The following is a 115343-nucleotide window of genomic DNA, read 5'->3' on the forward strand; positions in this document are numbered from 1 at the left end:
TGCCGGACGAGCTGCGGGTAGAAAAGGGCTTCAGCCCCGATACGCTGAAGTTGCTGGAACAGAAAGGGCAGAAAGTGGCGCTGAAAGAAGCGATGGGCAGCACCCAAAGTATTATGGTTGGACCGGATGGCGAACTGTATGGCGCGTCTGACCCGCGTTCGGTGGATGATTTAACGGCGGGATACTGATTTTTAATTCCAGGCCCGGTGTCAGACACCGGGCTATTTGCAGATTATGCCGTGAGTAATCGGGCTGGATTATCAATACAAAGCTTGCGCAGAGTATCGTTGTCTACTCCGCGAGCAGCCAGATAGGCGAGGAAGACATTCGGGACAAACCCCCAGCCATTTCCGCCATTTTTCGCCCACATCTGTTTGAGAAAAACATCATGGCTTAAAACGATTTGGTCGGCGTAACCCAGTGCAATCAGATTCGCTACTGCATCTGCGGTCTCCTGAACGCCCGGCGCGACACCTTCTTTTGGAAAGGTGATGTCCAGACCAATCATGTCAAATTCAAGCCATACGCCACGGTCGAGCATTTTACGTTGATAGACGACATCTTTTCCTGAAGGGTCCGAATGCGCCAGCGAGACTTTTGCCGGAGAGACGTTCATTTCTTCCAGCACGATATCCAGCACCTCATCACCCAGTCGCAGCCACCCTGGCATATGGATATTCATCGCCGTGTGGGGGTTGTTACATTGTGCCAGAGACGCTGCCCGCAGGCTGTTACGCTCCGCTTGGGTAAACGCGGGAGATACGCCGATTTCACCGATCATGCCAGCGCGAATATCCGTCTCGCCAATACCCTGATTCAGTTCTTTATCAATGAGTGAGGCTAACAGCTCAACAGGTTTATGGATCCGGGTACTTTCAAATTTCTCCAGATAAGGTCCGGATGACGCAACGATATTCAAACCCGTTTTTAAGGCAACTTCTCGTAGCGCTGAGGCGTCCCGTCCAATGGATTCTGAACCGGTGGCGTCGACAATCGTCCTGCCGCCCAAAGACATAAAGTTATTGATTTCGAAGATAACATCATCAATCTCTTTGCGGTCCATGTTATCGGCGCAGCAGTATGGGTCGTGTTTCAGCCCCCACTGCAGGTCAGCACTGACTTTCTTTCCCACCAGTTGCTGTGAAAAAGCATAATGTGGCTCGTCTACGACCGAAGACAGATCGTTAAACAGATGTTCATGCGGTAGCGTCAGCCCCATATCCGTATGCGCCACCGGGCCTGTTACGGTTTGCAGGAAACCTTTCATTCTGACACCTCCATTCTTTGCGCCATTTTGGATGCTCTGTATTCAGGGATGGTGGTCACAATCGCACCGACTAACGCGAACAGCGTACCGATGATGGTGACCAGGTAGACCGTATTGCCTAATGAAGGGATCAATTCATCAATTAGCACTGAGCCAAGCAGTTGGCCTGCTGTTGACGCTACGCCCAGCATCAATAGTCCTAAGCCTCTCACCAGAATCGCCATTAGCCCGATGGACAGCAGACCCAGCGGACCACCGAGATACATCCACCATGTATCGGGTAACTGGATGGTGACATGGCCTAATGCGATACGTATCGCCAGCGCTGCGCCCAGGACACAAAAGCCGACGATGAAGTTCCATGTAATGGACACCAGCATGGAGCCCGTTGCCTCGGCGACTTTCGCATTCCCCGCAGGCTGCCAGCCAGCGAGTAACCCTGCCAAAAAGGGGAGGATAGCGAGCAGGATAAACGAGGTTGAGTGCCACTGTGGCGACACGACAAAAATGGTGGCGATAACGGCGAACAATGCGCCAGTAATGCGCCATGGCGTAAAATATTTCTTCTCCTCCACACCGATGCCAAAACGGTCGCACAGCAGGCCGGAAAGAAGCAGAGCGGAAATTAATGCCGTTTGAAAGGTGGCAACGCCCAGCGCGCTGGCGGATGCGCCTTCAGAAAATACGACCATCGCCCCGCATAATCCTGCAAACCAATTCCATAGCGGGATTTTTCTCTTTTTAATCAGAGTAGGGATTGAGGCGAATTGCTGGCGTGTTTCTTTGCGCGCAATAATAATAAAAAACATGACGACCAGACCGCTGGCAAACGAGATTACTGCGCAAGCATTACCGTCTTGTAACCAATGTCCTAACTGCCCATTAACGGCAGACTGCATCGGGGAAAGCATACCGGCTAAGATGGTGGCAAGCATCAGTAAGGGGGTTGAGTACTTATTCTTGTTCATACATCAATCCTTATATTTTATAAAAGGAGTAACTTTCGTTACTCCATTGTTTTTTATTTTCTGGCGATGAATTGAAGCGTGTTGACCCACAGGTCGGTATAAAATGGCCATGACATAAACTGCTGGGTTCCCCAGTGTGGGGAGCAGTCACTCATAAAGCAGGCGGTTTTACCCTGTTGGTATTCACCAAACACTAACAATGGGTCATTATTTATTGTTAATACGACATCGGCATCGTCTCTGGCGACGGCCTGGTTATATCCAAGAAATACCGGGTAATCTGAGAACCCGTTAACAACAGGATGTTCAGGTGAGACAGCCTCAGCACAGATACCCTCGGGCTTTTCTACCCGGTCATCGCCATCAAGCATAATAACTGGCAGAACCTCAGCAAGAACGGTGTTCTTATAATTGGCTTTTGCCTCAATACCCATAAATGACAGATAACCGCCAATCATGAGTAGTCCACCGCCATTTTTGACGTACTCTTTAATGGACTCCAGAGCGTTTGGTTTTATTTTTAGCTGATAAAATGTCTCGTTTTGCAACAGGAAGGTATTACTACCAATGTCGCTAATAACAATCACATCGTAACGGTTTAATTCGTCAATACTCTCTGGAAAGGCAATTTGTACCGTGTGGGCAGGCATGTAATCAATATCAACGCCGCCTTTCCTCAAGCATTCCAGTAACCATGTAGCGCCTTCTTCATATTTACTGGAGGTGAAACTGTCATAACCTTTTGAATGAATCATATGAATATGCCAGGATTCTCCAATAAAGAGCACCTTTAGTTTTTTCTGCGTATTGTTCATAGTCTGCCCCTTGATTTAGTGAGTAGAGATAGTTTGTTTGTAATGTGAACCCTGAATGCGATGAAGAACGGAGTCGTTTTCCGGCATATCAGAGGCATTAGGTGTTTCAACCGCAAGTGAGGCAAATGCGCTGGCGTAGCATAATGCGGATGCCAGTGACTTTCCTTTGGCAAGGCCAGACGCGAGGGCCCCATTGAAAGCGTCGCCAGCGCCAGCGGTATTTTTTACAACTGCCGGAAATGCCGGGGAATAGATGAATTGTGTTCCGTCATAAGCGAGAGAACCTTTGCTACCTAACGTAATAATGGTATTTTTGACACCTTTCTGATGAATAATTTTGGCCGCGCATTTAGCTGATTCGATATCATTAACCGCCATATTGGCCAGCAGGCCTGCTTCCGTTTCATTTGGCGTAATATAGTCAATGTTATCAATGATGGTGTTAACCATGTCATTGTACGGCGCTGGATTGATAATAACCGGTATGTCATTTTTTTGTGCGAGACGAATTGTTTGCTGCAGTGCTTCGTAATTCGTTTCCAGTTGCACAAGAACAATATCTGAATGAACAATAGCTTCTTTCTGAATGGTGATTTCATCAGGGGAGATTGTCATGTTGGCGCCAGGGTAGATAGCGATGACGTTATCTCCGGTATCCCCATTGACCATGATGGTTGCTGTACCTGTTTGTGTTTCTTTGGTCTGGTAGATAACACTTTTATGGATTTTTGATGAGTTTATAAAATTAATGGCGTAATCGCTAAAATGGTCTGAGCCGACTTTAGTAATAAAATGCACATCAGAATCGGCATAGCTTGCTGCTAATGCCTGATTACATCCCTTACCGCCGGGTGAAAAAATAAATTTATCGGCCAGCAATGATTCTCCCGTTGAGGGTAATCTCGGTAGATAACTGATAATATCAACATTGAACGAGCCAATAACACATACATTATTTTTCATGGCAGAGAGACCTTTTTTTATTTTCTGCGCTGATTCATATTTTTCCAGCACATAAGCAATTTCATTTTTTGCGACGTTATCAAGAGAATCAAGGGTAATAAATGCACCACCATGACAGCGAGTAAGATATCCCTGTCCGGCAAGTTCATTGAGATCTGAACGAATAGTTTCCTTTGTTACCTTGAGACTTTTCGCCAGATTTGAAACTTTTACAACTCCCGAAATACTGAGTTCCTTCAATATTCTATGATGGCGTTCAAATTTCATTTTTTACCTCACCGTGGTTAAATTAGTCCCGGGAGGAGTATATTGTTGTGATTGTCACCATAAAGTGATGGCAGAAACCAAAAAAAAACAAAAATGTAATATTAATATTGCTAAAATTACGGAAAAAACGGTGATAAAGCTTAAAGTGGTAATAACCATGAAATTCAGATGGTTATTGTTTTGATATAGGGGAAGTAGGTTGCAATAACTGGAATGTTGTGAAGGTTTGTGACGTTTCGCCCCACAGGGTGGGGCGGGGAAGCGCTATTTCACGCGCGCCATAAAGTACGCATCAACGTACTCACCGTTGCGCAGGCCGTATTTCTTACCAGTGCCTTCGATTTCAAAGCCGTACTTCTTATACACCGCCACGGCGGGCTCGTTATCAACAAACACCGTTAACTCGATACGGTCAACGCGCAGCCAGTTGTCACACATGTCGATCATCGTGCGGATCAGCGCGCTGGCAATGCCGCGATTGTGCCACCGGGCATCCACGCAGATACCAAAATCGGCCACGTGGCTGCGACGGGGACGTTGGGTGACCTGAATAGAAAGATGGCCAACGACAATATCGTCAATGCAGGCAACCAGTTGTTTAACCCCGGCTTGCTCGGTTAGCCGCGCCTGCCACATTTCGAGGGAAGGATGAGGAACCTGTAGCGTGTTGTGGTACACCTCCGGCTGGGCGTGGATCTGACGAATGGCATCGTAATCTTTCGGTTCAGCGTGGCGTATCACTATTTCACTCATTCCTTATCTCCTGCAGGGTTAATTGTGTATTTACACTCGCTGAGAAAGAAAATTCCGTCAACCGCATTTTTTTTGCAAAAAGAAGTAGACAACTGCGAATGAGAATGATTATTATTGCCTTGCATTCAGGGGAACCCCTACGGAGAACCTGAAAGCACGACATTGCTCACATTGCTTCCAGTATTATTTTGGCCAGCTTTTGCTGGCTTTTTTTTGGGTTTTGTTTCAGCCTGGCTTACTTGTCATTTTGTCCCCGGGAAGTGCTCGTGCTCCTCACGTACATATAGTACGCTCCGGGCCCTGCGCGCTTGCCGTGAACAAACTGACCGCGACGCCGACGGCCGATCTTGAGGCATCTGCTTTTGTAGGCCCAAAAAGGCAACGCCGCATCCGGCAAAGAATCCAACATTCAGTCTCCTCACGCTTTGCGCTATGGTGTAAACAATCATCTTCAAAAGGATCGTCTCATGACCTTACACTGCGCATTTATTGGATTCGGCAAAAGTACCACCCGTTACCATCTCCCCTACGTTCTGAATCGGAAAGATACCTGGCATGTCGCGCATATTTTCCGTCGTCACGCTAAACCGGAAGAGCAGGCGCCGCAGTATTCGCATATTCATTTCACCAGCGATCTGGATGAGGTGTTGGGCGATCCGCAGGTAAAACTGGTGATCGTCTGTACGCATGCTGACAGCCATTTCGAATACGCCAAACGCGCGCTGGAAGCGGGTAAAAATGTGCTGGTTGAGAAACCTTTCACGCCGACGCTGGCGGAGGCAAAAGTGTTGTTCGACCTGGCGCGAAGCAAAGGACTGACCGTCACGCCGTATCAGAATCGGCGTTTTGATTCCTGTTTTCTCACGGCTAAAAAAGCGATTGAGAGCGGCAAACTGGGCAAGATTGTCGAAATTGAAAGCCATTTCGATTATTACCGCCCGGTAGCAGAAACCAAACCGGGCCTGCCGCAGGATGGCGCTTTCTACGGACTTGGCGTCCACACCATGGATCAAATTATTTCGCTATTTGGCCGTCCGGATCATGTCGCGTATGACATTCGTAGCCTGCGTAATAAAGCGAATCCGGATGACACCTTTGAAGCGCAACTGTTTTATGGCGATTTGAAGGCTATCGTTAAAACCAGCCATCTGGTGAAAATCGACTATCCGAAGTTTATTGTTCACGGCACCAAAGGTTCGTTTGTGAAATACGGTATCGATCAACAAGAAACCAGCCTGAAAGCGAACATTATGCCTGGCGAACCCGGTTTCGCCGCTGACGAATCCGTCGGTGTGCTGGAGTATGTCAATGACGACGGCGTTACGGTGAAAGAAGAGGTGAAACCGGAAACGGGTGACTATGGTCGTGTTTATGATGCGCTGTACCAGACGTTGACCGTCGGTACGCCTAATTACGTCAAGGAATCTGAAGTTCTTACCAATCTGGAAATCCTCGAGCGTGCTTTCGAACAGGCATCGCCTGCGACGATAACCCTCGCTAAATAGCCCTTACAGACTCCTCTGCGCTTATTCATATTTTTTGAACAGAGGAGTCAATTTTCACCCTCTATGATCCCGGACGGAATGAGTCCACACTTATTCCATCGAAAACATCTGGGGGTGAACACAATGATCTACTTACGCAAAGCAAACGACCGCGGTCATGCGAATCATGGCTGGCTTGACTCCTGGCATACCTTTTCTTTTGCCGATTATTACAATCCGAACTTTATGGGGTTCTCGGCGCTGCGTGTGATTAACGACGATGTGATCGACGCAGGCCAGGGGTTCGGCACGCATCCGCATAAAGACATGGAAATTTTGACCTATGTGCTGGAAGGTGCCGTAGAACACCAGGACAGTATGGGCAATAAAGAACAGGTTCCGGCCGGTGAATTCCAGATTATGAGCGCCGGGACCGGCGTTCGCCACTCCGAGTACAACCCGAGCAAAACGGATCGTCTGCGGCTGTACCAGATCTGGATCATTCCGCAAGAAACCGGCATCACGCCGCGCTACGAACAGCGTCGCTTCGACGCCGCGCAGGGCAAGCAACTGGTGCTTTCGCCAGATGCTCGCGATGGTTCGCTGAAGGTCCACCAGGATATGGAGCTGTACCGCTGGGCGCTGCTCAAAGATGAGCAGTCGGTGCATCAGATTGCCGCTGAGCGCCGCGTCTGGATACAGGTGGTAAAAGGTAACGTGACTATTAACGGTACTAAAGCCACCACCAGCGATGGCCTGGCGATTTGGGATGAGCAGGCAATCTCGATTCATGCCGACAGCGACAGCGAAGTGTTACTGTTTGACCTGCCGCCAGTCTAACGTGCTGTAACCTTTTGTAGGCCGGATAAGACGCGAAAGCGTTGCCATCCGGCTTTTCATCGTTTGTCATTAATTCCGCACGTCCGTGGTAAACTGGGCAAATCTATCCCTTTTATACCTTTCAGGACGATGAAAAAGAAAAGACCCGTACTTCAGGATGTGGCCGACCGTGTGGGCGTGACCAAAATGACGGTCAGCCGTTTTTTGCGTAATCCGGAGCAGGTCTCCGTCGCGCTGCGGGGTAAAATTGCGGCTGCGCTTGATGAGCTCGGGTACATTCCTAATCGCGCGCCTGACATTCTTTCCAACGCCACCAGCCGCGCCATTGGCGTTCTGCTGCCGTCTTTAACCAACCAGGTCTTTGCGGAAGTGTTACGCGGCATTGAGGCCGTCACCGATGCCCACGGGTATCAGACCATGCTGGCGCACTACGGCTATAAACCGGAGATGGAGCAGGAGCGCCTGGAATCGATGCTCTCCTGGAATATCGACGGCCTGATCCTCACTGAGCGTACCCATACGCCGCGCACCTTAAAAATGATCGAAGTCGCCGGGATTCCGGTGGTGGAACTGATGGACAGCCAGTCGCCGTGTCTCGATATTGCCGTTGGTTTTGACAACTTCGAGGCCGCCCGTCAGATGACCGCCGCGATTATCGCGCGTGGTCATCGTCATATCGCCTATCTGGGGGCGCGCCTCGACGAACGTACTATCATCAAGCAGAAGGGCTATGAACAGGCGATGCGGGACGCCGGCCTGGTTCCTTACAGTGTGATGATGGAGCAATCTTCATCCTACTCTTCCGGTATCGAACTCATGCGCCAGGCGCGACGCGAATACCCACAGCTTGACGGTATTTTTTGCACCAACGATGACCTGGCGGTGGGGGCGGCCTTCGAATGCCAGCGCCTGGGGCTAAAAATCCCGGACGACATGGCGATCGCCGGGTTCCACGGTCATGACATCGGCCAGGTGATGGAACCGCGTCTGGCAAGCGTCCTGACGCCGCGCGAGCGAATGGGCAGCATTGGCGCGGAACGTCTGTTGGCCCGCATTCGCGGCGAAACGGTCACGCCGAAAATGTTAGATTTAGGTTTCACCTTGTCACCGGGCGGATCTATTTAGTCTGACAACTTTGAAGTAGCTCACACTTATTCACTTTTGGCACGAATGGTCATTGCGTCGTGAATGGTGCGGTTGGACAATGTTACCGATAACAGTTACCCGTAACAAATTTTGCAACTTGTAGAGTGGGGGCCCGCTTTGAGCACGACTAATCATGATCACCACGTTTACGTTCTGATGGGCGTATCAGGCAGCGGTAAATCCGCTGTCGCAAGCGCCGTGGCGCATCAGCTTCATGCCGCGTTTCTGGACGGCGATTTTCTGCATCCGCGCTGCAATATTGAAAAAATGGCTTCCGGCGAGCCGTTGAATGATGATGACCGCAAACCGTGGTTACAGGCGCTGAACGACGCCGCTTTCGCGATGCAGCGTACCAATAAAATCTCGCTGATCGTCTGCTCCGCACTGAAAAAACACTATCGCGACCTGCTGCGCGAGGGAAACCCGAACCTCTCCTTTATCTATCTGAAAGGAGATTTCGACGTCATTGAAAGCCGTCTGAAAGCGCGCAAAGGTCATTTCTTCAAAACCCAAATGCTGGTGACGCAGTTTGAAACGCTGCAAGAGCCGGGTGCCGACGAACGCGATGTTCTGGTGGTGGATATCGACCAGCCGCTGGAAGACGTCGTGGCGAGCACCATTGAGGTCATCAATAAAGGCAGTACGCTGTGAGTACATTAACACTGGTTTTAACCGCCGTCGGTTCCGTCTTACTGCTGCTGTTTTTGGTGATGAAGGCGCGTATGCACGCCTTCGTCGCGTTAATGGTCGTCTCAATGGGCGCGGGGCTTTTTTCAGGGATGCCGCTTGATAAAATCGCCGCGACCATGGAAAAAGGGATGGGCGGCACGCTGGGATTCCTGGCGATTGTGGTCGCGCTGGGGGCGATGTTCGGTAAAATTCTGCATGAAACCGGCGCGGTCGATCAGATAGCCGTCAAGATGCTTAAATCCTTTGGTCATAACCGCGCGCACTATGCGATTGGCCTGGCCGGGCTGATTTGCGCGCTTCCGCTGTTCTTTGAAGTGGCGATTGTGCTGCTGATAAGCGTGGCGTTCTCTATGGCGCGTCATACCGGCACAAACCTGGTGAAGCTGGTCATTCCGCTGTTTGCGGGCGTGGCGGCAGCCGCGGCGTTTTTGTTGCCTGGGCCTGCGCCGATGCTGCTGGCTTCCCAGATGCATGCTGATTTCGGCTGGATGATCCTGATTGGGCTGTGCGCCGCCATTCCTGGCATGATTATCGCCGGGCCGCTGTGGGGGAATTTTATCAGCCGCTACGTTGAGCTGCGTATTCCTGACGACATTACCGAGCCGCATCTGGGTGAAGGTAAAATGCCTTCTTTCGGCTTCAGCCTGTCGCTGATCCTGCTGCCGTTGGTGCTGGTAGGGCTGAAAACGATCGCCGCGCGTTTTGTGCCGGAAGGTTCCACCGCTTACGAATGGTTTGAGTTTATCGGCCACCCCTTCACTGCGATTCTGGTCGCTTGTCTGGTTGCGATTTACGGCCTGGCGATGCGTCAGGGGATGCCGAAAGACAAAGTGATGGAAATCTGCGGCCACGCGCTGCAACCGGCGGGCATTATCTTGCTGGTGATTGGCGCAGGCGGGGTGTTCAAACAGGTACTGGTTGACTCCGGCGTCGGCCCGGCGCTGGGCGAAGCGTTAACCGGTATGGGACTGCCGATTGCCATTACCTGCTTTGTGCTGGCGGCGGCGGTGCGCATCATTCAGGGTTCCGCGACCGTGGCGTGTTTAACCGCGGTCGGTCTGGTGATGCCGGTCATAGAGCAACTGAATTTCTCCGGCGCGCAGATGGCTGCGCTCTCTATCTGTATCGCCGGCGGTTCAATTGTGGTTTCTCATGTTAACGACGCCGGTTTCTGGCTGTTCGGTAAATTTACCGGCGCGACCGAAGCACAGACGCTGAAGACCTGGACGATGATGGAAACTATCCTCGGCACGGTCGGCGCGATTGTCGGGATGATTGCTTTCCAACTGCTGAGCTGAGTCTTGTTGCCCGGTGGCGCTGTGCTTACCGGGCCTGGAAACGGGCACATATCGACACCGTAAGCCGGGTAAGGCGTAATCGCTACCCGGTTTTTTTATTGAGGTGTGCATGGCAATCGCCCAACGACGTTTTGCCTCGCCATGTTTCAGTACGCGCATAAAAGCAGGCAAATTTCTACGCTGATCCATAATTAGGATCAATAAAACAGCGACGGAAATGATTCCCTTCCTAACGCAAATTCCCTGATAATCGCCACTGGACTTTCTGCTTGCGCGGTAAGGCAGGATAAGTCGCATTACTGATGGCTTCGCTATCATTGATTAATTTCACTTGCGACTTTGGCTGCTTTTTGTATGGTGAAGGATGCGCCACAGGATACTGGCGCGCATACACAGCACATCTCTTTGCAGGAAAAAAACGCTATGAAAAATGTTGGTTTTATCGGCTGGCGCGGAATGGTCGGCTCTGTTCTCATGCAACGCATGGTAGAGGAGCGCGATTTCGACGCTATTCGCCCTGTTTTCTTTTCTACCTCCCAGTTTGGACAGGCGGCGCCCACCTTCGGCGACACCTCCACCGGTACGCTACAGGACGCTTTTGATCTGGATGCGCTAAAAGCGCTCGATATCATCGTGACCTGCCAGGGCGGCGATTATACCAACGAAATTTATCCAAAGCTGCGCGAAAGCGGATGGCAGGGTTACTGGATTGACGCGGCTTCTACGCTGCGCATGAAAGATGATGCCATTATTATTCTCGACCCGGTTAACCAGGACGTGATTACCGACGGCCTGAACAATGGCGTGAAGACCTTTGTGGGCGGTAACTGTACCGTTAGCCTGATGTTGATGTCGCTGGGCGGTCTCTTTGCCCATAATCTCGTTGACTGGGTATCCGTCGCGACCTATCAGGCCGCCTCCGGCGGCGGCGCGCGCCATATGCGCGAGCTGTTAACCCAGATGGGTCAGTTGTATGGCCATGTCGCCGATGAACTGGCGACGCCGTCTTCCGCAATTCTTGATATTGAACGCAAAGTTACGGCATTGACCCGCAGCGGCGAGCTGCCGGTTGATAACTTTGGCGTACCGCTGGCGGGAAGCCTGATCCCCTGGATCGACAAACAGCTCGATAACGGCCAGAGCCGTGAAGAGTGGAAAGGCCAGGCGGAAACCAACAAGATTCTCAATACTGCCTCTGTGATTCCGGTTGATGGTTTGTGTGTGCGCGTCGGCGCGCTGCGCTGTCACAGCCAGGCGTTCACCATCAAGCTGAAAAAAGAGGTATCCATTCCAACGGTGGAAGAACTGCTGGCGGCACATAATCCGTGGGCGAAAGTGGTGCCGAACGATCGTGATATCACTATGCGCGAATTAACCCCGGCGGCGGTGACCGGCACGTTGACTACGCCGGTTGGTCGTCTGCGTAAGCTGAACATGGGGCCAGAGTTCTTGTCGGCGTTTACCGTAGGCGACCAGTTGTTATGGGGTGCCGCCGAGCCGCTGCGTCGAATGCTGCGCCAGTTGGCGTAGTGGCTATTGCAGCGCTTATCGGGCCTGCGTGTGGTTCTGTAGGCCGGATAAGGCGCGTCAGCGCCGCCATCCGGCGGGGGAATTTGTGTTAAACCAGGGGTGCATCGTCACCCTTTTTTTTGCGTAATACAGGAGTAAACGCAGATGTTTCATTTTTATCAGGAGTTAAGCAGAGCATTGGCTATTCTTTAAGGGTAGCTTAATCCCACGGGTATTAAGCCTAACCTGAAGGTAGGACGACGCAGATAGGATGCACAGTGTGCTGCGCCGTTCAGGTCAAAGAAGTGTCACTACCTGATGTTGAATTCAGTGAGATGGAGTGACGCCACAAAACAGGATGACAAACCATGTCCAGTCGTATCGATAGAGACGTGATTAATGCGCTAATTGCAGGACATTTTGCGGACCCTTTTTCCGTACTCGGAATGCACCAGACCCAAGCCGGACTAGAAGTCCGCGCCCTATTACCTGACGCCACCGACGTATGGGTGATTGAACCCAAAACCGGACGTAAAGTCGGCAAACTGGAATGTCTCGACGCTCGCGGTTTTTTCTGCGGCGTTTTACCCCGACGTAAAAATTTCTTTCGCTATCAGCTCGCCGTGACCTGGCACGGACAGCAGAACCTCATCGACGATCCTTACCGTTTTGGTCCATTAATACAGGAAATGGATGCCTGGCTATTGTCGGAAGGCACCCACCTGCGTCCTTATGAAACGCTGGGCGCGCACGCCGATACGATGGATGGCGTCACCGGCACCCGTTTCTCCGTCTGGGCGCCTAATGCTCGTCGCGTTTCGGTTGTCGGGCAATTCAACTATTGGGATGGGCGTCGCCACCCGATGCGTCTGCGCAAAGAGAGCGGTATTTGGGAGCTGTTTATCCCCGGCGCGCATAATGGACAACTGTATAAATTCGAGCTGCTTGATGCGAACGGTAATCTGCGCATTAAAGCCGATCCCTATGCTTTTGAGGCGCAGATGCGTCCGGAAACGGCGTCGATGATTTGCGGACTGCCGGAGAAAGTGACGCCAAGCGAAGAACGACAAAAAGCCAATCAGTTTGATGCGCCGATCTCGATTTATGAGGTGCATTTAGGTTCATGGCGCCGCCATACGGATAACAATTTCTGGCTGAGTTATCGTGAGCTGGCGGATCAGCTTGTGCCTTACGCCAAATGGATGGGCTTTACGCACCTTGAACTCTTGCCGGTCAACGAACATCCGTTTGACGGCAGTTGGGGCTACCAGCCGACCGGCCTCTACGCGCCGACCCGCCGCTTTGGTACGCGGGACGACTTCCGCTATTTCATCAATGCGGCCCATGCGGCGGGCCTTAACGTCATTCTCGACTGGGTGCCGGGCCATTTCCCGTCCGATGAATTTAGCCTCGCGGAGTTTGACGGCACCCACCTCTATGAGCACAGCGACCCGCGCGAGGGCTATCACCAGGACTGGAATACGCTGATCTACAACTATGGTCGTCGTGAAGTCAGTAATTATCTGGTGGGTAACGCTCTGTACTGGATGGAGCGTTTTGGGATTGATGCGCTGCGTGTTGATGCGGTGGCCTCTATGATCTACCGCGACTACAGCCGCAAAGAGGGCGAGTGGATACCGAACGAGTTCGGCGGTCGTGAAAACCTGGAAGCCATTGAGTTTCTGCGTAATACCAACCGCATTATTGGCGAGCAGGTGCCCGGCGCGGTCAGCATGGCGGAAGAGTCGACAGACTTCTCTGGCGTGACGCGTCCACCGGAAACGGGCGGCCTGGGGTTCTGGTACAAGTGGAATCTGGGCTGGATGCACGACACGCTGGACTACATGAAGCTGGACCCGGTGTACCGCCAGTATCATCACGACAAGCTGACCTTTGGTATGTTGTACAACCATACCGAAAACTTTGTTCTGCCGCTGTCGCACGATGAGGTGGTTCACGGCAAGAAATCCATTCTCGATCGTATGCCGGGCGATGCGTGGCAAAAATTCGCTAACCTGCGCGCCTATTATGGCTGGATGTGGGCCTTCCCCGGCAAGAAACTGCTGTTTATGGGGAATGAGTTTGCCCAGGGACGCGAGTGGAACCATGACGCCAGCCTCGACTGGCACCTGCTGGAGGGGGGCGATAACTGGCACCACGGGGTTCAGCGTCTGGTACGCGATCTCAACCACACCTATCGCCACCATAAAGCGTTGCATGAGCTGGATTTTGATGCTTACGGCTTTGAGTGGCTGGTGGTCGATGACAATGAACGCTCGGTACTGATTTTTGTACGCCGTGATAAAGCCGGTAACGAGATCATCGTCGCCAGCAACTTTACGCCCGTGCCTCGCCACGACTACCGCTTTGGCATCAACCAGCCGGGACGCTGGCGTGAAATTCTCAATACTGATTCGATGCATTATCACGGTAGCAACACCGGCAATGGCGGCGTGGTGCACAGCGATGAGATCGAAAGCCATGGCCGTCAGCACTCTCTTAGCCTGACGTTACCGCCGTTGGCGACGATCTGGCTGATGCGGGAGGGGGAATGACGCAGCTTGCGATCGGCGAAGCAACGCCGCATGGCGCAACGTATGACGGTCATGGCGTGAATTTCACGCTCTTTTCCGCCCATGCGGAGCGCGTAGAGCTGTGCGTTTTTGATTCCCGAGGGAATGAGCGTCGCTATGACCTGCCAGGACGTCGCGGCGATGTCTGGCATGGTTATCTGGCAGGCGCCAGGCCAGGTTTGCGCTATGGCTATCGCGTACATGGCCCGTGGCAGCCAGCGCAGGGGCATCGGTTTAATCCGGCGAAGTTACTGCTTGACCCTTATGCGCGCCGGGTCGAGGGCGAACTAAAAGATCATCCGCTGTTGCACGGCGGACACGATGAACCGGACTACCGCGATAACGCGGCGGTGGCGCCGAAAAGCGTGGTAATCAGCGACCATTATGACTGGGAAGATGACGCCGCGCCGCGCACGCCGTGGGGAAAAACGGTCATCTATGAAGCGCATGTCAAAGGGCTTACCTACCTGCATCCGGAACTCCCCCAGGAGATACGCGGCACCTATAAAGCGCTCGGTCATCCGGTCATGGTGGCGTATTTCAAACAGCTTGGCATTACGGCGCTGGAACTGTTGCCGGTGGCGCAGTTTGCCAGCGAGCCGCGCCTGCAACGTATGGGGCTGACCAATTATTGGGGTTACAACCCGATGGCGATGTTCGCGCTGCATCCCGCCTGGGCCAGTTCGCCCGAGACGGCGCTGGACGAGTTTCGCGATGCGGTGAAAGCGCTGCATCGCGCGGGGATTGAGGTCATTCTGGACATCGTATTAAACCATAGCGCCGAGCTGGATCTGGACGGTCCAACCTTCTCCCTGCGCGGAATTGATAACCGTAGCTATTATTGGATAAGGGACGATGGCGATTATCACAACTGGACGGGGTGCGGCAACACGCTCAATTTAAGCCATCCCGGCGTGGTGGAATACGCGTGCGAGTGTTTGCGCTATTGGGTGGAAACCTGTCATGTCGATGGTTTTCGTTTTGATTTGGCGTCCGTCATGGGGCGCACGCCGACGTTTCGCCAGGATGCGCCGCTGTTCGCCGCGATTAAAGCGTGTCCTGTGTTATCAACGGTCAAGCTGATTGCTGAACCGTGGGATATTGGCGAGGGCGGCTATCAGGTCGGGAATTTTCCGCCTCCGTTTGCCGAGTGGAACGACCATTTTCGCGATGCGGCCCGCCGATTCTGGTTGCCGCGTAACCTGACGACCGGGGAGTTTGCCTGTCGTTTCGCCGCTTCCAGCGATGTGTTTAAACGCAATGGCCGCGCGCCCGGCGCCTCTGTCAATCTGCTCACGGCGCATGACGGTTTTACGCTCCGGGACTGCGTCTGTTTCAATCAGAAACACAATGAGGCGAACGGTGAGGAAAATCGCGACGGCACCAACAGCAATTACAGCGACAATCATGGTAAAGAAGGATTAGGCGGTCCGCTTGATTTAATGGAGCGGCGGCGCGACAGCATTCATGCCCTGCTGGCGACGCTACTGCTCTCTCAGGGAACGCCGATGCTGCTGGCAGGCGATGAACACGGCCATAGCCAGCACGGCAACAATAACGCCTACTGTCAGGATAATGCCTTAACCTGGCTGGACTGGCAGCAGGCAAATCGTGGGTTAACCACGTTTACCGCCGCGCTGATTCGTTTGCGTCAGCAGATACCGGCTTTAACCGGCAATAGCTGGTGGGAAGAAGGCGATGGCAACGTGCGTTGGCTAAATAAAAACGCGCAACCCTTGAGTGCGGATGAGTGGCAAAACGGGCCTAAGCTGATGCAAATTCTGTTGTCGGACCGTTTTCTGATTGCGATAAATGCCACGCTTGAGGTGACAGATATAGTTTTACCCGAAGGGGAATGGCGCGCCGTTCCCCCATTCGCTGGAGAGGATAATCCGGTGATAACGGCGGTCTGGCAGGGACCTGCGCATGGACTGTGTGTGTTCCAGAGAGGATAAAAAAGGAGTTAATCATGGTGAGTTTAGAGAAGAACGATCGTGTAATGTTGGCGCGCCAGCTGCCACTGAAATCTGTTGCCCTAATCCTGGCCGGCGGCCGCGGCACGCGTCTAAAAGATTTAACGAACAAACGCGCCAAACCAGCCGTCCACTTTGGCGGGAAGTTCCGCATCATCGATTTCGCCTTATCTAATTGTCTGAACTCCGGGATTCGCCGTATCGGCGTGATCACTCAGTATCAGTCCCATACGCTGGTGCAGCATATTCAGCGCGGCTGGTCACTGTTTAGCGAAGAGATGAACGAATTTGTCGATCTGCTGCCAGCCCAACAGCGTATGAAGGGCGAAAACTGGTATCGCGGCACGGCAGACGCGGTGACCCAGAACCTGGATATTATTCGTCGCTATAAAGCGGAATATGTCGTCATCCTGGCAGGCGATCATATCTACAAGCAGGACTACTCGCGTATGTTGATCGATCACGTTGAAAAGGGCGCGCGTTGCACGGTGGCCTGTATGCCGGTGCCGATCAAAGAAGCGACGGCGTTCGGCGTGATGGCGGTCGATGAAAGCGACAAGATTATTGATTTTGTCGAAAAACCGGCGAATCCCCCCGCAATGCCTGGTGACGCCAGCAAAGCGCTGGCCAGTATGGGCATTTACGTTTTTGACGCCGATTACCTGTATGAATTGCTGGCGGCAGACGATAAAGATGACGCGTCCAGCCACGATTTCGGTAAAGACATTATCCCCAAAATCACCCGCGAAGGTATGGCTTACGCGCATCCTTTCCCGCTCTCCTGCGTGCAGTCCGATCCACAAGCCGAACCGTACTGGCGCGATGTAGGTACGCTGGAAGCTTACTGGAAGGCGAACCTGGATTTAGCCTCGGTGACGCCGGAGCTGGATATGTATGACCAGAACTGGCCTATCCGTACGCATATGGAATCGCTACCGCCTGCGAAATTCGTGCAGGACCGCTCCGGTAGCCACGGTATGACGCTGAACTCGCTGGTCTCCGGCGGCTGCATTATCTCCGGTTCGGTGGTGGTGCAATCTGTGCTCTTCCCACGGGTGAGAATAAATTCTTTTTGTAATATTGATTCGGCAGTGTTGTTACCTGAGGTTTGGGTAGGACGCTCCTGCCGTTTACGTCGCTGTGTTATTGACCGTGCCTGTATTATCCCGGAAGGCATGGTGATTGGTGAAAATGCGGAAGAGGACGCTCGTCGTTTCTACCGTTCAGAAGAAGGTATTGTACTGGTCACGCGTGAAATGCTGCGCAAACTGCAGGTCAAACAGGAGCGATAATGCAGGTTTTACATGTATGTTCAGAGATGTTCCCCCTGCTGAAGACTGGGGGGCTGGCGGATGTGATAGGCGCGTTGCCTGCGGCACAAATTGCGGATGGTGTTGATGTTCGCGTTCTGCTTCCAGGATTTCCCGATATCCGTCGGGGGATACCCGACGCGCATGTGGTGAGCCGCCGCGATACTTTCGCAGGTAAGATATCGCTGCTGTTCGGGCATTATAACGGCGTGGGCATTTATCTGATCGACGCGCCGCATCTGTACGAGCGTCCAGGCAGTCCCTATCACGATACGAATTTATATGCCTATACCGATAACGTGCTGCGCTTTGCCCTGTTAGGGTGGGTCGGCTGTGAAATGGCCTGCGGACTTGATCCATTCTGGCGCCCCGACGTGGTGCACGCCCATGACTGGCACGCCGGGCTGGCGCCCGCCTATCTGGCGGCGCGCGGGCGGCCGGCGAAATCGGTCTTTACCGTACACAACCTGGCCTATCAAGGCATGTTTTATGCAAAGCATATGGATGACATCGAACTGCCGTGGTCATTCTTTAATATGCATGGGCTGGAGTTCAACGGACAACTCTCCTTTTTGAAGGCCGGTTTGTACTATGCCGACCATATAACGGCGGTGAGCCCGACCTATGCGCGTGAAATTACTGAACCGCAGTTTGCTTATGGTATGGAAGGCCTGCTGCGCCAGCGTCATCTGGAAGGGCGCTTGTCCGGCATACTGAACGGCGTGGATGAGAAGATCTGGAACCCGGAATCCGATCTGCTGCTGGCGTCGCGCTACACGCGCGATACCCTGGAAGAGAAGGCGGAAAACAAACGTCAGCTACAAATTGCGATGGGGTTGAAGGTTAACGACAAAGTGCCGCTGTTCGCCGTGGTAAGCCGTCTGACCAACCAGAAAGGTCTGGATCTGGTGCTGGAGGCGTTACCGGGGCTGCTGGAGCAGGGCGGGCAGTTGGCGCTACTCGGCGCGGGCGATCCGGTGCTTCAGGAAGGGTTCCTCGCGGCGGCGGCGGAACACCCAGGGCAGGTTGGCGTACAGATCGGCTATCACGAAGCTTTCTCGCATCGCATTATGGGCGGCGCGGACGTTATTCTGGTGCCCAGTCGTTTCGAACCGTGCGGCTTAACGCAGTTATATGGCTTAAAGTATGGCACGCTGCCTCTGGTGCGGCGTACCGGAGGGTTGGCCGATACGGTCTCCGACAGTTCGCTGGAAAATCTGGCGGACGGTATCGCCAGCGGTTTTGTCTTCGAAGACAGTAACGCCTGGTCGTTGCTACGCGCGATTCGGCGTGCTTTTGTGTTGTGGTCACGGCCTTCGCTTTGGCGGTTTGTACAACGGCAGGCGATGGCGATGGATTTTAGCTGGCAAGTTGCCGCGAAATCATACCGCGAGCTGTACTATCGCTTGAAATAGTCATCCAGGAATCATTTATATGAATGCTCCGTTTACTTATGCATCGCCCACACTCAGCGTTGAGGCGCTTAAGCATTCTATTGCCTATAAGCTGATGTTTACGATTGGTAAAGACCCGGTCATTGCCAATAAACATGAATGGCTGAACGCCACATTGTTCGCGGTGCGCGATCGTCTGGTGGAGCGCTGGTTGCGTTCTAATCGAGCCCAATTATCGCAGGAAACCCGGCAGGTTTATTACCTGTCGATGGAGTTTTTGATTGGTCGTACTCTCTCTAACGCGCTGCTCTCGCTGGGCATTTATGACGACGTTAAAGGCGCGCTGGAGGCCATGGGCTTAGATCTCGAAGAGCTGATCGATGAAGAGAATGACCCAGGGCTTGGCAACGGCGGCTTAGGACGGCTGGCGGCTTGCTTCCTGGACTCGCTGGCGACGCTAGGATTACCGGGTCGCGGGTATGGCATTCGCTACGACTACGGCATGTTTAAGCAGAATATTGTCGACGGGCGGCAAAAAGAATCTCCGGATTACTGGCTGGAATATGGCAACCCGTGGGAGTTCAAGCGCCACAATACGCGCTATAAGGTGCTTTTTGGCGGGCGCATTCAGCAGGAAGGTAAAAAAGCACGCTGGATTGAGACGGAAGAGATTCTGGCCGTCGCGTATGATCAGATCATCCCTGGTTACGACACCGACGCCACTAACACACTGCGGCTGTGGAATGCGCAGGCCAGTAGTGAAATCAACCTCGGTAAATTCAACCAGGGCGACTACTTTGCGGCGGTGGAAGATAAAAACCACTCTGAGAACGTTTCACGGGTGCTCTACCCGGACGATTCCACCTATTCCGGACGAGAGCTACGCCTGCGCCAGGAGTATTTTCTGGTCTCGGCGACGGTGCAGGATATCCTGCACCGTCATTATCAACTGCATAAAACCTATGACAATCTGGCGGATAAAATCGCCATTCACCTCAATGATACGCATCCGGTGCTGTCAATTCCTGAGCTGATGCGCCTGCTGATTGATGAACATAAATTTAGCTGGGACGACGCGTTTGAGGTGTGCTGTCAGGTCTTCTCTTATACCAACCATACGTTGATGAGCGAGGCGCTGGAGACCTGGCCTGTCGATATGCTGGGGAAAATTCTGCCCCGTCACCTGCAGATTATCTTCGAGATTAACGACTATTTCCTGAAAACGTTGCAGGAGCAATATCCCAACGATACCAGCCTGCTTGGACGCGCGTCGATTATTGATGAGTCGAACGGCCGCCGGGTACGGATGGCCTGGCTGGCGGTGGTGGTCAGCCATAAAGTCAACGGCGTTTCTGAACTCCATTCCAACCTGATGGTGCAGTCGCTGTTCGCGGATTTTGCGAAGATTTTTCCGACCCGTTTTTGTAACGTCACTAACGGCGTTACGCCGCGCCGCTGGCTGGCGCTGGCAAACCCGCCGCTGTCTGACGTGCTGGATGAGAATATTGGTCGTACCTGGCGTACCGATCTTAGTCAGCTCAGCGAGCTGAAGCAGCATTGTGATTATCCGCTGGTCAATCATGCGGTGCGTCAGGCGAAGCTGGAAAATAAAAAACGGCTGGCGGTAGTGATAGCGCAACAACTGAATGTGGTGGTGAACCCTAAAGCGTTATTTGACGTGCAGATTAAGCGTATTCACGAATACAAGCGGCAGTTGATGAACGTACTGCATGTCATTACCCGCTATAACCGCATTAAAGAAAATCCGGAGGCTGACTGGGTGCCGCGGGTGAATATTTTTGCCGGTAAGGCGGCTTCCGCCTATTACATGGCAAAACACATTATTCATCTGATCAACGACGTGGCGAAAGTGATTAACAACGATCCGCAGATTGGCGACAAGCTGAAAGTAGTGTTTATCCCGAACTACAGCGTCAGCCTGGCGCAGGTGATCATTCCCGCTGCCGACCTGTCTGAGCAGATTTCGCTGGCAGGGACAGAAGCTTCCGGCACCAGTAATATGAAATTTGCTCTGAACGGCGCGCTCACCATTGGTACGCTGGATGGCGCGAACGTAGAGATGCAGGAGCATGTCGGCGAGGAGAATATCTTTATCTTCGGTAATACTGCCGAAGAGGTGGAGGCGTTGCGCAGGCAGGGTTATAAGCCTCGCGACTATTATGAAAAAGATGAAGAGCTACATCAGGTACTGACGCAGATTGGTAGCGGCGTCTTTAATCCGGAAGAGCCAGGTCGTTACCGCGATCTGGTAGATTCGCTGATTAACTTTGGCGATCACTATCAGGTGCTGGCGGACTACCGCAGCTACGTGGACTGCCAGGATAAGGTGGATGAGTTGTATCGTCGCCCGGAAGAGTGGACGACGAAAGCGATGCTCAACATTGCCAATATGGGCTACTTCTCATCGGACAGAACCATCAAAGAGTATGCCGAAAATATCTGGCATATTGATCCGGTGCGGTTGTAGCGGTTTAACGCTTGAGAACGGGGCCAAACGGCCCCGTTTTTTATCGTGGTATATTCGGGGGGTATGCCGATATTCGTCTGCTGAATCTGTTAGCGGCACTTGGTCTCTGTCATGGAAAAAGGGTTGAGTACTGGTGTATAGTATTAGCAGAAAAATCCATAATTAATTGATAATAATATGAAAAAGATTACGACATCTATTCCGGCTCTCGATAAAATTATGCGCGTATTTGCTTACCTTCTGGAGTGCGATGGCGCAACGTTTACCCAGATCCATCAAAATTCAGGGATTGCGAAAAGCAGTACCTCATCTTTGCTCAACGGCATGGTGGAGCATGGGTTATTACGCCAGGAAAAAGACAAGTATTATCTGGGGCTACGCCTGTATGAATTAGGTAATAAAGCGGCGGAACAGTACGATATTAAAAAAATCGCGTTACCGATTCTTGAAGAGATTCGCGATAACACCGGCCTGACCTGCCATCTTGGCGTTCTGGAGGGCGATGCCCCTATTTACCTTCTGAAAGTCGAAAGCCCACAGGCTATTGTGATTCGAAGCTGGGAGGGCAAGCGTCTCTCATTACATAGCTCAGGGCTGGGAAAGGTGCTGATTGCATGGCTTAGCGGGGAAGAGCTGGAGGAGTTGCTGCCTCCAGATCAGATATTAACGCGTTTTACGGATACGACGATCACGGATGTGAATATCCTTAAGCAGGAGTTAGCCGGAATTCGCCGTCGCGGCTGGGGTTATGATAACGAAGAAGACTCCCTTGGCGTGCGCTGCATTGCGGTGCCGGTATTCAATACGCAGGGGAAAGTGATCGCCGCCCTGAGCGTATCCGGCGTTACGTTCCAGATCCCCGATGATAAACGCGAGTCACTTGCTACGCTGATGATGGATGCCAGCCGTAGCCTGACGCGTCTGATGTGCTGAAATAAAAAGACATAGCGGGCAAGAAGCCCGCTTTCGTCATCGCTTAAAGTCCCGCACGCTGTAAGATCTGCTTCAAATTCGAAATATGTTCTTCATTTGCCGGCAAAACGGGGGGCATTACATGAGTTGAAATATCGACTCCGCTAAGCTGAATTGCCTTTTTGATTATCCCGAAGAAAGGTGAATCCAGGCTGTAAATAGTGGAAAGCGCGGACAGCCTGCGCTGTAATCCGAACATTGTCTCATACTCTTTTTCACACCACGCGCGGTAGATCCCGCAGGTTAGCTGCGGCGCAAAGTTCGCTGTCGCTGGGATCCCGCCGTTGCCGCCTAAGATAAGCGTATCCATCATATATTCATCATAGCCGGAGAAAATAACGAAGTCCGGACGCACTGGCCTGACATTATTGATGATTTCACGAATATGGCTGATATTATCAACGGTATCCTTAATGCCGATAATATTGGGGTGATCCTGCGCCAGCCGGGTAATTAAATCAACGCTAAGGTCCTGCCCCGTCAATGCTGGAAAGTTGTAGAGAATGACCGGGCTTTTTATGTTATTAGCCACGGTTTTGAAATGATGATAAATATACTCATCGGTCAATCTGGCATAGTAGGGATTGAGTACCAGCACGGCATCGACTTCGAGTCGGTCGGCATGCTGACCATACTCAATCACTTCCTGCGTGCTGGTGCTGCTAATACCTAATAGTACTGGAATACGGCGGTTAATATGACGGACGCAAAACTCTGCGGTTTCCAGACGCAGCGCATTGGTCATATGGCAAAATTCCCCCCCGCTGCCCAGCAGTAATACGCCATTGACCTTGCTTGCAATAAGATGATCCAGCAAGGTTGCCATGCCGACTTTATCTAACTCTCCCTGCGCATTAACAATGGTCGGAACTGGCGGAAATACGCCGTGAAATTTCGTAATCTGAGTCATGTATTGATCCTTAAAACAGGCGAGCCGTAGCCCGCCAGGGATATTATTTAAGCCAGGCTCCGGCCATTAATGATGTTGCATTAGCGGTGAACTGTTTAAAGACGCCGCGACGGTTTGAATAATCAGGTTTCTTCCAGCTTGCTCGACGCTCTTCAAGACAGCGGCGTATTTCCTCTTCTGTTTTAGGCATCCCGTCGATCCCTACAATATTGAGCTTGCGGCCTTTCACATCCATTTCGATTAAATCACCATCTTCCACCAGGGCAATCGGCCCGCCATCAGCGGCTTCTGGCGAGACGTGTCCGACACATGGCCCGCTGGTCGCTCCAGAGAAACGACCGTCGGTAATCAATGCGACTTTTCCGTCGAGGCGTTTGTCATACACGATGGCATCGGTGGTCATCAGCATTTCCGGTGCGCCAGAGCCTTTTGCGCCTTCGTAGCGAATGAAAATGACGTCTCCGGGTTCGATATGGTTATGGATGATGGCCTGCTGAGCGTCTTCTTCGGAGTTAAAGACCCGAGCCGGACCGGTATGGTGGTGCATATCCGGCGCACAGGCCGCGTATTTAATGACCGCTCCTTCAGGCGCGATGTTGCCTTTCAGTACCGCAATCGACCCTTTTTTGGTGGCATTTTCTGGTTTACGGATTACCGCCTCCGGACTGACTTTGTAATTGTTGAGGTAACCGTGGTTGCGGGTAAAGAAGCCGGATTGATGGAGCATTTCCAGGTTGTCGCCGAGCGTACGGCCAGTCACGGTAAGAACATCAAGATCCAGATAATCGCGCAGATACCATTGCACCATTGGCACGCCGCCAGCGAACCACATCATTTCGGTAACGTATTCACCGCTGGGCTGAATATTGGTCAGATAAGGGATTTCGTTATTGATCCGATCAAACAGTTCGGGCTTCAGCTCCCATCCAAGTTCATGAGCGATGGCCGGAAGGTGGATCATCGCATTGGTGCTGCCACCAATAGCAGCATGGACTTTGATAGCATTTTCAAACGCCGCAGGAGTCAGGATCTTATGGGTGGTGATATTTTTCTCCGCCAGATACAGCGCCTGGTGGCCTGCGGTTCTGGCAACGCGGCGAATTTCCGCCAGGGTCGATGGCAGCAAAGCGCTGCCTGGCAGGGCCAGCCCCAAGGCCTCCGACATGCACTGCATGGTACTGGCCGTTCCCATAAACTGGCAGGCTCCGGCGGTGGGGCAACCGCATTGCTGCATGGCTTCCACTTGCTGAATGCCGATTTCGCCTTTCTTCAACTTAGCAGTGATCCCGCCGAGGTCAGAAGTACTCATATTCGGTGCCGGACGCATAGAACCGCCGGGAATATGCAGCAGCGGCAGGTTCAGGCGTGCGGCGGCAATCAGATGCGCCGGGATAGATTTATCGCAGCTTGAGATCAGAATACCAGCATCATAAGGCACCACTGAGGCATGAATTTCGACCATGTTGGCAATGGCTTCTCGAGATGCCAGGATGTAGTTCATCCCATCGTGGCCCTGACCCCAGCCGTCGCAGATATCCGTCACATGGTGACGGACCGCGCGACCGCCGCTTTCATGAACACCCAGCACGGCTTCATCGCCCAGTTGGTTAAGATGGAAACTGCCCGGATGACTTTCGCCATAGCAATCATCCACCAGGACCTGCAGTTTATTGACATCTTCTTTGCTGTAATTCATTCCAAGACGCAGGGCGTCGAGCTGCGACCACAGATCGCGAGCATGTTGACATTTTTGGCTCATTTGGCGATTCCTTCCTGTTTAAGTGACGCACCCGGCGTCGAGGTGTTAGGTGTGTTGCTGCTACCTGCAGGACGAGCGGTAACAGAAGGCAAGCTGAAAAGCAGTCCAACGGCGATAAGCAGTGCGGCAACCAGTACGGTCATTCCTGCTGTTTGCGAGAACGTCACCGTTAACAGCCCGACGAGGTACGGACCGATAAAGCCGCCAATGTTGCCCAGGGCGTTGATCGTGCCGCGCACGCCGCCCAGAACGTTGGGGGCGAAGAGTAATGGCGGCAGCGTCCAGAATGGACCGGCATAGGCTTGCAGGAAGAACCCGCAAATAACCATCATGCCGTAGGCGAGCCAGACGTTATCTTTCAGTAATAAGGAGAGGGCGAGGCAGACCGCGAAACCCAGCAGAGGAATAGCCGTGTAAAGGCGGCGATTCATCGTCTTATCACACCATTTGGCGATGTAATACTGACCGATAATGCACAGAACGTAAGGCGCCGCAGTGAGTACCCCAACGATGGTCATGCCGCTGCCGGTCAGGTGTTTAATCAGATTTGGCATCCATAGCGCGAAGCCATAGAAGCCGACCTGTACGAAGAAATAGATACCGACAAGCTTCCACAGGTTGATGCTTTTTAATACGCCGCGAATGCTGCTTTGCTCTCCGCCAATACTCAACGCGCGATCGGCCAGCAATTTTTGTTCGATCCAGGCGCGCTCTTTCGGATCCAGCCACTTTGCCTGATGCGGGTGATCGGAAACCAAAGGTAGCCAGACAAAGAGCAGTCCCAGAGAGAGCAAGCCTTCGATGATAAACATCTCCCGCCAGCCGTAGGTTTCAATAAGCCAGCCGGAAAGCGGCCCGGTAATAATAGAAGCGACGGCCAGGTTCATCTGGAAATAGGCGATAGCCCTGGCGCGCTCCTCATTTGGGAACCAGTGGCCAATCAGCGCCAGAATGGCGGGATACACAGCACCTTCCGCCACGCCGAGCACAAAGCGAATAATCAACAACTGCGTCGGTGTCTGAACAAAACCGGTCAGCAGGGCAAAGCCACCCCAGGCGACGATTGTCCAGGCAATTAACTTTTTGGCGCTTAGCCGCTCGGCTATCTGACCGCCGGGAATTTGCAGGAAGATATAACCAATAAAGAAGATCCCGGCGACCAGACCGGCAAAAGAAGCCGTCATGCCTAAATCTTCATCCATGCCGCCTGCGATCCCAATGGCGATATTGGTCCTGTCCATATAGGCCACGATATAAACGAGGATCGTGGCTGGAATAATATGCAGCCAGCGCCCTCGTGTGGTCGGTTTCTCTATTTCAATGCTCATCATTGCATCCCTTTAGTATCAAAAATTTGTTCTGTATATGGAACTACTGTTCTGTATATTGACACTATGCCGACGTATTCATACAGCGTCAATTCCATACTCTAAGGAAGGTTATATTTTGTGATTTGCTTCAAAAATGAACGGAGATAAGGTGAGAAAGAGCGGGTAACCCAATGGAAACTGCTCATCGGTCTAATACATAGCCAAAATTGTGCACTGCCTCACAGGATAAGATTATGCTCTCACCTGGTCATTGTGCGTTCAGAGTAAACAGCATTAAATTCTTTATGTGGAATTTATGTTCTGTATATTGAACTTTAATGCTTTTTAAGGAGAAACAATGGTTACTACCGCGATCTTTCCGTCACGATATGTTCAGGGTAAAGGAGCGTTGACAACGCATCTCCCGCAGGAATTGGCCGCACTCGGTCATAAGGCGCTGATTTTGCAGGATCCTGTTGTTCACAACACCTACCGGGATACAGTTGCAACAGCACTGCACGGGGTGATTGAATTTGATATCGAAGTGTTCAGTAGCGAGTGCAGTGATGAGGAAATTGCTCGCATCTCCGCACGCGCGCAGGAAATTGGCGCCGATGTGATTGTCGGTATGGGGGGTGGGAAAACCCTGGATACGGCAAAAGCAACCGGCGCCAGCCTGCGGCTGCCTATTGCCGTGGTTCCTACTCTGGCCTCAACGGATGCGCCGTGCAGTTCACTGGTTGTTATCTATACGCCAGAAGGGCAATTCAAACGCTACCTGATGATTCCACGTAACCCGACGCTTGTGCTGGTGGACAGCAGTATTATTGCTGCCGCGCCGGTACGCTTTTTGGTTTCCGGGATAGGCGATGCGCTGGCAACCTGGTTTGAAGCGGAAGATTGCCGCATCAAAGGGGCAGGCAATATGACCACCAGGCCAGGACCGATGACCGCATTTGAGCTGGCGCGCTTTTGCTACACCACCTTAATGCGCTATGGGCGCCTGGCGAAGCTTGCCTGTGAACAACATCAGGTTACTCCGGCGCTCGAACATGTTATCGAAGCGAATACGCTATTATCCGGGCTTGGTTTTGAAAGCGGTGGGCTGGCGGCGGCGCACGCCATTCATAACGGTCTGACGGTACTGCCCGCCACGCACAAATACTGGCATGGGGAAAAGGTTGCGTTTGGCACGCTGGCAATGCTTGTGCTCACCGATAGAGCGCCTGAGCTTATCGAGGAGGTTTATCAATTTTGTGAAGATATAGGCTTGCCCACCACGCTGGCGGATATTGGTCTGGCTGGCGTTAGCGATGATGAACTGCTGGCCGTTGCCAGGGCGTCTTGTCAAACCGGGGAAACGATGCACAACGAGCCGTTTACCATTACGCCGGAGGCTGTGCAGGCGGCATTGCGGGCCGCCGATGCTGTTGGGCAGGCGCGGAAAAAGATCGATCTTGCAGGTTAATATGAGCCTGTAAATAAAAAACGGCAGCCGGAACTTTCAACTTCTGTCTGCCGCTATCGTGAATGTTTTAACGTCGCGATTTCAGAAAAATGCATGGGGGGTGCTCAGGACTACCGGGTTTATACTTCCGCTATCGCAGGGATTAGCGGATAGAAAAATGAAAAATACTAAGTGGCTTTTTTTGTCAATCATAATGGCGTTTATCGGCGTGCCGCTGCTGGTGAACATTATTACGATTATCGTGGGGGGAATGTGGGCGTACATTAGCGTTCTTGAAAATAGTATCCCCGTCGCGCGATCTATTGAGGAGGCGACCATTATCCCGGTAGCGCTTCTGGGCGCAGGGTTAATTTTTCTCTGTGGCCGGATATGGGGAAAGGGAAATGCATCAGAGGTAAATCCAGAATGGCGTGATTGCTGCCTGCTTATGCCCGCTCTGGTGGTGCTGATGGGGGGGGTCATCCTGATGTTTCTCACCGATCTTAATATTCGCGCGATAGGGCGTAAACCCATCGCCCAGGTGGTGCAAATGCTTTGGTTAGTACCCAGCGTAATATCCTTTTTCAACGGCTGGGTATGGGCAGTGTTGCTCATCCCGGTTGGCTCGCAGCTCTGTTTTGCATTAGGGTATGGCGGTGCGCGTTGGGGAGTGCTACGCGGCGGTGCGGGCTACACTTGTCGTAATCTGCTGGTGATTTGCTTGCTGTTTTTCGGGAGCTGTGCCGTATACCAGTCACATCTTTATGCCGTGAAGTATCCCGCTCCCGAGAGCAGTGAATATCTTTATTTCCGCGATTATCAGGCGCACACATGGGGCAACAAGCTAACCGGGCTGCGCGATGAACCGACACTTTTGCTCACCCAAAATTGGCCGCGGCTCGATGGCGCAACGGCTGGCTTGCCGTTATACGCCTCGGCTTTTTATGCGCTTACGCGCTTTCCGGATGATATCTGCCCTGAAGACTACCTTGAAAACCAGGGAACCATTGAAGCCTATCAAAATATCCTTAACGGTAATGCCGATCTTATTTTTGTCGCCCAGCCTTCCACTGCTCAAAAGCAATTGGCCGAGGCCAGTGGCGTAAAACTGGTTTACACCCCCTTTGCACGTGAAGCGTTTGTGTTTATCGTCAACCAAAACAATCCCGTGTCATCGTTGAGTGATGTACAAATTCGCGGCATTTTTAGCGGAAGAATCACCCACTGGAATGAGGTGGGCGGAGAGGCAATCGACATTAAGCCCTGGCAGCGACCGGAAAACTCTGGCAGCCAAACGGCGATGCTGGCGAAGGTAATGAAAGAAACGAAGCTGATGCCAGCGCAAACAACATCAGTGGCAACCGCAATGGGGGAAATGGTGGATATCGTGGCTGAGTATCGCAATACGCACAACGCCATTGGCTATACCTTTCGTTATTACGCTACGCAGATGCACAGCAATAAAGAGATTAAATTACTGGCGATAAACGATGTTGCGCCGACGGTTGAAAATATTCGTAACGGCAGTTACCCGTACACGGTTGATGTTTATATGGTTACCCGTGAACACCCCACAGCGGAAACACAAAATCTGGTGGACTGGTTTCTAAGCCCGCAGGGACAACAGTTGGTGCAGGATGTGGGATATGTACCGCTGTATCCGGCCGCGAAATAAAGGGACTAAATGGAAGATGTTAAATTATATGTGGAACTGGTTGGCGTAGACCCGGTCAGCGGCGCTGGTATTCGTATTGCACGGCGTGAATCCACTTCGTGGCATAAAGATATTGTTGCTGAGCTGATTAATCAGGTCCTCCGGTGTGGCGCGGCATTAATCATCGTCGCTGTGCTGACCGCCTGCGATGATCGCCAGGTAAGCTATTTTCCTGATTATGCCGCCATACCCGAGCAGTCCGGTATCTGGACCTGGCTGCCTGTGTTCTTTCCATCGTCCGCCAGTGAAATAGAGATGACGTTTAACCTGGACAGCAATCTTTTTTATGCTGACTTTAGCGTGGCCGACGGTGATAAACGCGCGCATTTTGAAAGCGTGCTGGGGGAGGAGAGCGTGGTTCATTATGCCAACTTTTCTCATAAAAGCTGGTGTAAAACGGGGAAAACTCTCTGGAATAGCGAAGCGCGGGCAAAACCCTTCTTTATTACCCAAATAAGTGTCGATCGCTACCGTATCACTAATCATATGCCCGGCTGTACAAAACCCGGCGAGTGAATGCGGTATGTGGCGAAAAGGGCGGTATAAACCGCCCCGGATTTTATTACGACGCCAGTGAAAGTTGGTGTTTCTCAACATACGCCGCCAGCCACTGGGTGATGCGGGACTGCTGTTCGGCGGTCAGCCACATGCCTTCTTTGGTGCGACGCCAGATAGCGTCTTCAGTACGGCGCACCCATTCGTGATCCACCAGGTACTTGAGTTCCGCTTCGTAAAACTCATGACCGAAATCTTCGCCTAAATCAAGCAGCGATGTGGCTTCGCCGAGAATCCACTCCGTGTTGCTGCCGTAAGTGCGCGAATAGTGGCGCGCCAGCGATTCCGTCAGGAATGGGTAACGACGACGCAGCTTCGCCGCGTAATCTTCGCGGCTGCCGTCGATGTCGCCGCCGGGCAGTACGCACGTTTTGGTCCATGCCGGCCCGATGCCTGGATAATAAGACGCCAGTTTTTCCATCGCGTGTTCGGCCAGCTTACGGTAGGTCGTGAGCTTACCGCCAAACACGGAAAGCAGCGGCGCTTTGCCGTTTTCATCATGGATATCCAGGGTGTAATCGCGAGTGATCGCCTGCGGTGAGTCGGACTCATCATCGCACAGCGGACGGACGCCGGAGTACGTCCAGACGATGTCATCGCGCCCCAGTTGTTTCTGGAAGTGCGCGTTATAAACCTTCAACAGGTAATTAATTTCGCTCTCTTCAATTTTTACCGCTTTCGGATCGCCTTTATATTCGACATCGGTTGTGCCAATGATCGAAAACTCTTCCATCCACGGAATGACAAAGACGATACGCTTATCTTCGTTTTGCAGAATATACGCCTGCTTCTGATTATGGACGCGCGGCACGACGATATGGCTGCCTTTGATCAGGCGGATGCCATACGGCGACGGCAGGTGCATCCCTTCGTCGAAGAACTGTTTGACCCACGGTCCGGTGGCGTTAACCAGCCCGCGCGCCTGCCAGACATATTTTTTACCGGTGTCGATATCTTCCGCTTCGACAATCCACAGGCCATTTTCCCGACGAGCGGCGGTTGCGCGAGTACGGGTAAGGACTTCGCCGCCTTTACGCACCACCATCTGTGCGTTAGCCAGCACCAGACGCGCATCGTCTACCCAGCAGTCGGAGTATTCGAATCCGCGCACGATTTCCGGTTTGAGCACCGAATCTGCGCCAAACCGCACACCGGTGGAACCGGGTAAACTGGTACGTTTGCCGAGGTGATCGTACATAAACAGACCGATACGGATCATCCAGGCCGGACGTAAATGCGGGCGGTGCGGCAGACGAAAACGCATCGGGAAGGCGATGTGCGGCGCCATTTTCAACAGTACCTCACGTTCTGCCAGCGCTTCGCTGACCAGACGGAACTCGTAGTGTTCAAGGTAGCGTAAGCCACCGTGGATAAGCTTCGAACTGGCGGATGAGGTCGCGCAGGCCAAATCCTGCGCTTCCAGCATGAGTACGGACAAACCGCGTCCGGCGGCATCAGCCGCGATGCCTGCACCGTTAATGCCCCCGCCTATCACGATCAGATCTTTGGTTTCCATGCTGCCCTCTTGCACTTTCGTTAAAGTTCAAAAATGTTCGTTATCGAACATAATAGCAAAGAAACGCGCTATTGGTAACATCGAAAAAACATTTTAGAGTGATATGTATAACATTATGGCGTTAAGCTACTCCGTCAACGTACACTGGGCGATAAAATGCCTTAATTGGCTTCACCGGCAATAATGAAAGAGCGATTCATGGAACAATTTGAATGTATCACTGTAGAAGAGGCGTATCAGAAACTGCGCCAGGGCGCGGCGGTGCTGGTCGATATTCGCGATCCGCAAAGTTATGCCATGGGTCATGCGCCGCAGGCGTTTCACTTGACTAACGATACGCTGGGCGCGTTTATGCGTGAGCATGGTTTCGATACCGCCGTGATGGTAATGTGCTATCACGGCAACAGTAGTAAAGGCGCCGCGCAGTATCTGCTCCAGCAAGGCTATGATGCGGTTTACAGCATTGACGGCGGGTTTGAGGCCTGGCATCGCCGTTTCCCTGCCGATGTCGCGAATGGCGCGTAATCCCATAAAGATGCAGCCTCCGACGAGAAGGGTATATATACTGTCTTCTTTTGTATGGACTAAGCGACAGCAATAATGTTGATGATTACTTCCTTTGCGAATCCTCGCGTGGCGCAGGCATTTGTTGATTATATGGCCACCCAGGGCGTCATTCTTACTATTCAGCAACATAATCAAAGCGATATCTGGTTGGCAGATGAATCGCAGGCCGAACGTGTGCGGGTCGAGCTGGCGCGGTTTATAGAAAATCTCGGCGATCCGCGTTATCTGGCGGCTAGCTGGCAGTCCGGGCAGACTAACAGCGGGCTACGCTACCGCCGTTTTCCCTTTCTCGCCACGCTGCGTGAACGAGCCGGCCCTGTTACCTGGATCGTGATGCTCGCCTGCGTGGTGGTCTATATCGCGATGAGTCTCATCGGCGATCAGACGGTGATGGTGTGGCTGGCGTGGCCGTTCGATCCGGTTTTAAAATTTGAAGTCTGGCGCTACTTCACCCATATCTTTATGCACTTCTCACTGATGCATATTCTTTTTAACCTGCTGTGGTGGTGGTATCTCGGCGGGGCGGTAGAGAAGCGCCTGGGCAGCGGTAAATTAATCGTCATTACGGTGATAAGCGCGCTGCTAAGCGGCTATGTACAGCAGAAATTTAGCGGCCCGTGGTTTGGCGGGCTGTCCGGCGTCGTCTATGCGCTGATGGGTTACGTGTGGCTGCGCGGAGAGCGCGATCCGCAAAGCGGAATTTACCTCCAGCGCGGCTTAATTATTTTTGCATTATTGTGGATAGTCGCTGGTTGGTTTGACTGGTTTGGCATGTCTATGGCGAACGGCGCGCACATCGCCGGGCTTATCGTCGGTTTAGCGATGGCCTTTGTTGATACGCTGAATGCGCGAAAACGAACGTGAGGCGTATCCGGCCTGTGGTCGAGATATTTTTCCAGGCCGGGTAGGGCGAATGCCGCTATCCGGCGCAAGGTTGGTTACTTTCAGAGATTATTCATGAAACAAACACAACGGCATGACGCGATCATTGAACTGGTGAAAAAACAGGGGTACGTCAGTACGGAAGAGCTGGTGGAGCATTTTTCTGTCAGCCCGCAAACCATTCGTCGGGATCTTAACGATCTGGCGGAACAGAATATGATTTTGCGCCACCATGGCGGCGCGGCGTTGCCCTCCAGCTCGGTGAACACGCCGTGGCACGATCGTAAGGCGACGCAAACGGAAGAAAAAGAGCGCATCGCTCGCAAAGTCGCGGCCCAGATCCCCAATGGTTCAACGCTGTTTATTGATATCGGCACGACGCCGGAAGCCGTAGCGCACGCCCTGTTAGGGCACAGTAATTTGCGGATCGTGACCAACAATTTGAACGTAGCGAACACGCTAATGGCGAAAGAGGATTTTCGTATTATCCTCGCTGGCGGCGAACTCCGTAGCCGCGACGGCGGCATTATTGGCGAAGCGACGCAGGACTTTATCGCCCAGTTCCGTCTCGATTTCGGCATTCTCGGTATTAGCGGTATTGATAGCGACGGCTCGTTGCTGGAATTTGACTACCATGAGGTACGCACCAAGCGCGCGATTATCGAAAATTCGCGCCACGTGATGCTGGTGGTGGATCACTCTAAATTTGGCCGTAACGCGATGGTAAACATGGGCAGCATTAGTATGGTCGATGCGGTCTACACCGATACCCTGCCGCCGCCGGGCGTGATGCAGGTGTTGACGGAGAACCATATCCAACTGGAGCTGTGTTAATTCTGTAAAACGTCCCACGTCAGACCAAAACGCGCCAGGTACTTACGCAGCCGGTCAGCGTCATTCACCGTGGCTTTCCCCTGACGGGAAACGTTGAATAGCTGCCGCCCGGCGTCGGAAAGGGTTTTCGCCAGGCGGCAGACGGCAACGACGTTTTCCAGTTGCATACGGTCAAACAGATCCAGCGCCGTTGCGTCAATGCCCGGCAGTCCGTCGAGCGCGGAGGGGCGATGGTCATTCCAGCTATAGCGCAAACGCGCGATTTCATCGTCTACCGTTTCGACCGTGATTCGCCCGTTGTCCGCCAGCGTCGCCATGCGGGTGACGCTGGCGGAGAGTTCGCGGAAGTTACCACGCCAGGCGGCCTGCGGCGAGGTGGCGAAGCTCAGCCAGGCGCGGCGCGCTTCGGTATTAAAACGCACGCTGTCGCCGGTTAGCGCCGCGTGGCGTTCCAGTTCGTAGTCAAGGTTTGGCTCAATATCTTCCTGGCGCTGACGCAGGCCCGGTAGTTCGAAGGTCCAGAGATTAATGCGCGCGTACAGGTCTTCGCGGAATGTCCCCTCCGCCACCCGCTGGCGCAGGTCGCGCACCGTGCCGGCAATCAACTGGAAATCGCTGCTGACCTGCTGGTCGCTGCCGAAAGGATAAAAGCGTTTCTCTTCAATGGCTTTCAGCAACATGGCCTGTTCATCCGCGCCCAGCTCTCCCACTTCGTCAAGAAACAACATGCCGCCGTCGGCGCTGCGCAGCAGTCCCGCACGTTCCTCTCTCGCGCCGGTAAACGCCCCCTTAACGTGGCCGAATAGCGCCGACATCGCCGTGTCGCCGCGCAGGGTGGCGCAGTTCACTTCGACAAACGGGCCGCTGAACTGGTGGCGGGCCAGTTTTAGTTCATAGACGCGACGGGCGAGAAACGACTTGCCCGCGCCGGTCGGGCCGTTGAGCAGGATTGGCGAACGGGAGCGTATCGCGACGCGCTCAATTTGCTCAATCATCCGGTTGAAACACGGGTTGCGGGTTGCAATGCCGGACTTCAGGAAGTTGAGCGTCTCCTCCCGCTCCTGGGCGAAGCGGGTGGCGATGTCATTGTAGCGGCTGAGGTCGAGGTCAATAATCGTCACGTCGCCCGTGCTATGCGGTTTATCTTTTTTGCGCGGCGGCGAGGTCTGCGCTAATCGCGCCGGTAGATAGCGCGCCTCCGCCAGCAGGAACCAGCAGATCTGCGCGACGTGGGTGCCGGTGGTGATATGAATCAGATAGTCTTCATCTTCGGGATGAAAGGTATGGCTGCGGGCGAAATCGTGCAGGCAGGCGTAAACCTCTTCGAAGTCCCACGGGTTGCGGATCGCGATTTCTACGCCGACGACTTCCGTTTCCGGCGAGACGCTGGCGATATCCTTCTTTAATCCTTCAAACAGCGAGCGAGAGCGGGCATCGTACAGCAGTTCCAGGCGGTGAACGACCAGCGTCTCCTGCTGGCACAGACACAAAGTAGGACGCCATTTTTCCCAACGCTGACTGCCGCGTCCTGCATAGTCGAGCACCGTGCCGACAAAACCAAAGGCCACCGTTTTTCGCATCTTAGATTTCCTTCTAAAAGACGAGATAATTTTATCGCTTTTTAATAGCTGCCGTGCAGGCATTTTTCTTTCACCTGAACACTAAAGAAATAAAGCAGTTAAAAATCAATAAACTAAAAAAATAATTTATTTTCTGGCACGCTGGTTGCAATAACTCTGGCATGGAGAATAACGGAAATGGGAAAAACAAATGGCTAATCCACTTTTGTTCCGTTCGCTGTTAAGGGACGCGCCGCTGGCCAACGCCAGCAATCAGCAAGGCGCAGCGGCCTTTGCCTTCACCCCGCGCCATAAACTGGCGCAAATGGTGATGACCGGCTGCATGAACGAGACTTTTTATGCCAGCGGCCAGGCGCAGCTAAATGATGTTCTGGCGACAGCGAAAGATCTCGACGATCTGTTTTTAGCGCAACTGGCGATTTATGGCCGCGAACGCGGGATGATGAAGGATATGCCCGCGCTGTTGACCGCCATTCTGGCGGCGCGTGGTTCGGCGCTGCTGCCGGTAGTATTTACGCGGGTGATCAATAATGGCCGGATGCTGCGTAACTTTGTGCAAATTTTGCGCAGCGGCGTGACCGGGCGGCGCTCGCTGGGGACGCGGCCAAAGAAGCTGGTGCAGCGTTGGTTACAGAACGCCAGCGAAGAGCGCTTATTGCAGGCCTCGGTGGGCAATGCGCCGTCGCTGGCGGATATCGTCAAAATGGTGCACCCACGGCCGCAGGCGGCGTGGCAGGAAGCCTTCTTCGCCTGGCTGATTGGTAAGCCGTGCGATAAGGCGCAACTGCCGGAAAAAACGCGCGCGCTGCTGGCGTTTCGTGAAGGCGACATGGGCGCGGCCTTACCCGATGTGCCGTTTTTACTGCTGACCAACGCGCCGCTGAGTCGCGAACAGTGGGCGCAACTGGCGCAGCGGATGAGTTGGCAAACGTTGCGGATGAATTTGAATACGCTGGCGCGTCATGACGTGTTTGAGAATGCAACGCTTGCCGCCAGCGTGGCGCAGCGGCTGGCGGACAGGGCGCAGGTGCGCCAGTCCTGGGTCTATCCTTATCAGCTGTTGTCGGCGTGGAGCAATCTGCAAAGCAGCGTGCCGCAGGTTATTCGCGAGGCTTTAGCGCAGGCGATGGAGTACGCGCTGGAGAACATTCCGCCGTTTCGCGGCAATGTGGTGGTCTGCCCGGACGTGTCGGGGTCGATGAAGTCGTCGATAACCGGCTATCGCAAGGGGGCGACCAGTAAGATCCGCTGCGTGGATGTTGCCGGGCTGATCGCCGCCGCCGTGCTGCGTAATCATCCGCAGGCCCGCGTGGTGCCGTTTGAATGCGATGTGGTCGACGTGTGGCTTGATGCGCGCCAGTCGGTTATGCACAACGCGCAAAAGCTGGCGGCGGTTGGCGGCGGCGGCACCAACTGCTCCGCGCCGCTGCGTAGGTTGTTGAACGAGCGGGCGCGGGTGGATCTGGTGATTATGGTGTCGGATAACGAATCGTGGGTTGATAAGTCGCGCCATGGCTCAACGGCCACCATGGAATGCTGGATCGAACTGAAAAAGCGCAACCCGCAGGCGCGCCTGGTGTGTATCGATCTGCTGCCTTACGGCACCACCCAGGCGGCGGAACGAAGCGATATTTTGAACGTCGGCGGCTTCAGCGACGAGGTGTTTACGGTGATAGATAACTTTGTTAACGGTCGCTATGGCAGCGCGCACTGGCTGGAAGAGATTGAAGCCGTGACGCTGTAAAGAGTATTCAGCGCGGCGCGAATGCTGGCCGGGATTACATCTTTCCCGATGCGTATCATCCCGGCTATGAATTTGTCGCGCAACGCTGAAGGCACGAATGCTGGTGGATCTACATCCTATGAAGATCCAGGTCGCAGGTTCGAGTCCTGCCGGAGTCTGACTCCGTAGCTCAGTCGGTTAGAGCAGGCTGATCCACCTCAACTTGTCGTGCCACCCTGTTTTGGCGAATGCCGGAGGATCTACAGGTAACGCGGAGGTAATGCCGCTAGCAGGTTCAATCCCTGCGCCTCCGGTTTAACCGGAGTTAAGATTCTTCACCACTTGTCGCCACCCTAATGATTAAAACGAGAAAAAAATGATGAATTACGAATTGATGACCACCCAGAACGCACCGGTAAAAATGTGGACCAAAGGCGTACCGGTAGAAGACGATGCCCGTCAGCAGCTGATCAATACGGCGAAAATGCCGTTTATTTTTAAACATATTGCCGTTATGCCGGATGTGCATTTGGGGAAAGGATCGACCATCGGTAGCGTGATCCCGACGAAAGGGGCGATTATTCCGGCGGCGGTGGGCGTGGATATCGGTTGTGGAATGAACGCGCTGCGTACCAGCTTAACGGCGGCCGATCTGCCGGAAAATCTGGCAGAACTGCGTAACGCCATAGAGGCCGCTGTGCCTCACGGGCGTACCACCGGACGCGGGCGTCGCGATGTGGGCGCATGGGGAAACCCGCCCGCCAACGTTGATGAAAAATGGGCGCAACTGGAAGCGGGATATCAGTGGTTAACGCAAAAATATCCGCGCTTTTTGAATACCAATAGCTATAAGCACCTGGGAACGTTGGGAACCGGTAACCACTTTATTGAGATCTGTCTGGATGAAACCGATCGGGTATGGATCATGCTGCACTCCGGTTCGCGCGGGATCGGTAACGCCATCGGCACCTATTTTATCGGCCTGGCGCAGCAAGAAATGCAGGAGCAGTTAGAAACGCTGCCGTCCCGCGATCTGGCGTATTTTAATGAAGGAAGCGAATATTTTGATGATTACCTGAAAGCGGTACACTGGGCGCAGCAATTCGCCAGCCTGAACCGTGAGGCGATGATGGAAAACGCGCTGGCGGCGCTCCAGCGCTGCGTGGAAAAACCGATCGCCCTCGATATGGACGAGATCAACTGCCACCATAACTATGTGCAAAAAGAGCAGCACTTTGGCGAAGAGATCTATGTGACGCGTAAAGGGGCGGTTTCGGCGCGGCGCGGTGAGTTCGGTATCATTCCCGGTTCGATGGGGGCGAAAAGCTTTATCGTGCGCGGGCTGGGTAACGAAGAGTCGTTCTGTTCGTGCAGCCACGGCGCCGGACGTGTGATGAGCCGAACGAAAGCGAAGAAACTGTTCAGCGTTGACGATCAGATTCGCGCCACCGCGCATGTCGAATGCCGTAAAGATGCGGACGTGATCGACGAGATCCCAATGGCGTATAAAGATATTGATGCGGTGATGGCGGCGCAGTCTGACCTGGTGGAAATCATGTACACCCTGCGGCAGGTGGTGTGCGTTAAAGGATAGAAAATGGCAAGGATCATCGCGCTGGATGGCGCACAGGGAGAGGGCGGCGGGCAGATTTTGCGCTCGGCGCTGAGTTTATCAATGATAACCGGCCAGCCGTTTGAAATGAGCGGCATCCGCGCCGGGCGCGCCAAATCGGGGCTGCTGCGCCAGCATTTAACGGCGGTGCGGGCGGCGACGGAAATCTGCGGCGCGCAGGTGAACGGCGACGAGCTGGGCTCGCAACAGTTGCGTTTTACGCCGGGGCCGATTCGCGGCGGCGAGTACCGTTTCGCGATTGGCAGCGCGGGCAGTTGTATGCTGGTGCTGCAAACCGTCCTGCCCGCGCTGTGGTTTGCCGATGGTTCATCCCGCGTGGAGGTTCACGGCGGGACGCATAATCAGGCCGCGCCCAGCGCCGATTTTATTTGCCGCGTCTGGGAGCCGCTGTTGGCGAGGATGGGCATCAGCCAGCGTACCACACTGATAAAACACGGCTTTTATCCGGCAGGCGGCGGCGCGGCGGCGACGGTCGTCGAACCGGCAACGTCTTTACGCGGGCTAACGCTGATATCGCGCGGCGAGACGCTGCGCACCACCGCTGAAGCTTTGCTGGCGGCGGTTCCTTACCACGTTGGCGAACGTGAAGTCGCAACGCTGGAAGCCCACTTCCCGCAGGCGGAGAAAAACGTCGTTGCGCAGGAAGGCGGCTGCGGGCCGGGCAATGCGCTGTTGCTGATGATCCAAAGCGAACAGTTGACCGAACTGTTCGCCGCGTTCGGCGTAAAAGGCACCAGCGCGGAAGCGGTAGCTAATCAGGTTGCGCATGAAGCGCGGCGCTATCTCGCAAGCCCGGCGGCGGTGGGAGAGCATCTGGCCGACCAGCTGATTTTACCGCTGGCGCTGGCGGGCGAAGGCGCGTTTACCGTGGCGCGGGCTTCCGCTCACTTGCTTACCAATATTGCGGTGGTGGAACGGTTTTTGCCGGTAACGTTCAACCTGGAGGAGGCGAGGGAGATGGTGCAGGTTATGGTAAGTAAAAAGGATAGCGGATCATGACATACCACGCTGATTTCCTTGATGCTGAACAACGCGTTGCTGACGCCATCCCGGAGAGGGATGTTAATCCCTTTTCCGGCCCTTCAACGATGCGGCGAAGAGTGCTGGTGAGTCAGGACGGCGAGCCGGTTATCGTGCTGTGTCTTTTTGTCGCGCTGGAAGAGGGGCGCTGGATCGTTGAGCAGTGCTTCAGCGGCATCATGAATAATGATAAGACTATTGCGATATTATACGGTCAGCACGTTCACTTATTTGATACGGATTCACATCAGGTTAAGAGCCTGTTTCTTGATGATTATGTTGGCCATATTTATTCAATACCCGATGTTTGGGATCATAAGGCCTCGCTGAGCGAGAATTTCCTGGTCACAACCTTTCAGTATACGTTTCTTATCAACGTGAGTTCCGGCATTATCTGGCGATCGGAACCGTGTGGTATTGATGGCGTCATTATTCACGATATCCGGGAGGGTATTATTTATGGCAGTGGTGAGTGGGACCCGCCGGATGGATGGGCGCCATTTAACCTGCGGCTGAGCGACGGCCATCGGGCCTGAAGCCAACTCAGCGTCTGGATTTACGTTTATGCCGGATGGCGGCTACGCCTTACCCAGCCTACAAAACCAGCAATATCAATATGATTTAAAATGACTCTGCAGGCCTGATAAGCGAAGCGTTATCAGGCACACGTTAAACCCCGTACCCCATCATCTTCAGCAACTGCTGCGCGTGCTGTACCGCGTCCTGACGGTGCGCGACGCCGAGTTTCTGGTAGAGGTTGCGGATATGCGTCTTAATGGTGGTTGCGGCCACCGCCAGTTCGCCGGCAATCTGTTCGTTGCTGTAACCGGAATAGATAAGCCCTAACACCTGCCATTCACGCTGGGTGAGCGGGCTGGTGCGAATAAGCTCCGGGACATCCGGATGGTTAAGCAGGCGCTCGACGAAGCCTTCGTCAAAATGGGCGAATTTATGCCGGTGATGTTGGTTAATCTCTCGCAGGATGCGCTGCGCGCGATGCTGCTCCATCTCCGGCAGCGTATTGAGCTGGATAAGCTGACGCAATTGTTGCGCCATGGCTTCGCCTTCAATCACAAAATGGCTGATAAATCCGGTGCGGTTGGCGAGCTGTAAGGCATCAAGCAATACGCGCTGGGCATCGTTTTTCCGCCCGGATTGCCAGTAAAGCTGATTGAGTAACAGCAGATTGCGGTTTAAATCGCTCATTAAGCGCAGGCTACGGGCATTCTCATTTAACTCTTCCAGCACGATTTCCGCAGGCTCGAATTCGCCCAGCAGGATCTGCGCGCGGGCGATATTCCGCCATTGCCCTTGCAGAAAATGGTTATTGGCAAACGCCGGTTTGGGCGTATGACGTAACCAGTTGGCGGCGGATTTTTTGTCGCCGGTTAACTGCCAGTAAATGACACGCACCTTATCGGCGTTAGAGATCCAGTCGCAGTGATAACGGCCATTGCCTAATAAATTTTCCAGTCGGTTAAGCTGACTACGGGCATTATCCAGATCGCCGCGCGCCAGCGAGCACTGCACCAGTAACGTCAGGCACTGCAACTGTTGTTGCGGCTGGAAGGTGGACAGCACAGCGATACCGCTGCGCGCCGAGGCCTCCGCTTCGTCAAGGCGCGCCCACGCCCACAGCAATTGCGCGCGGATACGTACCAGAAACTCATGCATCGGCAGTTGTTCCAGATGTTGCTCTTTGATCAACTGGAAGGCTCTCTCCTGCGTTTCCCATGCGGCCTGCAGGAATCCCTGGGCGAACTGAATTTCGCTTTGTTGAATTAAGCTCCACAGCGCGTAATGCCAGACGTCATGATGGCGCGCCATTTGTTCGGTTTGCTGCATCAGCGATAAAGACTGGCTGAGATCGCCTTTACAGTGCAGCACTTCGCCGTGAACGGAGGTCGCGACAATACGGCTATAAAACCAGGCGAGAGGAAGCTCATCCAGCGCCAGTTTCGCCAGCCGCTCAGCCTCTTCCGGATTGCCGTCGTTGATGGCGACCTGGGCGCGCAGCGCGTTAAATTCAGCATGTAGCGTGCCGTCCATGACCCCTTTGATCTCTTGCTCAGCGCGCGCCAGCAGCGTATTCACTTCGCTGTAGCGGTGTTGGCTTTGCATCAGCCAGGCCTGTAACAACACCAGCCGCGGATTTTCCAGCAGGCTTTCCCACGGCAGCGCTTTTAATGACTCTTCCAGCAGCGCCAGTTCACTGTGATTAAACAGCCCCCACGCATGGTTAAGCAGGATATCGCGCAGCATTTGCGCGTCACCCGCCGCCAGCGCATGATGAATAGCTTCGCTGGGAAAACCTTGTTCCATCCAGCTTTCCGCGGCCGCGCGGTGGATCTCCGGCAGTTCCGCCGCCAGTTCCCACTGGCAACGCTGGCGCAGAAAGCTACCAAACAACGGGTGATAGCTAAACCACTCGCCCGTGTCGTCCATGCGTTGCAGGAATAACCCCTGGCGCTCAATCTCCTCCAGCCGCATCTGGCCGTTTTCTTCGCCGGTCACGCGCACGATCAACGCGTCATTCATTGAGCGTAAGATCGCGCTTTTAAGTAAAAAATGTCGGGTGCTGACATCCACGTTATCCAGTACTTCGTCCACCAGATAATCAGAAAGGTGGCTGGCATTAATCCCGGCAAGACGGCGGGCGGAGTGATGCGCAGAGGTATGGTTCTGGCGCGCGGAGAGGGCGATCAACTGTAGCGCAGTGGCCCAACCGGCCACATCGTCGCACATGCGGCTGCTCTCAGCGGCTTCAATGGGCGACGAAAGACGACGGTCAAAAAATTGCTTTGCTTCCTGATGGTTAAAAGCCAACTGCTGGCTGCCGATTTCCAACAGCTGATCGCGCACGCGCAGGTTAGCGATGCCCAGTTGCGGCAAATTACGCGATAACACCACCAGGGTGAAATTTTCCGGCTGATGCCGTAAGAAAAAGCGCATCGCGTCGTGAATCACCGGATTGGTAATCAAATGGTAGTCGTCAATCACCAGATAAAGCGGGCGATGCCACTGCGCCAGTTCAATAAAGAGCTGCGCGAAGAGGGACGTCAGGCTGGCATACTGACGTTTTTGCGCCATCGCTTCGCTGGTAGAGCAGTGTCCGCCGGTGGCCTGTTGGATAGCGGCAATTAAGTAACTGGCGAATCGCTCTTGCTGGTTATCGCCTTCGTCGAGAGAGTACCAGCCTAATTCATTTTTGCCCGCCGCCCACTGTGAGACAAGCGTGGTTTTCCCATAGCCAGCAGGACTGGTTACCAGGGCGAGCCTGAAATTGTTCGCGCCGGAAAGTTTAGCCAACAGCCGCTCACGAACCACGGTATGGTCGAGACGAACCGGACGACTTAATTTAGACGGAATCAACATAGCAATCACTTCACTGTGGGAAATGGGGGGAACTGCGATTTTTTTTGCGCTTCGTAATTAATAGATATAAGGTCGGCCAGAAAGCATTTTAATGCAAGCTAAGCAGACTTTTTATGTGTCTGAATTTGCACTCTGTCACAATTCTAAATAACGGTATTAAAAAAGTATTCGGCGCGGTTTAAACGAGCGTCAGAGCTGGGCTGAGGTCATATTTCCGTTATTGTAAATAATGTCCTGGACATCATCCGGATTTAACACAATGGCGATACCAGGCGTTTAATTAATTATGTTTAGTGAGTGAATCTCCCGCCGCTGAATATTTCAGGTAAGAAACTATTTCGGCGTTCATATAATCTTTCGAAAATACCCCTTCGCGATTTACTGTTATTTCTGTTTATTCATTTGATTATGCGTAACACTGGGTGTCGTTGACAGGAATCGGCGCGTTTATACAGGGGTAAGTGGCGGCGATCACACTTTTATGCTCATCCCCGCTCCTCCTCCCTCCCTAATCATTGCCGGGAGGAGGAAGGTCAACATCGAGCCTGGCAAACTAGCGATAACGTTGTTTTATTACCCGAGGACGGATTTCCTATGTCACAGCCAACCTTCAATAAAGATCAATTCCAGGCCGCCCTGACGCGTCAGTGGCAGCGTTTCGGTTTACTGTCGGCGTCCGACATGACGCCTCGTCAGTGGTGGCAGGCCGTTAGCGGCGCGCTGGCGGAATTACTGAGCGCGCAACCGGTAGCGCAGCCGACGAAAGGCCAGCGTCATGTGAACTACATTTCGATGGAATTTTTGATTGGCCGCCTGACGGGAAATAACCTGTTAAATCTGGGATGGTACCAGGACGTTAGCGATGTACTGAAAGCGCACGATATTAATCTGACCGATCTGCTGGAAGAGGAAGTCGATCCGGCGCTCGGCAACGGTGGTCTGGGACGTCTGGCCGCCTGCTTCCTCGATTCGATGGCCACCGTCGGGCAGTCCGCTACGGGCTATGGTCTGAACTACCAGTATGGGCTGTTCCGTCAGTCATTTGTTGAAGGCAAGCAGATGGAAGCGCCGGATGACTGGCATCGCGGCAGCTATCCGTGGTTCCGCCACAACGAGGCGCTGGACGTCCAGGTTGGGATCGGCGGTAAAGTCACCAAAGAAGGGCGCTGGGAGCCAGGTTTTGTGATTACAGGCCAGGCCTGGGATCTGCCGGTGTTAGGCTATCGTAACGGTGTCGCGCAACCGCTGCGTTTGTGGCAGGCGACCCACGCCCATCCGTTTGATCTGACCAAATTCAACGACGGCGCTTTCCTGCGGGCGGAACAGCAGGGTATCGATGCGGAAAAACTGACGAAGGTGCTTTATCCCAACGATAACCACACGGCGGGCAAAAAACTGCGCCTGATGCAGCAATACTTCCAGTGCGCCTGCTCGGTAGCGGATATTCTGCGTCGCCATCATCTGGCCGGACGCAAACTGCATGAGCTGGCGGATTACGAGGTCATTCAGTTGAACGATACTCACCCGACCATCGCCATTCCGGAACTGCTGCGCGTGCTGATTGACGAGCACCAGCTGAGCTGGGATGACGCCTGGGCTATCACCAGCAAAACCTTCGCCTACACCAACCACACCCTGATGCCAGAAGCGCTGGAGTGCTGGGACGAGAGGTTAATCAAAGCGCTGTTGCCGCGTCATATGCAGATTATCAAGCAGATTAACGACCGCTTTAAGACGCTGGTCGATAACACCTGGCCTGGCGATAAGCAGGTATGGGCAAAACTGGCGGTGGTGCACGACCGTCAGGTACGCATGGCCAATATGTGCGTGGTCAGCGGCTTTGCGGTCAACGGTGTGGCGGCGCTGCACTCCGATCTGGTGGTGAAAGATCTGTTCCCGGAATATCACCAGCTTTGGCCGAACAAATTCCACAATGTCACCAACGGCATTACGCCGCGTCGCTGGATCAAACAGTGCAATCCGCAGCTTGCGGCGTTGCTGGATAAAACGCTGAAAAAAGAGTGGGCTAACGATCTCGACCAGTTGATCAACCTCGAAAAATACGCTGACGACGCCAAATTCCGTCAGCAATATCGCGACATCAAACGGGCGAACAAAGAGCGCCTGGTGAAATTTATCCAGGCCCGTACCGGGATTGAGATTTCAAGCAACGCGATTTTTGATATTCAGATCAAACGCCTGCACGAGTACAAGCGTCAGCATCTGAATCTGTTGCATATTCTGGCGCTGTACAAAGAGATCCGCGAAAACCCGCAGGCCGACCGCGTACCGCGCGTATTCCTGTTTGGCGCGAAGGCGGCGCCGGGCTATTACCTGGCGAAGAACATCATTTTTGCTATCAATAAGGTTGCGGAGGCCATTAATAACGACCCGGCGGTGGGTGATAAGCTGAAGGTGGTTTTCCTGCCGGATTACTGCGTCTCGGCGGCGGAAATGCTCATTCCGGCGGCGGATATTTCCGAGCAAATTTCCACCGCCGGGAAAGAGGCGTCCGGCACCGGCAACATGAAACTGGCGCTGAACGGGGCGTTGACAGTGGGAACGCTGGACGGCGCTAACGTTGAAATCGCTGAGAAGGTGGGTGAAGAGAATATCTTTATCTTTGGCCATACTGTGGAAGAGGTCAAGGCGCTCAAAGCCAAAGGCTACGATCCGGTGAAATGGCGTAAAAAAGACAAAGTGCTGGATGCGGTGCTAAAAGAGCTGGAAAGCGGTCAATACAGCGATGGCGATAAACATGCCTTTGACCAGATGCTGCATAGCCTCGGCAAACAGGGGGGCGATCCGTACCTGGTCATGGCGGACTTCGCCGCTTATGTCGAGGCGCAAAAGCAGGTGGATGCGCTGTATCGCGACCAGGAAGCGTGGACGCGCGCCGCGATCCTCAATACCGCGCGCTGCGGTATGTTCAGTTCCGATCGCTCTATTCGCGATTATCAGGCCCGTATCTGGCAGGCAAAACGCTAAGGGAGCGCGATGGAAAATAAACGTCTCGATAGTGCCGCGCTGGCGGCGGGGATCAGCCCCAGTTACATCAATGCTCATGGCAAACCGCAGTCTATTGGCGCTGAAACCAAGAGACGTTTGCTGGCGGCGATGCACGGCACGACAACAGGACCACAGGCGGTCGTGCCGAATGTGAAGGTGTATACCGCGGGTAAAAAAATGGCGTTGCCGGTAGAGGGGCGCGGTGAGTTTGCCTGGCTGCTGACTACGGAAGAGGGCGTGCATTACAAAGGGCGCGTGACGGGCGGTAAAAAACTTAACCTTCCGGCTACATTGCCGGAGGGCTACCACACCCTGACGTTGACCCAGGATGAACAGCGTACGCACTGCCGTATTATCGTCGCCCCGCCGCGATGCTATGAGCCGCAGGCGCTGCTGGAGGGGAAAAAACTGTGGGGGGCCTGCGTCCAGCTTTATACTCTGCGTTCAGAAAAAAACTGGGGTATTGGCGATTTCGGCGATTTGAAGTCGATGCTGGTCGACGTGGCGACACGCGGCGGCGCGTTTATCGGCCTGAACCCGATCCACGCGCTTTATCCGGCGAATCCGGAGAGCGCCAGTCCCTACAGCCCCTCGTCTCGTCGCTGGCTGAACGTGATATATATCGACGTCAACGCCGTCGAAGATTTCCGCCTGAGCGAAGAGGCGCAGGCATGGTGGCAAATGCCCGCCACACAGCAAAAGCTGCGACAGGCACGCGATGCGCAATGGGTGGATTACGCTACCGTTACCGCGCTGAAAATTACGGCGCTGCGGATGGCGTGGACGCGGTTTGCCGCTCGCGACGATGCGCAAATGGCGGAGTTTCGTCACTTTATCGCCCGCGAAGGCGAGAGCCTTTACTGGCAGGCGGCATTCGACGCGCTGCATGCGTATCAGGTAAAAGAGGATGAGCAGCGCTGGGGCTGGCCAGCCTGGCCGGAGGCGTACCAGTCGGTAGAGTCTTCCGCTGTAAAACAATTCTGTGAAGCGCACCGCGAAGAGGTGGAGTTTTACCTCTGGCTTCAGTGGCTGGCCTGGCGCCAATTCGCCGCCTGCTGGGATACCTGCCAGAGTTTTAAACTACCGATTGGTCTGTACCGCGATCTGGCGGTTGGCGTAGCGGAAGGCGGCGCGGAAACCTGGTGCGACCGGGAGCTGTACTGCCTGAAAGCATCTGTCGGCGCGCCGCCGGATATCCTCGGCCCGCTCGGTCAGAACTGGGGGCTGCCGCCAATGGACCCGCATATTATTGTCGCCCGGGCCTATGAGCCCTTTATCGACCTGCTGCGCGCCAATATGCAAAACTGCGGCGCGTTGCGCATTGACCATGTCATGTCGTTGCTGCGTCTGTGGTGGATACCGTATGGCGAAACCGCGGATCGCGGGGCATATGTTCAGTATCCGGTTGACGATCTGTTGGCTATTCTGGCCCTGGAGAGCCAACGTCACCGCTGTATGGTGATAGGCGAAGATCTGGGGACGGTGCCAGTTGAGATTGTCGGCAAGCTGCGCGATAGCGGGGTCTATTCTTATAAAGTGTTGTGGTTTGAAAATGACCTTGAGAAAAACTTCCGCGCGCCAGGCGCGTATCCGCAACAATCGATGGCTGTCGCCTCGACGCACGATCTCCCCACGCTGCGCGGCTATTGGGAATGCGGTGACCTGACGTTGGGTAAAGCTCTGGGGCTTTATCCGGATGAAGTGATTCTGCGCGGGCTGTATGAGGATCGCGAGCGGGCGAAACAGGGGCTATTGGACGCGCTGCATAAATATGGCTGTCTGCCAAAACGCGCCGGGCATAAGGCATCGTTAATGTCTATGACGCCAACGCTAAATCGCGGGCTTCAGCGCTACATCGCCGACAGTAACAGCGGTCTGTTGGGGCTTCAGCCGGAGGACTGGCTGGATATGGCCGATCCGGTTAACGTACCGGGCACCAGCGATCAGTATAAAAACTGGCGGCGGAAATTGTCTGCATCTCTTGAGGCCATGTTTGCCGATGAGGGCGTAAACAAGCTGATTAAGGACTTGGATAAGCGCCGAAAAGCGGCCGCGAAGAAGAAGTAATAAAGCCGGGGATTTCCCCGGCTTTATTATGGTGAGAGCACGTAGGCCTGATAAGCGCAGCGCCATCAGGCAATCCTGGCGCACATTGCTGCCTTATCCGGCCTACAAGCCGCCTCGCTTAAACCACCATACCCAGTAGCAGACAGCCGATCAGGCCGCAGACGGAGATGATCGTTTCCAGCATCGACCAGGATTTAATGGTCTCGCCGATAGTCAAATTGAAATACTCTTTGAACAGCCAGAAGCCCGGGTCGTTGACGTGAGAGAAAATCACGCTCCCGGAACCGACCGCGATAACCATCAGTTCAGGGCTAACGCCGGTAGTGGCGATCAGCGGCGCCGCAATGCCGCCTGCGGTAATCGCCGCGACAGTCGCAGAGCCCAGCGCGATACGCAGCACCGCCGCGATAGACCACGCCATCAACAGCGGAGAGACATTGGTTTCATGCATCATTGAAGCGATGTATTTATCCACGCCGCTATCGACCAGCACCTGCTTGAACGCGCCGCCGCCGCCGATGATCAGCAGCATCATGGCGATAATTTTGATGGAAGAGACCAGCGTATCGTTAATCTGATCCATGGAACGCCCGCGGTTCAGGCCAAAGGTGAACATCGCAATCAGTACGGCAATTAACGTAGCCATTACCGGGTCGCCCAGGAACTCGGCAACGGGCAGGAAAGCGTGGCCTTTTGGCAGAATCATCTCGGCAATCGCACGCATCGCCATCAGAATAACCGGAACCAGCGACGTCCAGACGCTGACGCCAAAGCCCGGCATCTCTTCTTCCGTAAAAGTTTTCGCGCTGTACAGGCCTTCCGGGATCGGCTTATCGATGCCTTTCAGGAAACGGGCGTAAACCGGTCCGGCAAGGATCACGGTCGGGATTGCCAGAATCGTACCAAACAGCAGCGTCTTACCCATATCGGCATGGAAAATCGTGGCGATTGCGGTTGGGCCCGGGTGCGGCGGCAGGAAACCGTGTGTGACGGAGAGCGCCGCGGCCATCGGCACGCCGACGTACAGTAACGGGATATTCGCCGCTGCGGCAATGGTGAATACCAGCGGCAGCATCAGAACGAAGCCCACTTCATAGAACAGAGCGAAGCCGACGGTAAAGCCGGTTAACACTACGGCCCACTGAATATGCTTTTTACCAAATTTCGCGATCAGGGTAGTGGCGATACGTTGAGCGCCGCCGCAGTCGGCAAGCATTTTGCCCAGCATGGCGCCGAACCCCATAATCAGGGCCAGACTGCCAAGCGTACCGCCGACACCGGCTTTGATGGAGCCGATGACTTTATCCAGCGGCATTCCCTGCATCAACCCGACAGCGAGCGCTACCAGGACAAGGGCGATAAATCCGTTCATTTTGAAGCGGATCATCAGAAGAAGTAACAAGATAACACCGATAGCAACGATGACTAATGGCATGATTTACCTGGCCTTTACTTTGTTATGGGTAACGTCATTGTTTCGACGACAAATTCCTGTTGTTCCCGACGGGAACAGAGTCGCAATAGCACCAATACTGATTACCGTTGAAACGAATGAGCGTAGTCAGATGTTATATGGATGTTAGGTGCCCATAAGAATGATACGGGTAACATATGGGTGTTGAAAATGACCCTGGCAGGCAAAATTTAAATTATGAGACACAGGTCATGTTATCGGCGAAAGAAGAAGAACCATTGTTCTGAGATGTGGTTGATGGCGCCGGATGGCGGCGTATACGCCTTATTCGGCCTACGGTGGGGCAGACAAGGCCCGACAGGCGCAAGCGCCATCGGGCATGGATGCGGGGAAAATCTTAGTAGTAGGAGTGCTCGCCGCGCTGGTGTTCGGTCAGATCGCGAACCCCTTTCAGTTCCGGGAATTCATTCAGCAACTGTTTCTCGATCCCTTCTTTCAGCGTGACGTCAACCATCGAGCAACCGTTACAACCGCCGCCAAACTGCAGAATTGCATAGCCTTCATCGGTAATTTCCATCAGCGAGACGCGACCGCCGTGGCCCGCCAACTGCGGGTTAATCTGCGATTGCAGAGCATATTCCACGCGCTCCATCAGCGGCGCGTCATCGGCCACTTTGCGCATCTTCGCGTTTGGCGCTTTCAATGTAAGTTGAGAACCTAGCTGGTCGGTCACGAAATCAATTTCCGCGTCTTCCAGATAGGGCGCGCTCAGCTCGTCGACATAAGCGGTCAACAGGTCAAATTTCAGTGCAGTATCGGTGGCTTCTACGGCGTCGGGCGGACAATAAGAAACACCGCACTCTGCGTTAGGAGTGCCGGGATTAATGACAAATACGCGGATTTGCGTCCCTTCTTCCTGATTTGCCAGCAGTTTGGCAAAGTGCGCTTGTGCAGCATCGGAAATACGGATCATAGTAATGGCCTAATAGTTGACTATTTTAGTTGGTTATAATACGCCCATCATCGAGGCTCTACAAGGTTCGACACAGGCACCATACCTGGACAGTCGCTGCGCCGTTGCGCAAAAGCAGTTGCGCGATTTCCGCGACGGTACTTCCGGTAGTGACGACATCATCCACAATAACCATATGGAGACCCTGTACCGGCAATTCAAGGCGAAACGCGTTTTTCAAATTGCGTTTACGTAACCTGGCGCTGAGATGATGTTGTGTTGCGGTCGCCCGTACCCGCGTGATGGTCTGGCTGTCCCACGCGCAACCAAGCCAGCGCGCTAACGGTTGGCATAACAGATCGCTTTGGTTAAATCCCCGCCGCCAGTGTCGGCGCGACCAGAGCGGAACGCTGACGATTCTGTCGGGAAGCTGCAAGCCAGTGCTGCGGCGCGCCATGAGGACTTCCTGCAACAGTAGACGCGCCAGTGCGGCGGCAATTTCGCTGCGGCGGGTAAATTTAAGCTGATGCACCAGTAAACTCAAGGGCGGTGTATAGTCACTGACGCTCACCAGACGCTGCCAGGGCGGAGGTTTTTGCAGGCAGCGACCGCAGGGGAGCGAAGAATGCGCGGCGGGTAATCCACATTGCGGACACAGGCTGACGCGCTGGCGGACGGCGCGCGCGCATACGGAACAAATCCCCCAGTGGCTTAACGCCAGCGGCATTCGGCATAGCCAGCATAATCCCGGTACTGTTAGCATAGGTGCATCCTTGTTAGACAAAAGAGAACAGTAACTGATGAATGACATCTGGTGGCAGACCTACGGCGAGGGAAATTGTCATCTTGTGCTGCTGCACGGGTGGGGATTGAACGCGGAGGTATGGCATTGCATTCGCGAGGAACTCGGCTCGCATTTTACGCTGCATCTGGTCGACTTGCCGGGCTATGGTCGCAGCTCGGGGTTTGGCGCTATGACGTTTGAAGAGATGACGGCGCAGGTAGCGAAAAACGCGCCGGACCAGGCTATCTGGCTTGGCTGGAGCCTGGGTGGCCTGGTGGCGAGTCAGATGGCGCTCACCCACCCTGAACGCGTTCAGGCGCTGGTGACAGTCGCCTCTTCGCCATGCTTTAGCGCGCGTGAGGGGTGGCCGGGAATAAAACCAGAAATCCTCGGCGGATTCCAGCAGCAGCTTAGCGACGATTTTCAGCGCACGGTGGAGCGTTTTCTGGCGCTGCAAACGTTAGGGACGGAGACGGCGCGTCAGGATGCCCGCACCTTAAAAAGCGTGGTGCTGGCGCAGCCTATGCCGGATGTAGACGCGCTCAATGGCGGACTGGAAATCTTAAAAACGGTCGATCTACGAGAAGCGCTTAAAAATGTGAACATGCCGTTTTTGCGTTTGTATGGTTATCTGGACGGTCTGGTGCCGCGTAAAATCGTGCCTTTGCTCGATACGTTATGGCCGCACAGTACATCACAGATAATGGCGAAGGCGGCCCATGCGCCGTTTATCTCGCATCCGGCGGCGTTTTGTCAGGCGCTGATGACGCTAAAATCATCGCTGTAACCAGGGCGTTGCCGGGCCCGGACCATTCTGCCAGATTAATGGTTTTCAGACGCCAGATCGGCAGGCGCCAGCCCGGTAACCCGAAGCACGGTATCGCGATCGAAACCATCGTTTAGCATGGAGCGGGCAATGCGCAATGCGGCGAGCCGTTGGCCTTCCTGTTTGCCTTGCTGTAGCCCTTTCTGTAACCCGTTACGATGCCCTTCCTGACGTAATCTGTCTGCGATAGTCATGATCTTCTCCTTATGCTGTGGGATACGCATAGCCACCTGGCGGATAAACGTATTGAAGCGCGCGGCGTCGCCAGTGTGCATCATGTAATTAAACAAACTTTGAAGCTGGGTGTCATTAGCGTATCCCTTAACCAGCAGGGCGACCAGCTGTTCGACAAGCCCCATCAGATCACGCTGGCGGATGTGTTTTTGTATGAGTTCCAGCAGCGCGACCCGTCGGTGCCGCATAATCTCGTCATCCGGCACGACCGTAATATCGACCAGAGGAAAGGCGGTGGCGTATAGCTTACGCGCCATCACCGGGTCGGCAAATTCATCCAGCCAGCATAATGAGAACGGATACGGGCTGCGGTTTCCGTGATAAAACAGCATTGGCACCACTAACGGCAACGTCTTATGCCCGGCCTCCAGGTGCCGTTGCATTGCAGCCATTGCGTAACGCATCAGCCGAAATGCCATATGCGCGTCCGGCGTACTCTGATGTTCAATAACCACGTAAATGTAACCTTCACCTTCACTTGTTTCCAGCGACCAAAGAATATCGGAATAATGGGGGCGTAAATCCTCTTCAATAAAGCTACCGGACTCCAGCCGTAACGTATTCAGATTACAGATTTGACGTAATGTCGTCGGGAGATGAATTTCCAAAAAATCCCGTGCAGTATCGGGGTGGCATAGAAACTGTTTGAATACCGCGTCATGCGGCGTGGATGTTGTTGAGGTCGCCATATCGATCCGTCATCGGTGAAGTTCAATGGCGTGACACTACGCGCAGACCGGGCTGATTGCAGTAGAGGATTAGTGCGCTTGCGAGGCGCGTGGGGAGATAAATGCGCACGGCGGTAACGCTTTCATCTTTGTGGAAGGCATGACGCAAAATTGCCCGGCAGCGTGACGCGTACCGGGCAACATAACGCGGGATAAAGGCCGGATAAGACGCGTTACGTCGCTACCCGGCGAAGGCTAACGCAAGGCCCACCATTCGCGCAGGCAGGCTTTACCTTCCGGACAACTTTTACAGCTGCCTGAAAGGCAGCCGTCCGCTTCTTCCGGGATACGTACCGCTTTACCCATGATCTCCAGTTGATTCAGCATGGCGTCGATCATGGGCTGCGGAGCGTGCAGCGTATGGCTGATCTGTGTTGCCTCCATACGCCCCCGTAGCGCCAGTAGATCGCGAACCTGTATCAATGAAGCCATTTTTTACATCCCTTAGTGACAATTGCCCGCAGTGCCCGAACAACAGGAACTGACGTTTTTGCGGGTTGCCAGCAGTTCAATGTCTACACGGCTGCGGGCGCGGCGCAACAGGCTTAACACCACAACGTTAAAGACGATCACTGCCAGAATACAGATCAGGCTGTATGTCGGGTGTTGACTGAAGCTGGTAACCTGGTAGAACAGCGTGGCGAGCGAATAGGCGATATTCAGTCCCCACAGGATGGAGAAGCCCATCCAGCCGCGGCTGGACTCGCGGGCGATAGCGCCCATTACCGAGATACACGGTACGTAAAGCAGGACGAAAATCAGGTAACTGTACGCCGCCGCGGCGCTGCCGAATTTTTGATCCATCACGCCCATCGCGCCGGTCGCCATTTCGCCGTCGCCTTTACTCGCTTCGATCGGGTTAGCCAGTACGCTCAGGCTAAAGGTGTCTTTCAGGCTTTGCCAGGTATCGTCAACCGCGCCCAGCAGTTCATCGCCGAGGTGGAAGTCGGCAGGATTAAACGCTTCGTCCTGAATATTTTCGGCGGTGTAGAGCGTGTTCAGCGTACCGACGACAACCTCTTTCGCCATGGCGCCCGTAAACAGACCCACGGTCGCTTGCCAGTTATCCTCATGGACGCCGATCGGTTTAAAGACTGGCGTGATGACCCGGCTTAAAGAGGCGAGGGCGGAGTCATTAATGTTATCGACGATTTTGCCGCTCAGCGAGAAACTGTTAAACGCGCTCAGGAAAATACTCACGATGATAATGACTTTACCGGCGCGTAGTACAAAACCTTTCAGGCGTTGCCAGGTCTGGATGATCAGGCTCTTGATATGCGGGACGTGGTAAACCGGCAGCTCCATCACAAACGGAGAGGCTTCGCCGCGCATAATGGTATGCTTCAGCATCAGGCCGGTTAATACCGCCATGACAATACCCAGCACGTACAGCGAGAAGACCGCCAGCGCGCCGTTTTGCCCGAAGAAGGCGGCGGCAAAGACGGCGAAAATCGCCAGGCGCGCGCCACAGGACATAAACGGCGCCATCATGATGGTCATCAGGCGTTCGCGCGGAGCGTCAAGCGTGCGGGCGCCCATCACGGAAGGTACGTTACAGCCGAAGCCGACAATCAGCGGCACGAAGGATTTACCCGGTAGTCCCAGCGCCTGCATCAGGCGATCCATGACGAAGGCCGCGCGCGCCATATAACCGGAGTCTTCAAGGAAGGAGAGGAACAGGTACATCATCCCGATTTGCGGCACCAGCGGCAGGACGGTATTGATCCCGCCGCCAAGACCTTGCGCCAGGAAGATGGTTAACCAATCCGGGAAGTGCAACGTGTAGCCAATCCATTGAATGCCATGAATAAAGATGGCGACGGAACCGGCATCAAACAGGGGTTGCAACGCGCCGCCGATGTTAATGGCGAGCAGGAACATCAGGTACATCACGAACAAAAAAATCGGTAAGCCGAGGAAGCGGTTCAGAATAATTTTATCGACCGCCCTGGTGAAGCGGCTGGGTTCGGCTGTCAGGGTATTGCTGACCACGTCGCAAATAGCGGCGATACACTGATAACGGGCGTCGGCGATATGCAGCGCCGGGTCGTCCATTTCGTCCTTCAGACGGGCAAGGGAGGTGTCCAGGTTTTGCGCCGCTTCGCCTGCGTAGGCCCGGCTGTAGATATCGCCCTCCAGCATTTGCAGACCCAGCCAGCGGCGCTGTTGTAAAGGCATCTCCTGGGCCATCGCGTCGGCCAGGAAACCTGCTTCGCGCAGCAGCGGCTGGGCATAATGCACCAGTTCGACGTTGTCGTTAGCGTTGTGACGGTCAATGGCCAGTTTCAGCGCCTCGATACCGCGACCGCGAGTCGATACCAGCGGTACGACAGGGCAACCCAGACGCGTGGACAGAGCGTCGACATCAATACGAACCTGCTGTTTTTCGGCGATATCCAGCATGTTGAGCGCGACAATACAGGGAATACCCAGCTCCAGCAGTTGCAGCGTCAAATAGAGGTTGCGCTCCAGATTGGAGGCGTCCACAACGTTTATCAACAGGTCGGCGTCGCCGCTCAGGATGTAGTGGCAGGCGATCTGTTCGTCGAGAGAGGTTTGTGACGAGATGGTCGTCAGAGAATAGGTGCCGGGTAAATCTACCAGCGTGACCTGGTGGTCAGTTGTCGCGAACTGGCCCTCTTTACGCTCGACGGTGACGCCCGCCCAGTTCCCCACGCGCTGACGCGCGCCGGTGAGTTGGTTAAATAAGGTGGTCTTGCCGGAATTAGGATTACCAATTAAACCAATGGTTAATTTTTTCATTTTTATAGACTCACTGTATTAACAGGAAACCGCTTCCACTTCTATTAACGCCAAATCCTTTTTACGCAAAACCAGACTCACGCGTCGTGTTTCGATATGGATCGGATCGCCTAAGGGCGCGACGCGGACGACATTAAATGAAGAGCCGGGCAACATGCCGAGCGAAAGCAGTTTTTGACGATACGCCGGGCTGATTTCACGCGCAAAGCCGGTGATTTTCCACGCAGTGTCAGGAGTGAATTGCATACGACCTACTTGTTTCTTACTAACTGGATGTATACCTCATGCGGCGCTCAGGGGGGCGGCAGGAGACCCGATGTTTAGCCAACGAAGGAAAGAGTAAATAATCAACAACACAATGATAATGAGAATGGTTTCTATCTTCAACGATTAAAATGTGACGGAATGTACAAATAAGCGATAATTTGCGCCGATGTTGATATGGCTCAACATTTATTTGTCTTTTTGCAAATACCCCTATTGTGCAAATATCCACCGTTTTTAATGTTTAATTAAGGTTTCATCTGTTAATAAAGTGATAATTAATAGTGCGGATAGCAGAAGGAAATTAATTAACAGATTCTAATGGGTAAGATTTAATTGTTAATTAAAAAAGAAAGGGTTGGACGTATTGCAAAATCGCAGGCCGGATAAGAAGTAACCCGGCCTGCGTATTACCCGATTAGCGTTTTTTTCCCATTGCCGCTGCCAGCGCGTCCATCATGGCGCTGTTACCGGCTGGCTGGGCGTCACGACCGCGCGGTTTCGCCGCTTTTGATGCCGGGCGGTTGCCCTGAGCGCGATCGGCGCCGCCGCCGCGGCGAGTGGCGGTTTCGCCGGGCTGTTCGTCCAGACGCATCGTCAGCGCAATACGCTTACGTTGCAGATCCACTTCCAGCACTTTCACCTTCACGATGTCGCCCGCTTTCACCACGGTGTGTGGATCTTCAACGAACTTAGTCGACAGGGAAGAGATATGCACCAGGCCATCCTGATGAACGCCGATATCGACAAACGCGCCGAAGTTAGTGACGTTAGTGACCGCCCCTTCCAGAATCATCCCCGGCAGCAGGTCGTTCATGGTTTCGACGCCATCGGCGAATTGCGCGGTTTTAAATTCAGGACGCGGGTCGCGGCCCGGTTTTTCCAGCTCTTTGATGATATCGCTCACGGTCGGCACGCCGAATTTATCGTCGGTAAAATCAGCGGCCTTGAGGTGACGCAATTCGTTGCTGTTGCCCATCAGATCTTTTAGCGCTTGCTGCGTCGCCGCCAGAATGCGTTCGACAACCGGATAGGCTTCCGGGTGGACGGTGGAGGCATCCAGCGGGTTATCGCCGTGGTTAATACGTAGGAAGCCCGCGCACTGCTCAAACGCTTTCGGCCCCAGACGGCTCACCTTCAACAGTTGCTGGCGGTTCTGAAACTGACCGTTCTCATCGCGCCAGGCGACAATGTTTTGCGCCATCATGCGCGTTAAGCCCGCGACGCGGGTCAGCAGCGGCACGGAGGCGGTATTCAAATCGACGCCGACGGCGTTTACGCAGTCTTCGACCACCGCATCCAGTTTACGGGCCAACTGGGTCTGGCTGACATCGTGTTGATATTGGCCGACGCCGATCGATTTCGGATCGATTTTCACCAGTTCCGCCAGCGGATCCTGCAGACGACGCGCGATAGAGACCGCGCCGCGCAGGGAGACGTCGAGATCCGGAAACTCCTGCGCCGCCAGCTCAGAAGCTGAATACACGGACGCCCCCGCTTCGCTGACGATCACTTTCTGCGCCGTCACGTTCGGGAACTGTTTCTGTACGTCGAGATAGAAGCGTTCGGTTTCACGCGAGGCCGTACCGTTGCCAATCGCGACCAGTTCGACGTGGTATTTTTCGCACAGCGCGGCGATCACGGTAGCCGCTTTGGCCGCCTGACCGGTATGCGGATAAATGGTATCCGTCGCCACCAGCTTGCCGGTGCCGTCAACGACAGCGACTTTTACGCCGGTACGCAGGCCAGGATCAAGGCCCATCGTGGCGCGCAGGCCTGCGGGGGCTGCCATCAGCAGGTCGTGCAGGTTACGGGCAAACACGTTAATCGCTTCATCTTCCGCACGTTCGCGCACGGTGCCCATCAGTTCGGTTTCGAGGTGCATTAAGACTTTGATACGCCACGTCCAGCTCACTACGCCTTTGCGCCAGCTATCCGCCGGGGCGTTATTCAGCCGCAGGCCGAGATGGTCCATGATGATTTGCTCGCAGTAGCTTTCTTTTGGCGGCTCATCAAACTGTGGGTCGGCATTGAGCGAAAGTTGCAGAATGCCTTCGTTACGACCACGGAACATGGCCAGCGCACGGTGAGACGGGACGTTAGCAATGGGCTCATGATGGTCGAAATAGTCGCGGAATTTTGCCCCTTCTTCCTCTTTGCCGCTCACGACGGTGGCGACCAGATGGGCGTTCTTCCACAGGTAATCACGCACTTTCGCCAGCAATGCGGCGTCTTCGGCAAAGCGCTCCATCAGAATGTAGCGTGCGCCGTCGAGCGCGGCTTTCGTGTCCGCCACGCCTTTGTCGCCATCAATGTACTTTGCCGCTTCCACGTCAGGATCGTGGGACGGCTCGTTCCAGAGCAGATCGGCCAGCGGCTCAAGGCCGGCTTCAATGGCGATTTGTCCACGGGTGCGGCGTTTAGGTTTATAGGGCAGGTAGAGGTCTTCGAGCTCGGTCTTACTTAACGTAGCGTTGATGGCGCCAGCCAGCTCATCGGTCAGTTTGCCTTGTTCGGAAATGGACTTGAGGATGGCCTGACGCCTGTCTTCCAGCTCACGCAGATAGCCCAGACGCGTTTCCAGGTTACGCAACTGCGTGTCATCCAGACCGCCGGTGATTTCTTTACGATAACGTGCGATAAACGGCACGGTGTTCCCTTCGTCAAGCAGGCGAACGGCAGCTTCAACCTGCCCGGCATTTGCCTGGATTTCACCCGCAATAATGCGGCAGAAAGAATCATTCATCATGGGTTAGCTTCGTCTTCAGGATAAAAATCAGGGGATAGTTATACGGATTGGCTGGCAAAAATGCCAGCCATCAGCGGGGGCTTAGGATTCTTCTTGTCTTATTTGACGTATTCGATCGCATTGACGTACCAGTTTGCTTCGCCGACAGGGGTGTTGACCACCGCCAGATCGCCCACTTCTTTTTTCAGTAGCGCCCGCGCCATCGGCGAGTCGATAGAGATGTAATCCTTACGTCCGAAAATTTCATCGTAGCCGACAATGCGGAACTTCAGCGTATCGCCGTCATCATTTTCAATTTCCACCCAGGCGCCGAAGAAGACTTTGCCCTCCTGCTGCGGGGAATAATCCACGATTTTGAGATTTTCCATGCATTTGGTCAGATATCTGACGCGTCTGTCGATCTCACGCAGGCGCTTTTTATTATACTGATAGTCGGCATTCTCGCTGCGGTCGCCCAGACTCGCAGCCCAGGTCACTTTTTTGGTGACCTCCGGGCGCTCTTCACGCCAGAGATAATTGAGCTCTTGTTTGAGTGTTTCGTACCCTTCGCGGGTGATCAGGGGCGTTTTCATCTCGTTGATTTACCTTTGCTGTCGATATTGCGCACACGGGGTATAACGTGATCGTCCCGACAGAATAAATAATGGGGTTGCCGATTAATTGTATATTTAAGCTGCTGTTAAATATGCTTTGTAACAATTTAGCCTGAAATTCATACCAGAATTTGCTGGTGACTCACGTGAGCTTTTTTAAGAATACACACTTACATTTGTTGCGAACCTTTGGGAGTACAGACAATGCAAGAGAATTATAAGATTCTGGTGGTTGATGACGATATGCGTCTGCGGGCGCTACTGGAACGTTATCTGACCGAGCAGGGCTTCCAGGTTCGAAGCGTCGCTAACGCCGAGCAGATGGATCGTCTGCTGACCCGTGAATCTTTCCATCTCATGGTACTGGATTTAATGCTGCCAGGTGAAGATGGTCTGTCGATTTGTCGTCGCCTGCGTAGTCAAAGTAATCCAATGCCGATCATTATGGTCACGGCGAAGGGTGAAGAAGTTGACCGTATCGTCGGGCTGGAAATCGGCGCCGATGACTACATTCCTAAACCGTTTAACCCGCGCGAGCTGTTGGCGCGTATCCGCGCCGTGCTACGTCGTCAGGCAAACGAACTGCCCGGCGCGCCGTCGCAGGAAGAGGCCGTTATCGCGTTCGGTAAGTTTAAACTGAACCTCGGTACGCGCGAGATGTTCCGTGAAGATGAACCGATGCCGCTGACCAGCGGGGAGTTTGCGGTACTGAAAGCGTTAGTCAGCCATCCGCGCGAGCCGCTCTCTCGCGACAAGCTGATGAATCTGGCCCGTGGCCGCGAGTATTCCGCGATGGAACGCTCCATCGACGTCCAGATCTCCCGCCTGCGCCGTATGGTGGAGGAAGATCCGGCACATCCGCGTTATATTCAGACCGTATGGGGCCTGGGCTACGTCTTCGTACCGGACGGTTCTAAAGCATGAGGCGAATGCGCTTCTCGCCGCGAAGTTCATTTGCCCGCACGCTGTTGCTCATCGTCACCTTGCTGTTCGTCAGCCTGGTGACGACCTACCTGGTGGTGCTGAACTTCGCGATTTTGCCGAGCCTCCAGCAGTTTAATAAGGTTCTGGCTTACGAAGTCCGTATGCTGATGACCGATAAGCTGCAACTGGAGGACGGCACGCAGTTAGTCGTGCCGCCTGCGTTTCGCCGGGAAATCTATCGCGAGCTGGGGATCTCTCTCTACACCAACGAAGCCGCCGAAGAGGCCGGGCTGCGTTGGGCGCAACACTACGAATTCTTAAGCCACCAGATGGCGCAGCAATTAGGCGGCCCGACGGAAGTGCGGGTTGAGGTCAACAAAAGCTCGCCCGTCGTGTGGCTCAAAACCTGGCTGTCGCCCAATATCTGGGTGCGCGTGCCGCTGACTGAAATTCATCAGGGCGATTTTTCTCCGCTTTTCCGTTACACGCTGGCGATCATGCTCCTGGCGATAGGCGGCGCGTGGCTGTTTATTCGTATACAGAACCGACCGTTAGTGGATCTTGAACATGCCGCCTTGCAGGTAGGGAAGGGAATTATTCCGCCGCCGCTGCGTGAATATGGCGCCTCTGAGGTGCGCTCTGTGACCCGGGCGTTTAACCATATGGCCGCCGGCGTGAAACAATTGGCCGATGACCGTACGCTATTGATGGCGGGCGTCAGCCACGACTTGCGCACGCCGCTGACCCGTATTCGTCTGGCGACGGAGATGATGGGCGAGGAAGACGGTTATCTCGCGGAGTCGATCAATAAAGACATCGAAGAGTGTAACGCCATTATCGAACAGTTTATTGACTATCTGCGTACCGGTCAGGAAATGCCAATGGAGATGGCGGATCTCAATTCCGTACTGGGCGAGGTGATTGCGGCGGAAAGCGGCTATGAGCGTGAGATTAACACTGCGCTTCAGGCAGGCAGTATCCAGGTGAAAATGCACCCGCTCTCGATTAAGCGCGCGGTGGCGAATATGGTGGTCAATGCTGCCCGCTATGGCAACGGCTGGATTAAGGTCAGCAGCGGCACCGAGTCGCATCGCGCCTGGTTCCAGGTAGAAGATGACGGGCCGGGCATTAAGCCGGAGCAGCGTAAACATCTGTTCCAGCCTTTTGTACGCGGCGACAGCGCCCGTAGCACCAGCGGCACAGGGCTGGGGCTGGCGATTGTGCAGCGCATTATCGATAACCATAACGGGATGCTGGAGATTGGCACCAGCGAGCGTGGCGGATTGTCGATTCGCGCCTGGCTACCGGTTCCTGTGGCTCGCGTCCAGGGGACGACAAAAGAGGCATAAGAAAGGGAGGTATTACCCTCCCTGTCTTCTTAACGCTGGATGACGCTGTTCAAAGCCGCCATCCGGCCTGTTCCTTACAGCTTCGGTCCGGCGCTAACCAGCGCTTCGCCTGCCGGGGTATCCGTATACTTCTCGAAGTTCTCAATGAACAGTTTCGCCAGCGCGGTGGCTTTTTCCTGCCATTGTTCCGGCGACGCGTAGGTGTTACGTGGGTCGAGAATGTGGGTTTCCACGCCTGGCAGTTCAGTCGGGATCGCCAGATCGAACAGCGGCAGACGGAAGGTTTCCGCGTTATCAAGAGAACCGTTCAGAATGGCGTCGATAATCGCGCGCGTATCTTTGATGGAGATACGTTTGCCGGTGCCATTCCAGCCGGTGTTAACCAGATAAGCCTGCGCGCCTGCTGCCTGCATACGTTTCACCAGCACCTCAGCATACTGCGTTGGGTGCAGCGTCAGGAACGCGGCGCCGAAGCAGGCGGAGAAGGTGGGGGTCGGTTCGGTGACGCCGCGTTCGGTGCCGGCCAGTTTAGCGGTGAAACCCGACAGGAAGTGGTACTGCGTCTGGTTAGCGGTTAAACGGGAAACCGGCGGCAGCACGCCGAAAGCATCCGCCGTCAGGAAGATAACCTTGGTGGCGTGACCTGCTTTGGACACGGGCTTAACGATGTTATCGATATGATAGATCGGGTAAGAGACGCGGGTGTTTTCGGTTTTGGAACCATCGTCGAAATCAACGGTGCCGTCTTCGCGCACGGTGACGTTTTCCAGCAACGCATCACGGCGAATCGCATGATAAATTTCTGGCTCCGCTTCTTTCGACAGTTTGATGGTTTTGGCGTAGCAGCCGCCTTCAAAGTTGAACACGCCGTCGTCATCCCAACCGTGCTCATCATCGCCAATCAGACGACGTTTCGGGTCGGTGGACAGAGTGGTTTTTCCGGTACCGGAAAGGCCGAAGAAGACCGCGACATCGCCTTTTTCACCCACGTTGGCGGAACAGTGCATTGAGGCGATACCTTTGAGCGGCAGCAGGTAGTTCATTACCGAGAACATCCCTTTTTTCATTTCGCCGCCGTACCAGGTGCCGCCAATAAGCTGAATACGTTCCGTCAGGTTGAACGCCACGAAGTTTTCCGAGTTCAGCCCTTGCTCTTTCCACTGCGGGTTGGTGCACTTCGCGCCGTTCATGACAATAAAGTCAGGTTTGAAGCCTACCAGCTCTTCGTCCGTTGGGCGAATGAACATATTTTTAACGAAGTGGGCCTGCCAGGCGACTTCCGTAATAAAGCGCACGGAAAGACGCGTATCGGCATTTGCGCCGCAGAACGCATCAACAATGAATAAGCGTTTACCGGAAAGCTGATGCGTCACCAGACCTTTCAGGTGTTGCCAGGTTTCCTGGGAAAGCGGCTTATTATCGTTTTTACCTTTACCCTTATCGGACCACCACAGCGTATCACGCGTGGTGTCGTCGCGAACAATATACTTATCCTTAGGCGAACGACCGGTAAAAATACCGGTATCAACGGCAACAGCGCCCAGGTTAGTTAACACGCCACGCTCATAGCCTTCCAGACCAGGATTAAGTTCTTCCTGATAAAGGGTGTCGTAGCTGGGATTGTAAACGATATCCTGGACGTCGTTGATACCATAAGCCTTGAGATCTTGCGGGGTTAAATTGTTAACGCGCATATCACTGCTCCTTAGCCAATATATATTACCGAAAATAGTAAGGTTTTTTGAGGTTGGTTAACCGCGACAAGGCTCATAGATTTACGTATCTGGACAAAATCACGATTGACGAAAAACACTGTGACTCCTGTCACGCAGCGGCGGTTATTATGGCAGGAAACCTACTTTTGTTGTGGAAAATGTTCTGAAAACGTTAAAAGGAAGTGTTTTTGACCGACATAATGTGACTGTAATCGCATTCATGTAAGAAAGTTACGTAACACCAACATTAACAATATCGATTCACCTCTCTGCGTTTTTTTCTGAATTATGCATGACGACGCCTGGCGGTGAACAGATGATGCAATAATGCGGCTTTCTCATCATTCTGGATAACGACATGGAAAGTGTAGCGCTTTCACGTACTACTCGCTGGGGTATGTTGCTCACCGGTTTGCTGCAGGGCGTTTTGTGCTACCTGCTGATGGCCTGGCTGGTACCACAAAATAGCGACTGGCTGTTCTATGGTATGCCTGCGACGATAGCGTTGTCGTCAATGCTATTGCTTACCGTGGTCTCTTTTAAACAGCGCGCGCTGTGGGGCTGGCTGGGGCTGACCTTTGTGGTCGTGCTGGCAATGAGCGGCTGGCTGAAATGGCAGGTTGAGACGGTGGAGAAATGGCGCCTGGCCGAGCTCCTCTGGCTGTATGGTCTCCGGCTTGTGTTGATGGCGATGCTGGTCTTACCCTGGATGCAATATCAGTTACATTCGCAAACCGGTTCGGCGCGTTATCCCCAGTTTTATCTGCGGTTATGGCATAACGTACTGACATTGTTTATCGTCCTGGTCGCCAACGGACTGTTCTGGCTGGTGCTTCTGCTCTGGAGCGCGCTATTCAGGCTGGTGGGCATCCGCTTTTTCAGCACCCTCTTCTTTGAAACTGAAGCCTTTATTTATGTGACCATCGGCCTGATTACGGCGCTGGCGGTCATTCTCGCCCGCACGCAGTCGCGCCTTGTGGCGGCGGTGCAAAAGCTGTTGACGCTGATCGCGACAGGTTTACTGCCGGTGGTGTCGCTGCTGGCATTGCTGTTTATTGTGACGTTACCCTTTACCGGACTGGAGGCGATTTCTGCGCGTGTTTCCGCTGCGGGGCTGCTATCCACGCTGACGCTGATGCTGCTGCTCCTCGTGGCGATTGTCAACGAACCGCAAAAGCGCGTATTACCCTATCCGCGCGTACTACGCGGCATGATTAGCGCCTCGCTGTGCGTTGCCCCGATATATATGCTGCTGGCGGGCTGGGCGTTATGGGTACGCATTCAGCAATACGGCTGGACGCCGGATCGTCTGTATGGCGCGCTGACGGCGTCTGTCTTGCTGGTATGGTCCTTCGGTTATCTAATCGGTCTGTTACGCCGCGGACGCGACCCTGGTGAGTGGCAAGGCAAGGTGATACTGAGCGTCTCTTTGTTGACGCTGGTGATATTGCTGTTGCTGGCCTCGCCTGTACTTGATGTCTGGCGTATTAGCGTCAACAGCCATATGGCGCGTTACCATAGCGGTAAAATTACTGCGGATCAGATCAGCCTGTATATGCTGGATCACAGCGGCAAACCTGGCCAGGAAGCGCTGAAATCGTTGCGGGATGACGAGGCGTTTACGCAGAACAGAAAGCGCAATCGTAAACTGATGACGTTTTTGCAGAGAAATAAGGTCTCTCCGACGGCGGACGATTTAGCGCGGGTGGTGATGATTGCGCCCGGTAGCCAGAAGCCGGATGCCGCATTTTGGGCGTTTGTCAAAGAGCAGAGTTATTCGGACGATTCCTGCCTTGAACCGGATGCCTGCGTGCTGGTGAGTCAGGATCTTAACGGCGACGGTCAGCCTGAGCAGGTGCTGTATAACTTTATTGTTGCCGAGAGCCAGGTCTACGGCTTAAAAGAGGGGAAATGGACGCAGAAAGCGTTCGCCCGATTGCCGGACGGGTTTTCTAAGACGCAACTGTTGCACGCGATTGCCGGGCATCGGTTAGACTCAGCCCCCAAAGCCTGGCGCGATATCATTGTTGATGGTCAGCGGTTGGATGTGGATTACTACAACGAGTAAGCTTTTTGCCGGATGGCGGCATAAATGCCTTATCCGGCCTACGGAGCGGGATGCTGTAGGCCAGATAAGCGCAGCGCCATCAGGCAATGATGTTGTCGACTGAAAGGCGATTAATGAACCTGTGGATCGGCAGGAGAGGCGTTGTTACGGATCTCCGCGATATCCATCGCATTGAACAGGTAATGATTGCCGCAGTAATCGCAGTGCATATCGATTTCGCCTTCTTCCGCCAGAATGCTGTCCACTTCTTCATCCGGCAATGTTTTCAGCGCGCCCGCGCAACGTTCGCGTGAACAGGTGCATTTGAATTCAACATCTTGCGGATCGTAGAGCGTGACTTCTTCTTCGTGATACAAACGCCACAGCACGTCATTTGCCGGTAACGTCAGCAGCTCTTCGCTTTTAATGGTTTCCGTCAACATAGCCAGATGGTCGAAATCCTCCGCCTGCGCGTTCTGTGCCGGCATCACCTGGAGCAACATTCCACCTGCCGCCGGTTTACCGTCGACATCGCCGGTACGAATAAACAGGCGCGTCGGCAACTGCTCGGAGCGCAGGAAGTAATCTTCCAGGCACGCCGCCAGAGTATCGCCTTCCAGACCCACCACGCCCTGATAGCGTTCACCCTCTTCCGGCGTAATGGTGATCACCAGATAGCCGTTGCCAACCAGCGTTTTGAGATCCGCATTGTCAGGGATATCGCCCTGAACGCGAGCCACGCCGCGCATCTGCTGCTGATTATTGCCATTGATCACCGCCAGGCTTAACGGCCCATCGCCCTGGAGCTGTACCGTAATGTCACCGGCAAACTTCAGCGTCGCGGTCAGCAGGCTAGTGGCGACCAGCAGTTCGGCCAGTACGGTTTTCACCGGCTGCGGGTAGGTATGATTGTCGAGGATCTGTTGCAAGGTTTCCGAAACGGTCACCAGCTCGCCGCGAACGGCAAAGTTTTCAAACAGATAACGATGTAATTGGTCATGTTGCGGCATAATCATCTCTCTTGCGGGTGACAGTTATTCGCTGTCGCCGTGTTTAAATCGTAACAGGTCGCGGCGCTCTTTCTTGTCCGGTCGCCTGTCCGGATGCGGCATGGTCAGGGCGTTAAGCTTGCGCGCCTGCGCCATTTTTTCGCGTTTTTCCACGCTTTCCGCCGTCTCTTCATACAGAGCGACGGCTTCGCTGGCCGGACGGCGCTGTTCGGTGATGGCTTTAACGATCACCGTCCGTTCGTCATTTCCCTGACGCAGGGTAAGGGTTGCGTTCAGCTCGACGATTTTGCTCGGCTTACTGCGCTGGCCGTTGTAATGCACCTTACCGCCTTCAATCATCTCGCGGGCCATCGCGCGGGTTTTATAAAAACGCGCGGCCCACAGCCATTTATCCAGTCTGACCTCAACGGAGGACTTTTCTTTCATGGCGTCTCCTTCACATCAGCGAGGGGATCAGACGGCGGTAGTCGTTCAGGGACGGATGGCGCGTATAGTGCTTTTCCGCCAGGCCGGAATCGGGATTCGTCACGCCAAGACAGTAGCGAATACCAAACCGGGCGGCGGCGTCGAGAATCGGTTCGCTGTCATCGATAAACAGCGTTTTCTCTGCGCTTATTCCCGTTTCCTCAGTGACAGCGCGCCATAACCGCTGATCCTCTTTGGGATAACCAAATGTGTGGGTGGAAAGTAATAAATCAAGGTGTGAGGCCAGACCGGTATGCTCCAGCTTCACCGCCAGGTTATGTGGATGCGCATTGGTGAGCAGAATCCGACGTTTTCCGCTGGCTTTTAACGCATTCAGAAACGGTACGGTATCGTCGCGCAAAACGGCGCGCGGTCCTTGCGCCGTCGTCATGGCGCAAATATCCAGACCCAGACGCTCGCTCCAGTAATCCAGACAGTACCAGTTTAGCGTATGCTGTACGGCATGATACTGCTGACGAATATATTCCTGCGCGTCCTGCGGCGAAATACCCTGCTGCGCGCCGTAGGTTTCCGGTACCAGCTTTTGCCAGAAATAGTTATCGAACGCGAGATCGAGCAGCGTGCCGTCCATATCCAGCAAAACGGTATCCACGTTTTGCCAGTCAATATCAATATGCATGGGGAACTCCAGGGTAACGCAATTTGCGCGACAGGGTAGCATACCCTGTCGCACGGCGGCGCTATCAGATGAGATTTTCCGGAGAGACGGTTAACCTGGGATTGAGGCAGTTTTCATAGTATTCCTGGATGTCCGCCATACGGGTACGGTGGCGTTGATAACGCCTGAACGCCTGAATGCCGTTGTAGACCGCGCTCACTATCATTGCCAGCATCAGCAGCGTGGTGCCGAGGTAACGCCACCAGCCGGATTTATCGGGGATACGATGCAGGCTGATATGCTGCGTACCGTTGGCATCGGTATACACGCTGGTGACAATGCCCTCGGCGCTAAATGGCGTCTGCATGAGCGTTTGCGCCAGACGCTGGAAGGCGCTCCACTGTTCCTGCGCGGGATAGTCATACAGCGGCGTTGACGGCCAGGCCTGATCAACCAGTTCGCTGCCTTCATCGCTGGCGATCAGGAATCCGCCGGGAGCGGGGCTATTCAGCGACTGGGCGGCACGCGCGGTCTCGCGAGAAATAAACGGCGCCGTTGAGGTCGTGACCAGATTTTCCAGCGACTCTGCGCTTACGGGGCGTAGCAGCACGTTGACGCCGTCCAGTTTGCCGGCGTTCGCGCGTTTCACCAGCGCGTTCCAGTCCTTACTGTTACCGAGATTAACCAGCGCATTTTTCAGACGCACGCACTCGTCTTCCGCCGCGCACAAATCAGCGGTTTTCAGAACAATATCGCCAAAGTCATCTAATAATACCATGCCCGATTTTTGTATCGCGGAGCGTAAAGATGCGCTGACGCGCGAGTCGTCTTCGGGTTTTGGATGGAGCTGACGATTTACCGCCTGGCTTAGCGCCATCGCTTTATTCACCAGGTCTGATTCCGGCAGCGGTAGCGCAGGCGCGTCATTCCAGATGATTTGCGAGCAATCGAACGGCATAAACGGTGAGTTAGACTGCCCGCTCCAGGTCGCGCCGGAATGAATATTACACATTCCTTTACCGCTCAGGTGCAGCGTATCGCCCACCCGCACGCCAGCTTTTTCAAGCTGTTTTACCGTTGTCGCTTCAATGGTTTGCGCGCCTTTCATCCACGATAGCGTGAACTTGATTGGCATATCCAGCGGGATCCAGAACAGCAGCATAAACAACACCAGCAGCGAACCGATAGCAATAACAGTGCTGCGTAACCAGTGCTGCAACGGAAAGTTTTTCACTTCATCATGCAGGGATAAAAACCGGCCCTGGCGCGCGACATGGCGATCAAGGTAAATATCAATATCCGTTTGTTGCCCAAGATCCTGCGTAATGTAGGGTTGCCAGTGGGCAGGGTAAATAAGGTCGATGATGCCCAGCGAAATATTGTTAATCTGCTCCTGATTATTCTCCCCAAACAGTCCCCAGCGGCGGGGCGTTCCCCGCAGACAGTGAATTTCCCGCAGCGCGCTTTTCGACGGCGGCGCAAAAAGTCCCCAAAGTCCGGCTGCCAGCAGCAGGATCGCGCCGCCTATCATCCACGGTACAAAAACGTCTGGCGTTATCAGGCAGAAAAAGAATAACAAAAAGGAGGCGACGATTAACAACGCTTCGCGCAAGCCAGCCGGGCGGCTGAGCGCATATTCTTCGTGGGTCTCCTGACGGATATTCAACAGCTCAATCTGCTCGCTCTCTTCGCCGCGAATCGACGCCTGCGTAGAGGCCGTATTCTGTAGCGCGTAGCCGCGCGACTCCTGCATATACTCTTGCAGCGTATGGCCGTTTAAAGAGATCACCAGCGGCAGCGTATCCGTGAGGATCAGCTCAACGTTGTTTTCATCATTGATGTACTGTTCCCAGAAAGGCGGCAGATGGACTTCGACGGAGTCGAGGTAGTAGCGCCATTTATTAGGATCGTCAGTGGTAATGCCGTAGCGGGTGATGGAGTGGGTCAGTATCACGACACTGTTGCTTTCCGCGTTCAGCGTCAGCGAGATGGGCGCAGCACTGGCGCCTGTCGGCCCCGGAACTTGCTGGATCTGGCTAAGGTTATCGAGATAGTTTTCTACCGCGCTGCGCTCTTCGGGCAACAGTTTACGCGTTTGCGCGTCCTGAAAGGCGCTGATCCACGGTAAGCTTCCTCGTCTGGACTTTACCCGGAACCGCCATATTGCCAGTAGAGAGCAGGCCAGCAAAGCAGCTATAAAAATCAGAATGGTGCTCATGCTTTCCCCATCTTACTAAGTCTGTCAGGCGTGGTCAGTCGCACCCTGTCCAATAAACATTTTTCTGTGGTTGGCTATCGGCAAGCGTGGAGTTGAACTTGAGCATTGTAAAGCGCATCCCAGTGAAGGCAAATCATAGCAATACCACCAAAAACGGAATATCAGCAAATTCCTGGAGTTATTTCAACCTATTGACTTTTAATTTGAAATAAGAATTAATTTTTATTACGTTACATAAATGTAAATAAACGGCAATTCGCATTGCCGAAACCGTGCGGTATGTCGCACAATGACCACAGATTACACTGCAAAGATTCTCACAATGAGCAAATCATTACAAAAACCCACCATTCTGAAAGTGGAAACCGTCGCACAATCCCGACTGTTTAACGTAGAAAGCGTGGATCTGGAGTTCAGCAACGGCGTGCGTCGCGTGTATGAACGTATGCGACCATCAACCCGTGAGGCGGTAATGATTGTGCCGATCGTTGATGAGCATCTGATTCTTATTCGTGAGTATGCGGTGGGAACCGAATCCTATGAGCTGGGCTTCTCGAAAGGATTGATCGACCCGGGCGAGACCGTTTTTGAAGCGGCGAACCGGGAGCTCAAAGAAGAGGTCGGGTTTGGCGCGCATAACCTGACCTTCTTAAAAAAACTCAGCATGGCGCCCTCTTATTTTTCCAGCAAAATGAATATCGTGGTGGCGGAAGATCTCTATCCGGAGTCGCTGGAAGGCGACGAGCCTGAGCCATTGCCGCAGGTACGCTGGCCGCTGGCGCATTTAATGGATCTGCTGGAAGACCCCGATTTTAACGAGGCCCGCAACGTCAGCGCGCTGTTTCTGGTACGCGAGTGGTTGAAAGCGCAGGGCCGAATTGCCTGATGGCGCGGCGTTGATCAAGCTAACGGAAAGTTTGTCTCCCCGTTCGCCGTCATCCGCTAAACACAATAAAAAAGGCGCCGGAGCGCCTTTTTTGATCAGAACAGTTCGTGTGTTTCACCATTATCAATAATGGTGGTTCCCACCTCGTGTACCGCCTGTTGTGTCGGCTGCGTGCCTTCGATGAAATACTCTTCACGGCTGTTACCGCCGCTCGCCAGTTGTCCGGTACTGCGGTCGATATTCACCGTGACGATGCCCGGCGGCGGCGTTAGCGGCTGTTCCGGCACGCCTTCCAGCACGGCTTTCATATAGGCGTCCCATGCAGGTTGCGCGCTCTTCGCGCCGCCCTCATAGCCGGAGATTTGATCTTTGATCGCGCCGGAAGCGGTAGTGCGGCCTAAATCACGGCGGTGATCGTCAAAGCCGATCCATACGGAAGTGACGACGCCAGGACCATAGCCGGAGAACCATGCGTCTTTCGAGCTGTTGGTCGTACCGGTTTTGCCGCCGATATCGCGACGTTTAAGATCGCGCGCCGCACGCCAGCCGGTACCCATCCAGCCGGGTTCGCCGAAGATATTGGTGTTCAGCGCGCTTTTGATCAGAAACGCCAGCGGCGTATTGATCACATGCGGCGCGTATTCCTGCGTGCCGTTTTGCGCGACCAGCGCCTGGTTTGCCTGTTCCAGCTCAGGCATCGGTACGGCGCTGTTTTGCTGCTCTTGCGAAACCGCGACCTCTTCCACATTGGTGTTTTCCAGCACGTCGGATTTCTGCGTATTGCCGTAAATGACCGGGATATCGCACTCCGGGCAGGCGATTTTCGGTTTCGCTTCGAAGATCACGCCGCCCTGATCGTTCTCAATCTTGCTGATGAAATACGGGTCGATCAGGAAACCGCCGTTCGCCATCACCGCATAACCGCGCGCAACCTGCATCGGCGTGAAGGAGGCGGAGCCCAGCGCCAGCGATTCGGTATGCACGATATTCTGCGCCGGGAAGCCGAAGCGTTGTAGATACTCCGCCGCATAGTCGACGCCCATGGCGCGCATGGCGCGTACCATCACCACGTTTTTCGACTGCCCCAGCCCCTGGCGTAAACGAATCGGTCCGGCGTACTGCGGCGGGGAGTTTTTCGGACGCCAGTCTGAACCTGCCCCGGCGTCCCAGCGGGAAATCGGCACATCGTTGAGCATACTGGCGAGCGTCAGCCCTTTATCCATTGCGGCGGTGTAGAGGAACGGTTTGATGTTCGACCCCACCTGACGCAAAGCTTGCGTCGCGCGGTTAAATTTACTCTGATTAAAATCGAAACCGCCGACCAGCGCCAGTACCGCGCCTGTTTGCGGGTTAAGCGAAACCAGCGCGGAGTTCACTTCCGGTACCTGCGCCAGCCACCAGTCGTTATCCACCTGACGAACCCAGATTTGCTGACCTGTCTGGACGACATCGGTAACTTTACGCGGCGTCGGCCCCTGCTGTGTATCCGAGCGGTAAGGCCGCGCCCAACGCATTCCTTCCATATGTAGCGAAACGGACGTACCGTCGGCAAGCGCAGCGGTCGCCTCTTGCGGATTAGCGCTGGTGACCACGGCGGGAAGCAGCGGTCCGTAGGTTGGCAACGCTTTCAACGTATCGGTAATTTTTTTACTGTCCCACGCCGTTTCGCCCACTTTCCATAGCACATTCGCCGGGCCGCGATAACCGTGGCGCATGTCATAGTCCAGCACGTTATTACGCACCGCCTGTTGCGCGGCCTGCTGCACTTTGCGGGTGATGGTCGTGTAAATACGATAACCATCTTCGTAAGCGCTTTCGCCATAACGGTTATACATTTCCTGGCGCACCATTTCCGACAGATAAGGCGCGGAGAAGGCGATTTCCGGCGCGTGATAATTTGCGTCGATAGGTTCGCTACGGGCCTGATCGTACTGCGCCTGAGTGATATATCCCTCGCTTAACATTCGCGAAAGCACTACGTTACGGCGCGCTATCGCCCGATCCATCGAGTAGAGCGGGTTAAAGGTAGAAGGCGCTTTCGGTAGCCCGGCGATAACCGCCATTTCGCTTAGACTAAGCTGGTCGACCGTCTTACCAAAGTAGACCTGTGCCGCCGCGCCAACGCCATAGGCGCGGTAGCCGAGATAGATCTTGTTCAGATAGAGTTCGAGGATCTCATTTTTATTCAGCAACTGCTCAATACGAATCGCCAGAAACGCTTCCTTGATCTTGCGCATCAGCGTGCGTTCGGGGCTAAGGAAGAAGTTTCGCGCCAGTTGCTGGGTAATGGTACTTGCTCCCTGCGATGCGTGACCGGAGAAGAGCGCGACGCTGGCCGCACGGAAAATACCTACCGGGTCAATGCCGTGATGCTCATAAAAGCGGCTATCTTCGGTGGCGATAAAGGCGTTGATCATTTCCGGCGGAATTTGATCGAGCGTAACGGGAATACGACGTTTTTCGCCATATTGCGCGATAAGTTCGCCATCCGCGCTGTAAACCTGCATCGGAATTTGCAAACGCACATCTTTCAATGTCGCGACGTCAGGTAGCTGTGGCTCAATATAGCGATAAAGGCCATAAATCGAGCCTGCTCCCAGCAGGATGCAACATACTGCAAGGATCAATAAATACTTTACGAACTTCACTGGAGATTTCCCATTTAGTGTCATTTGGGCAGTTTATAAACAAACGCGCGGTAGTATAAAGGCAAGCCAGACGCATTGATATACCCGTTAACGCGACGGGTGATAAGGAGATCGACCGTTATGGCTTTTAAAACCTGGCAAATAGGATTGCATATTCAGCAGCATGAAGCGCTGGCCATCGCCGTTATTCACGGCGCATCGGGCTGGTCTCTGCAACGTTGGTGGCGACTGCCGCTGATGAACGCCTCCACGGCAGAGGGTACGATTCCTGACCCGCAATCGCTGGCTCACGTACTGCGACCCTGGAGCCGCGAGCTGCCGCTACGTCACCGTATTTATCTCTCTTTTCCCGCAAATCGGACATTGCAACGCGCTTTTCCACATCCGCCGATGCGTCTGCGGGAACGTGAGCAAGTCGCATGGCTTTCACAAACGATGGCGCGTGAGCTGGATATGGATCCGGACTTATTGCGTTTCGACTTTCAGGACGATGCGCTAAGCCCTGCGTTCAACGTTACCGCCGTGCAAAGCAAAGAAATTTCAGAGCTGTTAACGCTGGCGCAAACGCTCAATGTGCGCATCGCTGCTGTAACGCCCGATGCCTGCGCGTTACAGCGCTTGCTGCCGTTTATACCTTCGGGGCGGCAATGTCTGGTCTGGCGCGATGAGAGCCAGTGGCTGTGGGCGACGCGCTATGCGTGGGGGCGTAAATCGGCGCGCGAGGCGACGACGCTGCATGACCTTGCCGCGACGTTATCCGTCGTGCCGGAACATATTTCGTTATGCGCCGAAGGCGAATTCGACCCCTGGCGCGCCGTAACCGTCCGCCAACCGCCGGTTCCGCCGGACGGTTATCGCTTTGCGATTGCGCTGGGTTTAGCCATAGGGGAGATACGCTGATGGCGCATTCTGTCAATTTGCTCCCCTGGCGGCGCCAACATTACGTAGCGCGTCTGCGGCTGTGGTGCGTGGTATGGGGCGCGTCACTGCTGCTGATAGCAAGCCTCGCGACGATCGCCCGGTTGGTTTTTTGGCAGGAGGGGAGGATTAATGAACTGCTACTGACGGCGGAAAACGGACACACGACGGCGCTTGCGGCGAACATACCGCAGTTGCAGCAGCGTCAGCGGCAGCAACAGGCGCGATTACAACGTCAGGCGCAGCGTGAACTGACGCAAGCCTGGCAATCTATCTTGACTGACCTTGCCAACCTGTTGCCAGAGCAGGCATGGCTGACAAGCCTCAATTATCAGCAAGAGACGCTAGAGCTGGAAGGGCTGGCGAGAACGTTTGACGCCCTGCTCACGCTTGAGACATCGCTTCGTCACTATGTCAGTTTTCCGCTAAACCGCACGGGCGCCACGCGGCAGGATGCGCAAGGGCGCTGGCAGTTCCATTATCAGTTAACGAGGAGCGCCGCCCGTGAACGCGCTCTTTGATATCTGGTACGGGATGTCGCGCCGTGGTCGGGTTTTTTGTTGGTGTGCAGGCGTGCTGTGCCTGACGCTGACGGTCGCGTTATCTGTGGGCTATCCCGGCTGGAAAACGCTGGATACGCAACAGACGCGGTTAAGCCAGCAGCGCGAGGCCGCCCGGCAACAGTGGCGTCATCTGCGCCGTCTGAGCGTCGCGGCTGAACCGCTTTTCGGGGGCACCGTGGAAAATCCGCGTCCTTTTTCGCCGTTAGATTTCCAGGCGCCTCCCCTGCGTTTGCTGCACTGGCAGCCATCGGCGCAGGGGGGAGAAATGGCGCTGAAAACGTCCTGGGATGCGGTGCCGTCGCTGTTTGTCCGGTTGGCCGAAAGCGAGATGAGCGTAAGTCGGTTTTCATTGCGTAAAGAGGGGGCGGAATTATTGATGACGCTGCAACTGGAGCGCCTGGCGAATGAAGGCTAGCCGCGGTGTATTGCTCTGTTTTTGTTTGCTGACGTTGACGGGAATGCGCGATCCCTTCCGCCCGCCGGAAGATCGCTGCCGGATAGCGGAACTCTCGCAGTGGCGGTATCAGGGCGCGGTGCGTAAAGGCGAGCGATGGACAGGCATTCTTAAAGACAGCCAGCAAAAATGGCGACGAGTGGAAGAAGGGCAGACGCTGGAAAACGGTTGGACGATTGTCCGCCTGACGGCGGAAGCCTTAACGTTAACGACCGGTGAAAATTGTGCGCCGCCGCAGTGGCGGTGGCTACGTCAGGGAGCGGACAATGAAGCGATGGATAGCCATAATACTGATAGCCTTGATGCCCGCCGCGCAGGCGGGAAAAGCGGCGAAAGTGACGCTGGTGGTTGACGACGTCCCTGTGGTGCAGGTTTTGCAGACTTTAGCTGAGCAGGAGCGGCAGAATCTGGTGGTGTCGCCGGACGTCAGCGGGACATTATCGCTACATCTGACGGATGTGCCGTGGAAACAGGCGCTACAGACGGTGGTCAATAGCGCGGGGCTGGTGCTGCGTCAGGAGGGGAATATTTTCCATGTTCATTCACAGGCCTGGCAGAAAGAACACAGTGCGCGGCAGGATGCCGAGCGGTTAAGGCTTCAGGCTAATTTACCGCTGGAAAACCGCAGCATTAGCCTGCAATACGCCGATGCCGCCGAACTGGCGAAAGCGGGCGAGAAACTCCTGAGCGCGAAGGGAACCATCATGGTAGATAAGCGCACCAACCGCCTGCTGTTGCGCGATAACCGCGCGGCCCTGGCGGAGCTGGAAAAATGGGTATCGCAAATGGATCTGCCGGTGGCGCAGGTGGAGCTGGCGGCGCATATCGTCACCATTAACGAAAAGAGTCTACGGGAACTGGGCGTAAAGTGGACGCTGGCTGACGCGACGCAAGCGGGCGCGGTGGGTGACGTGACGACGCTTTCCAGTGATTTATCCGTCGCCGCCGCCACCTCACGCGTCGGGTTTAACATCGGGCGCATTAACGGACGCTTGCTGGATCTGGAGCTGTCAGCGCTGGAGCAAAAGCAGCAGTTGGATATTATTGCCAGCCCCCGGCTGCTGGCTTCCCATCTGCAGCCAGCCAGTATCAAGCAAGGCAGCGAAATTCCTTATCAGGTTTCCAGCGGCGAAAGCGGCGCGACCTCCGTGGAATTTAAAGAAGCGGTGCTGGGAATGGAGGTGACGCCCACCGTTTTGCAAAAAGGGCGCATCCGCCTGAAGTTACATATCAGCCAGAATGTCCCCGGTCAGGTACTACAACAGGCTGACGGCGAAGTGCTGGCGATAGATAAACAGGAAATTGAAACGCAGGTAGAGGTAAAAAGCGGCGAGACGCTGGCGCTGGGCGGTATTTTTTCGCGAAAAAATAAATCGGGTAGCGATAGCGTGCCGCTGTTGGGGGATATTCCCTGGCTTGGTCAGCTCTTCCGCCATGACGGCAAAGAGGACGAGCGACGCGAATTAGTGGTGTTTATCACCCCCAGACTGGTGGCGACAGAATAATTTATGCATAAAAAAGCGCTGTTTTTGCACTGAACGCATCTGCGGGATTTGACGTGCGGATGTATTTAGCATACAAGGAGTACCGATTTGAGAGTCGTGCTTTTCGTTGCTTACGCATTGATTAATGCGCTTTGCCTTGCCTAAGGTGTGCATAAGACCGATGATAAACGGCTGAATGTCCGCTGATGCAGACGTATTGGTTCTGCGGATTGCGCACAATTGTTTGAAAGTAGAGCAATTTGTAGGCCGGATATGTTGTTCTGGTCGCCATCCGGCAACGCTAACTCGGGTTTTGCAACAATCAGGCTTGGTGATTTATTCAGTTGCCAAACCCGCTTGAGTATTGAGATAATTTTCAGTCTGACTCTCGCAATATCTTATGAGGTTTCAGTTCATGTCCTGCTGCGCTGGGTGTCTGTGAAGCGGGTTTACCATTAACGAATAGTCTTAGTAGTACCGAAAAAATGGCAGAGAAACGCAATATCTTTCTGGTTGGGCCTATGGGTGCCGGAAAAAGCACTATTGGGCGCCAGTTAGCTCAACAACTCAATATGGAATTTTACGATTCTGATCAAGAGATTGAGAAACGAACCGGAGCTGATGTGGGCTGGGTCTTCGATGTTGAAGGTGAAGACGGCTTCCGTAATCGTGAAGAAAAAGTTATCAACGAATTGACGGAAAAACAGGGTATTGTGCTGGCAACCGGCGGTGGCTCTGTAAAATCGCGTGAAACGCGTAACCGTCTCTCCGCGCGTGGCGTCGTGGTCTACCTTGAAACGACCATCGAAAAACAACTAGCGCGCACGCAGCGTGATAAAAAACGCCCGCTGTTGCAGGTTGAAGCACCGCCTCGCGAAGTTCTGGAAGCGCTGGCTAACGAACGCAATCCGCTGTACGAAGAGATTGCCGACGTCACCATTCGCACCGACGATCAAAGCGCTAAGGTTGTGGCAAACCAGATTATTCATATGCTGGAAAGCAACTAATTCAAGCAGAATACGCTGGGTAAGCGGGCACAAGTAACTAAGGTGGATGTCGCGTCATGGAGAGGATTACAGTCACTCTCGGGGAACGTAGTTACCCGATCACCATCGCGGCTGGTTTGTTTAACGAACCAGCTTCATTCTTGCCGCTGAAATCAGGCGATCAGGTCATGTTAGTGACCAACGAAACCCTGGCGCCGCTTTATCTGGACAAGGTTCGCGGCGTACTCGAACGGGCGGGCGTTAACGTAGACAGCGTGATTCTTCCTGACGGCGAGCAGTATAAGAGCCTGACGGTGCTGGATACGGTGTTTACGGCGTTACTGAAAAAACCGCATGGTCGTGATACCACGCTGGTCGCGCTTGGCGGCGGCGTGATTGGCGATCTTACCGGTTTTGCGGCGGCCAGCTACCAGCGAGGCGTTCGTTTCATCCAGGTGCCAACTACCTTACTGTCGCAGGTTGATTCTTCCGTGGGCGGGAAAACCGCCGTCAACCATCCCCTTGGCAAAAACATGATTGGCGCGTTTTACCAACCCGCTTCTGTGGTTGTCGATCTTGATTGCCTGAAAACGCTTCCCTCACGCGAACTGGCATCGGGACTGGCAGAGGTGATCAAATACGGCATTATACTCGACGCGGACTTCTTCACCTGGCTTGAGGGTAATCTGGATGCGCTATTGCGTCTGGACGGCCCGGCGATGGCGTACTGTATTCGTCGTTGTTGCGAGCTGAAAGCCGAAGTTGTTGCCGCCGACGAGCGTGAAGCGGGCTTACGTGCTTTACTGAATCTTGGACATACCTTTGGCCACGCCATTGAAGCGGAAATGGGATATGGCAATTGGTTACATGGTGAAGCCGTTGCCGCAGGTATAGTGATGGCTGCGCGCGCATCCGAGCGTTTGGGGCAGTTCAGTTCTGCTGATACGCAGCGCATCATCGCGCTACTCGAACGGGCCGGTCTGCCAGTCAATGGCCCTTGCGAGATGTCCGCGCAGGACTATTTGCCGCACATGCTGCGAGATAAAAAAGTGTTAGCGGGGGAGCTGCGTTTAGTGCTTCCGCTGGCCATAGGGAAAAGTGAAGTGCGCGGCGGAGTGTCGCACGAAGTCGTTCTTAGCGCGATTGCTGACTGTCAGCAGGCGTAACAACAAGAAAGGTCAGACTGATATTGCGTAGATGTCAGTCTTTTAGCTTCAGGTTATGTGCAATGTCGTAAGCATTAACCTTTGAGTGGGGTGTTAAATGGATGAATTCAAACCAGAAGACGAGCTGAAACCCGATCCCAGCGATCGTCGTACTGGTCGTTCTCGTCAATCTTCAGAACGCGATAATGAGCCGCAGATCAACTTTGATGACGTTGATCTGGACGCCGACGATCGCCGTCCGACGCGTACGCGTAAAGCGCGTAGTGAAGAACCTGAAGTTGAAGAAGAGTACGAATCCGATGAAGACGATACGGTGGACGAAGAGCGTGTTGAACGCCGTCCACGTAAGCGTAAAAAAGCGGCCCATAAGCCAGCCTCTCGTCAGTACATGATGATGGGCGTTGGCGTGCTGGTGCTGCTGCTGTTGATTATCGGTATCGGCTCCGCGCTGAAAGCCCCCTCAACGTCTTCCAGCGAGCCGTCGGCCTCTGGCGAAAAGAGTATCGATCTTTCCGGTAACGCCGCCGATCAGGCGAATGCGACCCAGCCTGCGCCGGGCGCCACCTCCGCAGAACAAACCGCGGGCAATACGTCGCAGGATATTTCGTTGCCGCCGATTTCTTCAACGCCGACGCAGGGTCAGTCGCCTGTGGTCGCTGACGGTCAGCAGCGCGTGGAAGTGCAGGGCGATCTGAATAATGCGCTGACGCAGAATCCAGAGCAGATGAACAATGTTGCGGTGAATTCTACGTTGCCGACAGAGCCTGCAACCGTCGCGCCAGTTCGCAATGGCAGCACGACGCGTCAGGCGGCGGTTAGCGAACCTACCGAGCGTCATACCACGCGTCCGGAACGTAAACAGGCCGTCATTGAACCTAAGAAACCGCAGACCACGGCGAAAACCACCACTGCGGAACCGAAGAAACCGATCGCGCCAGTGAAACGCACGGAACCGGCAGCGCCAGCCGCGACGCCGAAAGCGACCACCACGACGGCTGCGCCGACAGCGACGGCAAGCGCTGCGCCGGTACAAACAGCGAAGCCAGCGCAAGCCTCGACGACGCCTGTCGCAGGCGGCGGGAAAAGCGCCGGCAACGTTGGCGCGTTAAAGAGCGCGCCATCCAGCCACTACACATTGCAGCTCAGTAGTTCTTCAAATTACGACAACCTGAACGGTTGGGCGAAGAAAGAGAACCTGAAAAATTATGTGGTATACGAGACGACGCGTAATGGACAACCGTGGTATGTGCTGGTAACGGGGATGTATGCTTCGAAAGAAGATGCTAAACGTGCGGTGTCCACCTTACCTGCCGATGTGCAGGCGAAAAACCCGTGGGCAAAACCGTTGCATCAGGTTCAGGCCGATCTGAAATAATCCAGGCTGTGTCCTGCAATTGCCTGTGAGTGTCGCTGACAGCTATTTTTGTTCAGGACAGGCGCGAGGGGCGCATTTGCTACCGTCAAATGCGCCGTAAAGCAACGCGGCACAGCCTAAAGCGCAGGATGCTGTCGGAGCTTTCTCCACAGCCGGAGAAGGTGTAATTAGTTAGTCAGCATGAAAAAAAATCGCGCTTTTTTGAAGTGGGCAGGGGGAAAATACCCTCTGCTTGATGATATCAAACGACATTTGCCAAAAGGCGAGTGCCTTGTCGAACCTTTTGTGGGTGCCGGATCGGTGTTTCTTAACACCGACTTTTCTCGTTATATCCTCGCCGATATCAACAGCGACCTTATTAGCCTCTATAACATCGTGAAGTTACGTACTGACGAGTATGTACAGGCTTCGCGCGAGCTGTTTATGCCTGAAACTAACCAGGCTGAGGTCTATTACCAACTCCGTGAGGAGTTCAACACCTGCCAGGACCCCTTTCGTCGGGCGGTACTGTTTTTATATCTGAACCGCTACGGTTATAACGGACTCTGTCGCTATAACTTACGCGGGGAATTTAATGTACCGTTTGGTCGTTATAAAAGACCTTACTTCCCGGAAGCGGAGTTGTACCACTTTGCAGAAAAAGCGCAGAATGCGTTCTTTTACTGTGAGTCATACGCAGACAGTATGGCGCGTGCGGACAAGTCGTCGGTGGTCTATTGCGATCCGCCTTATGCGCCGTTGTCCGCCACGGCTAACTTCACAGCGTATCACACCAATAGTTTTAGCCTGACGCAACAAGCGCATCTGGCGGAAATCGCTGAGAATCTGGTCAGTAACCGGATACCGGTGCTCATTTCCAACCATGATACGGCGCTCACACGCGAGTGGTATCAACTCGCAAAATTGCATGTCGTCAAAGTTAGACGCAGTATAAGCAGCAACGGCGGCACACGTAAAAAGGTGGACGAACTGCTGGCTCTGTACCAACCAGGAGTCGCAACGCCTGCAAGAAAATAATTCTCAAGGAGAAGCGGATGAAACAGTATTTGATTGCCCCCTCAATTCTGTCGGCTGATTTTGCTCGCCTGGGTGAAGACACCGCCAAAGCGCTGGCTGCCGGTGCTGATGTTGTACACTTTGACGTCATGGATAATCACTATGTGCCGAACCTGACTATCGGCCCGATGGTGCTGAAATCCCTGCGTCAATACGGTATTACCGCGCCTATTGATGTCCACCTGATGGTCAAGCCAGTCGACCGTATCGTGCCCGACTTTGCCGCCGCTGGCGCGAGCATCATTACTTTTCACCCGGAAGCCTCCGAACATGTTGACCGCACGCTACAGTTGATTAAAGAACACGGCTGTAAAGCGGGGCTGGTATTCAACCCGGCAACGTCGCTCAGTTATCTCGATTACGTCATGGACAAACTGGATGTGATCCTGCTGATGTCCGTGAACCCAGGCTTCGGCGGCCAGTCTTTTATTCCGCAGACGCTGGATAAACTGCGCGAAGTGCGTCGCCGCATTGATGCCTCCGGTTACGACATTCGCCTGGAAGTGGACGGCGGCGTGAAGGTGAACAATATCGGCGAGATCGCCGCAGCAGGTGCGGACATGTTTGTTGCGGGGTCGGCAATTTTCGATAAACCCGACTACAAAAAAGTGATTGATGAAATGCGCAGTGAGCTGGCAAAGGTAAGTCATGGATAAGTTACAGAATATTCGGGGCGTCGCCTTTGATCTTGACGGTACGCTGGTGGATAGCGCGCCGGGTCTTGCCGCGGCGGTGGATATGGCGCTGTATGCGCTGGAACTGCCGGTCGCGGGCGAGGAGCGCGTGATTACCTGGATTGGTAACGGCGCAGACGTATTGATGGAACGCGCGCTGACCTGGGCTCGCGAGGAGCGCGCCACGCTGCGTAAGACGATGGGGAAACCGCCCGTTGATGAAGATATTCCTGCCGAGGAACAGGTACGCATTCTGCGTAAACTGTTCGACAGGTATTATGGCGAAGTGGCGGAAGAGGGCACCTTTTTATTTCCGCATGTCGCCGACACGCTGGGTGCGCTGCACGCCAGCGGATTGTCATTAGGTCTGGTGACCAACAAACCGACGCCGTTCGTCGCGCCGTTGCTGGAATCGCTTGATATCGCCAAATACTTTAGTGTGGTTATCGGCGGCGATGATGTGCAAAATAAGAAGCCGCATCCGGAGCCGCTGTTGCTGGTGGCAAGCCGGCTGGGCATGATGCCGGAGCAGATGCTTTTTGTCGGCGATTCGCGTAATGATATTCAGGCTGCAAAAGCGGCGGGCTGCCCTTCGGTTGGCCTGACATACGGCTACAATTATGGCGAAGCGATCGCTCTTAGCGAGCCGGACGTCATTTATGACAGTTTTAACGATCTTTTGCCCGCACTTGGGCTTCCGCATAGCGATAACCAGGAAATAAAAAATGACTAAGCCCATCGTTTTTAGTGGCGCACAGCCCTCAGGTGAATTGACCATTGGCAACTATATGGGGGCATTGCGTCAGTGGGTAAACATGCAGGATGACTATCATTGCATCTACTGCATCGTAGACCAACATGCTATTACCGTGCGTCAGGACGCGCAGCAGCTACGTAAAGCGACGCTGGATACGCTGGCGCTGTACCTGGCATGTGGTATTGATCCTGAAAAGAGCACTATTTTCGTTCAGTCCCATGTGCCGGAACATGCGCAGCTTGGCTGGGCGCTGAACTGCTATACCTATTTCGGCGAGCTGAGCCGTATGACGCAGTTTAAAGATAAATCTGCGCGCTATGCGGAAAACATTAACGCCGGCCTGTTTGATTACCCGGTGCTGATGGCGGCAGACATCCTGTTGTACCAAACCAATCTGGTGCCGGTAGGCGAAGATCAGAAGCAGCATCTGGAACTGAGCCGCGATATCGCCCAGCGTTTTAACGGGCTGTATGGCGATATTTTCAAAGTACCGGAACCGTTTATTCCAAAATCCGGCGCGCGCGTGATGTCGCTGCTGGAGCCGACGAAGAAAATGTCCAAATCGGACGATAACCGTAATAACGTGATCGGCCTGCTGGAAGATCCGAAATCGGTAGTGAAGAAAATCAAACGTGCGGTCACTGACTCCGACGAGCCGCCGGTAGTGCGGTATGATGTGAAAGAGAAAGCGGGTGTCTCTAACCTGCTGGATATTCTTTCCGCCGTGACCGGTCAGAGCATTCCTGAATTGGAAAAACAGTTTGAAGGTAAAATGTATGGCCATTTGAAAGGCGAAGTGGCGGAGGCGGTTTCCGGAATGTTGTCTGAGTTGCAGGAGCGCTATCATCGTTTCCGCAACGACGAAGCGTTCTTGCAGAAGGTGATGAAAGACGGGGCGGAAAAAGCCAGCGCACGTGCGGCCGAAACGCTGAAAGCCGTTTACGAAGCCATTGGCTTTGTGGCGAAACCGTAAGGGTTATTTCTTGCCCGATGGCGCTAGCTTATCGGGCCTACAAACGAGCGTAAGTTGGACAAGACATTTGCGCCGTACCGTTTATCAGACCTGTAAAAAAACCGGGAAAATCCCGGTTTTTTTGTATCTGCGCAGTCGTTTCTATTATTGATCGGCAGCCGGGCCGCAACCGCCAATAATTTTAGAAATAGAAATTGCAGGGTGCAGCAAATAATCGTAGCTGCAGTTATTTTTTTTGTTTTCGATATGACCAGTACAAGCAGTGAGCGTCGCCAGAACCCCTGCCACAACGGCAATTTTTACAAATTTAAACATTTCAAAATCCTTGTTGATAAAACGAGCACTACTGATGGAATAAATATAAGATCTATTTAGCGTATAGTACGATAGCAATTAATGAATCATCCAGGTAGTCCAAATAAGGACTTTATCTTTACCAGGGGATATGATTTAAAAAGGCCGCTTAATAATAAGCGGCCTTTATTAGTGTTATATAATGTCGTTTATTTAACGAAATGTTTTCTTAACGTTAAGCATAAAGCCTTTATCGCTGATACCGTCTTCCTTCCACTGGTAGGCATCCAGATGTAGCGCGGTATCATTGCTGCTATATTTCACGCCGATGGTTGCCAGACCATTAACGCCGCCGCCTTTTTGACCGTCATCCACGCCGAACGATTGACCCGCCGCACCCTGTAATGACGCTGTACGCTGGCTCTTGCTGTAGCTCAGGTTCGGGCCGCCTTCCAGGGTAGCGGTGGCGCTCCAGCCGTCTTTCCCGGCGTAATCCAGCTTCAGGCCGACAATAGAGTCTACCGCCGTTTCGTTGCCAGAGTTCATGGACAGGTTAAAATCTCCGGCGCTGCGCTCTTTGTAGCCATCTTCCATGGTGTGACGGAATTTCACTCCGGCATACGGCGTGACTTTCAGCGTATCACTCATCATGGTGAAAGTTTTCGCCCCTTCACTGCGAAACTCAAGGTACTGCTGACGCATGTCGGAATCGGCAATTTTGTTGACATCGCCATAGGCGACAGAACGGCTACTGTCGAGGTTATGCACGTCATAGCGCAGGCTGTTGTTCCACGCCAGACCTTCATCAAACGCCATGCTGTGCTTCAGGCCAAAGAACTGGCTGTAGCCGCCGGTCAGGCCGTTATCGCCTGCGGTTTTCGAACCGTCGCCATCCAGACGCGCAATACCGTACTCCAGCGTCAGATTCTGGCTGGCGGTGAGATCCAACGTCTGGCGTAATGCCAGCATGTCGTACTGGGTGTCATTGCCCAGCTCCGCACGCGGGTCGCCTTTCGCTACGACGTTGAACGCCAGGCCATCTTTGATCTGCGGCGCGGCGTCGGCCAGCATGGTAAAGCGGTTGCTGAGTACACGCGCTTCACGGAATACCGTGGTGGCTTGAGCACCGCTCACCTGCTTGAGTGCGCTGTTCAGCTCGGCGGTAGTCCCCACGTTAAGGCTGGTGTACAGCTCGTTGTTGGTGTAACCGGCGTCCAGCGCCTGCGCCACGTCGCTTACCGAGCCGTCGGTCGCCACATCGGCATAGGCGTTTTTAGTCATGGTGACGTCAACGTTGCCGTCGGCATCCTGGCTACCCTGGGCGTTCCAGACGACGGAAGTGGACTGAATCGCGCCTGCGTCGGACAGGTTGCTGCCCTCAACCACGTTGTCAAAGCTGACGGTGGTGTCGGCGGTGCCTGCGGTGAACCCGGTGTTAATTTCCACACCATTCATGCTGGCATTGCTGACCATCAATTTACCGGCGCTGCCATCAGCGCTGGTGCCGACTACGTAGCCCGACAGGTTGTTGGTGGCAGATGAATCTGCACTGTCGCTGGTGGTAACGGTCGTCGTGCCATCGGTAATGGTGGGTTCCGTGGGGGCAGTGAAGTCAACATAATGCACTTCCGTACCGTCGCCGTTTTCGCCGCTGCCTTCAATGGTTTTACCGTCCTGCTTGATAAAGCCGGAACCGGTCACGCTGTCATCAATGTAGACCGTGCCGTTGTTGACGATATGGCCGTTGCTGCCCAACTGGCTGAAGGCGTAGGAGTTGCTGGCGTAAATATTGATGGTGCCATTGTTCTCGATCACTGCATCGGATTTTGCATCTGATTCCAACTGCATCCCGACCATTCCGGTTTGCGTGGTGCCGACTGTACCCACATTGATAGTGCCGTTATTGACCATCTTCGCGCTGCCGTGCGCGGACATCGCCACATTGTTGGTTTTATCAATGTTGATGGTGCCGTCGTTAATGGCTTTACTGCCGCCATTATTTTTCGAGGTAGTAATTTGCCCGTTAATGACACCGGTAGAACCGTTGTACAGCGTGTGTCCATTTCCTCCAGTCGCGATATCGGCATCGCTGTTTACCGTCCCCCAGTTATTGAAGGTGCCGGACCACAGGCCGTTATCCGCCAGCGTCATCACACCATCTTCGAGGTTATTAAGCGTCCCGCTTTTATCGACAGAGCCGTTTTTAATCACGCCGGCGTTATTGACGGTTGCAGCGGCGGTAAAGGTCAGTTTATCAACCTCGCCGCCGGTGTTGTTGTTCAGTACCGCACTGCCCGATGCGCCAGTCCAGGCTGTCACCGTACCGGTATTGTTCATGGTACTAGCCCACTGCTCAACTGTGTTCATGGAGCCGCTGTTGTTAATAACGGAACCTGCTACCGTGGTGCCGGTTTTCCCGGTGACGGTACCAGTATTGTTGAAGACGCCGCCGTCTACGGAAACGGCGACCGTTGTCCCGTCGTTGGTGTAGATACCCCCTGTCTCAATACTTACACTGCTGATACTGCCAGTGGACTCGTTGGTGACATCGCCGTAATTTTTAATGATGACTTTACCGTCGCTGACGGTTCCCGCATTGCTAACGTGTACGGTTTCTGTTGCAACCGGATTGGTGATGATGGTTTCACCGGTCAGCGTTTCACCCTCGGCGGTAATCTCATCACCATCTCTAAAGGAAAGGGATACATTGCTATCGGTTGGGTTGTACTCGTCACTGTTCTGGCAAGCGCTGTCATAGCAAACGGTGCCGTAGTTAACTACGGTGCCACTGCCGTCGGTCAGGAAGGGCTGGCCGTAATCGGCATCAATATTGATGATGCCGCTGGTGTCATTGATGACGGTGCCGCCGCTGAGCGCCGCCATCCCGACCAACTCGTTTGCCTGGCCGGTAACGCCGTCATCGGCGGTCAGGGTTATTACGCCCTGGTTAATGGCGGTACCGCCGTTGAGCGCCATCATGCCGAACCCGGCGTTGTTAACGGTAATGGTGCCGGTGTTGATAGCGGTGGCGTCGCCATAACCGCCATCGGTGGAGCCCGCTACCATTGCGGAACTGGTGACATAAAGTTGCGGCGGCGCCCAGTAAGTTTTATCGGTGATATGGTTTTCATCATCCAGCGTCGGGACTAAACCGTCCAGGTAAATATCCCCGGCATTGGACGCCGTGCCTTTACTGGCGGATACGCCATATACTCCTGCGCCCTGCAAATATATGTGGGCGCCGGCATCGTTACTCACCTCGCCGTACCCCTCCGCCAGCATGGCGTAAAGCGTGTTGTTGCGCCACGCAAGCGGGAATCCGAATGCGCCACCATCCACAACCGGAGTTAATGACGACACTACCGTGATGGTTCCTCCCGTTTCATTGTTGAACGTGGAGCCCTGGCCATTGGCGGCGGTGATTGCATTACGGTTATCCTCACCGGTTGTGGCATAGGCGGTAATATCGCCGCTGTTTCCTCCCTGTGCGCCGCTGTTCGCCAGCAACAAAGAGACCGCGCCATTATCCACGATCGTTCCCTGATTATTGATCGTGGAGCCCTGACCCGTGGCGGTTAAGAGCGCATTTTCCATGTAATAACCAGCAGGCAGAAGTGTGCTGTTGACATTAATCGTTGAGCTTTGGTCTAACGTTAAGTTGCCGCCGTTTTGCACATAGGCCAGCGTCACCGCGCCGCCGGTGACGCTGGTAATATCGAGCGTGGACTGACCGCTTAGCGTTACGCTGCTGTCGCCGTTGATATTTATGCCGACAACGGGCGATTCGATGCCATCAGCATCCTGGGTGTAGTTGATATTAATACCGCCAGTTAAGTCCACGGAATTACCATCACCCGTTACACTAAGGCCAACGGCATTCAGATATTGCCCGTCTACATTACTCATATCGCTGACGTTAATGTTGAGCGTGCCGGTGAGATCCACCTGATTATTGTCGCCGCTGACGGACATCCCCTGCAGGGTATCAGTGCTGCCAGCCATCACGCTGTCGTTGTCATAATCGCCGTTGACTGTGACGTTACCGACAATATCCAGCGTGTTGTTATCCCCCGTAATGTCGATACCCGTAGCGCCACGATAGACGCTATCGCTGTCTTCGACGGCGGTTACATTGATATCGCCATCCAGCGTAACCTGTGACATATCTCCGCTCACCTGTGTACCGGTGCCGTTAAGGCTGACGTCGAGATCCCCTTTGTTTTTGAAGGTATTTTTTTCGCCTGCGACCACAAAACCCACCGAGTCCGCATCACGCACGGTGGCGTTGCCGGTATTTTTTGCTTCATTTCCGGTGCCGTAGGTGATGATGCCCATCGCGCCGTTGGTGACCAGCAGATCACCCGCCTGGGTCAGGCTGCCATTGTCGCCATTGATAACTACAGCGGCAGAGTCCGCGCCATCCACCGCGATATCGCCGGTATTGGTGATATGGGCGTCGTCGCCGTCAATACGCGTACCGACGGCGCCGCCAGAGATAGTTTGATTACCTTCGTTGATAACGAGCGCGTTGTCGCCATCGATATACAGCGCCGTGGCGTCTGCGCCGCTGACGGTGGTGCTCCCGGCGTTATCGATAACCACGTCGTCGCCGGTAATGTGGGCGCCGGTGCCGCCGTCGGTGATGGTCATATCACCGTCGTTGTTGACGCGGGCGTTATTGCCGTTAATGACGGTGCCGGTGGAGCCTGCGCCGCTGATGTCAGAGGTACCGGTATTTTTAATCGTGGCGTTGTCGCCGTCGATGATGATGGCGGTGCCGCCGCCGCTCACGGCAATGTCACCGGCGAAATTGGTGGTGGTGCCGTTGCCGGAAATCAGCGCGCCGGTGGCATTGTCCACCGTTGAGTGGCCCGAAATGGTGTTGGTGGTGCCGTCACCGGAGATAACCATGCCGGTGGCGCCGTCGGTCACACTGGAGTCCCCGGTGAGCGTGTTGACGGTTCTATCGCCGGAAATAATCACGCCGGTGCGATCCTGGCCGCTGATATCCATGCCGCGATCGGAGTTATGCGCCTGGTCATCGCCGCTGATAACGGTGGTTTTATCGTCGGCAATAATCAGATAGCCACGGCTGTCGTACTTCCAGTAGAGACCGTTTTCCTGGGTGCCTTCAATCACGGCGGCATTGGCGTCGGTCACGTCCCAGTCGGTGACGTTCAGCGTTTTGCCGTCCGCGGTGGTGAGCTGCCACTGGTTGTCCAGTTCTGAATAATTCCACACGGCACCCTCGAGAACGCTGCCGTTATCCAGTTTGAAGCTATCGAAGGTCAGGGTGTCTTTGCCTTTATCGATGGTGACGCCGTTGCTGAAGGTAATAACAGAGTCATCCGGGGGCGTGTCGTCGTCATCGCCGCTATCATCGGGCGGGGTTACATCGTCATCGCCGCTATCATCGGGCGGGGTCACATCGTCATCGCCGCTATCGTCGGGCGGGGTTACATCGTCATCGCCGCTATCGTCGGGCGGGGTTACATCGTCATCGCCGCTATCGTCGGGTGGGGTTACATCGTCATCGCCGCTATCGTCAGGCGGGGTCACATCATCATCGCCGCTATCATCAGGCGGGGTTACATCGTCATCGCCGCTATCATCGGGTGGGGTCACATCGTCATCGCCGCTATCGTCGGGCGGGGTTACATCGTCATCGCCGCTATCATCGGGTGGGGTTACATCGTCATCGCCGCTATCGTCGGGTGGGGTCACATCATCATCGCCGCTATCATCGGGTGGGATCACATTGTCATCGCCGCCATCGTCAGGCGGGGTGACGTTGCCGCCATCGTCGGGCGGGGTAACGTCGCCGCCATTATCGGGCGTAGGGGGGGTATAAGAATGATTAGAATCTCCGCCACCGTTATTTTCAACGCCAATAGCCACACCTGCGACCAGTGCAGCAACGCCGCCAGCAACCCAGCCCCAGTGATTATCATTTTCAGGTGTAGCAAGGCAGGTCGGTGAGAGTTTTGCGCGTTTTTCTTTAGGCAGGGAGGAGATATTACTGGGACATTCTTTTTCATCATCGTTATTTTCTGCGGCGATGGCCGGAATGTAATAACTTTGTAGCGTTAAAGCGATAGCGATAGAAATAAGTTTTTTCTTTTGCATAGGGTTCATCCTTAATTAATATTTTCCTTGCGTACTAAACATATGCAGAGAGCGGTACAGGCAATGATGAAATGGCCAGAAGAAAAATTATGCTTTAGTGTTTATTTTATCACCCGATAACCAGGTCAGGTCAAATTGAGTGCTTAACGGTGTTATTTATTGTATGAATGAATAAGGGGTGAATTTGACGAGTAAAAGGGTTTTTAGGCAGAATTATTACTATTTAAATTTTTCTGGTGTATTTAAAGTTGATTTCTTAATTCACTTTTAAGTAAAAATAATTTGAGATTACGAGTAGTTGTAAAATAAAGCCCTGTTATTCAGGGCTTTATTTTAATTAATAATTAGAGAACCAATTTAATTTATCGCGTAAGCCAACGACCCGGCCAACGATAATCAGCGCCGGGCTTTCAACCTGTTGCGCTAATTCACCAAGCTGCGTCAGCACACCGTGGACGACGCGTTGCTTCACAGAGGTACCGTTTTCTACTAGCGCAACCGGCATATCGGCCTGCATACCGAATGCGATCAGTTTTTCCTGGATAGTCGCTGCCTGATTCAGCCCCATGTAGAACACCAGCGTCTGTTTTTCTGCCGCCAGGTTTTCCCAGTCCAGCTCGCCGCCGGTTTTCAGGTGACCGGTGACCAGACGTACGCTCTGTGCGTAATCGCGATGGGTTAGCGGAATACCGGAATAGGCGGAGCAGCCGGAAGCTGCGGTAATCCCCGGCACTACCGAGAAAGGAATACCGGCATGACACAGCGTTTCCAGCTCTTCGCCGCCGCGACCAAAGATAAAGGGATCGCCGCCTTTCAGGCGTACCACGCGTTTACCTTTTTGCGCTTCACGCAGCAGGATCTGGTTGATTTCTTCCTGTGGGACGCAGTGGTAACCCGCGCGTTTCCCCACAAAGACCCGATCGGCATCGCGGCGTACCAGGTTCATAATGTCGTCGGAGACGAGGCGATCGTAAACCACGATATCCGCCTGTTGGATTTGTTGTAACCCTTTCAGCGTCAACAGTCCGGCATCGCCCGGCCCGGCACCGACCAGCACGACTTCGCCACGGTGATCCAGCGGTTCGCTAAACAGGCGTTCGGTTGTCGCGTTAACCGCTTTCTCATCGGCATTCGCCAGCGACTGCGCCAGCCGGTCATTGACGAAAAATTTTTCCCAGAAGCGACGACGCTCGCCCATCGTGGCAAACTGCTTTTTCACCCGGGCGCGGAGTTGCCCGGCATAGCGCGCGACCTGCCCCAGATGCTGCGGCAGCAGCGATTCCAGCTTCTCGCGCAGCAGACGCGCCAGCACCGGGGAAGTGCCGCCCGAGGAGACGGCGACCATCAGCGGCGAGCGGTCAATAATGGAGGGCATGATAAAGCTGGCGGCTTTCGGCGCATCCACCACGTTGCAGAAGATACGGCGTGACTCCGCCGCGTCGCTGACGCGCTGGTTGACGGTATCGTCGTCAGTGGCTGCGATCGCCAGCCAACACGAGTCGAGAAGCGTTTCGTCGAACGGTCCCTCAACCAGAGTCAACATGCCTTCATTTGCCCATACGGTGAACTGTGGAATAAAGGTGAGCGCATTGACCGTTAAACGTGCGCCTGCTTCCAGCAATAACCGTGCTTTACGTTCTGCGACATCGCCACCGCCGACGATCAGACAGTCGCGGTCGCGTAATTGACAAAATATAGGCAAATGGTCCACGACATTACCCCTTAATGGTTAGCTGTAACCTTAATTTGGTTGGTTTTTTGCGGAGCAGGACGCTCCGATTTCGGCGTAGCATACCAATAACCCAATCCCATGAACACGACGCCGGACAAAGTATTACCCAGAGTGACCCATAACAGGTTGTGTCCGATTCCGGACAGGGTATAGGCGTCGCTGTGATGACCAAACCAGGAGAGGGCGAACAGCGTCATATTCGCGACGGAGTGCTCGTAGCCGGAAGCGATAAACGCCAGCAGACACCACCAGATAGCAAGAAATTTTGCCGTGCCTTCGGTGCGGATCGCCATCCAGATTGCCAGACAAACCAGCCAGTTACACAGCGCGCCTTTGAAGAACAGTACCGTGGCGGGCGCGGTGGTTTTCGCCAGCGCGACTGAGTGAACGATGCTGGTATCAACCGGCAACAAACTGCCGCCGCCCCAGCTGTAAAGCAGGGCGACAAAGACGGAACCGACCAGGTTGCCGAGCCAGGTTTGCGGCAGGATAGCCCACATTTGACCGTGGCTGATGGTGCCTGCTTTGACGCCCAGCGTCAGGAACATGGTGTGGCCGGTAAACAGTTCGGAACCGGCGATGATGACCAGCGTTAAGGCGATACCGAAGGTGGCTCCCATCACCAAAGGACGCACGGACGGGTCGAGCAGATTGCCGAGGGTGAAAATAAGAATGATGCCGAGACCGACATAAGCCCCGGCCATTGCCGAACTAACCCAGAAGCCGAGCGGATTATTCGCCGACAGGCGTGCAATGCGCGCAGCGTTAGCCGCACACTTATTAATAGTGTCTGTAAACATTTGATTATCCTTTTCTCACTTCATCCTTTGCACTGCCTCTTTGTTGGCTGCCCTCGCTCACCCCAGTCACATAGTGAACTATGCTCCTGGGGATTAATGAGGGACATCCTTGTCCCTCACCGAAGGCAGCCAGCGGCTGTTCAAATTCGTTCCTGACGAATTTGTTGCTCAGTTGCCGCCGCGATGCAGTACAAATGATTTTGTGATAACAATTAAAATGAAAAAAAATACAAAAAAGGGGAGGCGTTGCGCCTCCCAAAAATAATTAACCGCGCAACTGCACCACGCCGTCTTTTACCCGCGCGTCGTAATGTTTCACAGAGAACTGCTCATCTTCCATGCACAAACCATCGCTCAGGCGGAAGCGCTGCTTTTTCAGCGGGCTGGCGACCCACAGTTCGCCCTGGTGTTCCGCAATCAGTCCACGAGACAGCACACTGGCCTCAAAGAACGGGTCGATGTTGCTGATCGCAAACACCTGATCGCTATGGTAAGGACGGAAAATCGCCACCTGTTCGCCGCCTGACAGCGCGCAGACGCCGGTTCCCGGCAGAATGTCATCGATTTTGCAGATGTTTTGCCACTGGCTCATGCGTTTTCCTCCACCAGAGTGACCGGGATACGTTCATACGGCGTGGCCGGACGATGCTGTTCACGTTCAGGCACAACCTGGACATTTGGGTCGCGCTTGTCGCTGTTGATAAAGTGCTTAAAGCGAACCTGTGCGGATGGGGTGTTAACGGTTTCTGTCCACTCGCAGACCACCGCTGCGCGCAGGCGCGCCATCTCTTCTTCCAGATGTTCGTTCAGGCCCAGCTTATCGTCGATGATGACCGATTTCAGATACTCGATGCCGCCTTCCAGGTTATCTAACCACGGCGCGGTACGGGTCAGCTTATCGGCAGTACGGATGTAGAACATCATAAAGCGGTCGAGGTACTTGATCAGCGTGTCGCGATCGAGATCGGCTGCCAGCAGATCCGCATGACGCGGTTTCATGCCGCCGTTACCGCAGACGTACAGGTTCCAGCCTTTCTCAGTGGCGATGATACCGACATCTTTACCCTGCGCTTCCGCACACTCACGGGTACAGCCGGAGACGCCGAACTTCATTTTGTGCGGGGTGCGAATGCCTTTGTAGCGGTTTTCCAGCTCGACGCCGAAACCGACGCTGTCGCCCACGCCGTAGCGGCACCAGGTGCTGCCGACGCAGGTTTTCGCCATTCGCAGCGCTTTGGCGTACGCATGACCGGTTTCGAAGCCCGCTTCAATCAGCTGACGCCAGATTTCCGGCAGATCGTCTTTTTGCGCGCCAAACAGGCCGATACGCTGAGAACCGGTAATTTTGGTATAGAGGTTAAACTCGCGGGCGATACGACCCACGGCCACCAGACCTTCCGGCGTGATTTCACCGCCCGCCGAGCGCGGGATCACCGAGTAGGTGCCGTCTTTTTGAATATTCGCCAGGAAGTTATCGTTAGTATCCTGCAGCGGCGTGTGCTGCGGTTTGAGGATGTATTCGTTCCAGCACGACGCCAGCAGCGAACCGACGGTCGGCTTACACACTTCGCAGCCGTAGCCTTTACCGTGTTTCGCCAGCAGTTCTTCAAAGGTTTTGATACCTTCCACGCGGATTAAGTGGAACAGTTCCTGACGAGAATAAGCAAAGTGCTCGCACAGGTTGTTGTTGACTTCAATACCCTGTTTCGCCAGTTCGGCGTTCAGTACCTGCGTCACCAGCGGGATGCAGCCGCCGCAGCCGGTTCCGGCTTTGGTTTCCGCTTTCAGCGCCGCCACGGTATGGCAGCCTTTATTGATAGCGGCGATCAGATCGCCTTTAGTCACATCGAAGCAGGAGCAGATCTGCGCGCTGTCCGGCAGTTTATCCACGCCGATAGCGGGTTTACCACTGCCCGCGTGCGACGGCAGGATCAGCGAATCCGGGTTTTCCGGCAGTTCGATGGCATTCAGTACCAGTTGCAGCAAATTGCCGTAATCGCTGGTGTCGCCGACCAGTACTGCGCCGAGCAGCGTTTTGTTATCTTCGCTGACAATAAGACGTTTGTAGACTTCTTTGCTTTCATCGAGGTAAACGTAGCTACGCGCGCCCGGCGTGCGGCCATGCGCGTCGCCGATGCCGCCGACGTCCACGCCCAGCAGCTTCAGTTTGGCGCTGAGATCCGCGCCTTCAAAGGCGTTTGCACTGCCGAGGATATGGTCAACGGCAACCTGGGCCATTTTATAGCCCGGTGCGACCAGACCGTAAACGCGGTTGTTCCAACTGGCGCACTCGCCGATAGCGTAGATATCCGGGTCAGACGTCTGGCAGGTGTCGTTAATCACGATCCCGCCGCGCTGCGCGACGGCCAGACCGCACTGGGTAGCCAGCTTGTCGCGGGGGCGAATACCGGTAGAGAAGACGATAAAATCGACTTCCAGCTCGCTGCCGTCGGCAAAACGCATAGTCTTACGCGCTTCGTTACCCTGCTGAACAATCTCTTGCGTGTTTTTACTGGTGTGTACACGCACGCCCATGCTTTCGATCTTGCGACGTAGCTGCTCGCCGCCCATCTGATCGAGCTGTTCCGCCATCAGCATTGGCGCAAATTCAATGACGTGCGTTTCCACGCCGAGGTTTTTCAGCGCGCCAGCGGCTTCCAGCCCCAGCAGACCGCCGCCGACCACCGCCCCGCGCTTGCTGCGACGGGCGCAGGCTTCGATAGCGTTGAGGTCTTCAATGGTACGGTAAACGAAGCAATCCTGGGTTTCGGAGCCTTTAATCGGCGGAATCCACGGATAGGAACCGGTCGCCATGATCAGCTTGTCATAATAAACGGTACGACCCGCGCTGGAGTGAATCACTTTCTCCTGACGGTTAATGGTAATTGCGCGTTCGCCAACCAGTACCTTCACGCCGTGCTTCTCGTAAAAACCTTCACGCACCAGAGAGAGCTCTTCTGCGGTGTGGTGAGAGAAGTAGGATGACAGGTGGACGCGGTCATAGGCTTTACGGGGTTCTTCACAGAACACGGTAATGTCGAACAGGCTAGCGTCGGATTTATCAAGGAGATCCTCAATAAAGCGGTGGCCGACCATACCATTACCGATAATAGCGAGTCTGACTTTGCTCATTTTTGCCTCGATTTCTTTTCTATTACCGCCTACCTTAACGATTCAGCAACCCCGCTTATTGATGTAAATCAAATTCACCTTTATATACCTCTTAATGGGTATATGGCTGATTTGTCTGGATTTTTATAAGTGGCGGAATTGTCAGGCTTTTCAGGTTTGTACAAATAACATACAAAATGAGGGGTTTTTAGACCAACAGGCCTACCCCGTCAGGAGGGGGGGAGAGTGCCGGAGGGCGATGTCGCCATCCGGCCTACCAACAGCTTACGCTGTAGGCCGGATAAGACGCATCGCGTCGCCATCCGGCAAGGATTATCAATGCGTAGCCGGCGCGCTATGCTGACGATGACGGGATACAAAGCCGAGCGCAAAGCACATCACAAAGACCACCGCATACAGACCATTCGCGGTGAGTAACGCCGCCTGTGGACCGCTGTGCGCCACAATCGGGCCGGTGACGACGAAGGTCAGCATCGTTCCGATAGTGCCGCAGGTCAGAATAAAGTTAACCAGCTTAGGCGAGGCCACTTTCGTTTGCTGCGATCCCAGCGTAATGATGGAGGTATAAATGGCGCTGGAGAAGAAGCCCAGCGTCAGAATAAACCACGGCATATGGGCCTGCGTGCCGGTAATAAACAGATACATCAGTACCGCCGCCATACCCGCCAGTACGGTCAGAATGCGTTGCAGATCGAAAAAGCGCAGGATAAAGCTGAACGCCCACATGCCAAACATATAGGACATCCAGAAATCACTCACCAGCGCCCCGGCGTCATTCAGGCTCATGCCGAGGCCTTTGGCGTATTCCGGCACCCAGGAGATAAAGCCCAATTGACCGAGGATATAGCACAGCGCGGCGACGGCGAGAAACAGTACGCCAATGCCCCATTTTTCTTTGACGACAGGTGCCTGAGAGTGCTGCGCATGTTTACCCAGCGCCGGAAATTCACAGCCGAAGGTCAGGATGAAAATCGCCAGGTAGACCAGGCCGATGCAGGCGTAGACCCAGTACCACTCAATACTACGCGCCAGCAGGAAGGCGGCGACCATAGGAAAAATCATCCCCGCCATGCTGAAGAAGGAGTCGGTAAACAGCAGTCGGGAACCGCGCTGACGCCCTTCATACAGTTGCGTAATCAGGAAGGTGCCAATCGACATGGTGATCCCGCTGACCAGCCCCAGCACAAACATCGCCGCTGAGAACAACGCCAGGCTGTGGCTGAACATCAGCCCGGCCACCGCCAGCACCATCAGGATAAAACCAAAGCGTAGCTGTGTTTTCAGCGGGATGATTTCCATCAACCACGCATTGAGGAAGATCGAGATCAAAATCCCGGCGTTCAGGAAAGTAAAGGTGTTACTCATGCTGGAAACGGGCAGATGAAAATAGTCTGCGATATTTCCCATCACCATCCCGGTGACAATCACCAGCGCCCCGGTCAGGGCGTAGGAAAGAAAGCTGATCCATGTGAGCTTGATGCGGTTGCTGTTAGTCATGTCTGGCCTTGAAGAGAAGTGAAGCGCGTGGAGGGCGCGTTAAGCGGGCAGATTTTAGGCGCTTTTGTGATGCATTTAAATAATTATTAGTGATAGTAATGTTCATTGCATTTTTTAATGTGATGTTTGTCACATCATATTGCAAGAATACGGCGTTGCGTCGTAACGTTACATTTGTTTCATATACGTAAAATTAGGTAAAGGGCTGGCCTGGCCCAGGAAGGCTCTTTAAAATCATTCCACTTGCTTTATTTCTGCTCTCTTTAAGGAAATCTCATGCTCAAATCGACTCTGGCGGCTGTCGCAGCTGTTTTCGCTCTTTCTGCTCTTTCTCCCGCAGCGTTGGCAGCAAAAGGCGATCCTCATGTGCTGTTAACCACCTCCGCCGGGAATATTGAGCTGGAGCTGAACAGCCAGAAAGCGCCGGTTTCTGTGAAAAACTTTGTCGATTACGTCAACAGTGGTTTCTATAACAACACTACGTTTCACCGAGTTATTCCTGGCTTTATGATTCAGGGCGGTGGTTTTAACGAGCAGATGCAGCAGAAGAAACCGAATCCGCCGATTAAGAATGAAGCCGACAACGGTCTGCGTAATACTCGCGGCACGATCGCGATGGCGCGCACCGCAGATAAAGACAGCGCCACCAGCCAGTTCTTTATTAACGTCGCGGATAACGCTTTTCTCGACCACGGCCAGCGCGACTTTGGCTATGCGGTATTTGGTAAAGTGGTAAAAGGTATGGATGTCGCCGATAAAATCTCACAGGTACCGACGCACGATGTCGGGCCTTACCAGAATGTGCCGACAAAACCAGTCGTTATCCTTTCCGCGAAAGTCCTGCCATAAAACATGCCTGCGCGGGCGCGAGCCGCCCGCGTTTTCTCCCTGTCTCAGCGTAACCTGAAATTGCTGCTTATACTTGTGGTCAAGCACAGACATATTCAGGGAGGCCCGGTGAAGAAACTTACCGATAAACAAAAGTCACGCTTTTGGGAACAGCGGCGCAACGTTAACTTCCAGCAAAGCCGCCGTCTCGAAGGTATTGAGATCCCCTTAGTAACTCTGACCGCCGATGAAGCGCTGGCACGTCTTGACGAGCTTCGGAGGCACTATGAGCGATAAATTTGGCGAAGGGCGCGATCCGTACCTCTATCCGGGGCTGAATGTGATGCGTAATCGGCTAGGGATTCATCAGGCCCAGCGACTGGCGCAAGCGGCATATGAAATGACCGCGCTCCGTGCCGCCACGATTGAACTGGGGCCGCTGATACGCGGCTTGCCTCATCTGTGCGCGATTCATCGCCAGCTCTATCAGGATATTTTCGACTGGGCAGGGCAACTGCGGGAGGTCGATATTTACCAGGGCGATACCCGTTTCTGCCACTTTGCCTATATCGAAAAAGAGGGCAACGCTCTGATGCAGGATCTGGAAGAAGAGGGCTATCTGGTCGGTCTGGCGCACGAGAAGTTTGTCGAGCGGCTGGCGCATTACTACTGTGAAATTAACGTGCTTCATCCGTTTCGTTTGGGGAGCGGGCTGGCGCAGCGCATCTTCTTTGAACAGCTGGCGTTACATGCAGGCTATGCGCTGAGTTGGCAAGGTATTGCGGTTGAAACATGGAAGCAGGCGAACCAGAGCGGCGCGATGGGCGATCTCTCCGCTTTGCAGGCGATTTTTCAGAAAGCGATAAGCGAAGCTCGCGAAACTGAGTAAAATAGTGCGGTTCTACTCACCCGGAGCCGCCATGATCCTGCTTATCGATAACTATGATTCCTTTACCTGGAACCTCTACCAGTATTTTTGTGAACTGGGCGCGGAAGTGCAGGTCCGGCGCAATGATGCGCTGACGCTGGCGCACATTGACGCTTTGAACCCGCAAAAAATCGTTATCTCTCCTGGCCCCTGTACGCCGAATGACGCTGGCATTTCACTGGCGGTCATCCGCCATTATGCCGGACGTATTCCGATGCTGGGCGTTTGCCTGGGTCATCAGGCGATGGCGCAGGCCTTTGGCGCGTCGGTGGTGCGGGCAGCGAAAGTGATGCACGGTAAAACGTCACCTGTTACGCATAATGGACAGGGCGTGTTTCGGGGATTGCCCAGCCCGTTAACCGTGACACGTTACCACTCGCTGATTGTCGACCCTGCCACGTTGCCTGAGTGTTTTGAGATCACCGCCTGGAGCGAAACGCAGGAGATTATGGGCATTCGCCACCGCGAGTGGGATCTGGAAGGCGTGCAGTTCCACCCGGAAAGTATTCTCAGCGAACAAGGACACGCTCTGCTGAAAAATTTCCTCCGGCGTTGATTTGTGGTTGCTATTGAGTGATTTTTTATTCATATTTTGTGATTATAATTTCACTGGCATTTCTACTTAACCGGGTGGTAATGATATGGCAACTGAACAAACGGCTATTACGCGCGCAACTTTTGATGAGGTAATTCTGCCTGTTTATGCACCGGCGGACTTTATTCCGGTCAAAGGTAAAGGCAGCCGCGTATGGGATCAGCAGGGCAAAGAGTATATCGATTTCGCCGGCGGGATTGCAGTGACTGCGCTGGGCCATTGCCATCCGGCACTGGTCGAGGCGCTGAAATCCCAGGGGGAAATCTTGTGGCATACCAGTAACGTTTTTACCAATGAACCGGCGTTGCGTCTGGGACGTAAACTGATCGACGCCACGTTTGCCGAGCGCGTGCTGTTTATGAATTCCGGCACCGAAGCGAACGAAACCGCTTTTAAACTGGCGCGTCATTATGCCTGCGTGCGCCATAGCCCGTTCAAAACGAAAATCATTGCCTTCCATAACGCCTTTCATGGCCGTTCCTTGTTTACCGTCTCTGTAGGCGGGCAGCCGAAATATTCCGACGGCTTTGGGCCGAAACCCGCCGATATTATTCACGTTCCCTTCAATGATCTTCATGCGGTGAAAGCGGTAATGGATGACCACACCTGCGCGGTGGTGGTCGAGCCGATTCAGGGTGAAGGCGGCGTGCAGGCGGCTACACCGGAATTCCTCAAAGGGTTACGCGACCTGTGTGACGAGCATCAGGCGTTGCTGGTGTTTGATGAAGTACAGTGCGGGATGGGGCGCACCGGAGACCTGTTTGCCTATATGCACTACGGCGTCACGCCGGATATCCTCACCAGCGCCAAAGCGTTAGGCGGCGGTTTTCCGGTGAGCGCCATGCTGACCACGCAGGAAATAGCCTCGGCCTTCCATGTCGGTTCGCATGGTTCAACCTATGGCGGTAATCCGCTGGCCTGTGCGGTGGCTGGCGCGGCATTCGATATTATTAATACGCCAGAGGTACTACAAGGCATTCACACTAAGCGGCAACAGTTTGTGCAACATTTGCAGGCGATTGACGAGCAATTTGACATTTTCAGCGATATTCGCGGCATGGGGCTGCTGATTGGCGCGGAACTGAAGCCGAAGTACAAAGGTCGGGCGCGCGATTTTCTGTACGCAGGCGCGGAGGCCGGCGTGATGGTGCTCAATGCCGGAGCCGACGTGATGCGTTTTGCCCCGTCGCTGGTGGTGGAAGAGGCGGATATCAATGAAGGAATGCAGCGCTTTGCGCAGGCGGTAGGGAAGGTGGTGGCCTGATGGCGGATTGCCGGATAAGCGTAGCGCATCCGGCAGTCGGTCTTAACTTTTTGTATCCCGTAGCCGCTTACTCAGCCAGATACCGTGATGCGGACGCTGACGCCAGGCCATCGACGAAATGGTGTGCATGGTGTTCAGATGGCCAATGATGCGCTGTAAATGTTGTTCCAGAGTGCTCAATAAGCCATGTGACGGCATGTCCGGCGACTCCAGAATATTGACATCGCCGGAGCCGCCTGGCCTGTCATACTCCAGGCGCTGCTGGCAGCGCTGAATCGCAATCTCGCAAGATTCCAGATAGCGCTGCGCCAGATCCGGCGTCAGCATGGTGTGTTCCCGCGCCAGCGTCGTCATAGCGTTGATATGCTCGACAATAAACTGGCTGTGCGTGACCCACAGTTTCATATCCGACAGATAGTGGGTATTGAATCCGGGTTCCTGCATTGCCTGATTTAACGAGTTGAATAACGTGTTATGCGCCTGGTTGACCCGCATTCTTTGATAAGCGAGCGGGGTGGCCTGCGGATCGTTACTGAGGATCAGTCGGATAGCTTCTTGATCGGCTTCCAGCGCATCATGGGCGTTTTTACGTAATAGCCCGCTTTGCCATTGCGGCCACAGCCAGACCATGCCGCCAAAGGCAATTAAACAGCCAATCAGCGTATCGATCAGCCTCGGCACAATAAACTGCTCTCCGTTTAACGTCAGTAACTGGATGGTGTATACCGCCGTCACCGTAAAGCCGACCGTCGCCCAGCCGTAGTTTTTACGAATAATCAGATAACTTGCCAGCGTTAGTACCAGCATGACCGCCAGCGTAATGCTTTCGGGAATATGTAAGTGCAGCGTGACGCCGGCAATCACCAGGCCGACCAGCGTTCCGACCGAACGGTGCAGAATACGTACGCGCGTCGCGCCATAGCCGTTTTGGGTGACAAACAGCACCGTCATGAGGATCCAGTACGGTTTAGGCAGGTGCAACGCGCTGCCCATCAGACTGGCGATGCTCATCATCACGCTGATGCGTCCGGCGTTGCGTAGCGCCGGCGATTTTAGAGACATATAATTTTTCAGCGCCGGAAGTAGCGGCAGACGACGCTGTTTATCGGCCATCAGGTCGCGGGCGTACAGCGGCCGCTGAGTACGCAGCACACGGGCGATTCGACTGAAGTGCCAATAGCAGAACTGGCCTACCGGATTTTCAGGATGCTGATTAGCGATCTTCTCCAGAGCGCCAATCTGTTTTTCCATGGAGAAGCGCGTCGGCAGACGATGATAAAGAATGTCATCCGCCAGCACGCGCAGACGGGCGGCGACCGTTTGCGCATTCCAGCGAATCACCTCTTCCGCATGGCTGCGTTCTACCAGTTTCTGTACCTCTTCCGGCTGATGCAAGCTGACGGAGATGTGCTCCTGCAAATCCATCGCTTCCTGAAAAGCCCGTAACAGGCGCTTGTAATCATTATTGTTGTGCGCCGAAAGCATATGCATCTGCTGGTAACACTGGGTAATGAGATCGACCGCTTTTTGCTGGCGTATCAGCAGGGGAGGCAGCGCTTTTTCCGGATCGATATGTTGGGTGAGCAGGCTGTATTTCGCTTCGCAATAATCGGCCAGTTCACGGTATAACAAACTCAATGACTCGCGCAGCGGCTGTTCGCGCCATAGCCAGAACCAAAACCAGTTAAACACGCCGTACCATAGCGTGCCCAGCGCATAAATGAGCAGTGGCTCCCAGACGGGCATGTATCCCGCAAGACTCAGGGTAAAGATGGCGGCAATCAGCGACGCTGGCAGTAGCCGCGCGTGAAGCGGGCTAATTTCCGCCGTCACGCCAAGCACCAGCGTGAGCCCGGTCAGGATCAACGGCAGGGGGATGGATTCCGCCAGCAGAAGTTGCGTTACCAGACTGCATCCGGCGAACAGCGACGCGCCGATGATCAGGCGTTTAAAAAAGCGTTTGTGCGGGGTATCCAGACCTGCAATGTTGCAGCAGGCGGGAACGAGAGAGAAAAGCAAGCCCAGGTGTAGCTGGCCTATCAATAAACCAACAGCCACGGGCAGGCACAGCACCAGCGTTTGCCGTAGTGCGTAATTAATCTCTGGGTGATAAATCAGTCTTCGCCACATCGATGCAAACAAAAATGGCGCATGATAAAACGCGCCATTCTGACGGAATTAACGGGTGCCGTAGACGACGATGGTTTTGCCATGCGCGGAGATCAGGTTTTGATCTTCCAGCATTTTCAAAATACGACCAACGGTTTCGCGGGAGCAGCCGACGATCTGGCCGATTTCCTGACGGGTGATTTTGATCTGCATCCCATCCGGGTGCGTCATGGCATCGGGCTGTTTCGCCAGATTCAGCAGCGTCTGAGCGATACGCCCGGTGACGTCAAGGAAGGCGAGGTTACCTACTTTTTCAGAGGTGACTTGTAAGCGACGAGCCATCTGGGAAGAGAGGCGCATCAGAATATCCGGGTTGACCTGGATTAATTGGCGAAATTTTTTGTAGGAAATTTCAGCGACCTCACATGCGGTTTTCGCACGTACCCAGGCGCTGCGTTCCTGGCCTTCTTCAAACAGGCCCAGTTCACCAATAAAATCACCCTGATTCAGATAAGAAAGGATCATTTCTTTCCCTTCTTCATCTTTGATCAGCACTGCCACGGAGCCTTTAACGATGTAGTACAGCGTTTCTGCTTTTTCACCCTGGTGAATCAGCGTGCTCTTTGACGGGTACTTATGAATGTGGCAATGAGACAAGAACCATTCAAGAGTCGGGTCTGTTTGCGGTTTGCCAAGCACCATGCGCGGTTATCCTCTGTTATAAGCTGTCTCCAGAGCCAGAAAACGGCACTGTCTCTGGGGTTGCAAAAATATACTTCCCGCTACCTGGGAAGGGGGCTACGAAAATAGATTGTAGCCTGTAATGTGATGTCCTCTGCATACATGCAGTACGTCAATGTATTACTGTAGCATCTTGTCTGTTTTAGCATAGCTTTCGCCGTGTGTCTCCTGGTGTCTCGCTTCAGCATGACCCAGGTCGCCTTCCATTGCGAGTTTTGTTGTATGCGCGTAATCTTTCAGGAAAATTGAAACATTGGAGTTACGAAATATGCAAGCGCGTGTAAAGTGGGTTGAAGGGCTCACGTTCCTCGGAGAGTCCTCCTCCGGCCACCAGATTTTAATGGATGGCAACTCCGGTGACAAAGCGCCGAGTCCGATGGAGATGGTATTAATGGCGGCTGGCGGATGTAGCGCTATTGATGTGGTATCAATCCTGCAAAAGGGCCGTCAGAATGTCACCAACTGCGAAGTGAAGCTGACATCCGAGCGCCGGGAAGACGCGCCGCGCCTGTTTACGCACATTAATCTGCATTTTATCGTTACCGGCAGCGATCTGAAAGAGGCTGCCGTCGCGCGCGCTGTCGATCTCTCCGCGGAAAAATATTGCTCGGTGGCGCTAATGCTGGAAAAAGCGGTCAATATTACCCATTCGTATGAAGTGATTGCGGCGTAACATGTGATGCCGGATGGCGGCGTGGCTTTATCCGGCCTACCCGTTTTTATCTCGTAGGCCCGATAAGCGTAGCGCCATCGGGCATTTCACCGCGGTTATTCTATTTTTTTGCCTTCCATTAATCGCTGCACCAGCGGCAACATAATCAGCTCCATCGCCAGCCCCATTTTGCCGCCTGGCACCACTAATGTATTAATGTGAGAAATAAACGAGCCCTGGAGCATCGCCAGGAGCCAGGGAAAATCGATCCCTTCCAGGTTGCGGAAATGGATCACCACAAAACTCTCATCCAGCGAGGGAATACCCTTTGCGGCGAACGGATTGGACGTGTCGACAGTCGGCACGCGCTGGAAGTTAATATGGGTACGCGAGAACTGCGGCGTAATGTAATTGATGTAGTCGTCCATGGAACGCACCACGGAATCCATCACCGCTTCACGGGAGTGTCCGCGCTCGCTGGTGTCGCGAATCAGTTTCTGAATCCACTCGAGGTTGACGATAGGCACCACGCCAACCAACAGATCAACATGACGCGCGACATCATGTTGCGGGGTGACGACGCCGCCGTGCAGTCCTTCATAAAACAGCACATCGGTCGGTTCGGGAAGCGGCTGCCAGGGCGTAAACGTGCCGGGAACCTGATTCCACGGTACGGCTTCATCATAGGTATGCAGATATTTACGCGACTGGCCTTTACCCGTCTGCCCGTACTCAATAAAGGTATGTTCCAGTAGGCTGAAGTCATTGGCTTCAGGGCCGAAATAGCTGATATGCCGCCCGGCGTCACGCGCTTTGCGGATCGCCATATCCATTTCCGGGCGGGTGTAACGATGAAAACTGTCGCCTTCCACCTCGGCGGCGTGCAGATTTAACTGCGCGAAAATTTTACGAAATGCGAGGCTGGTGGTGGTGGTCCCCGCGCCGCTTGACCCTGTTACTGCTATCACCGGATGTTTGGCTGACATGGCAACTCCATGATTGAGCTTTAGTAATAATGTATTGTGGGCAAAGGCGTTTTATTCGCGAAACTGCTTTTTCGGCATAATATTGACCGTTTCATGTAATTCAGACCATACCAGCACGGCCTCGCCGGATTGCAGTTGGCGTTTTACGTCAGCGACTTTTTGTTCAAGCGAACGTTCATGTTCACCATAATCGGTGCCTTCGCGCAACACAAAGCTTTCGATCAGGTTGTCCAGCGTGTCGGGGGCGAGCCCCTGCCAGGGAATGATCATGATGACGCCTCCAGGTACGTTGTCAGCCAGTCAGGAATTCGGCGTTCCAGCCACATTTCAGGGCGCAGCGGCGTACCGCCGATAAATCCTACGTGTCCGCCATGCTCAGTCAGCTGATACTCCACCTGCGGGGGCAGATCTTCCGCTTTAGGGATCACATGATGATCCATAAACGGATCGTCTTTAGCGTGAATAATCAGCGTCGGTTTAGCAATCTGGTTAAGCAACGGCATGGCGCTACACTGACGATAGTAGTCGATGGCGTCGGCAAAGCCGTGAATTTTCGCGGTGATCAGGTCGTCAAACTCGCGAATACGGCGCATTGATTTCAGTTGCGCCAGATTCACCGGCAGCGACCCGGGGTACGCCGCCAGCTTGCGTGACGCATTCGCTTTTAACAGATTAAGCAAATAACGCTGATAGACGCGGGAAAACCCTTTGTCCATATGGTAGCTACAGGCTTCGAGAACAAAGGGCGCAGAAACAATCACCGCCGCCTCGATGGGAATATCGCGGCCTTCTTTCGCCAGCAGGCACGCCAGCATATTACCGCCGAGCGAATAGCCCACGGCGGCTGTCGGAACGGTGCCGAACTCCCGCTGTAGCCAGCGTAAAAACCAGGCTCCGTCCTCCGTTTCACCGGAGTGGTAAATACGATTCAGACGGTTGGGTTCGCCGCTACAGCCGCGAAAGTGCATCACCACGCCCAGCCAGCCGCGCTTTTGCGCCGCCTCAATCAGCCCGTGGGCATAGGGGCTGTTCAGGCTGCCTTCCAGACCGTGAAAGACCACCAGCCGCGGTTTATGCTTTGCCTGTTGCGGATCTTCGCTCCATGCCAGATCGACAAAATCGCCGTCCGGTAGCTCCAGCCGCTGCCAGTGGGCGTTGAACTTCACTTTGCGGCGGATTAAACGCGGCAGCATAGTTTGTAAATGGCGATTACGAATGCCACGCATGGGAATAAATTCATGCGAGTCATTGACAGGCGGGGTCATTTCTGTGGACGTGATCTCAACCATAGCACCAGAACAATTGATAATTGGAAACAATACTATACCGCGCATAAGGTTCACAGATTAGTCAATATGTGATTTTACGTTCAATTGGTCGTCTGGCGAAATAAAATTGCGCCTCATTTCACCAGAGGGGGCGGTATGCAAGGCGCGCGCAATACCCCACAGAAATCGCGTGAACCCCTGCATCAGCCGAATTAATCGTGGTAGTGTGGCAACACGATAGTTATGTGACTCAAGGAGAAGGCATGTCGAAGACACTTTTACAGATCCATTTTAACTTTAGCGGCCCTTTTGGCGAGGAGATGACTCAGCAACTGGTCGGGCTGGCGGAGTCTATCAATGAGGAGCCGGGCTTCATCTGGAAAATCTGGACAGAAAGCGAGAAAAACCAGCAAGCTGGCGGCATTTACTTGTTTGAATCCGAAGAAACGGCGCAGGCTTATATTAAAAAACACACTGCGCGTCTGAAAAATCTTGGCGTTGATGAGGTGACGTTTAAATTATTTGGCGTGAACGACGCGCTGACGAAAATAAATCACGGCAACCTTTGCCGCTAAATCACATAACGCAGGCTTCTGTTCCGGTGCTGCCGACCGCAACGGTAACCTTTATATCGGGACGAGTACCGAAGAGGCCTTTATGGACGAACAGCGGACCACGAACGTTCTCTTCCAGCGTGTGCAGCGCCTCGGCGGTGCGGGCGATGTTACCCTTCTCCACAAGCATCATGAAGATGGTGAGCTTGCGGAAGGTAATGTCATCGGTGATAGACAGGTTCATCGTCCGCCCCGTGCGTTAGAGCCTATCCCAGTAGGCGTAATTGTTGAAGCCAGTTTGGGGCCGGACAGCGCGCAGAAACCGGAGCGTACACATAGTACGTGAGGATTTCGAGCACTGCCCGGCCCTAAAATGGCGAATAAAATAGCCTAATGGGATAGGCTCTTAGTCGTTCTGCATCATCTGCTCAAGCTGCTCCTGCGCCTCAAGCCATGCCATTTCACATTCTTCCAGCCCGGATTTGGCGCTGGCCTGCAGTTGCAGACACTCGGTCATCTCCGCTTTACGGCTGGGGTCATACAGGCTGCTGTCGCCGAGCTTCTCTTCCGCCTGCGCTAACTGGGCGTTGAGCTTTTCCATCTCTTTTTCCAGACGGGTAATCTCTTTACGCAGCGGCTGCGTCAGAGTGCGTAGCTCGGCTTCGCGACGCTTCTGATCTTTGCGTGACTGGGCGCTGTTGGCGTTGTTTTCCTTCGGCGCGTCGTCGGCCTGGTTTTCCTGCTTCTGCACGTCACTCAGCCACTGCTGATAATCTTCCAGGTCTCCGTCGAACGGTTCGACCTTTTTGTCGTGAACCAGATAGAGGTCGTCAGTGGTGGAGCGAATCAGGTGGCGGTCGTGCGACACGACGACCAATGCGCCTTCGAAATCAATCAGCGCTTCGGTGAGCGCCTGGCGCATGTCGAGATCCAGGTGGTTGGTCGGTTCATCGAGCAACAGCAGATTTGGACGCTGCCAGACAATCAGCGCCAGCACCAGGCGCGCTTTCTCGCCGCCGGAGAAACGTTGCGTCTCTTCCGTTACTTTGTCGCCCTGGAAACCGAAGCCGCCGAGATAGTCGCGCAGCTTCTGCTCCAGTTCCTGCGGCGCCAGACGCGCCATATGCTGCAACGGGGATTCATCGGCGCGCAGGAACTCCAACTGGTGCTGGGCGAAGTAGCCGAGCTTAATGCCTTTGGCGAGGCCGATTTCACCGTGCAACGGTTCCAGTTCGCCCGCCAGCAGCTTGATCAGCGTCGATTTCCCCGCGCCGTTGCGGCCCAGCAGGCCGATACGCGAGCCGGGCACCAGGTTCAGCTTGATGGATTCCAGAATGATGCGATCGCCATAACCTGCGCTGACTTTTTCCATTTTCAGCAGCGGGTTCGGCAGGCTTTCCGGCGCGCGGAAGCTGAAATGGAACGGGTTGTCGACATGAGCCGGCGCAATCAGCTCCATACGCTCAAGCATCTTGATACGGCTTTGCGCCTGCTTGGCCTTGGTGGCCTTGGCGCGGAAACGGTCGATGTAGCTTTGCAGATGCGCCACACGCTCCTGCTGACTCTCATACATCGCCTGCTGTTGCGCCAGGCGCGTGGCGCGCTGAACTTCAAACGCGCTGTAGTTGCCGGTGTACTCGAACAGAGTCTGCTGTTCGATATGGATAATTTTATCCACTATCGGGTCAAGAAAATCGCGATCGTGGGAGATCAGAATCAGGGTGCCCGGATAGCTCTTCAGCCATTTTTCCAGCCAGATAACGGCATCCAGATCGAGGTGGTTGGTCGGTTCGTCGAGCAGCAGTAAATCGGAACGGCAAATCAGCGCCTGGGCCAGATTAAGGCGCATCCGCCAGCCGCCGGAAAAGTCGCTGACCGGACGTTCCAGCTGATCGTTAGAGAAGCCGAGACCGTGTAGCAGGCTGGCGGCGCGCGAACGAACGGTCCATGCGTCGATGGCGTCCAGCTTGCCATGTATGGAGGCGATAGCATGTCCGTCGTTACGTTCGTTGGCGTCGTTAAGCTGCGCCTCCAGCTGCCGGTATTCACGGTCGCCGTCAATGACATACTCAATCGCTGGCTGAGGCAACGCAGGTGTTTCCTGATTCACCCACGCTAATTGCCAGGTTCCGGGCAGGGTAAAACTCCCGGCATCGGCGCTGATTTCATTTTTTAGCAATGCCAGCAGGGTAGATTTACCGCAGCCGTTTTTACCCACCAGGCCGACTTTCTGGCCTGGATTAATGGTAGCCGAGGCATTGTCCAGTAGGACGCGCACGCCGCGACGAATTTGTAACGAGGAGAAAACAATCATAAGGCGCCGTATGTTCAGACTATGTTAATTTATCATTATGATAATGTAATATTCGGGCGTACCGCCGCGCTGGAGCGCAATGGTAGCTCAAAACAACAACGATACACAAAATCATTCAGGCCGCCTTTGGTGAGGGACAAGAATATCTCTCATTAATCCCCAGCGGCGGACATGGAGTACGTTTCTGAGTTGAACAAACGCTGTCAACGTAGAAGCGGCCTGAAGAATGGCATGTATCGACCCAAAACAACCGGGAGGGGGATTGATGTCTCAGCCAGCGAAAGTCTTGCTGTTGTATGCCCATCCGGAATCTCAGGACTCGGTTGCTAACCGGGTACTGCTTAAACCGGCCATACAGCACAATAACGTAACCGTGCACGATCTTTATGCGCGCTATCCTGATTTTTTTATCGACACGCCCTATGAACAAGCCCTGTTACGTGAGCACGACGTCATTGTTTTTCAGCATCCCCTTTACACCTATAGCTGTCCGGCTTTACTGAAAGAATGGCTTGATCGCGTTTTGAGTCGGGGGTTCGCCAGCGGACCAGGGGGAAACCAACTGGTGGGAAAGTACTGGCGTAGCGTGATTACGACCGGCGAGCCGGAGAGCGCTTACCGGTATGACGTGCTAAACCGCTATCCAATGAGCGATGTACTCCGCCCTTTTGAACTGACCGCGGCCATGTGCCGGATGCACTGGATGCCGCCCATTATTGTGTACTGGGCACGCCGCCAGTCGCCGCAGACGCTGGCCAGTCATGCGAAAGCCTATGGCGAGTGGCTGGCGAATCCTGTGAGCGCGGGAGGCTATTGATGGAAGGTTCTGATTTATTGACCGCGGGAGTGTTGTTCCTCTTCGCGGCGGTGGCGGCGGTGCCGTTAGCCGCCAGGCTGGGCATCGGCGCGGTGCTAGGGTATTTGCTGGCGGGAATCGCCATCGGTCCGTGGGGGCTGGGCTTCATCAGCGACGTTGACGAGATCCTGCACTTTTCCGAACTGGGCGTCGTGTTTCTGATGTTTATCATTGGTCTCGAACTCAATCCGTCCCGGCTTTGGCAACTGCGGCGCTCTATCTTCGGCGTCGGCGCTGCTCAGGTGCTGTTAAGCGCGGCGGTGCTGGCGGGATTATTGATGCTTGCTGATTTCTTATGGCAGGCGGCGGTCGTCGGCGGGATTGGCCTGGCGATGTCTTCGACGGCGATGGCGCTACAACTGATGCGCGAGAAAGGCATGAATCGTAGCGAGTCCGGGCAGTTAGGGTTTTCCGTCTTACTGTTTCAGGATTTAGCGGTGATCCCCGCGCTGGCGTTGGTGCCTTTACTGGCGGGATCGGCCGACGAGCATTTCGACTGGTTTAAAGTGGCAATGAAGGTACTGGCTTTCGCGGTAATGCTGATTGGCGGTCGTTACCTGCTGCGCCCGGTATTTCGTTTTATTGCTGCGTCCGGCGTGCGGGAGGTCTTCACTGCCGCGACGCTGTTGCTGGTGTTGAGCGCCGCCTTATTTATGGATGCGCTGGGACTGTCGATGGCCCTGGGAACCTTCATTGCCGGCGTTTTACTGGCAGAGAGCGAATACCGGCATGAGCTGGAAAACGCTATCGATCCCTTTAAAGGTTTACTGCTTGGGCTGTTCTTTATCTCCGTCGGTATGTCGCTAAATCTCGGCGTACTTTATACCCATTTACTGTGGGTGGCGGCGAGCGTTGTTATTCTGGTCGTCATAAAAATGCTGACGCTGTATCTGCTGGCGCGAGTATATGGAATAAGAAGTTCTGAACGGATGCAGTTTGCCAGCGTGCTGAGTCAGGGGGGCGAGTTCGCTTTTGTGCTCTTTTCTACCGCCTCTTCTCAGCGCCTGTTTCAGGGCGATCAGATGGCGTTATTATTGGTGACTGTCACATTATCAATGATGACCACGCCGCTACTGATGAAAGGGATTGATAAGTGGTTATCGCGCCGTCTTAATGGCCCGGAAGAGAATGATGAAAAGCCGTGGGTTGAGGATGATAAGCCCCAGGTGATTGTCGTCGGCTTTGGCCGTTTTGGTCAGGTGATCGCTCGCTTATTGATGGCGAATAAGATGCGTATCACCGTGCTGGAACGCGATATCGGCGCCGTTAATCTGATGCGCAAATATGGTTATAAAGTGTATTACGGCGACGCTACACAAGTCGAGCTGCTGCGTTCTGCGGGCGCGGAAGCGGCGGAGTCGATAGTCATCACGTGTAATGAACCGGAAGACACGATGAAGCTGGTGGCGCTGTGTCAGCAGCATTTTCCTCATCTGCATATTCTTGCGCGAGCGCGTGGACGTGTGGAGGCCCATGAGTTATTACAGGCTGGCGTCACGCAGTTTTCCCGTGAAACGTTTTCCAGCGCGCTGGAACTGGGACGTAAAACTCTGGTGTCGTTAGGTATGCATCCGCATCAGGCGCAACGCGCGCAGTTGCATTTCCGTCGGCTGGATATGCGAATGTTGCGGGAGCTGATCCCGGAGCATAGCGACATGGTACAGATTTCGCGCGCCAGAGAGGCCCGACGCGAGCTGGAGGAGATTTTTCAGCGCGAAATGCAACAGGAACGGCGCCAGTTGGATGGCTGGGATGAATTTGAGTAGGGGTAAACAATGGCAATCCGTAAACGTTTTATTGCAGGCGCGAAATGTCCGGCCTGTCAGGCGCAGGATACAATGGCGATGTGGCGTGAAAATAATGTCGATATTGTTGAATGCGTTAAGTGCGGGCATCAAATGCGGGAAGCGGATAAAGACGTTCGCGAGCATGTTCGCAAAGAAGAGCAAGTGATCGGGATTTTTCATCCGGACTAGCGATATGCCGCAGGTTTTTTTAAGCTAAGGGGTACACGGCTGCAGAATTCCGCTACAATCTGCGCCACTATTCTTCCCATGCTCAGGAGATATCATGAAAGTAGCAAAAGACCTGGTGGTCAGCCTGGCCTATCAGGTACGTACAGAAGACGGTGTGTTGGTTGATGAGTCTCCGGTGAGTGCGCCGCTGGATTACCTGCACGGTCACGGCTCCCTGATCTCTGGTCTGGAAACCGCGCTGGAAGGCCATGAAGTTGGCGACAAATTTGATGTCGCTGTTGGCGCGAACGACGCTTACGGTCAGTATGACGAAAATCTGGTGCAGCGTGTGCCTAAAGACGTCTTTATGGGCGTTGATGAACTGCAGGTAGGGATGCGTTTCCTGGCGGAAACCGACCAGGGCCCGGTACCGGTAGAGATTACCGAAGTGGAAGACGATCACGTTGTGGTTGATGGTAACCACATGCTGGCGGGCCAGAATCTGAAATTTAACGTAGAAGTTGTTGCGATTCGTGAAGCGACTGAAGAAGAACTGGCTCACGGTCATGTTCACGGCGCGCACGATCACCACCACGATCACGGTGAAGACGGCTGCTGTGGCGGTCATGGTCATGACCATGGTCACGAGCACGGCGGCGAAGGCTGCTGCGGCGGTGGTGGTAAAGGCGGCTGCGGTTGCCATTAATCCCCGTCGTCTTTCAAGCCACCGCGGTGTTGGCTACGCTTTCAAACCCCGGTCACATAGTTATCTATGCTCCCGGGGAATTTTCAAGCTTGCCGCCTTGCTGTGACTCTAAATCCTTAGGGTATTATCATTGGTTCGATAAATCATCGGGCACAAAAAAAGCGGGTTAACCCCGCTTTTTTTTCGTCTCAATAATGCGGCGGCGGCGTTTCTTCTGCCTGAGAGGCGATATTTGACGGCTGACTGGCTTTTAACTTTTCCGTGAGCAAACGCAGATGATCGCGCAGCTTCGCCATCTCCATTTCATGTGCGGTTACCGTCAGGTTTAGTTCTTCTATGGTAATCTCCTGGAACGCCAGACGGCTTTCCAGTTCAGCCAGACGAGCTTCCATCGTGATATCCTGCATGATGTACCTCTTTATGTTGTCTCCGTCGGCGGATTCTACTTAACTTTACCGGCTTTCACAGCAACCATTACGCGCACTACGAAACTAATTTAAACAAAAAGAGTCTGAAAAGAAGTGATAATAGGGCGTGTTCGTATGTTGATTTGTTCTGCAACGATTTATAGTACGCTTCTTACGTAAGTTAACATGGGGCGAGATGCCCCGGCCCTGGAGATATGGATGAAATCACTGTTTAAAGCCACGCTGCTGGCAACGACGATGGCCGTTGCTATGCACGCACCGATCACTTTTGCTGCTGATGCGGCGAAACCGGCAGCTACCGCTGATAGCAAAGCAGCATTTAAAAACGACGATCAAAAAGCGGCTTATGCGCTGGGCGCCTCGCTGGGTCGTTACATGGAAAATTCGCTTAAAGAGCAGGAAAAGTTGGGCATCAAACTGGATAAAGATCAGTTGATTGCCGGCGTTCAGGATGCCTTTGCCGATAAGAGCAAACTGTCCGATCAGGAAATTGAGCAAACGCTGCAGACGTTTGAAGCACGCGTGAAGAGCGCTGCTCAGGCGAAGATGGAAAAAGACGCTGCCGATAACGAAGCAAAAGGTAAAACGTTCCGTGACGCTTTTGCTAAAGAGAAAGGCGTGAAAACCTCCTCTACCGGTCTGCTTTACAAAGTAGAGAAAGAAGGCACAGGCGAGGCGCCGAAAGATAGCGATACCGTTGTGGTGAACTACAAAGGTACGCTGATCGACGGTAAAGAGTTTGATAACTCTTACACGCGCGGCGAACCGCTCTCCTTCCGTCTGGACGGCGTTATCCCTGGCTGGACTGAAGGCCTGAAAAATATTAAGAAAGGCGGCAAGATCAAGCTGGTTATCCCACCGGCGCTGGCCTACGGTAAAACGGGCGTTCCGGGTATCCCTGCGAACTCCACCCTGGTATTCGACGTAGAGCTGCTGGATATCAAACCAGCGCCGAAAGCGGATGCTAAACCTGCCGATGCGGCTGACGCTAAAGCCGCAGATGCTGCTAAAAAATAAAAACTGAGAGCCGCCGCTTGTAATAGCGGCGGTTTTTTTTATTCAGGCCGGATATATTACTCACCATAATTTGATTTGCGGATAACGGCGCTTGCGCTGGTCGTTAAGGGCGAGACCGTAGGCTGAATGACCGCCAACGCACACGTAGTCTGAAATAGACGAGCAAATTAGTACTGGAAAGATGAACCCTCACTGTATTAATTTAATCATCCGCGTAAATAATGAGCCTGCCCTGAAAACATAACGACAGGCTCCTGAAAAGGAGTGTTTTTTTTCATGTCCAGGTCGCTTTTAACCAACGAAACCAGTGAACTTGATTTGCTGGATCAGCGTCCCTTCGAGCAAACCGACTTCGA

At 54.0% G+C, this 115343-nt stretch carries 96 protein-coding genes and 1 pseudogene (2 of these 97 only partly in view); 55 read left to right on the top strand and 42 right to left on the bottom strand.

Going from position 1 to position 115343, the window contains the following annotated elements; all coding sequences use genetic code 11:
• A protein-coding gene (gene ggt / locus NA330_RS16850) for a gamma-glutamyltransferase (protein WP_023241888.1) crosses the window boundary here: on the top strand, positions 1 to 188 show its 3' portion. Its footprint begins 1555 nt before the window's first position; the window shows 188 of its 1743 coding nt (coding positions 1556-1743); its start codon lies off the left edge, out of view; its stop codon occupies positions 186 to 188.
• 44 nt (positions 189 to 232) lie between these two features.
• On the opposite strand, the gene NA330_RS16855 is transcribed toward ggt, so the two are convergent.
• The 5 genes from NA330_RS16855 to yhhY form a co-directional block, all read right to left on the bottom strand.
• Positions 233 to 1267 (bottom strand): phosphotriesterase family protein, encoded by a 1035-nt coding sequence (locus tag NA330_RS16855; RefSeq protein WP_000675710.1) that lies wholly within the window; start codon positions 1265 to 1267, stop codon positions 233 to 235.
• Positions 1264 to 2235: a DMT family transporter gene (locus NA330_RS16860; RefSeq protein ID WP_001038949.1), complete on the bottom strand. Its 972-nt coding sequence runs from the start codon at positions 2233 to 2235 to the stop codon at positions 1264 to 1266. The genes NA330_RS16855 and NA330_RS16860 overlap by 4 nt, the downstream gene beginning before the upstream one ends.
• Before the next feature lie 53 nt (positions 2236 to 2288).
• Entirely contained in the window at positions 2289 to 3050 is a 762-nt protein-coding gene (locus NA330_RS16865; protein ID WP_001066509.1) for a glutamine amidotransferase, read from the bottom strand.
• Positions 3051 to 3065: 15 nt separating this feature from the next.
• Positions 3066 to 4280, bottom strand: coding sequence for a PfkB family carbohydrate kinase (locus NA330_RS16870; RefSeq protein WP_000667440.1), 1215 nt, complete (start codon positions 4278 to 4280; stop codon positions 3066 to 3068).
• 264 nt (positions 4281 to 4544) lie between these two features.
• On the bottom strand, positions 4545 to 5033 hold the full coding sequence (gene yhhY / locus NA330_RS16875; protein WP_001290278.1) for an N-acetyltransferase: 489 nt from the start codon (positions 5031 to 5033) through the stop codon (positions 4545 to 4547).
• 467 nt (positions 5034 to 5500) lie between these two features.
• Between yhhY and NA330_RS16880 the strand changes: the two genes are divergently transcribed.
• From NA330_RS16880 to gntU, 5 genes are all read left to right on the top strand, one after another.
• Complete coding sequence (locus NA330_RS16880) at positions 5501 to 6538, top strand: oxidoreductase (protein WP_001728080.1); 1038 nt, start codon at positions 5501 to 5503, stop codon at positions 6536 to 6538.
• A gap of 123 nt (positions 6539 to 6661) precedes the next feature.
• Entirely contained in the window at positions 6662 to 7357 is a 696-nt protein-coding gene (locus tag NA330_RS16885) for a pirin family protein (RefSeq protein ID WP_023241889.1), read from the top strand.
• A 129-nt stretch (positions 7358 to 7486) separates the two neighbouring features.
• Entirely contained in the window at positions 7487 to 8482 is a 996-nt protein-coding gene (gene gntR / locus NA330_RS16890) for a gluconate operon transcriptional repressor GntR (RefSeq protein WP_000730239.1), read from the top strand.
• Between the two features lie 138 nt (positions 8483 to 8620).
• Positions 8621 to 9154: a gluconokinase gene (gene gntK / locus NA330_RS16895; RefSeq protein WP_000108340.1), complete on the top strand. Its 534-nt coding sequence runs from the start codon at positions 8621 to 8623 to the stop codon at positions 9152 to 9154.
• Positions 9151 to 10491: a gluconate transporter gene (gntU, locus tag NA330_RS16900; protein WP_000105950.1), complete on the top strand. Its 1341-nt coding sequence runs from the start codon at positions 9151 to 9153 to the stop codon at positions 10489 to 10491. The genes gntK and gntU overlap by 4 nt, the downstream gene beginning before the upstream one ends.
• A gap of 114 nt (positions 10492 to 10605) precedes the next feature.
• Here the strand turns inward: gntU and NA330_RS16905 are convergent.
• A pseudogene (locus NA330_RS16905) lies at positions 10606 to 10680 on the bottom strand (MarC family protein); the annotation flags it as partial.
• A 234-nt stretch (positions 10681 to 10914) separates the two neighbouring features.
• Between NA330_RS16905 and asd the strand changes: the two are divergent.
• From asd to NA330_RS16940, 7 genes are all read left to right on the top strand, one after another.
• Positions 10915 to 12021 (top strand): aspartate-semialdehyde dehydrogenase, encoded by a 1107-nt coding sequence (gene asd / locus NA330_RS16910; RefSeq protein ID WP_000799940.1) that lies wholly within the window; start codon positions 10915 to 10917, stop codon positions 12019 to 12021.
• A gap of 347 nt (positions 12022 to 12368) precedes the next feature.
• Positions 12369 to 14555: a 1,4-alpha-glucan branching enzyme gene (gene glgB, locus NA330_RS16915; protein ID WP_000098553.1), complete on the top strand. Its 2187-nt coding sequence runs from the start codon at positions 12369 to 12371 to the stop codon at positions 14553 to 14555.
• On the top strand, positions 14552 to 16528 hold the full coding sequence (gene glgX / locus NA330_RS16920; protein ID WP_000192491.1) for a glycogen debranching protein GlgX: 1977 nt from the start codon (positions 14552 to 14554) through the stop codon (positions 16526 to 16528). The genes glgB and glgX overlap by 4 nt, the downstream gene beginning before the upstream one ends.
• Positions 16529 to 16542: 14 nt before the next feature.
• On the top strand, positions 16543 to 17838 hold the full coding sequence (glgC, locus tag NA330_RS16925; protein ID WP_000253994.1) for a glucose-1-phosphate adenylyltransferase: 1296 nt from the start codon (positions 16543 to 16545) through the stop codon (positions 17836 to 17838).
• Complete coding sequence (glgA, locus tag NA330_RS16930) at positions 17838 to 19271, top strand: glycogen synthase GlgA (protein WP_001197669.1); 1434 nt, start codon at positions 17838 to 17840, stop codon at positions 19269 to 19271. Before glgC ends, glgA begins: the two co-directional genes overlap by 1 nt.
• Before the next feature lie 19 nt (positions 19272 to 19290).
• A complete protein-coding gene (gene glgP, locus NA330_RS16935) occupies positions 19291 to 21738 on the top strand; it encodes a glycogen phosphorylase (RefSeq protein ID WP_000993420.1) in 2448 nt (815 codons plus the stop codon).
• A 177-nt stretch (positions 21739 to 21915) separates the two neighbouring features.
• Positions 21916 to 22671 carry an IclR family transcriptional regulator gene (locus NA330_RS16940; RefSeq protein ID WP_000724553.1) on the top strand — a complete coding sequence of 252 codons (756 nt, stop codon included), beginning with the start codon at positions 21916 to 21918 and terminating at the stop codon, positions 22669 to 22671.
• Positions 22672 to 22714: 43 nt separating this feature from the next.
• On the opposite strand, the gene NA330_RS16945 is transcribed toward NA330_RS16940, so the two are convergent.
• Genes NA330_RS16945 through NA330_RS16955 form a run of 3 tightly spaced genes read right to left on the bottom strand, consistent with a single transcriptional unit; the run spans position 22715 to position 26710 of the window.
• The gene (locus NA330_RS16945) at positions 22715 to 23620 is read right to left on the bottom strand and encodes a dihydrodipicolinate synthase family protein (RefSeq protein WP_000192193.1); all 906 of its coding nucleotides are present in this window, start codon (positions 23618 to 23620) and stop codon (positions 22715 to 22717) included.
• A 43-nt stretch (positions 23621 to 23663) separates the two neighbouring features.
• Positions 23664 to 25379 carry a dihydroxy-acid dehydratase gene (gene ilvD / locus NA330_RS16950; protein ID WP_000078493.1) on the bottom strand — a complete coding sequence of 572 codons (1716 nt, stop codon included), beginning with the start codon at positions 25377 to 25379 and terminating at the stop codon, positions 23664 to 23666.
• Positions 25376 to 26710: an MFS transporter gene (locus NA330_RS16955; RefSeq protein WP_001518078.1), complete on the bottom strand. Its 1335-nt coding sequence runs from the start codon at positions 26708 to 26710 to the stop codon at positions 25376 to 25378. The genes ilvD and NA330_RS16955 overlap by 4 nt, the downstream gene beginning before the upstream one ends.
• 337 nt (positions 26711 to 27047) lie before the next feature.
• Here NA330_RS16955 and NA330_RS16960 point away from each other — a divergent pair, with 337 nt between their 5' ends.
• From NA330_RS16960 to NA330_RS16970, 3 genes are all read left to right on the top strand, one after another.
• Positions 27048 to 28157, top strand: a complete 1110-nt coding sequence (locus NA330_RS16960; protein WP_023241890.1) for a glycerol dehydrogenase — start codon at positions 27048 to 27050, stop codon at positions 28155 to 28157.
• Positions 28158 to 28314: 157 nt separating this feature from the next.
• The gene (locus NA330_RS16965) at positions 28315 to 29811 is read left to right on the top strand and encodes a PstS family phosphate ABC transporter substrate-binding protein (RefSeq protein WP_023241891.1); all 1497 of its coding nucleotides are present in this window, start codon (positions 28315 to 28317) and stop codon (positions 29809 to 29811) included.
• 9 nt (positions 29812 to 29820) lie between these two features.
• Positions 29821 to 30366 carry a hypothetical protein gene (locus tag NA330_RS16970; RefSeq protein ID WP_023241892.1) on the top strand — a complete coding sequence of 182 codons (546 nt, stop codon included), beginning with the start codon at positions 29821 to 29823 and terminating at the stop codon, positions 30364 to 30366.
• A gap of 46 nt (positions 30367 to 30412) precedes the next feature.
• Here NA330_RS16970 and glpD read toward each other — a convergent pair whose 3' ends face one another.
• Entirely contained in the window at positions 30413 to 31921 is a 1509-nt protein-coding gene (gene glpD, locus NA330_RS16975; RefSeq protein ID WP_000448178.1) for a glycerol-3-phosphate dehydrogenase, read from the bottom strand.
• A gap of 198 nt (positions 31922 to 32119) precedes the next feature.
• Here glpD and glpE point away from each other — a divergent pair, with 198 nt between their 5' ends.
• The 3 genes from glpE to NA330_RS16990 all read left to right on the top strand — a co-directional run bounded on the left by glpE (position 32120) and on the right by NA330_RS16990 (position 34204).
• Complete coding sequence (gene glpE / locus NA330_RS16980; RefSeq protein WP_020899329.1) at positions 32120 to 32446, top strand: thiosulfate sulfurtransferase GlpE; 327 nt, start codon at positions 32120 to 32122, stop codon at positions 32444 to 32446.
• A gap of 75 nt (positions 32447 to 32521) precedes the next feature.
• A complete protein-coding gene (glpG, locus tag NA330_RS16985; RefSeq protein ID WP_438796414.1) occupies positions 32522 to 33352 on the top strand; it encodes a rhomboid family intramembrane serine protease GlpG in 831 nt (276 codons plus the stop codon).
• Positions 33353 to 33445: 93 nt separating this feature from the next.
• The gene (locus tag NA330_RS16990) at positions 33446 to 34204 is read left to right on the top strand and encodes a DeoR/GlpR family transcriptional regulator (RefSeq protein ID WP_000815085.1); all 759 of its coding nucleotides are present in this window, start codon (positions 33446 to 33448) and stop codon (positions 34202 to 34204) included.
• Here the strand turns inward: NA330_RS16990 and rtcR are convergent.
• The gene (rtcR, locus tag NA330_RS16995; RefSeq protein ID WP_023241893.1) at positions 34201 to 35784 is read right to left on the bottom strand and encodes an RNA repair transcriptional activator RtcR; all 1584 of its coding nucleotides are present in this window, start codon (positions 35782 to 35784) and stop codon (positions 34201 to 34203) included. The two genes, NA330_RS16990 and rtcR, sit on opposite strands and share 4 nt — an antisense overlap.
• Before the next feature lie 190 nt (positions 35785 to 35974).
• Here rtcR and NA330_RS17000 point away from each other — a divergent pair, with 190 nt between their 5' ends.
• From NA330_RS17000 to NA330_RS17015, 4 genes are all read left to right on the top strand, one after another.
• Positions 35975 to 37528, top strand: a complete 1554-nt coding sequence (locus tag NA330_RS17000) for a vWA domain-containing protein (protein WP_023241894.1) — start codon at positions 35975 to 35977, stop codon at positions 37526 to 37528.
• Positions 37529 to 37886: 358 nt separating this feature from the next.
• Positions 37887 to 39101: an RNA-splicing ligase RtcB gene (gene rtcB / locus NA330_RS17005; protein ID WP_001105526.1), complete on the top strand. Its 1215-nt coding sequence runs from the start codon at positions 37887 to 37889 to the stop codon at positions 39099 to 39101.
• Positions 39102 to 39104: 3 nt separating this feature from the next.
• The gene (gene rtcA, locus NA330_RS17010) at positions 39105 to 40139 is read left to right on the top strand and encodes an RNA 3'-terminal phosphate cyclase (RefSeq protein WP_023241895.1); all 1035 of its coding nucleotides are present in this window, start codon (positions 39105 to 39107) and stop codon (positions 40137 to 40139) included.
• Entirely contained in the window at positions 40136 to 40696 is a 561-nt protein-coding gene (locus NA330_RS17015) for a hypothetical protein (RefSeq protein WP_001650910.1), read from the top strand. Before rtcA ends, NA330_RS17015 begins: the two co-directional genes overlap by 4 nt.
• 133 nt (positions 40697 to 40829) lie before the next feature.
• On the opposite strand, the gene malT is transcribed toward NA330_RS17015, so the two are convergent.
• The gene (gene malT, locus NA330_RS17020; protein ID WP_000907030.1) at positions 40830 to 43535 is read right to left on the bottom strand and encodes an HTH-type transcriptional regulator MalT; all 2706 of its coding nucleotides are present in this window, start codon (positions 43533 to 43535) and stop codon (positions 40830 to 40832) included.
• A 594-nt stretch (positions 43536 to 44129) separates the two neighbouring features.
• Here malT and malP point away from each other — a divergent pair.
• A complete protein-coding gene (malP, locus tag NA330_RS17025; protein WP_023241896.1) occupies positions 44130 to 46523 on the top strand; it encodes a maltodextrin phosphorylase in 2394 nt (797 codons plus the stop codon).
• Between the two features lie 9 nt (positions 46524 to 46532).
• Positions 46533 to 48611 (top strand): 4-alpha-glucanotransferase, encoded by a 2079-nt coding sequence (gene malQ, locus NA330_RS17030; RefSeq protein ID WP_023241897.1) that lies wholly within the window; start codon positions 46533 to 46535, stop codon positions 48609 to 48611.
• 118 nt (positions 48612 to 48729) lie between these two features.
• On the opposite strand, the gene gntT is transcribed toward malQ, so the two are convergent.
• The 3 genes from gntT to gntX form a co-directional block, all read right to left on the bottom strand.
• Positions 48730 to 50046 carry a gluconate transporter gene (gene gntT / locus NA330_RS17035; protein ID WP_001131737.1) on the bottom strand — a complete coding sequence of 439 codons (1317 nt, stop codon included), beginning with the start codon at positions 50044 to 50046 and terminating at the stop codon, positions 48730 to 48732.
• 376 nt (positions 50047 to 50422) lie between these two features.
• A complete protein-coding gene (nfuA, locus tag NA330_RS17040) occupies positions 50423 to 50998 on the bottom strand; it encodes a Fe-S biogenesis protein NfuA (protein WP_000619387.1) in 576 nt (191 codons plus the stop codon).
• Positions 50999 to 51056: 58 nt separating this feature from the next.
• On the bottom strand, positions 51057 to 51740 hold the full coding sequence (gene gntX, locus NA330_RS17045; RefSeq protein WP_023241898.1) for a DNA utilization protein GntX: 684 nt from the start codon (positions 51738 to 51740) through the stop codon (positions 51057 to 51059).
• 37 nt (positions 51741 to 51777) lie between these two features.
• On the opposite strand from gntX, the gene bioH reads away from it, so the two are divergent.
• Positions 51778 to 52548 (top strand): pimeloyl-ACP methyl ester esterase BioH, encoded by a 771-nt coding sequence (gene bioH, locus NA330_RS17050; protein ID WP_023241899.1) that lies wholly within the window; start codon positions 51778 to 51780, stop codon positions 52546 to 52548.
• Between the two features lie 35 nt (positions 52549 to 52583).
• Here the strand turns inward: bioH and NA330_RS17055 are convergent, their stop codons facing one another.
• From NA330_RS17055 to greB, 6 genes are all read right to left on the bottom strand, one after another.
• Complete coding sequence (locus NA330_RS17055; RefSeq protein WP_023241900.1) at positions 52584 to 53510, bottom strand: Rpn family recombination-promoting nuclease/putative transposase; 927 nt, start codon at positions 53508 to 53510, stop codon at positions 52584 to 52586.
• Positions 53511 to 53744: 234 nt separating this feature from the next.
• Positions 53745 to 53981 carry a [Fe-S]-dependent transcriptional repressor FeoC gene (feoC, locus tag NA330_RS17060; protein WP_000157587.1) on the bottom strand — a complete coding sequence of 79 codons (237 nt, stop codon included), beginning with the start codon at positions 53979 to 53981 and terminating at the stop codon, positions 53745 to 53747.
• A 12-nt stretch (positions 53982 to 53993) separates the two neighbouring features.
• On the bottom strand, positions 53994 to 56312 hold the full coding sequence (feoB, locus tag NA330_RS17065; protein WP_023241901.1) for a Fe(2+) transporter permease subunit FeoB: 2319 nt from the start codon (positions 56310 to 56312) through the stop codon (positions 53994 to 53996).
• Positions 56313 to 56330: 18 nt separating this feature from the next.
• Positions 56331 to 56558, bottom strand: a complete 228-nt coding sequence (feoA, locus tag NA330_RS17070) for a ferrous iron transporter A (protein WP_001160955.1) — start codon at positions 56556 to 56558, stop codon at positions 56331 to 56333.
• A 436-nt stretch (positions 56559 to 56994) separates the two neighbouring features.
• A complete protein-coding gene (locus NA330_RS17075; RefSeq protein WP_023241902.1) occupies positions 56995 to 59325 on the bottom strand; it encodes a Tex family protein in 2331 nt (776 codons plus the stop codon).
• A 98-nt stretch (positions 59326 to 59423) separates the two neighbouring features.
• The gene (gene greB, locus NA330_RS17080; RefSeq protein WP_000856695.1) at positions 59424 to 59897 is read right to left on the bottom strand and encodes a transcription elongation factor GreB; all 474 of its coding nucleotides are present in this window, start codon (positions 59895 to 59897) and stop codon (positions 59424 to 59426) included.
• Positions 59898 to 60122: 225 nt separating this feature from the next.
• On the opposite strand from greB, the gene ompR reads away from it, so the two are divergent.
• Positions 60123 to 60842, top strand: a complete 720-nt coding sequence (gene ompR, locus NA330_RS17085) for an osmolarity response regulator transcription factor OmpR (RefSeq protein WP_001157751.1) — start codon at positions 60123 to 60125, stop codon at positions 60840 to 60842.
• On the top strand, positions 60839 to 62191 hold the full coding sequence (envZ, locus tag NA330_RS17090) for a two-component system sensor histidine kinase EnvZ (protein WP_001253818.1): 1353 nt from the start codon (positions 60839 to 60841) through the stop codon (positions 62189 to 62191). The genes ompR and envZ overlap by 4 nt, the downstream gene beginning before the upstream one ends.
• Positions 62192 to 62265: 74 nt before the next feature.
• Here envZ and pckA read toward each other — a convergent pair whose 3' ends face one another.
• The gene (gene pckA, locus NA330_RS17095; RefSeq protein WP_052894928.1) at positions 62266 to 63885 is read right to left on the bottom strand and encodes a phosphoenolpyruvate carboxykinase (ATP); all 1620 of its coding nucleotides are present in this window, start codon (positions 63883 to 63885) and stop codon (positions 62266 to 62268) included.
• A gap of 379 nt (positions 63886 to 64264) precedes the next feature.
• Here pckA and NA330_RS17100 point away from each other — a divergent pair, with 379 nt between their 5' ends.
• Complete coding sequence (locus NA330_RS17100) at positions 64265 to 65974, top strand: DUF4153 domain-containing protein (RefSeq protein WP_000446459.1); 1710 nt, start codon at positions 64265 to 64267, stop codon at positions 65972 to 65974.
• Between the two features lie 110 nt (positions 65975 to 66084).
• On the opposite strand, the gene hslO is transcribed toward NA330_RS17100, so the two are convergent.
• The 4 genes from hslO to igaA form a co-directional block, all read right to left on the bottom strand.
• The gene (gene hslO / locus NA330_RS17105) at positions 66085 to 66963 is read right to left on the bottom strand and encodes an Hsp33 family molecular chaperone HslO (RefSeq protein ID WP_001135571.1); all 879 of its coding nucleotides are present in this window, start codon (positions 66961 to 66963) and stop codon (positions 66085 to 66087) included.
• A 24-nt stretch (positions 66964 to 66987) separates the two neighbouring features.
• Positions 66988 to 67389, bottom strand: coding sequence for a ribosome-associated heat shock protein Hsp15 (gene hslR, locus NA330_RS17110; RefSeq protein WP_000660723.1), 402 nt, complete (start codon positions 67387 to 67389; stop codon positions 66988 to 66990).
• 10 nt (positions 67390 to 67399) lie between these two features.
• Complete coding sequence (gene yrfG / locus NA330_RS17115; RefSeq protein WP_001520508.1) at positions 67400 to 68068, bottom strand: GMP/IMP nucleotidase; 669 nt, start codon at positions 68066 to 68068, stop codon at positions 67400 to 67402.
• Positions 68069 to 68132: 64 nt separating this feature from the next.
• Entirely contained in the window at positions 68133 to 70265 is a 2133-nt protein-coding gene (gene igaA, locus NA330_RS17120) for an intracellular growth attenuator protein IgaA (RefSeq protein ID WP_000104091.1), read from the bottom strand.
• 322 nt (positions 70266 to 70587) lie between these two features.
• Here igaA and nudE point away from each other — a divergent pair, with 322 nt between their 5' ends.
• Positions 70588 to 71151, top strand: coding sequence for an ADP compounds hydrolase NudE (gene nudE, locus NA330_RS17125; protein WP_000045725.1), 564 nt, complete (start codon positions 70588 to 70590; stop codon positions 71149 to 71151).
• A 95-nt stretch (positions 71152 to 71246) separates the two neighbouring features.
• Here the strand turns inward: nudE and mrcA are convergent, their stop codons facing one another.
• Positions 71247 to 73799: a peptidoglycan glycosyltransferase/peptidoglycan DD-transpeptidase MrcA gene (mrcA, locus tag NA330_RS17130; RefSeq protein ID WP_000673808.1), complete on the bottom strand. Its 2553-nt coding sequence runs from the start codon at positions 73797 to 73799 to the stop codon at positions 71247 to 71249.
• 120 nt (positions 73800 to 73919) lie between these two features.
• On the opposite strand from mrcA, the gene NA330_RS17135 reads away from it, so the two are divergent.
• From NA330_RS17135 to trpS, 12 genes are all read left to right on the top strand, one after another.
• Entirely contained in the window at positions 73920 to 74699 is a 780-nt protein-coding gene (locus NA330_RS17135) for a hypothetical protein (RefSeq protein ID WP_001626912.1), read from the top strand.
• Positions 74699 to 75238 (top strand): PilN domain-containing protein, encoded by a 540-nt coding sequence (locus tag NA330_RS17140; protein ID WP_000951382.1) that lies wholly within the window; start codon positions 74699 to 74701, stop codon positions 75236 to 75238. The genes NA330_RS17135 and NA330_RS17140 overlap by 1 nt, the downstream gene beginning before the upstream one ends.
• Positions 75222 to 75695 (top strand): hypothetical protein, encoded by a 474-nt coding sequence (locus NA330_RS17145; RefSeq protein ID WP_023181711.1) that lies wholly within the window; start codon positions 75222 to 75224, stop codon positions 75693 to 75695. The genes NA330_RS17140 and NA330_RS17145 overlap by 17 nt, the downstream gene beginning before the upstream one ends.
• Entirely contained in the window at positions 75685 to 76086 is a 402-nt protein-coding gene (locus NA330_RS17150) for a HofP DNA utilization family protein (protein ID WP_000648114.1), read from the top strand. Before NA330_RS17145 ends, NA330_RS17150 begins: the two co-directional genes overlap by 11 nt.
• Positions 76001 to 77239, top strand: coding sequence for a DNA uptake porin HofQ (gene hofQ, locus NA330_RS17155; RefSeq protein WP_000832801.1), 1239 nt, complete (start codon positions 76001 to 76003; stop codon positions 77237 to 77239). The genes NA330_RS17150 and hofQ overlap by 86 nt, the downstream gene beginning before the upstream one ends.
• Before the next feature lie 464 nt (positions 77240 to 77703).
• Entirely contained in the window at positions 77704 to 78225 is a 522-nt protein-coding gene (gene aroK / locus NA330_RS17160) for a shikimate kinase AroK (RefSeq protein WP_000818621.1), read from the top strand.
• 56 nt (positions 78226 to 78281) lie between these two features.
• Complete coding sequence (gene aroB, locus NA330_RS17165; RefSeq protein ID WP_023241905.1) at positions 78282 to 79370, top strand: 3-dehydroquinate synthase; 1089 nt, start codon at positions 78282 to 78284, stop codon at positions 79368 to 79370.
• A gap of 97 nt (positions 79371 to 79467) precedes the next feature.
• Positions 79468 to 80745 (top strand): cell division protein DamX, encoded by a 1278-nt coding sequence (gene damX, locus NA330_RS17170; RefSeq protein WP_023241906.1) that lies wholly within the window; start codon positions 79468 to 79470, stop codon positions 80743 to 80745.
• Positions 80746 to 80925: 180 nt separating this feature from the next.
• Positions 80926 to 81762 carry an adenine-specific DNA-methyltransferase gene (gene dam, locus NA330_RS17175; protein ID WP_000742132.1) on the top strand — a complete coding sequence of 279 codons (837 nt, stop codon included), beginning with the start codon at positions 80926 to 80928 and terminating at the stop codon, positions 81760 to 81762.
• Positions 81763 to 81779: 17 nt separating this feature from the next.
• The gene (gene rpe / locus NA330_RS17180) at positions 81780 to 82457 is read left to right on the top strand and encodes a ribulose-phosphate 3-epimerase (RefSeq protein WP_000816286.1); all 678 of its coding nucleotides are present in this window, start codon (positions 81780 to 81782) and stop codon (positions 82455 to 82457) included.
• Positions 82450 to 83208 carry a phosphoglycolate phosphatase gene (gene gph, locus NA330_RS17185; RefSeq protein ID WP_000359652.1) on the top strand — a complete coding sequence of 253 codons (759 nt, stop codon included), beginning with the start codon at positions 82450 to 82452 and terminating at the stop codon, positions 83206 to 83208. The genes rpe and gph overlap by 8 nt, the downstream gene beginning before the upstream one ends.
• A complete protein-coding gene (gene trpS, locus NA330_RS17190; RefSeq protein ID WP_000165562.1) occupies positions 83201 to 84205 on the top strand; it encodes a tryptophan--tRNA ligase in 1005 nt (334 codons plus the stop codon). The genes gph and trpS overlap by 8 nt, the downstream gene beginning before the upstream one ends.
• A gap of 144 nt (positions 84206 to 84349) precedes the next feature.
• Here trpS and NA330_RS17195 read toward each other — a convergent pair whose 3' ends face one another.
• The 7 genes from NA330_RS17195 to tsgA all read right to left on the bottom strand — a co-directional run bounded on the left by NA330_RS17195 (position 84350) and on the right by tsgA (position 97786).
• Positions 84350 to 84520, bottom strand: coding sequence for a YhfL family protein (locus NA330_RS17195; protein WP_000472323.1), 171 nt, complete (start codon positions 84518 to 84520; stop codon positions 84350 to 84352).
• A gap of 192 nt (positions 84521 to 84712) precedes the next feature.
• On the bottom strand, positions 84713 to 90625 hold the full coding sequence (locus NA330_RS17200) for an autotransporter domain-containing protein (RefSeq protein ID WP_075995139.1): 5913 nt from the start codon (positions 90623 to 90625) through the stop codon (positions 84713 to 84715).
• Positions 90626 to 90962: 337 nt separating this feature from the next.
• Positions 90963 to 92336 carry a siroheme synthase CysG gene (gene cysG / locus NA330_RS17205; RefSeq protein ID WP_000349897.1) on the bottom strand — a complete coding sequence of 458 codons (1374 nt, stop codon included), beginning with the start codon at positions 92334 to 92336 and terminating at the stop codon, positions 90963 to 90965.
• An 11-nt stretch (positions 92337 to 92347) separates the two neighbouring features.
• Complete coding sequence (gene nirC, locus NA330_RS17210; RefSeq protein ID WP_000493572.1) at positions 92348 to 93157, bottom strand: nitrite transporter NirC; 810 nt, start codon at positions 93155 to 93157, stop codon at positions 92348 to 92350.
• 265 nt (positions 93158 to 93422) lie between these two features.
• Positions 93423 to 93749, bottom strand: coding sequence for a nitrite reductase small subunit NirD (gene nirD / locus NA330_RS17215; RefSeq protein ID WP_000084814.1), 327 nt, complete (start codon positions 93747 to 93749; stop codon positions 93423 to 93425).
• Positions 93746 to 96289 carry an NADPH-nitrite reductase large subunit gene (gene nirB / locus NA330_RS17220; RefSeq protein ID WP_023181214.1) on the bottom strand — a complete coding sequence of 848 codons (2544 nt, stop codon included), beginning with the start codon at positions 96287 to 96289 and terminating at the stop codon, positions 93746 to 93748. The genes nirD and nirB overlap by 4 nt, the downstream gene beginning before the upstream one ends.
• 315 nt (positions 96290 to 96604) lie before the next feature.
• Complete coding sequence (gene tsgA / locus NA330_RS17225; RefSeq protein WP_000185212.1) at positions 96605 to 97786, bottom strand: MFS transporter TsgA; 1182 nt, start codon at positions 97784 to 97786, stop codon at positions 96605 to 96607.
• 276 nt (positions 97787 to 98062) lie between these two features.
• On the opposite strand from tsgA, the gene ppiA reads away from it, so the two are divergent.
• From ppiA to argD, 5 genes are all read left to right on the top strand, one after another.
• The gene (ppiA, locus tag NA330_RS17230) at positions 98063 to 98635 is read left to right on the top strand and encodes a peptidylprolyl isomerase A (RefSeq protein ID WP_000920478.1); all 573 of its coding nucleotides are present in this window, start codon (positions 98063 to 98065) and stop codon (positions 98633 to 98635) included.
• Between the two features lie 108 nt (positions 98636 to 98743).
• Positions 98744 to 98911 (top strand): YhfG family protein, encoded by a 168-nt coding sequence (locus NA330_RS17235; RefSeq protein WP_001519136.1) that lies wholly within the window; start codon positions 98744 to 98746, stop codon positions 98909 to 98911.
• Positions 98901 to 99503, top strand: a complete 603-nt coding sequence (locus NA330_RS17240; RefSeq protein WP_001280665.1) for a putative adenosine monophosphate-protein transferase Fic — start codon at positions 98901 to 98903, stop codon at positions 99501 to 99503. The genes NA330_RS17235 and NA330_RS17240 overlap by 11 nt, the downstream gene beginning before the upstream one ends.
• Before the next feature lie 31 nt (positions 99504 to 99534).
• On the top strand, positions 99535 to 100098 hold the full coding sequence (gene pabA / locus NA330_RS17245) for an aminodeoxychorismate synthase component 2 (RefSeq protein ID WP_000601880.1): 564 nt from the start codon (positions 99535 to 99537) through the stop codon (positions 100096 to 100098).
• An 85-nt stretch (positions 100099 to 100183) separates the two neighbouring features.
• Positions 100184 to 101401, top strand: a complete 1218-nt coding sequence (gene argD, locus NA330_RS17250; RefSeq protein ID WP_023181213.1) for a bifunctional acetylornithine/succinyldiaminopimelate transaminase — start codon at positions 100184 to 100186, stop codon at positions 101399 to 101401.
• 42 nt (positions 101402 to 101443) lie between these two features.
• Here the strand turns inward: argD and NA330_RS17255 are convergent, their stop codons facing one another.
• Positions 101444 to 103531: a YccS/YhfK family putative transporter gene (locus NA330_RS17255; RefSeq protein WP_000269312.1), complete on the bottom strand. Its 2088-nt coding sequence runs from the start codon at positions 103529 to 103531 to the stop codon at positions 101444 to 101446.
• Positions 103532 to 103579: 48 nt separating this feature from the next.
• Positions 103580 to 104212, bottom strand: a complete 633-nt coding sequence (crp, locus tag NA330_RS17260) for a cAMP-activated global transcriptional regulator CRP (RefSeq protein ID WP_000242758.1) — start codon at positions 104210 to 104212, stop codon at positions 103580 to 103582.
• A gap of 307 nt (positions 104213 to 104519) precedes the next feature.
• Here crp and NA330_RS17265 point away from each other — a divergent pair, with 307 nt between their 5' ends.
• Positions 104520 to 104924 carry an OsmC family protein gene (locus tag NA330_RS17265; RefSeq protein ID WP_001148919.1) on the top strand — a complete coding sequence of 135 codons (405 nt, stop codon included), beginning with the start codon at positions 104520 to 104522 and terminating at the stop codon, positions 104922 to 104924.
• Between the two features lie 95 nt (positions 104925 to 105019).
• Here NA330_RS17265 and NA330_RS17270 read toward each other — a convergent pair whose 3' ends face one another.
• Genes NA330_RS17270 through NA330_RS17280 form a run of 3 tightly spaced genes read right to left on the bottom strand, consistent with a single transcriptional unit; the run spans position 105020 to position 107223 of the window.
• The gene (locus tag NA330_RS17270) at positions 105020 to 105889 is read right to left on the bottom strand and encodes a phosphoribulokinase (RefSeq protein WP_001274690.1); all 870 of its coding nucleotides are present in this window, start codon (positions 105887 to 105889) and stop codon (positions 105020 to 105022) included.
• A 51-nt stretch (positions 105890 to 105940) separates the two neighbouring features.
• A complete protein-coding gene (locus tag NA330_RS17275) occupies positions 105941 to 106159 on the bottom strand; it encodes a YheU family protein (protein WP_000586568.1) in 219 nt (72 codons plus the stop codon).
• Positions 106156 to 107223, bottom strand: a complete 1068-nt coding sequence (locus NA330_RS17280) for a hydrolase (protein WP_077248395.1) — start codon at positions 107221 to 107223, stop codon at positions 106156 to 106158. The genes NA330_RS17275 and NA330_RS17280 overlap by 4 nt, the downstream gene beginning before the upstream one ends.
• Before the next feature lie 197 nt (positions 107224 to 107420).
• On the opposite strand from NA330_RS17280, the gene NA330_RS17285 reads away from it, so the two are divergent.
• Positions 107421 to 107732, top strand: a complete 312-nt coding sequence (locus NA330_RS17285) for a monooxygenase (RefSeq protein ID WP_000047689.1) — start codon at positions 107421 to 107423, stop codon at positions 107730 to 107732.
• A gap of 1 nt (position 107733) precedes the next feature.
• On the opposite strand, the gene NA330_RS17290 is transcribed toward NA330_RS17285, so the two are convergent.
• Complete coding sequence (locus tag NA330_RS17290) at positions 107734 to 107955, bottom strand: LysR family transcriptional regulator (protein ID WP_001054032.1); 222 nt, start codon at positions 107953 to 107955, stop codon at positions 107734 to 107736.
• 162 nt (positions 107956 to 108117) lie between these two features.
• Complete coding sequence (locus tag NA330_RS17295) at positions 108118 to 110025, bottom strand: ABC transporter ATP-binding protein (protein WP_000634765.1); 1908 nt, start codon at positions 110023 to 110025, stop codon at positions 108118 to 108120.
• A 265-nt stretch (positions 110026 to 110290) separates the two neighbouring features.
• Here NA330_RS17295 and kefG point away from each other — a divergent pair, with 265 nt between their 5' ends.
• The 4 genes from kefG (at position 110291) to slyD (ending at position 113542) form a co-directional block, all read left to right on the top strand.
• Positions 110291 to 110842: a glutathione-regulated potassium-efflux system ancillary protein KefG gene (gene kefG, locus NA330_RS17300; protein ID WP_023241928.1), complete on the top strand. Its 552-nt coding sequence runs from the start codon at positions 110291 to 110293 to the stop codon at positions 110840 to 110842.
• On the top strand, positions 110842 to 112647 hold the full coding sequence (gene kefB, locus NA330_RS17305) for a glutathione-regulated potassium-efflux system protein KefB (protein ID WP_023181211.1): 1806 nt from the start codon (positions 110842 to 110844) through the stop codon (positions 112645 to 112647). Before kefG ends, kefB begins: the two co-directional genes overlap by 1 nt.
• Before the next feature lie 9 nt (positions 112648 to 112656).
• The gene (locus NA330_RS17310; protein WP_001007735.1) at positions 112657 to 112857 is read left to right on the top strand and encodes a YheV family putative zinc ribbon protein; all 201 of its coding nucleotides are present in this window, start codon (positions 112657 to 112659) and stop codon (positions 112855 to 112857) included.
• Positions 112858 to 112951: 94 nt separating this feature from the next.
• Positions 112952 to 113542 (top strand): peptidylprolyl isomerase, encoded by a 591-nt coding sequence (gene slyD / locus NA330_RS17315; protein WP_000861341.1) that lies wholly within the window; start codon positions 112952 to 112954, stop codon positions 113540 to 113542.
• Between the two features lie 188 nt (positions 113543 to 113730).
• On the opposite strand, the gene NA330_RS17320 is transcribed toward slyD, so the two are convergent.
• On the bottom strand, positions 113731 to 113949 hold the full coding sequence (locus NA330_RS17320) for a protein SlyX (protein WP_001152701.1): 219 nt from the start codon (positions 113947 to 113949) through the stop codon (positions 113731 to 113733).
• A gap of 219 nt (positions 113950 to 114168) precedes the next feature.
• On the opposite strand from NA330_RS17320, the gene fkpA reads away from it, so the two are divergent.
• Positions 114169 to 114987, top strand: a complete 819-nt coding sequence (gene fkpA / locus NA330_RS17325; RefSeq protein WP_000838225.1) for an FKBP-type peptidyl-prolyl cis-trans isomerase — start codon at positions 114169 to 114171, stop codon at positions 114985 to 114987.
• Positions 114988 to 115263: 276 nt separating this feature from the next.
• On the top strand, positions 115264 to 115343 hold the start of the coding sequence (locus tag NA330_RS17330) for a helix-turn-helix transcriptional regulator (protein ID WP_000091471.1). It continues 643 nt past the right edge of the window; 80 of the gene's 723 nt are visible here — the first part of the coding sequence; it begins with the start codon at positions 115264 to 115266; the stop codon falls past the right edge of the window.

Source organism: Salmonella sp. NW722 (assembly GCF_051702785.1).
Classification (GTDB): domain Bacteria; phylum Pseudomonadota; class Gammaproteobacteria; order Enterobacterales; family Enterobacteriaceae; genus Salmonella; species Salmonella enterica.

Coding starts and splice junctions, on each gene's coding strand:
- NA330_RS16855 (WP_000675710.1), bottom strand. CDS start 1,267: ATGAAAGGTTTCCTGCAAACCGTAACAGGCCCGGTGGCGCATACGGAT.
- NA330_RS16860 (WP_001038949.1), bottom strand. CDS start 2,235: ATGAACAAGAATAAGTACTCAACCCCCTTACTGATGCTTGCCACCATC.
- NA330_RS16865 (WP_001066509.1), bottom strand. CDS start 3,050: ATGAACAATACGCAGAAAAAACTAAAGGTGCTCTTTATTGGAGAATCC.
- NA330_RS16870 (WP_000667440.1), bottom strand. CDS start 4,280: ATGAAATTTGAACGCCATCATAGAATATTGAAGGAACTCAGTATTTCG.
- yhhY (WP_001290278.1), bottom strand. CDS start 5,033: ATGAGTGAAATAGTGATACGCCACGCTGAACCGAAAGATTACGATGCC.
- NA330_RS16880 (WP_001728080.1), top strand. CDS start 5,501: ATGACCTTACACTGCGCATTTATTGGATTCGGCAAAAGTACCACCCGT.
- NA330_RS16885 (WP_023241889.1), top strand. CDS start 6,662: ATGATCTACTTACGCAAAGCAAACGACCGCGGTCATGCGAATCATGGC.
- gntR (WP_000730239.1), top strand. CDS start 7,487: ATGAAAAAGAAAAGACCCGTACTTCAGGATGTGGCCGACCGTGTGGGC.
- asd (WP_000799940.1), top strand. CDS start 10,915: ATGAAAAATGTTGGTTTTATCGGCTGGCGCGGAATGGTCGGCTCTGTT.
- glgB (WP_000098553.1), top strand. CDS start 12,369: ATGTCCAGTCGTATCGATAGAGACGTGATTAATGCGCTAATTGCAGGA.
- glgX (WP_000192491.1), top strand. CDS start 14,552: ATGACGCAGCTTGCGATCGGCGAAGCAACGCCGCATGGCGCAACGTAT.
- glgC (WP_000253994.1), top strand. CDS start 16,543: ATGGTGAGTTTAGAGAAGAACGATCGTGTAATGTTGGCGCGCCAGCTG.
- glgA (WP_001197669.1), top strand. CDS start 17,838: ATGCAGGTTTTACATGTATGTTCAGAGATGTTCCCCCTGCTGAAGACT.
- glgP (WP_000993420.1), top strand. CDS start 19,291: ATGAATGCTCCGTTTACTTATGCATCGCCCACACTCAGCGTTGAGGCG.
- NA330_RS16940 (WP_000724553.1), top strand. CDS start 21,916: ATGAAAAAGATTACGACATCTATTCCGGCTCTCGATAAAATTATGCGC.
- NA330_RS16945 (WP_000192193.1), bottom strand. CDS start 23,620: ATGACTCAGATTACGAAATTTCACGGCGTATTTCCGCCAGTTCCGACC.
- ilvD (WP_000078493.1), bottom strand. CDS start 25,379: ATGAGCCAAAAATGTCAACATGCTCGCGATCTGTGGTCGCAGCTCGAC.
- NA330_RS16955 (WP_001518078.1), bottom strand. CDS start 26,710: ATGATGAGCATTGAAATAGAGAAACCGACCACACGAGGGCGCTGGCTG.
- NA330_RS16960 (WP_023241890.1), top strand. CDS start 27,048: ATGGTTACTACCGCGATCTTTCCGTCACGATATGTTCAGGGTAAAGGA.
- NA330_RS16965 (WP_023241891.1), top strand. CDS start 28,315: ATGAAAAATACTAAGTGGCTTTTTTTGTCAATCATAATGGCGTTTATC.
- NA330_RS16970 (WP_023241892.1), top strand. CDS start 29,821: ATGGAAGATGTTAAATTATATGTGGAACTGGTTGGCGTAGACCCGGTC.
- glpD (WP_000448178.1), bottom strand. CDS start 31,921: ATGGAAACCAAAGATCTGATCGTGATAGGCGGGGGCATTAACGGTGCA.
- glpE (WP_020899329.1), top strand. CDS start 32,120: ATGGAACAATTTGAATGTATCACTGTAGAAGAGGCGTATCAGAAACTG.
- glpG (WP_438796414.1), top strand. CDS start 32,522: ATGTTGATGATTACTTCCTTTGCGAATCCTCGCGTGGCGCAGGCATTT.
- NA330_RS16990 (WP_000815085.1), top strand. CDS start 33,446: ATGAAACAAACACAACGGCATGACGCGATCATTGAACTGGTGAAAAAA.
- rtcR (WP_023241893.1), bottom strand. CDS start 35,784: ATGCGAAAAACGGTGGCCTTTGGTTTTGTCGGCACGGTGCTCGACTAT.
- NA330_RS17000 (WP_023241894.1), top strand. CDS start 35,975: ATGGCTAATCCACTTTTGTTCCGTTCGCTGTTAAGGGACGCGCCGCTG.
- rtcB (WP_001105526.1), top strand. CDS start 37,887: ATGAATTACGAATTGATGACCACCCAGAACGCACCGGTAAAAATGTGG.
- rtcA (WP_023241895.1), top strand. CDS start 39,105: ATGGCAAGGATCATCGCGCTGGATGGCGCACAGGGAGAGGGCGGCGGG.
- NA330_RS17015 (WP_001650910.1), top strand. CDS start 40,136: ATGACATACCACGCTGATTTCCTTGATGCTGAACAACGCGTTGCTGAC.
- malT (WP_000907030.1), bottom strand. CDS start 43,535: ATGTTGATTCCGTCTAAATTAAGTCGTCCGGTTCGTCTCGACCATACC.
- malP (WP_023241896.1), top strand. CDS start 44,130: ATGTCACAGCCAACCTTCAATAAAGATCAATTCCAGGCCGCCCTGACG.
- malQ (WP_023241897.1), top strand. CDS start 46,533: ATGGAAAATAAACGTCTCGATAGTGCCGCGCTGGCGGCGGGGATCAGC.
- gntT (WP_001131737.1), bottom strand. CDS start 50,046: ATGCCATTAGTCATCGTTGCTATCGGTGTTATCTTGTTACTTCTTCTG.
- nfuA (WP_000619387.1), bottom strand. CDS start 50,998: ATGATCCGTATTTCCGATGCTGCACAAGCGCACTTTGCCAAACTGCTG.
- gntX (WP_023241898.1), bottom strand. CDS start 51,740: ATGCTAACAGTACCGGGATTATGCTGGCTATGCCGAATGCCGCTGGCG.
- bioH (WP_023241899.1), top strand. CDS start 51,778: ATGAATGACATCTGGTGGCAGACCTACGGCGAGGGAAATTGTCATCTT.
- NA330_RS17055 (WP_023241900.1), bottom strand. CDS start 53,510: ATGGCGACCTCAACAACATCCACGCCGCATGACGCGGTATTCAAACAG.
- feoC (WP_000157587.1), bottom strand. CDS start 53,981: ATGGCTTCATTGATACAGGTTCGCGATCTACTGGCGCTACGGGGGCGT.
- feoB (WP_023241901.1), bottom strand. CDS start 56,312: ATGAAAAAATTAACCATTGGTTTAATTGGTAATCCTAATTCCGGCAAG.
- feoA (WP_001160955.1), bottom strand. CDS start 56,558: ATGCAATTCACTCCTGACACTGCGTGGAAAATCACCGGCTTTGCGCGT.
- NA330_RS17075 (WP_023241902.1), bottom strand. CDS start 59,325: ATGATGAATGATTCTTTCTGCCGCATTATTGCGGGTGAAATCCAGGCA.
- greB (WP_000856695.1), bottom strand. CDS start 59,897: ATGAAAACGCCCCTGATCACCCGCGAAGGGTACGAAACACTCAAACAA.
- ompR (WP_001157751.1), top strand. CDS start 60,123: ATGCAAGAGAATTATAAGATTCTGGTGGTTGATGACGATATGCGTCTG.
- envZ (WP_001253818.1), top strand. CDS start 60,839: ATGAGGCGAATGCGCTTCTCGCCGCGAAGTTCATTTGCCCGCACGCTG.
- pckA (WP_052894928.1), bottom strand. CDS start 63,885: ATGCGCGTTAACAATTTAACCCCGCAAGATCTCAAGGCTTATGGTATC.
- NA330_RS17100 (WP_000446459.1), top strand. CDS start 64,265: ATGGAAAGTGTAGCGCTTTCACGTACTACTCGCTGGGGTATGTTGCTC.
- hslO (WP_001135571.1), bottom strand. CDS start 66,963: ATGCCGCAACATGACCAATTACATCGTTATCTGTTTGAAAACTTTGCC.
- hslR (WP_000660723.1), bottom strand. CDS start 67,389: ATGAAAGAAAAGTCCTCCGTTGAGGTCAGACTGGATAAATGGCTGTGG.
- yrfG (WP_001520508.1), bottom strand. CDS start 68,068: ATGCATATTGATATTGACTGGCAAAACGTGGATACCGTTTTGCTGGAT.
- igaA (WP_000104091.1), bottom strand. CDS start 70,265: ATGAGCACCATTCTGATTTTTATAGCTGCTTTGCTGGCCTGCTCTCTA.
- nudE (WP_000045725.1), top strand. CDS start 70,588: ATGAGCAAATCATTACAAAAACCCACCATTCTGAAAGTGGAAACCGTC.
- NA330_RS17135 (WP_001626912.1), top strand. CDS start 73,920: ATGGCTTTTAAAACCTGGCAAATAGGATTGCATATTCAGCAGCATGAA.
- NA330_RS17140 (WP_000951382.1), top strand. CDS start 74,699: ATGGCGCATTCTGTCAATTTGCTCCCCTGGCGGCGCCAACATTACGTA.
- NA330_RS17150 (WP_000648114.1), top strand. CDS start 75,685: ATGAAGGCTAGCCGCGGTGTATTGCTCTGTTTTTGTTTGCTGACGTTG.
- hofQ (WP_000832801.1), top strand. CDS start 76,001: ATGAAGCGATGGATAGCCATAATACTGATAGCCTTGATGCCCGCCGCG.
- aroK (WP_000818621.1), top strand. CDS start 77,704: ATGGCAGAGAAACGCAATATCTTTCTGGTTGGGCCTATGGGTGCCGGA.
- aroB (WP_023241905.1), top strand. CDS start 78,282: ATGGAGAGGATTACAGTCACTCTCGGGGAACGTAGTTACCCGATCACC.
- damX (WP_023241906.1), top strand. CDS start 79,468: ATGGATGAATTCAAACCAGAAGACGAGCTGAAACCCGATCCCAGCGAT.
- dam (WP_000742132.1), top strand. CDS start 80,926: ATGAAAAAAAATCGCGCTTTTTTGAAGTGGGCAGGGGGAAAATACCCT.
- rpe (WP_000816286.1), top strand. CDS start 81,780: ATGAAACAGTATTTGATTGCCCCCTCAATTCTGTCGGCTGATTTTGCT.
- gph (WP_000359652.1), top strand. CDS start 82,450: ATGGATAAGTTACAGAATATTCGGGGCGTCGCCTTTGATCTTGACGGT.
- trpS (WP_000165562.1), top strand. CDS start 83,201: ATGACTAAGCCCATCGTTTTTAGTGGCGCACAGCCCTCAGGTGAATTG.
- NA330_RS17195 (WP_000472323.1), bottom strand. CDS start 84,520: ATGTTTAAATTTGTAAAAATTGCCGTTGTGGCAGGGGTTCTGGCGACG.
- NA330_RS17200 (WP_075995139.1), bottom strand. CDS start 90,625: ATGCAAAAGAAAAAACTTATTTCTATCGCTATCGCTTTAACGCTACAA.
- nirC (WP_000493572.1), bottom strand. CDS start 93,157: ATGTTTACAGACACTATTAATAAGTGTGCGGCTAACGCTGCGCGCATT.
- nirD (WP_000084814.1), bottom strand. CDS start 93,749: ATGAGCCAGTGGCAAAACATCTGCAAAATCGATGACATTCTGCCGGGA.
- nirB (WP_023181214.1), bottom strand. CDS start 96,289: ATGAGCAAAGTCAGACTCGCTATTATCGGTAATGGTATGGTCGGCCAC.
- tsgA (WP_000185212.1), bottom strand. CDS start 97,786: ATGACTAACAGCAACCGCATCAAGCTCACATGGATCAGCTTTCTTTCC.
- ppiA (WP_000920478.1), top strand. CDS start 98,063: ATGCTCAAATCGACTCTGGCGGCTGTCGCAGCTGTTTTCGCTCTTTCT.
- NA330_RS17240 (WP_001280665.1), top strand. CDS start 98,901: ATGAGCGATAAATTTGGCGAAGGGCGCGATCCGTACCTCTATCCGGGG.
- pabA (WP_000601880.1), top strand. CDS start 99,535: ATGATCCTGCTTATCGATAACTATGATTCCTTTACCTGGAACCTCTAC.
- argD (WP_023181213.1), top strand. CDS start 100,184: ATGGCAACTGAACAAACGGCTATTACGCGCGCAACTTTTGATGAGGTA.
- NA330_RS17255 (WP_000269312.1), bottom strand. CDS start 103,531: ATGTGGCGAAGACTGATTTATCACCCAGAGATTAATTACGCACTACGG.
- crp (WP_000242758.1), bottom strand. CDS start 104,212: ATGGTGCTTGGCAAACCGCAAACAGACCCGACTCTTGAATGGTTCTTG.
- NA330_RS17265 (WP_001148919.1), top strand. CDS start 104,520: ATGCAAGCGCGTGTAAAGTGGGTTGAAGGGCTCACGTTCCTCGGAGAG.
- NA330_RS17270 (WP_001274690.1), bottom strand. CDS start 105,889: ATGTCAGCCAAACATCCGGTGATAGCAGTAACAGGGTCAAGCGGCGCG.
- NA330_RS17275 (WP_000586568.1), bottom strand. CDS start 106,159: ATGATCATTCCCTGGCAGGGGCTCGCCCCCGACACGCTGGACAACCTG.
- NA330_RS17280 (WP_077248395.1), bottom strand. CDS start 107,223: ATGCGCGGTATAGTATTGTTTCCAATTATCAATTGTTCTGGTGCTATG.
- NA330_RS17285 (WP_000047689.1), top strand. CDS start 107,421: ATGTCGAAGACACTTTTACAGATCCATTTTAACTTTAGCGGCCCTTTT.
- NA330_RS17290 (WP_001054032.1), bottom strand. CDS start 107,955: ATGAACCTGTCTATCACCGATGACATTACCTTCCGCAAGCTCACCATC.
- NA330_RS17295 (WP_000634765.1), bottom strand. CDS start 110,025: ATGATTGTTTTCTCCTCGTTACAAATTCGTCGCGGCGTGCGCGTCCTA.
- kefG (WP_023241928.1), top strand. CDS start 110,291: ATGTCTCAGCCAGCGAAAGTCTTGCTGTTGTATGCCCATCCGGAATCT.
- kefB (WP_023181211.1), top strand. CDS start 110,842: ATGGAAGGTTCTGATTTATTGACCGCGGGAGTGTTGTTCCTCTTCGCG.
- NA330_RS17310 (WP_001007735.1), top strand. CDS start 112,657: ATGGCAATCCGTAAACGTTTTATTGCAGGCGCGAAATGTCCGGCCTGT.
- slyD (WP_000861341.1), top strand. CDS start 112,952: ATGAAAGTAGCAAAAGACCTGGTGGTCAGCCTGGCCTATCAGGTACGT.
- NA330_RS17320 (WP_001152701.1), bottom strand. CDS start 113,949: ATGCAGGATATCACGATGGAAGCTCGTCTGGCTGAACTGGAAAGCCGT.
- fkpA (WP_000838225.1), top strand. CDS start 114,169: ATGAAATCACTGTTTAAAGCCACGCTGCTGGCAACGACGATGGCCGTT.